This window comes from Peribacillus sp. SRI_006 (assembly GCF_057586375.1).
In genome coordinates, this window is record NZ_JBYCZT010000005.1 from 1 (window position 1) to 115,343 (window position 115,343).

Below are 115,343 nucleotides of genomic sequence, written 5' to 3' on the forward strand. Positions count from 1 at the left end.
AATCTTTTTTTAGACTGAAGACTAACTGTCTTTTATTGGCATATTCTGCAGGCAAATGAATATCCATAACTTCTTGGATGGTAGATTACTCCCTTATTGCGGATTCTTTCGAATTACCTTTTTCACTTTTGGAAATATATGTGCTAAAAGAATGGTTTTTCTTGTAAAAGGAGGAATTTGCTTTTTATTAAAGAAAATATATTAACATGATCTTGTTTATTGACAAGGATTGGGGGTAAATAAAAGTAACGAGATAATTAAATAATCATGAGGGCCGAATTGAGAGTTAAATGAGAATGGCAGGTATGTTTTTTCAATTAGAAAATGTGGTCTTAATGTATTACATAAAAAAATGAAATAGCTATAGTACAGCCTGAACAGGAAGTTTTAAAGGATTTTTTCAAATATCAAAAAGGGTATTCATTTTAAAAAAATTAGTGTATAATAAGGAACATGATATACTTATTTAAAATTATTTCAAATTAGAGTGGTACTTATGAATACTAATAGTAGATTTCCCCTCATAGATCACCGATTCTATATTTAGGGAGTGTGAGTAAGCATGGTAACATTATATACATCACCTAGTTGTACTTCATGCAGAAAAGCAAAAGCATGGTTAGAGGAACATGAGATTGGATATAAAGAAAGAAACATTTTTTCAGAACCGTTAACGATTGATGAGATTAAAGAAATTCTTCGAATGACAGAAGATGGTACCGATGAAATCATTTCAACACGGTCAAAAACTTTCCAAAAGTTAAACGTAAATTTAGAGAGCCTGCCTCTTCAAGAATTATATAAATTGATCAAGGAGAATCCTGGACTGTTGAGACGTCCAATTATCCTTGACGAGAAACGGCTTCAAGTTGGTTATAATGAAGATGAGATAAGACGATTTTTACCACGTAAAGTTCGTACCTTCCAATTACGGGAAGCACAACGTATGGTCAACTAATAAGGTCTTTCAAGCTCTGCCAGGAAATGTGCAGGGCTTTTTCTTTATACATATCCGATTTTCCGCTGATTTTTTTAACTTAATGACGGGGAACATAACAGGATTGATAGGCGACAGCGGTCGTTTCTTAGCTGCAACAGGTCCCTTGAACCGGTCATCATTTAAAGAAAAAATAAGAATGCAGCTCATCATGCCATGTATATAATATGACATTGACGGCAGTAAGAGTGAAATTTAATAAAGCATTATGATAGTTGCATGCGGATGTATTTTTTTATAGAATGAATGGAATATTAGGCAAACAATTGTTTTTTAGATAAGTAATGTTTTTTATTTCCCTTCTTCAAGGTTTTGTCATAAAATGATGTAAAATAGTCTGTTTTAATGACTATCATGATTTACAGTATTCACTTACGGGTAAAGAGCTTTTAAGAGCAATTTTCGCTTGGGGGTTATTATCCCTTCAAAATGAGAAAGGAAGGGAGAGGGGAATCATGGAAATCGAACGCATTAATGACGATACAGTAAAATTTTATATTTCCTATATAGATATTGAGGAAAGAGGCTTTGATCGCGAAGAAATTTGGTACAGCCGCGAGCGAAGTGAGGAACTTTTTTGGGAAATGATGGATGAAGTGCATCAGGAAGAAGAATTCATGATTGAAGGACCTTTATGGATTCAAGTTCAAGCCCTTGAAAAAGGCTTGGAAGTTTTGGTCACAAAAGCCCAGCTTGCCAAAGATGGTCAGAAACTCGAGCTGCCTCTTTCAGATGATAAGTTAAGGGATTTGAATGTATCAGACAAGATGGATACGCTTCTTGATCAACATTTTCATGGCAAAGATGAAGAAAGCGGTATGACATTCGAAGATGGTATGATTGAATTCATCACGACTTTCGAGGATTTCGAAGATGTCATTTCATTAAGCAAACGTCATGGCTTGGATGATTGGACGACTAAACTTTATGTTTATCAGAATAAATATTATCTTTATATCGAATTTTCCGAAGCGGAGATTGATGAGGAAGAAATCGATAATGTTCTAAGTCTTTTATTGGAATATAGCCAGGAGTCGCCTATAACGGTGCACATGCTTGAAGAGTACGGAAAGATAGTTATCGAAAATGATGTATTCACAACGGTCGATAAATATTTCGCATAGACTGTTGAGGCCGATTTCAGTAGAAATCGGCCTTTTCGTCTAAGGGGGTTTTTTTAGTGTTCCTGTGTTTGTTAATTGGAGGGAGTCTAGGTGAAGAATATAGTTGGCATCGGTCTGCTTATTCTCATGTTGGTCAGCACTTGGCATTTTCTGTTAAATGACGTTGATGGCGGGCTGATTTTTTATTCTAGCCTTATTTTGACCATTTTCTTGGTGATAATTGGATTCAACATTTTCCTCGAAAATCGAGATCCCATCCAGACCATAACATGGCTTGTTATTTTTTGCGCTTTCCCATTCATCGGTTTCATTTTTTACTTTTTGTTTGGCCGTAATTTTCGGAAAGATAGGATATTTCGCAAGAAGTATTTTTTGGATAAACAGACTTTCGTGAAAATAAGCGGCGAAGCGGGATATAATGAACGAATTATGGAAATGGGCGAGCACCCTCAGCAGTTAATCACTCTTGCAAATAGGCTGGGGAATAGCCCTGTATCATTTACGACCGAAACCAGGGTTTTACGGAATGGTGAGGAGACATTTTCCAATATCATCGAAGAATTAAAAAAAGCAAGACATCATATTCATTTAGAATATTATATTGTTAGGGATGACCGCATTGGCGGACTGCTAAAAGACATCTTGATACAAAAAGTAAAAGAAGGGGTAAAGGTCCGTTTTCTGTATGATGCGGTTGGTTCCTGGAAGTTAGCCCGATCTTATATCGATGAACTGAAGAATGCGGGAGCCGAAATGGTGGCCTTTGGTCCGTTGCATCTCCCTTTATTAAATAATAAATTCAACTTTCGCAACCATCGTAAAATAATTGTGATAGATGGCTCTGTCGGTTTCATCGGCGGCCTCAATATAGGGGATGAATATTTGGGACAAGACCAGAAATTCGGTTCTTGGCGGGATACGCATCTCATCATAAAGGGGGAAGCTGTCAGGACGTTACAGCTCATATTTCTGCAGGATTGGTATTATAGCACCAACAATAGTTTTTTAAGCGATGAATACCTCATGACCGGAATGCCGAACCATCACGGATATGGCGGAGTTCAATTGATTGGCGGAGGGCCGGATAGTGAATGGACGATCATTAAAAGCATTTTTTTTAAGATGATCACTTCAGCAGAAAAGTCCGTCTGGATTGCCTCCCCGTATTTCGTTCCTGATGACAATATCTTACAAGCGTTAAAGGTGGCTGCTTTAAGTGGTTTGGATGTCAGGCTTCTCGTCCCTAAGAACCCCGATAAACGTATCGTATTTCATGCTTCGAGAACTTATTTTCCCGAATTGCTTGCTTCTGGAGTTCGTATATTTCAATATAATGAAGGCTTCATGCATAGTAAAATCATCATAGTGGATGACCAAATGGCATCAATTGGGACAACCAATATCGATATGAGAAGCTTTCACCTGAATTTCGAGGTCAATGCATTTCTTTACCGGACGGAAAGTGCTCAGCAGCTGGTGAATGATTACATGGAAGATATAAAGGTATCCAAGGAAGTGGAGATTGATGAGTTTTCCAAACGGAATTTCGGTTTGAAATTATTGGAGTCCACTTGCCGATTGCTTTCACCCCTTCTTTAGATAGTAACTCTCTTTTATGCCGTTCAGGCATTTTTTTTTTTCACATTAAAAGGAATCCTAAGCGAACCAGGCGAATGTAGTGGGTGAGGAGGAGATGTATGCTAACTGCGATAAATAAAGAAGGGACTTGGATTACCCTCCCTGAAAAGATACCGGCAAACATGATTGATGACTGGAGAAAGTCAGCAGATTATTACTGTCCATGCTGCAAGATGGAATTGACCATCAAAGCGGGCAGTGTAAGGGTTCCGCATTTCGCCCATAAAAATAGTTCTTCATGCCGTGCTGCTTCAGAACCGGAATCCGCCTATCATTTAATGGGGAAAAGAAAATTGTTTCAGTGGTTTTTATCACATGGTTATCAAGTGGATCTAGAAGCCTACCTTCCCGAAATTAAGAAAAGAACTGATATTTTAGTGAGGATAGGAGGTAATCGTTATGCGATAGAATTTCAATGCTCAGTTATCCCCGAAGCGGAATTCATGGAAAGGTCAAGAGCCTATCAAAGCATAGGCATTAAACCAATCTGGATCCTCGCTGCAAAAAGCTTAAAAAGGAAAAGCTTTTATGAATTCAGTATATCCCGCTTCCAATGGCTCTTCGTCACCGGCAGCTTCCATCATCCGTTTCTTTGGATGTATTGCCCGGAAACTGATCATTTATCAGTATTGAAGAACCTCACTCCTTTTACCCCTAGAACCGTCTTTGCCGAATTGACAACAGCTTCTCTAAAGCTCCTTCCCCCTAGTCGGGCAGTGCCCCAAAACTGCTTTCGTTTCCCTTTTCTGCCTGTATGGAGATATAAACGAAAAGGCTGGTCGCTCCATCGAGTGAAAACAGCACGCAGATGCGATCCTTTTTTCGAAGCCCTATATTTACATCATATTTCACCTGCGACACTTCCAATTGAAGTGGGTGTTCCCGTCAGAGGGATGCTGTTGATCGAAACTGCCTCAATCGAATGGCAGGCATGGTTATACATGGATGCGTTTCAGGAGAAAAGAACAGGGGAAAAGATTTATATGGCTGATATTATCCGCATTTTTAGAAAGCGTTCAAAAAAAGGGGAAATAAAGTTCAGACCGTTGCCATTGCTTCATGAAAAAACCATCGAGTATCCTATTGATCAATATATCATGATTTTGGAACAATTGGGTTATTTATCAAAGCTGGAAGAAGGGGTTTTTAAAATTGAAAAGGAATTTACCCTTCCCTTCACCAGTGATCAAGCTCAAATTTTGGAAAAAGATTTCTATGATAAGCATAAATTGATGATGGAAAAGGGGAATATCCATTATAATCAGTGATGACATCTCAATTTATCTTGAATTCAGATGAAATGGCAGGATTATTTTTGTAAATGGAGAAATAGTAATAAGAACTGGGAATTAAACAGAATGAAGCATTGCAGTGTTCAATCCGGTTTAATGAGTTAGCCCAATGGCAAGTTTCTATAGAATGGGGAGGAATTTTTATGGCACAGGAAACAAAAACGAATACATTACCTTCAAGAAGTGAAATAGCTCCTGAAGATACGTGGAGACTGGAAGATATCTTCGCAACCGAGGAAGATTGGGAAGCTGCCTTCAAAGCGGTAAAGGAAGACCTCAAGAAAGCGGAGGCGCATAAAGGGACGTTGGGAGAAAGCGCAGAAAAGCTATTTGCGGCCCTCCAACTTCAAGATGAGGTTTTCGAGAAGCTAGGGAAAGTTTATTCTTATTCACATATGCGCAATGATCAAGATACAACCAATCCATTTTATCAAGGGATGGAGGATCGGGCAAAAGCTTTATACGCACAGGCAACGGCTGCGTTTTCATATATGGTTCCTGAACTATTGAGTATTGACGAAAGTAAAGTGGAAGGGTTTTTGGAAGAAAAAGAAGAATTGAAATTATATAAACATTCTTTAGAGGAAATTAATCTTCAGAGACCCCATATCCTATCAGCAGAGCAGGAAGAACTATTGGCACAGGCATCAGAAGTACTCGATGCATCGGGTAATACTTTCGGTATGCTTAACAATGCCGATCTGAAATTCCCGACCATCAAGGATGAAGAGGGAAATGAAGTGGAAATTACTCACGGAAGGTATATCAGATTTCTTGAGAGTGAAGATCGCCGTGTACGTGAGGAGGCATTTAAAGGGGTATACAGCAAGTACGGGGAGTTCCGTAATACATTTGCTTCAACACTGTCAGGTGAGGTGAAAAACCACAACTTCAATGCCACGGTTCGAAAATATGATTCAGCACGCCAAGCGGCTTTAAGTAATAATAACATTCCGGAGACCGTATACGATAATCTCGTTAAAACGGTCAACGACAACTTGCCATTACTGCACCGTTATCTTGATTTACGTAAAAAGGTACTGGAATTAGATGAACTTCATATGTATGATTTATTCACTCCTCTTGTTAAAGAAGTGAAGATGGAAGTGACATATGACGAGGCCAAAGATTATGTCCTTAAAGGTCTTGCTCCGCTAGGGGAGGACTATTTGAACGTTTTGAAAGAGGGATTTGAAAACCGTTGGGTCGATGTGCATGAGAACAAAGGGAAACGAAGCGGTGCCTATTCTTCGGGGACATACGGGACGAACCCTTATATTCTAATGAACTGGCAAAATAACGTCAATAACTTATTCACGCTCGTTCATGAGTTTGGGCATTCGGTCCATAGCTACTATACACGTAAACATCAGCCATATCCATACGGGAATTATTCAATTTTTGTAGCGGAAGTTGCATCCACTTGTAATGAAAACCTGTTGAATGATTATTTACTGAATTCGATCGAAGATGAAAAGAAACGCATCTATTTACTGAACCATTACCTGGAAGGCTTCCGTGGCACATTGTTCCGACAAACGATGTTTGCTGAGTTTGAACATACCATTCATTTAAAAGCTCAAAGTGGAGAAGCGTTGACGGCGGATATGCTTACTAAGGAATATTATGGGCTGAACAAGAAATACTTTGGCGAGAACGTGACCATTGATGAAGAAATCGGTTTGGAATGGGCTCGTATTCCACACTTCTACTATAATTACTATGTTTATCAATATGCAACTGGAATCAGTGCAGCAACAGCATTGAGTAAGCAAATCCTTGAAGAAGGAGAGCCTGCTGTCAAAAGGTACCTGGAGTTCCTGAAATCAGGAAGTTCCGATTATCCGATTGAAGTACTCAAAAAGGCCGGCGTCGATATGACAAAAGCCGAGCCTGTACAAGAAGCCATGAATGTATTCGAAGAAAAATTAAATGAGTTGGAAGAACTTTTGAATAAATAGGATGTGGATAGGACCCGGACACTTCGGGTCCTTTTCATCTTTATCTGGATGTCCGTCATAATCCTTTAAAACGATTTCTCTGATTTAAGCTATGAAGAATTATGAACAAAACAAAAAATAAAATAGGGGAGGTAAAATACAGAGGAATGAGGTCCATGATACCGAGTAGCTGGACAAATAGCGACCCCATCAAGAGTATGAGTAGAATAAAGCCTTTCAATTTGGTCACCTCCAACCTGGCAGCAGTAAAAACTCATCTGCTCATTATTAGATAGTATGTTTTAGAATAAGCAGTATTCTAAGAATATGACAATAATGTGAAGTCGCGCACAAAGTTCTTGCAAATAAGGTGTGTAATCTGCTATAGTACAGATATAGAAGTTATCACATCCCAAACATATACCCCTTTGTTTGTTCGTCGTGAAATTTCTCCTATCCCCTTAATCGTATAAATAGGTGAAAACCCCAGCAAATTTCGTGATTTGCCGGGGTTTTTCATGTCCATGAAATATAATGGTACCGGTAGTAATAAAAGTTGAACGTAAGCTGAATGAATAAAAAGAAATGTTTAGTTATTATTGTGACGCATTTCACAAATGGACTCAATCCCATACTAAATCAGCTATCAAAACACGTATGGCCTAAAAATTAAAACCGTCTCTTATTTAGCTATATATACTAGAAAGGATAATAAAAGACGAAAAATATATATTGTGAACAATTTGTGAAAAGTTACACATATGGTTGAAACATAAATGGGTTATCTGTTATATTATATATTGTGAAGTGAATCACAAACAAACTTATACCCCTTTGTTTGATCGTGAAAAAGTTCTCCCATCCCCTTATTTCTTATAATAAAAAAACCATGCAATCTTTTGATTTGCATGGTTTTTCCTTTTAAATATATAACAAAGAAGCAGTCAAATTCATGACTGCTTCTTTGTGTATCTCCAAAACGTTCCGTATTTAGCAGGAATTTTCTCTGCCAACTGTTTTAAAACAAGCTTTTTCATTTCCAACTCGACGGTATTCTTACTCATATTATAAACCGTTTCAATCTCCTTTGTGGCCACTAGTTTGAAACAGCTTAGAAATTCTTCGAGAGAGGGAGGGGGTGCGGGGGCTGGAAGACCATTCAGCATATCTTCTAAAATTTGAACATATACCTCGTAAGAATAGACACCTGAAACCTTTATTCCCTCTTCTTCAATATTTTGATTGAAAAAGACAAGGGAAGGTATTTCAGTCACTTCCATTTCACTTGTGATTTTCATGTCACATTGAAAGCCTTTTGCTGCACTGGAAGAATTGATGTCATAAAGGAATTCCTCCACATCCAAACCGACCATTTTGGCACATTCGGTCAAGACCTCGATATTGGATATATCCTTTTTACCTATGAATACATATTCTTGAAGCTGCCTTAAAAAACGAATGGCCAATTTACGGCCCTGCAATTCCGCTGCCTTTATTGCGATGGAAGCTGTATATGGAGAAGAGATTGGGTTTTCAGACCAAAGGCTCCCGTCGCAGGACATTCCCGAGCGGCTGGCTGTCTTTTCCCAAACTTGAGCAAGGTTTTCATAATTTTTATTTTTCCCCATATTAAGAGAATCGATTTTACCGCTTAAAACATGGCGTAAACTGAACAGTTGGCCATATTCTATCTGTAATTTCCTAATAATTGGTTCTAAGCCCCAGCATTCGGGACAAAGCGGATCAACAAAAACATAAATTTCAATTGGCTTTTTTCCTATTTCGTAGCAATGCTGCGTCTTGATCCAATCGGAAATATTGAAAACTGGTTTTTGTGCGCTCAACTGTCTTCTCCTTTCCCGTCAGTTCCGGATGTATTGATCATATGCTGTGCCGTCAAATAGAGGCGGTGATAGAAAAACTCCCTAATCTCACCTTCAAGGCCAACTTCGTCCATGGCTTGATACATGCATGAGAGCCATGCTTTCGCACGTTCTGGTGTAATTTCAAAAGGTATATGTCGAGCCCGCAACATAGGATGGCCATGCTCTTCGGTATATAAAGAGGGACCGCCTAAATATTGAGTCATAAATTGTTTTTGCTTACGGACCGTTTCAGTTAAATCGTCAGGGAATAGTGGCTGCAGATCCGGGTGTTGACTAACGTTGGAGTAAAACACATCAATTAATTTGTGTAATTGCCCTTCTCCAATTAATTCATATGGTGTAGGGTTCCCTTGCATCATGTTGATTACTCCTTTTAAAGAAAGATGGTTGATATTTAATCATATTTTATCAATGACGTACTGATATAACAAATATATAGCTTAAAGAAAATTTTACATCTGTAGTATGACACAAGGAAATGATCGAAGATGACAGCATTTGAGGAGCTTTACCATTTGTTCAAGGTGCGTGGAAGAAGCATATATAGACATGTAAAAAACTGACCCATCATAAATAAACAGGGTCAGCTTGCTTTAGCTTAAAAATGTGCCATAAACTTTTTGGACATAGTTCTGAGTTTCTTTAAAAGGAGGGATGCCGTTATATTTATCGACATTTCCTGGCCCAGCATTATATGCAGCAAGGGCAACCTGAATGTCCCCGTCATAACGTGCCATCATTTGACTTAAATATTTACTCCCGCCCATGATGTTTTGTTCTGGATCGGTTGCATCATCCACCCCAAGGCTTTTTGCAGTTGCTGGCATTAACTGCATAAGGCCGTTTGCACCCGCATAACTGGTGGCTTCAGGGTTGAAGTTCGATTCTTGTTTAATGACAGAGTTAATCAGTTTTTCCGGGAGATTATATAAACTTGCCGCCTGGCTGATGATATGATCATAGTTTGTTGCGTTTCCGCTGCTCTGATTGTTAGCATGGGCAGCGGAAATCGGGTTGATGTTCGATGTCAGGCCGATGGGTTGAAGAAAGGACTTCTTCGCTTCCGTTTCCACATTGGATAATAAGGAACCCAATGTCTGCGAAGCGCCTTCTAGAGCATCACTCGAAACCAATGCCGAGAGCATGTCCTGGAAAACGTATCGAGATGAATTTGTATTTTTGATGTTGCCGTTCGTGAATTGCTGGATTGCCTGCAATTCCATAAACGTTTTGAAATCTTCGATTTTCAAACTCTCCACCTCCGAATGGGTTCAAACAGGATTATTTTTGGAATTTGGCACGATAAAACCTCTTAACCTTATTTTCGGTTTCCCTTACCGGAATTTTAAGGGATTCAAGGAGGGTCAGGAAGTTTTCTTTCCCGGCTTTTGCATCCGACACTTCATATTCAAGCTCAAAGTCTTCCTGATTCAAATACGAACTATGGTCTAAAACGAGCAGACCCTCTTTGTAAGGAAATTCAAAACGGTCTGTCTGTAGTGTCCCAAAGCAGGTAAAGTCTTTTGGATCAATTCCGCACTCGAGGATAAGATGCCGGATCTCGCCACCAGGGAATATGTTATGTTTCAGGAAGCCATATGCGGTTTCTTCAGGAATATCTTGATTCGTTTCCAATAATCCTTCTTTAGCGGGCTGTTTTAAAGTCAGCTCGTATCGCCCATTTTTCTCCCTGATCCTAAGTGCAGAGTCTTGCTGTTTCAAAGAGAATCCAAGTGTATCGAAGTAATGGTTTTTCTGTGTTTTAAAGTTCGATGCCCCGACATGAAAGTATTCGATCAGTTGACGAAATTCTTTTTCGCTTAAGAGGTTTTTAAATTCAATTTCAATATGCTGGTTCATGTGTCCCATCCTTTCTCGCTTATTCTTAGGTTAATCATATAAGAACCATTCCAGCTGTCAAATTGAATTCAATAATTTTTTGCTATTGTACTTGAATTTTTAGGAATCAATTGCAGGATATGATAAAATATAAACGTTGAGCACGAGAATTGGTCAATCGTATATATAGAAATTTAATACATATTCTTTGCTAGAGAAAGATTTAAAAGGATCCAGTGGTGAATTGGCATAAAGTCATTTGGCTGCTGGGTTTAGGAGAGCGTTCTGCCCATACCAGAGTTGAACAGGCGCTTTTTAGATAGATATAGGTGGTGTGGCAATGGAGAGTTGGGACGATTTCTTGGCGCCTTATACTCAGGCTGTCGAAGAATTGAAGGTTAAGCTAAAGGGTTTAAGGAAACAGTTTGAGAGAGAGAATATTCACTCACCGATCGAATTTGTAACAGGCAGGGTAAAGCCGATTGTCAGCATATTGGATAAGGCGAGCCTAAAGGACATTCCCATTGATAAATTGGGAACTGAGATCCAGGATATTGCAGGGCTTCGCATGATGTGCCAGTTCGTGGATGATATCGAACAGGTGGTTGAACTTTTACGAGGTCGAAATGACTTCGAGATAGTCGAGGAGAGGAACTATATTTCCCATAAAAAAGCTAGCGGCTATCGTTCTTATCATGTTGTAATCCGCTATCCGGTCCAGACGATCCATGGCGAAAAGAATATCCTTGCCGAAATTCAAATCAGGACTCTTGCGATGAATTTTTGGGCGACGATTGAACATTCTTTAAATTATAAATATAAAGGCATTTTCCCGGAAGATATTCAACTGCGACTCAAACGTGCAGCTGAAGCTGCCTTCCTGCTTGATGCAGAGATGTCGCAAATCCGTACGGAAATCCAGGAAGCCCAGCGTCTTTTTTCCCGGAAGAAAGATTCTTGAACAAATAAATGGGTAAACGAGAAGAAATCTAAATTGAAGGTGGGATTACATGAAATTTGCGATTACGTCAAAAGGAGATGCGAAATCGAATACTTTAATGCAAAGGATGCGAACGTATCTTCAGGACTTTCATTTGGAATATGACGAAGATCAGCCGGATATTGTCATTTCTGTCGGTGGTGATGGCACTTTATTATATGCTTTTCACCGTTATAAGAATCGATTGGATAAAACTGCCTTTGTTGGAGTACATACAGGACATCTTGGGTTTTATGCAGATTGGACCCCTGATGAAATTGAAAAATTGGTGATAGCTTTAGCCAAAACCCCATTTCAAATAGTGGAATATCCACTGCTTGAAACGATTGTCCGTTATCAGCATGGAGGACGGGAAAACAGATTTTTGGCTTTGAATGAATCGACAGTCAAAAGTGTTGAAGGGACGCTCGTAATGGACGTTGAAATACGCGGCCAGCATTTCGAGACGTTCCGTGGAGATGGTTTATGCATTGCGACCCCATCTGGAAGCACGGCGTATAATAAGGCGCTTGGCGGGGCCATCGTCCATCCATCAATCGATGCCATCCAGATTACCGAATTGGCATCCATTAATAACCGGGTGTTTAGAACGGTAGGATCTCCACTTCTGCTGCCGGCACATCATACATGTATGTTCAGGCCGGTCAATGCGGTCAATTTTCAAATTACGGTCGACCATTTGTCCTTGCTTCAGGAAAATGTAAAGTCGATACAGTGCCGGGTGGCAGATGAAAAAATCCGATTTGCCAGATTCCGCCCTTTTCCTTTCTGGAAAAGAGTGCATGATTCATTTATTGCTAATTAAGGAGATAGACTCACCTCATGTCAAATCAAAACTTTTCTTTGACCTGGTCGGTTTCTGAAGAGGATTCTGGCTCTTTATTGCGAGAGTTTCTCAGCAAATGCGATATTTCAAAACGAGCATTAACGGATATTAAGTTTAAAGGTGGATATATCCGGTTGAACGGTGAAGAAGTAACCGTAAGGGAACGGATTGAAACAGGTGACACTGTCACCGTCATATTCCCGCCGGAGCAGGCAAGCGAAGGCCTTTTACCGGAACCGATCCCCCTGGATGTCAGGTATGAAGATGAGTTTGTATTGGTGGTGGCCAAACCCCCTTTCATGAATACCATTCCTTCCCGCGAGCATCCCAACGGCAGTCTGGCGAATGGCTTGGCGGGTTATTATAGGAAGACGGGAGTACAGGCGACGACCCATATAGTTACACGTCTTGACCGGGATACATCAGGTCTGGTTTTAATTGCCAAGCACCGGCATATCCATCACCTATTAAGTGAACAGCAAAAATCAGGACAGGTTAAACGGAGATACCAAGCCATAGCTGAGGGGATCGTTGAAGGACCTGTAGGAGAGATAGTGGCGCCAATCGGACGAAAATCGACCAGCATCATCGAACGGGAAGTTAGGGAGGATGGCCGACATGCCTGTACCCTATTTAAGGTATTGGCACACACAGAGTCCCATACATTCCTTGATTTGGAACTCCAAACAGGGCGTACGCATCAAATCAGGGTCCATATGGCTCATATTGGTCACCCGCTGGCTGGTGATGATTTATATGGAGGGAACAGGAGAGGTATACCTCGCCAAGCCCTGCATTGTTTTGAGCTGAAATTTTTACATCCTTTCACAAAGAAGATGATGTTGTTTCAAGAAGAGTTGCCAGAAGATATGTCCCGTTTGCTCGATGGAAGTAAAGGATGGCATTCCTGATTTTATAACGGGGCACATTAAAACGAACGATTCAGGATTTTGAAAAAAATCATGGACGCAAAAAAACTCACCAAGATGGCGAGTTTTTTTGGTTAATCAAAAGATGTCCTGAATTTTTCCGCTATATATGGCATGGTTGAAGGCACTTCTTGAAGATCCATTTCGGGATAACGGACAGCCGTCAGTTTTCCACCGAAGACGCAGCCTGTATCAATATTGTATGTATGATTGACTTGTCTAGCTTCAGGGACAGGTGTGTGGCCATATACGATCCAAGATTCCCCTTTGTATGATTTGGCCCAGTCTTTCCTGACCGGAGACCCATCCGGATGTTTGGAGCCATTTATATCACCATAGAGGACAAAGGTTTTTACTTTACTGCTATATTGACCAATATAGTCACTGCGAATTCCTGCATGGGCAATGATCAATCGCCCTTCATCCATGATTTGATAAAGTGGGGAGCGTTCATATAGATCCATGAATTTTTTTCGGATTTTCTTCTGCTCCCGACTGTTCAGTGATTCATATTCAGCTACAGTAGTTTCTAAACCGTGTGATATTTGTACTTTATTGCCTGAAAAATAACGATACAATTTATTGCAGTGGTTACCTGGGGCATACCTTGCTATATTTTGGTTAATGACTAATTCATGGACAACCTCGATTACTTGAAGGGAATTGGGGCCGCGATCGGTTAAATCCCCTACAAAGCCGAGAATCCTTCCAGAGGGATGTACAGGAACCCCAGTCTCCCATGTATAGCCCATTTTTTCGGTCAGCTGCCTGAATTCAGCGAAACATCCATGAATGTCCCCTATGATATCGATGTTCATTTGACACATCCTTTGTTTGTTTTGTATATGTTTATGGTATTAGTATAGTATTATTTAAAAAATAAAATATAAACGAAGAAATGAAAAATTTGTTTTAGGAGGTGTATGGTTATGGAGGAGATGAAGGACCGGGAGAGGGAGCGGGAGAGTAGTCAAGTGAATAACGAGTTTTTGCTTGAAGCGCTTAAAACGGAAAATCTAGATCAGTTCCGTACGGAGTTCCTCGAAATGCATCCTTATGATCAGGCTCAATTTTATACAAGCTTGTCAGATGAATTCAGATCCGTCATTTACACATATTTGTCACCGGAAGAAATGGCAGACCTTTTTGAGAATATAGAAATAGATGAAGAGGATTATGAAAGCCTGTTGGCTGAAATGAATCCTTCTTACGCAGCCGATATGCTTTCCCATATGTATGCGGATGATGCTGCTGACGTCCTGAATGAAATCAATGATGAGCAGGCCGTCAGCTATTTGACCATCATGGATGATGAAGCGGCAAGCGAAATCCAGGAACTTCTGAATTACGAGGAATCTACGGCAGGAAGTATCATGACGACAGAGTTCATTGCCATTGAAGCAAATGAAACGGCTCGATCAGCCATGCAGATCTTAAAAAGGGAAGCTCCGGATGCGGAAACGATATATTATGTGTTCGTTACCGATCAGGAAAAGAAGCTACTTGGTGTTTTATCGCTCAGGACTTTGATCATTGCAGATGAAGATGCTTTAATTGGTGATTTAATGGATGACAGGGTAGTTTCCGTACCTGTATCTGAAGACCAGGAAGAGGTGGCACGAAAAATAAGGGACTATAACTTCCTTGCCGTGCCGGTCGTCGATTTCCAGAACCATTTGTTAGGGATTATTACGGTTGATGATATCATTGATGTCATGGATGAAGAGGCATCCGATGATTATTCTAAACTCGCCGGTATATCTGATCTGGATCATGTTGATAAGAGTCCATTTTCAGCTGCAAAAAAACGGCTGCCATGGTTGGTCATCCTCTTGTTCTTAGGCTTGCTGACTGCGAGTTTGATCGGGCGATTCGAAGAGACACTAAGCCAAAAAGCGATTCTGGCTGTATTTATTCCATTGATTGGCGGCATGGCTGGAAATACAGGAACACAAGCATTGGCAGTGGCGGTCAGAGGAATCGCAACAGGTGAATTAGAACAGGAAAGCAAGTGGAAACTAGTCCTTCGAGAGGCTGGAACTGGCCTTATTATTGGTCTGACATGCGGAATTGCCATCATTTTCATCGTCTATTTTTGGCAAAAAGATTTAATGCTGGGGTTATTGGTCGGTATTTCGATTTTCATAACTCTGATCGTTGCCACACTTGCCGGTTCAATCGTCCCGCTTCTCATGCATAAAATGAAAATCGATCCAGCAGTAGCTTCAGGTCCTTTCATTACAACTATAAATGACCTTATCAGTATTCTTATTTATTTTGGATTAGCAACATTATTAATGGGTTATTTACTATAAGTCAAAGATGGCCCTCCTGGAGGGTCATTCCCAGAGGACTTTAGAAAACGGTGTTTTTATCAAAGGAAATTTGATATACTGTCATTGGTAGCAGGTACTAATAACTTGTATTAAAAATAGGAGGTCACATACGATGACTTTTTCATTAGAGGGAAAAACGTTTGTCATAATGGGTGTTGCGAATAAAAGAAGTATTGCTTGGGGAGTTGCCCGTTCCTTACATAAAGCAGGTGCAAAGATGATTTTCACTTACGGAAAAGACCGTACGGAAAAAAGCGTTAGGGAACTATCTTCTACATTGGAAGGGGAGCCCTCCATCATTTTACAATGTGATGTAACGAAGGATGAAAGCATTGATAAATGTTTTGCGACGATTAAGGAAGAAACAGGTATCATTCATGGCGTGGTACACAGTGTCGCATTCGCTAACAAGGAAGAACTGGACGGTGAGTTCGTCAATACGAGCCGTGAAGGGTTCTTGCTTGCCCATAATATCAGTTCATTTTCTTTAACAGCTGTAGCTAAAGCGGCGAAAGAAATCATGCCGGAAGGCGGCAGCATCGTCACAATGACGTATCTTGGCGGTGAACGGGTCATGCCTAATTATAATGTAATGGGAGTGGCTAAGGCTTCACTTGAAGCCAATGTCCGTTACCTATCAAGTGATCTTGGCAAAGATAACATTCGAGTGAATGCTATTTCAGCGGGACCTATCCGTACCCTATCCGCAAAAGGTGTTCGCGACTTTAATACCATTTTAAAGAAGATTGAAGAAGAAGCACCGCTTCGTCGTACAACGACACCAGAAGAAGTAGGGGATACGGCAGTATTTTTATTAAGTGACATGTCCCGTGGGATTACCGGGGAAAATATCCATGTGGATTCCGGTTACCATATAATCGGATGACAGTAAAAGAAGGGGACCGATATCGGTCCCCTTTTTTATTGATTTTCCACTCCTTTGTCTTTATGCCCTTCAAAGATAGGAGATAATTTTTGTTTACCGGTATCTTGAAGTTCTACCTCAACCCGAATTGATCTGAGCGTATCATCTTCCAAGGGGATCATTCCTTCGTTCTCAATTCTTTTCCAAGTATCATTTTCATTCCGATAAAGTATTTTAGAGAGTTTGAAGAGATCGATATCTCTTTTTTGCGTATATTGATATGTCTTTTTTATCTCTTTCTTGATTGAGCGTTTTATTTCTGATTCATATTGTTTACGCGTTATATCAATTTTCATCAATTCCACACTTGCCCTTATTTTCAGGTCCACATCAAATCGGACTTTGCCGTTTTTCTCGATTATAGGAGTGATTTTTGTCTTTTTATCGTAAAGGATGACAGATGTATCCTTTTTTGTTCCGGGGAAAAGGGTTATGCTATCACGAACGAAATCTTTATTGACTAAACGCCCTCCATTCATGACATTATTCGGCAGAAATTCTTTTATTTTATTATTGGAAATGATTGTTACACTTTCCATTAATAATGACTTCTTCTTTTTATCCTGACCGGTCCATTGCTCTGTTATTTTTAATTCTGGTATGGATACTTGATAAGCAGGTTCATCCAGTTGAATGATAATTTCTCTTAGATTAATGGGCGGGATGAAAGAACTTTGATGATAGTTATCATCCGGATCACTCAACTTTGAAAATGCCATGGAGATATTTTCAATGGGAGAAATGAGCATGGCATCTTTTATTGAATCTTTAGTCATGAAAAAGAACATCCGATAACGTGTTTCACGGTAACGGTCCAAAAAATCAACCGTATATTTGAGCCCGCCCATATTAAGCGCTTCTTCAGAAAAAATCACAAATGAGAGGTGTCCCCAATAAATACGGCGATCGGCCGTATGATATAAATTGAATAATGCTTCTTCCAAAGTGTTTCCAGTAGCTGTTCCAACATCAGCTGCGCTAAGTGAACTTGGGTCACCACCGGATTCCGATTTGGCTAATCCTTTCATATTTATTATTTGAAGGTGAACGAGGACCTTTCCGTTTTTATAATCGATACCTAAACCATTTGCATACATAAGGCGTTCAGGTTCATTGGAATCCCAACAGCCAGCTAGAACGAAAACACTTAATAAAAGAATGAAAGTGCATTTCATTTTCATTTATGTCCTTCCTCACCTTTCTTGGTAGGATCTTTTGAAGAAAAGATGGATGGTCGTCTTTTATCAAATGAGGGAGGAATGCGAAAAAGTGTTTTGACTATGTTGGACATACTCAAATTAGCGGAAACTTCCATATAAGGAACTCCTAATATCCGGATATTACTTACATATGCACATAAAAATAGAGCTAGTAGCATAAATGCGAAAAGTCCCAAAAATGAAGCGGATATAATGGCCACGAGTCTTATTAAGCTGATGACGCCAATGATCGATTGATTGACAAGAGTGAAAGTGGCAACAGCTGAGCCGGCAATGACAACAAGCATGGCCGGACTGGTTAAACCGGAACGGATGGCGGCATCCCCTATGATCAAGGCTCCCAATACACTTAATGTAGATCCAATCGAAGTGGGGAGACGCATCCCTGCTTCTTTGAAGATTTCAAAGACGATCACCATGGTAATTGCCTCCAGTGCGGTTGGAAGTGGCAGGCCCCTTCTGGACTCCACTACCGTTGCCAGCAATATCAGCGGTAGCTGGTCTTGATGAAAGGTTGTTAATGCGACCCAAAAACCAGGTAATAAAGCCGCAATAAAAATACCGAATAATCGAAGGGTCCTTTCAAATGAAGCATAAATGGACGGATATTCATTATCTTCGGATGTTTTTAAGACAATGAAGAGGTTGATTGGTGTAATCATTGTGTAGGCAACACCATCAATTAAAATTAAGAGCCTTCCTTTTAACAGGCATTGTACGGCAAAATCCGGCTTTCCCGAATAGTCATGCCTAGGGAAAAGTATCGATGGCTTTTCTTCAATCAATTCCATAAATTGATTACCGCCATATATCCCATCCACATCGATCGCTTCTATTTTTCGAGATATCTCCTGAACCATATCGAGATTGGAAATGTCGTCCATATATAAAACTGCGACTTTAGTCAAAGTTCGCTTGCCCACCTCGAAATATTTAACACTCAAGGAGTTTGTTCGCATTCGCTTACGGATTAAAGCGACGTTAATGGATAAATCTTCTATGAAATTATCTCTAGGGCCTTTAATCGTGACTTCGGCAGATGTTTCCTCAGGGTTGCGTTGGGGACGCTTAGAAATATTAGCGGATAATAAATATTCGAATCCCTCAATGAGAAGGATTAACTTCCCAGAGTAGATATCTGCAAATAACTCTTCTTTTGTGTTAACTTCGGCGAGTTGAGGAAGGTAAAGGGAGTCCTTTAACTCCTCAATCGTCAACTTCCCCTTTGGGTACTTTTGAAAAAATAATGTTAATCTTTCAAAAACAAGATTATTTAACAGTTCGGTATCGATAAGTCCTTCACATCCTATTAATGTGACTTTAAGGGGAAACTCATTACGATATAGACTGCTTTGGAAAAAAACATCTCCTGAATTTTGGAATATTTTTCTTAAATCGGATTCTTCTTTTATTTCAAGTTTTTCTATGTAATCCTTTTTACTTTTCGGCTTGGACAGTTGCTTTTTGGGTTTCTTGAACATCGGATGTGGGCCTCCTTTTGCTACGGTTGCTGGAGAAAACAAAAATACTTAAAAGGATGGAAACTGCTAAAAAGAACCAGAACGTAATCGGCATGACAAATGCTCCGATAATGTGATATAAAATTACATCACTGAAGCTGTATGCGTTGGCGACGATAAGTAAAATTGAATAGGCAAGTAGCAAAATCGTTTTGCTTCGCTTTTTTTTTATGGATAGCACTTCCAGTGATAAGAATAAGAAAAACGATACTCTTATGAAGGCTCCGGTTAACCATTGGTAAATCGAGAGGAAATCAAGATGCTCAATGAATCTGCCTAAAGTCACCAGTCCCCATTGTTCAAATGCCGGATACTTTTGTCTGGAAGCCTCCAGTGGACCGAACTCCGTAATGGAACCAATTAGGGGTCCAAGGATTAGCCAGGTGAGGATAATGGCATTTAATGTAAACACCTTGAATTTTAATTGGCCATGGACTTTCTGCTGCATGAATAATATGACAATCAACTCAATGAGTCCGGACAAAGGATAAATCATCCCAGAAACAACTGGAGACCAACCATTTTCCATAATGGGCTTTAATAGTGAAAAATCCTTAAATTGAATATTTGCGATCGCTACAAATATTCCAAAAACGATTACCGCAGTCAGTACGAATGTGTTCGTGATAACAATCGTTTGAATGTTAGTGGAAGCAAGAAAAAAACATAATCCCGTAAAAAGGATTATTTCGAGAATTGGTGGCGTTATGGGCAAATAGGAAACTTTTGTCCACACAATCATCTCTTTCAACGACACTGCAGCTAATGAAGCGAAAAAGATACTCGTGGCAATGGATAAAATTTTGCCTGATGCCATTCCGATATTCGTTTCCACCCATACAAATATGTTGGTCTGTCCGGTGGATTTGTGTATGTAAAACAAAAGTAAACACCATATCAATATCAATCCTAGAGCAAGCAGTACGGAAATCCATCCATCCCGTTTTGCACTTGGCAGTAAATGAGGAAGGATCGTGACATGATTTTTTAAACCGACAGCCGTGATCACGATTAAAGATAGTTGTACAGTTGAAATTTTTCCGCTTTTTTTCATCTTCGGAGCTCCTCCTTTAACAGCCATTATTTATTAGTTTTCTCCACTAATGCCCAACATATCCAAGCTTGGTTGATGTCCTTTTTTGAAGGAGTGTCACATCTCCAGCATAAAGAAGGGTGAGTTTCATATAAATGATACATAGAGCGGATATTCATTGTTTGCGAGAATCGGCATAAAGCTGCTTTCAACCCTATTCGAGAAAAAGAAGGAGGGGTATCATGGACGTGGGAAAAATTGGTGTGCCTTGTGCTGATGGAAAACAAACTATACAAAATACGCTGAAGAGACATATCAATTTACATGGAAAAAATATCAATACTTCATATACCGCCGAGGAATTGGTGGAGCTATTGTCCCGACTTCCAGCCTTTGCACCTAAGCCTGTTTGTAAGTTCATTATCAATGACCGTACACTATTCGGGAAATTGGAACAAAAAAAAGAATCCAGTTTGTTCATAAGGCATAAATTCGGGAAAAAAGTTGTCCAATACCAAATGGAACAGCTGCAGTCCGTGGATATTCTGAAATATTAAGGAGGGTTTTCATGTCAGGGAAAAATGGCGATAAGGAATCCAAACCACTTATATATGTCGATCAAGCAAAAATATCAGATCTGCGTGGAAATATGCAAAGTGATTTTCGAACGAAAAAGGCTAAACCTCAAGACAGCGCTGAGCCGGAACTTCAGGAAGAGGCCGAGCATAAAGAAGAAAAAATCGAACAGGTCAAACGCGAATTTGGTGTTTATGATGCCATGAAGGAAATTGAAAAAGAGATTACGGGATTAAGGAAAATCACGGAAGAATATGTCCCTGAGCAAGCTCCGGTTGAAAAAATGGAACATCCTGAACAAATAGAACAGGAAAATGAAAAGCCAGTTAAGAGAAAAAGGAAAAAGGTGGAGAAGAAAGAATCTTCCCGTGACATCATTTCCCGCCTATCCAATCATCAAGGTTTTCCAAAACCATTATGTGAGGCTGTAATTAACGGAGAAAAGCTTCGGTTTCATGTGTTGGGCATGAGAGGGGAATCAGTGAAAATTAAAAGAGGGAACCATATCCGTTTCGTGGGTCTGCCGGATATCATCGATGCCAAAATAATTGAAGAATCCAAGTGAAGGAGCAATATTAAATGTTTCCCCCACAAAGTGAATTTACCTTATTTATCATATTAGGCTTGGCTTCCTTCAGGCTGACACGCTTGATCGTTTTCGATAAAATCATGGAGCCGCTGCGCAGCCCCTTTTTTAAAGAGATAGAGGAAAAAAATGAAGAAGGAATTGTTGAAATATTTTTAATGCCCAAAGAAAAGGGTCTGCTGGGGTGGATGGGTCAATTGCTAAGTTGTTTTTGGTGTGTGGGTGTCTGGGTCAGCCTTTTTCTGGTTTTCCTTTATATCCAACATTGGTTTATAGGCGACGTACTGATATTGATCCTTGCCGTTGCAGCAGTAGGAGCGATAATTGAGGTCATAATCAGCAAAATTATGGACATTTGATTGGAAACAACTTGTCTTATCATTCATATAGTATGATATAGATCTTAAAGGAGGAGTCATGAATTGAATCAGAAACAGAATAATCCATGGGCATATGCAAAACCGATAAAAAAAGATCAGCCAATCAAAATCAAGAAAGATTGTGGCTGTAATAATAACAATAAAAATAAAGGCTATTGAGTGAAAAAACCCTTCCATTTTGGAAGGGTTTTTTATTTCCTAATCCTACCATTCATAAAAAAACCGTTAAACAAGAAAATAACAATAGAACGATAAATTAGGATGTGATTCTATGTTCAGACAAGGAAGATATTTTAAGGGAAGCTGGCTGATTTTTATAGTTGTTTTGTGTGTGCTTACGGCGTGCAGCAATCAGAATGATGGAAAAACGGAGAATTTCGCGATGATTAAACGTACGAATCCTGAACCGATGGATATCATTAATGGAATGGATGAGAAGGATGAAAAGGGACTGATTTCAAAGGTAAAGGAAACAGTTGCTAATGAAGACACAATCTATGATGTGATCGTCGTGAAAAACGGGAAAAAGATTATCGTCGCTTATAAAGTTAAGCACTTACAACGTTTTCATATGAAGAAAATCGAAAAGACTGTGACTGAAAATCTGGAAGAAAAGTTTCCAGAGAATGATTTTATTGTTTCAAGCGATTATAAAATCTTTTTGGAATCAGTAAGGTTGAACGAGTTACTCAAGGAAAAGGATGTTCCCGAGAAAAAGGCAAGGAAGAAGTTCAAGGAAATTGAAGAACTTCAAAAAGAATTAATTTAGAAGAGAGGTTCAACACATGAGCGGCAAGGATAAAACGACCCCAATACAGGATGCGTATCAAGAGCTTCAAGGGAAGCATGAAATTAAAAGACCAATAGTGAAGAATTGTTTGAAGGCCTTTTTAGTAGGTGGCATTTTCTGTATAGTGGGACAAGCCATTTCCTACTTCTATATTTATTTTTTCAACTTTACAGAGCAGACAGCTGGAGGTCCGACAACGGCTACCATGGTGTTTCTGGCCCTTTTGATGACCGGTTTCGGATTTTACGACCGCATTGGCCAGTTTGCTGGGGCAGGGAGTGCCGTCCCTGTCACTGGGTTCGGTAACGCAGTCATTTCTGCAGCAATCGAGCATCGGACGGAAGGTTTTGTACTTGGAGTTGGATCCAATATGTTTAAATTGGCCGGATCGGTTATTTTATTCGGAGTATTTTCAGCCTTTGTCGTGGCGTTGATAAAAACGATTTACCTAATGAGTGGGGGCTAAGCGGTGTTAAAGGGAAAACAAACATGGATGTTCACCAATAAACCGGTCATCTTGGAAACAGGGGTAACAGGGGGGCCATTTGAAGCTAATGGAGAAATCGCGGGAGATTTCGATATTCTTTACGACGATTTATGGATGGAGCAGGATTCATATGAGAAGGCTCATCGCCATTTGATGGAGAAAGCGGTAGAGCTTGCTTTGGAGAAAGGGGAGATTGACAAGGAGCAGGTACAGTTTTTCTTGGCTGGTGATTTAATCAATCAGGTTACACCGACAAGCTTTGCGGCAAGAACCAATGGAATTCCATATTTCGGCTTGTTTGGAGCCTGTTCCACATCGATGGAAGGTCTTGCTCTAGCTGCCTTCATCACTAATTATGGCGGGGCTAACTATGTGTTGACAGGTGCATCGAGCCACAATGCAGCTGTTGAAAAACAATTTCGCTATCCAACTGAATATGGCGGGCAAAAGCCACCTACAGCCCAATGGACGATAACAGGAGCAGGGGTGGCGCTGGTTGCTCCTAATGGAAGCAAGCAAGGGGAATATCCACATATTGTCTCGGCCACTATTGGTAAGGTCATTGACATGGGATTGAAAGATCCTTTCAACATGGGGGGAGCAATGGCCCCGGCTGCAGTCGATACGATACTTGCCCATTTCAAAGATACTGGTTTGACCCCGGATGATTATGATTTCATCATTACTGGGGATTTAGGTCAAATAGGGAGTGAGGCAGCCCATGACTTATTGAAACAAAAGGGCTGTAATATCAATCAGGAAAAATTCAAGGATTGCGGATTGATGATTTTTAAAAAGGACCAGCCTGTTTTGGCTGGCGGGAGCGGTGCGGGATGTTCGGCAGTCGTTTTATACGGTCATATATTAAATGAAATGATTTCCGGTAAATATAAAAAAATCCTGCTTGTCGCAACAGGAGCGTTATTGTCGCCGCTTTCTGTCCAGCAAAAAGATACGATTCCGTGCATCGCCCATGCAGTGTCCATTGAGTATGGGATGAATTCATGAAAAAGGAGGGATTTCGATGTTAGCAATGTTTTTTTGGGCCTTTGTCATCGGTGGCTTGATTTGTGTAGTAGGCCAGCTGCTTTTTGATGTTGCTAAGCTGACCCCAGCACATACGTTAAGCTTATTCGTTGTAATAGGAGCTGTTCTTGGCGGATTTGATTTATATGAGCCGCTGGTTGACTTTGCCGGTGCAGGAGCAACCATACCGATCGTTTCGTTTGGGAACTCGCTGGTGAACGGGGCGATGATGGAATCGGAAAAACATGGGCTCGTTGGCGTACTGACAGGTATGTTTGAAATTACGAGTTCCGGTATCTCTGCAGCAATCATTTTTGGATTCATCGGAGCATTGGTTTTCAGGCCAAAAGGATAAAATTAGCGAAATAGGCAGCCTTGGAATGGGACATGGCCTATACATATTTGTCCAGACCTACATATGTTATCAGTAAGCTTTAGCGAGAGCGAGGTGATATGTATGTTTGGTTTTGGTGGCTACGGTTGTTGTGGCGGCGGCGGTTATGGATACGGCGGCGGATATGGCGGAGGATACGGCGGCGGTTCTACTTTCGCGATAATCGTTGTATTGTTCATCCTATTGATCATTGTAGGGGCTTCTTTCTGCTAAGGCGTAAAAGGAATAGGCAGAAGAAGCCTATTCCTTTTATTTTTTTTGTATGGGCCTAGCACTTTTTTCTGATAATGCCATAGGATAGGTACAGAAAAGGGAGGGGCTTAAGTATGGATAATAACTTTTTTAAAAACATAGAAGGTAAAACCGGCGTAAATATGAAAGATGTATTAGAATTGGCAAACTCGCTGCAAGGAGCCAACTTCAAAGATGAAACAACGGTTAGAAACGTCATTAAGCGTGTTTCAAAAATAGCGAATAAACCGGTCAATAAGGAAACGGAAGATAAAATCGTTCATTCCATCGTAGCTGAAGGGAATAAACTTGATTTCGGGACGATATCCAATATGATAAATAAAAAATGAAAAAGGGCCTGCTATCATGCAGGCCTTCAGACTGCAGACAAACTTGAAAAAAAGCGAGTTTGCCTGCAGTTTTTTAAACTAAAAAAGTCCATTTGCAAGATTTATAGTATCGGCTTTTGGTCAAAGCTTCAGAAAACGTGATGGATGGGCAGTCCGTCCGCGTCTAGTTTGCAGGATGGAAAGGTAAAGGTCCTTTTTAGCCCTCGTTGCCGCTACATAGAGCAATCGTCTTTCCTCTTCAAGAGGGGATAGTTCCCCTTTTCGGTAAGATTCAAGTGCGAAATCATGAGGAATGCTGCCATCGACAGCAGCAAGGACATATACGGTTTGATATTCAAGCCCTTTGGAACGATGTATGGTGGTAAGCTGTATGGCGTCCTTAAAGTGTTTCGATAGCTGTTTAATCTCTTGGACCATCGCAGTCATATGATCGACATGTTCAATGAAAGCGGCGACGGTTGGAAAACGATTTGCCGCCACCTTTAAGTCACGGATGTCATCGGATCCTTTTTCCAGGTTCGCATCATTACCGCGTTTTTTTACATATTCCTGGTATCCTAAATCTTTCTCGATGATCTCTAACGCTACGAGTGGCGACATAATTTTTAAAGACCGAATCTGTTCAGGAATCGTTTTTAATTTTCGTTCTTGAAAAGCATGTCCAGTCTTAACAAAAGCAAAGGCATCGATGAAGTCACAATCCTGCAATATTGTCATTGCTTTTAACTCTTGTAATATACTTTGCTTTAAGAATAGGGAGGAAAGGACTTCAGATGCTGCCTTGCTGTCATGCGGGAACAAACTCAAGCGCATAAAGGCAAGCATGCCGCGAATGACCTTGCGCTGATAAAACGAATCCGCATCCTTTTCAATGACGAATGGCAGATTGGAAGCGGCAAGCCGTTCAAAAATGGCCCTGGACATCGTGTGTGTCCTGTACAATACTGCAAAGTCCCCAGGGTTTGCTCCCTTGGATATTTTCTCTTGGATATCGGATACGATCATCGTCGCTTCCAATTCTTCATCATAAGGATAAAATAAAACAGGTGGATTTCCTGAATCATGCTGTGCCCTCATCTTTTTCTCCATCCGGTTCTGGTTTCGCTTGATCAAGCGGTTCGCAGTAGCGACAATTTCATGGGAAGAGCGGTAATTCTCCGTCAGCTTCACCACTTGGGATCGAGGGAAGTCATGATTGAAATTCAAAATATACTTCGGATCGCTTCCGCGGAATGAATAGATGGATTGGTCATCATCTCCAACCGCACATACATTTTTTGATTCAGCAGAGAGGAGTTTTATCAATTCATATTGAACTTTATTGATATCCTGAAACTCATCTACCAAAAAATAGTTAAACCTTTGCTGATATTTCTTTAAAAAATCTGGGTGATTTTTTAAAAATACATAACAGCCTACAAGCATATCATCAAAATCATACTTCCCTGTTTGCTGTTTATATTCTTCATATTTCTTATATAAAAATAAACACGATTTCTCCCAATCGTCCTTAGGTTGAATATCTTCTGGAAAGGCCAAAGAGTTTTTCCAAAGCCCGATTTGTTGAAGGGCCTGATCATATGCAAATTCCTTATCATCAAGTTCCAATTCCCTGCCAGCCTGTTTCAATACCTTTTCTTTTTCCCACTCCCACTTCAATAGGAAATCGCGCTGCCATTTGGCTGGTTCGTGGAAAATCAGGATTTTATAAAAGATGCTATGAAAGGTCCCGCTAACGATTTGAGAAACAAGGGAGGGCGTCATATAGGGATAACCGAGCAGACGCTGCTGCATTTCCTTTGCGGATTTCGCTGTAAATGTTACAAGCATGATACTTTTGGGATCAATCTTTTTCACTGTGAGCATATAGGCAGTGCGTACCGTCAATACGCGTGTTTTCCCGCTGCCTGCTCCTGAAAGGACAAGGATGGGTCCATCGATCGTCATTACCGCTTTGAGTTGCTCTGCATCGAGAACAACCCCTGAAGAGGATAATTCTTGAAAGTATGGTTCCTCTGATTGTGCCATGTCATATGGTTTATCTGAATATTTCGGATTGCCGGTTATGGGGCGGCTTTTAAGGAAAGGTTCGGTAATGGTTTTCGTTTCAGTAATGGTTCGTGATGTTGGAATCCTAAATCCATTCTGTTCCATATATTCTAAGGGCTTATCTTCATTTATGGATTCTGAAATTGGCATTTCACAGGGTCCCTGCGATGGGTCGCTATGATAAAAATAAGGTGTCTCATGGATTCCAATAAATAATTTCACTGGTTTATGACAAATGATACAAGAAAGCTGATCACGTTTTCCTTTTTCAAAAAGTGTCTGCAGCTCACCAGCTGAAACGGTATGTAAATGTACGATTTCATTGCCAGATTTTGCTTGATTCATATAAATGGATACCTCTAATCTATTAAAAATATCGGCAATACTCATCATACCAGAAGATTAGGAAAAAAGAATGTGGAAATCATGTTTAAATATTGTTCTGGCAGGGGAATTAAATGACAACATAACTATTTCAATATAAGGAGGGGTTACTATGGGATATATAGCACCTGTCACACAATTTGATTATATTCAATATGCCCACCGAACGGTCGAAGCTGCAGGGAAAGTAAGAATTGTTAAAGGAGCGTCACCCATTCAACCCATCCGTTTTGATCAGGTGTTGGAAAGGGAAAGGGAAAGCGTTGAAGGATTAAATCAAATTCAAGATAATGTTCGGGTAAGTGCATATGGAGCAGGCACATATCAACATGAAATGGGCAGGAGCGTCAGGAAAGATTTAACGGCTGGAATGACAGGAAAAGGCAGGTTCATCAACGAAATTGTCTAGTTCCTCCAGAAAGACAAAAGAGGACACGTGAAGTGTCCTTTTTGTGCTGACTTCTTAAAGAATGTCTATTTCCACGATTAGGGCTAACAATAGTTGCAATAAAAGTTGGATGTTTAGAGCGATTTGTGCATCAGTTGTTGTAATGTCGATATCACGGCTGTTTTCAACAATTGTTTTTTGGCGCGTGATTTGTTTAACATTAGAAGATTGGATTAATTGTTGAGTGATCTTATCAGCATTATCAGCATCTGCAACGGAAATGCTTACGATGACTGCAATTGCAGCTTGTAGAGCAGCTTGTAGTGAGAGGGCCGCTTTAACATCCGTTGAAGTGATATTTACATTACAAGAATCTTTAATGTAAATAAGTTCTTCAGAAAGCTGAACTTGATTATTATCCTGTCTTGCGTCTTGGTCAATCTTTGTGTCATCGTCGTTACAGAATCCTGAAAGGGGATGCCTGGAAGCGGAATCTAGAGCCGACCATGACCTTTCAGAGTCATCATGTGTGTTACAATTGCTACGATATACATTTTGGTTCATGTTGTTTTTTCCTCCTTAGGTTTTATTCCCTATTAAAATATGCTTTGATGGTTAATCGGGTTGGACGAATAAATCAGTTCATTCGTCTATTTTTTAAATACTTAGAGAAAGTATTAGTGTGTGGGGGATGAATAATAAAGAAGCTGGAGCTTTAGGAATGAAATGTAAGTGCTGCTATGTCTCGGTTTACTTATTTCTCGCCAGCAAGTAAGGTGATTAGGTGATATGGTGCGTCATTTATTTTTGGAATCCGTGAATTTGTTGTGAATGGAATTGGTAACTGGATTAACATCATGTTCCGTGATGTTCTTTTCTTGGTTTATGATTTTTAGTGATTGCTCTTGTAAATAACGAACGGTTTCTTTAAGGTTGTTTCTCTCTTTTTCAGTTAGATCGACCTTTTCCTTTTTGAAACCATGTTTTCTCAAAGTCCTCGAAACCAGCAGCTCCATCAGTCTTTTTTGAGACTCATCCAGGTTAAAATCATTGTTACCCATAAAATTTTCCCTCCTTCTTGCTTTCTATATATAGACTATGTATTTTTGATGAGATTGCCATTGAACGGAAATGGTTTTTTTCATAAAACGATAATTTAAGTCCATGAACGAACAAAAAAAGCTGTCCAATCAGAAGACTGAAAGGACAGCTTTTTTATATCAAAAAATGGTTTTCTTCATCGTTTTATGAGGAATGCCAGCATCCATGAATTCGTCGGAAACGATCTCATAACCTAATTTTGAATAAAAAGGGATGGCATGCACTTGGGAATCAAGCTTTAATTGAGGCACTTCCTGCTGGATTGCGTATTCCTCAATAGCATTCATGATCATGGCGCCGGCACCATTCTTACGGCCCGATGACAGTACACAAATGCGCTGTACTTTACCGATGTTGTCAATGACCCTGAAGCGGCCAGCACCGATTGGCTCATGCTGCTCATCATATAAAACGAAATGTGTGGAATCTTTTTCATATTCATCGATCTCTTCTTCAAGAGGGACGTTTTGTTCTTGGACGAACACTTTTCTTCGAATCATATATGCGTTTTCAAGCTCTTGGCTGTTCTCTGCGATTTTTACAAACACGAAATCATTCAGCTCCTAATCTAAATGTTTCATAAACGGTCCATGCCCCATCTTCAAGTTGATACAGCAAGTGAACTCGTTTCACCTCTTCTTCATGGCTGATGTCAAGCATGCTTAATTGGCCTAAAACATCAGAATGCTCATTATCGGATAAATCTTGAGCGATTGTAATATGCGGGACAAATGCATGTTCACTTTCACTTTTTATGAAATCCTCATTGTTAAGCGCATCATGCAGCTCTTGAAGCCCTTCGGATAATTCTACTTTGAAATAAATCGTATTGCTTACGGGTTGGAAAGACTTCGTTTTGGTTACGCTCATCGTAAAAGGTCTGCACTTTTGAGCGATGCCTTTTAATTGTTCCGCGATTGTTGAAATTTCCATATCCGTCGCTTCGAACGTTGGTTTAAGCGTTAGATGCGGTGGTATGAAAGCATACTTCGTATCATACCGTTTGCGATAGGAGTTAGCTAAATCTTGAAGTTTTTTTGAAGGGAAAATTGCAACACCATATTTCATAAATAAAACCTCCTGATATTTTTTATTGTTGTATTATAGTTGGACATGTTTTTTTCTTGAAACCATCCCAAACAGATGATTTCGAGTAATTAGAACATTTCCAATAGTGCTCGTTTCAAATCTGCCTGCCAGTATTTCCAGGTATGATTACCTTCAAATTCTTCATAGAAGCAAGGAAATCCTTTTTGGTTTATTAATTTATGCAATTCCCTATTTGGTTCTATGAAGTTTGCCTTATTGCCATCCGTCGTCGGTACATCCGTTTCACCGGTCCCGATCACATGGTAAAGTTCGAGGAGATGCGGATCCTCAAAATTACGTACAGCATCCATTACTGCTTCATTGGCAAGCGGGGACTGCATGATGCATTTACCGAATGTATGCGGATACTGCAAAGCGGCCAATAGAGAAACTGTACCGCCAAGAGAGTCACCGATCAAAGTTCGACCATGTCCCATTTGATAGGTTGGGAATTCATCATCTAAAAACGGAACTAGTTCATGGGCAAGAAAACGTATGTATGCAATATGCTGTTCCCCGTCCGGATGATATTTGCGCCTGCGGTCAAAGCGGTCTTTATAAGGAATGCCGACAATGATGATATTCTCGATCTCATCGTTCCCTAACAGTTCATCTGCTACCCGACCGATTCGGCCCATTTGAAAATAATCACGGCCATCCTGAGCAATCACAAGCGAATATTTATACAATGGCGAATAATTAGCAGGCAAGTAGACAAGCAATTCCAATTCTTCTGCTAAAGCTTCGCTTTTAAACATGTACTCTTTAATTGTGCCTTTGCGTAAACTCATTCTCCCGCACCTCAATGATAATTAATAATGAAAAACAACTTACTTGATTATTTTAGCATAGCCTTGCAACTTTTTCCCGCGACAAGAATTTGGAATATAAAATTTTTGTTATATTTTCTAAAAATTTAAATTATAAGGTGTTATAATACAAGGATATAGAAAAATAATACAAAAAAAGGTGGCGAATAAAATGGCAGATGTACACGTGCACAGCAGGGAAGTGACAAAGGCGGCTAAACGAACATTATTGGAGCGTGGTGTCAGTGTGGAGGCAATTGCAAAAATCGTTTATGAATTGCAGTTCCCGTACAAGGCTGATCTTAAGCTGGAGGAATGCATCCACAGCGTTGAGCGTGTCCTGTTGAAAAGGGAAATTCAACATGCCATTTTAGTCGGTGTGGAGCTGGATAAACTGGCAGAGCAAAAAAAACTATCAGAACCCCTGCAATCGATTGTTGAATCGGATGAAGGGCTATTCGGAGTGGATGAAACGATTGCCTTTGGTGCAGTACTCGGTTATGGAAGCATTGCTGTAACAACCTTTGGCCATTTGGATAAAAATAAAATAGGCGTCATACACGAACTTGATAAGAAGCAAGAAGGAATCGTGCATACCTTCCTGGATGACATCGTTGCAAGCATTGCCGCGAGTGCCGCCTCAAGATTAGCTCATCGTCTGAGAGATGAAGAGGAATCGTTAACTGAACAGGAAAAGGACATCCAGGAAGAAGAAGAGTTAATAGGTTGAACCTTGAAGAGCAATGTTCAGCCAGACCTGTAAAACCTGGCCTTAATGAGGCGGGCAGAAAGGATGTTGGCTACTTTAAATGTCCGTTTTGTCTGCCTTAGAAAACAGAATGCGTGAATATGGCCTGGATAAATTTCAAGCACCTGGATTTTCCGTTGTGTAATCTTACCTTGTTCGGAGAGATAAATTATTTCTAATGGAGCATTTTCTTCCATATGTTTACGAAGTATATATTTCATTCCCGGTCACTCCTTTGCTGACTTGCTTGCTATCATTATATGCGAACATACGTTTTGTATGCAAGTGAAAAGGGAACCTTGGTTCTGTTTTGTTGTGAGGGTAAATGGAAGAAGATGAAATTATAACTTTTTTAATATTATATGTAGAGTTTTTAACAAAAAAACAATTTATGTACTCAATTTCTGACCTTTCTTCTAACAGTCCTCTTAGAATCTCAGTAGCTAGGTTCTTCATCAACCAAAACTGAAGTGGGATTATACCTCACCTCATTTTCAGATTGAGAATAAAGAATATGTTTCCCCGATTATATCCACAAAAATACCTTCCTTATTGTTAACGATCACCTTCTTAATAAGATATATAATCCAGTAGATTTTTGCTGTTTAAGTTAGATTTATTTTCAAATTTGTAACATATGTACAAACATCTTTTCTTTTAATGAATAAAATAACCCGAAAATAAAAAAGAAAAAGGTGATTATAATTAAAAATCATAATTCTATTTCACATTGTAATTCCTTTATAGACACCACATATCTTAATAAGAAATGTGTGCAAAAGAAACCGGATGATTGTCATAGCTGCCATAAGAAACACAATGACTGTATATGTCACCAAAAGAAATCGGATGATTGTCATAGCTGCCATAAGAAACACAATGTCTGTATTTGCCACCAAAAGAAATCGGATGATTGTCATAGCTGCCATAAGAAACACAATGACTGTATTTGTCATCAAAAGAAACCGGATGATTGTCACTGTTGTCATAAGAAACACAATGACTGTATTTGCCACCAAAAGAAACCAGATGATTGTCACTGCTGTCATAAGAAACACAATGACTGTATTTGTGTGCAAAAGAAACATGATGACTGTCATTTGTGCCATAAGAAACATAATGACTGTATTTGTCATCAAAAGAAACCGGATGATTGTCATTGTTGTCATAAAAAACACAGTGACTGTACCTGTGAGCAAAAGAAAACCGATGACTGTCATTTGTGCCATAAGAAACATAATGACTGTCACTGTGACAATAAGAAACATAATCTAGTAAGAGCATCTGCGTTCAGGGCTAATAAGAATACACCACAACTATACGAAGCAGCGTTAACTCCCTCTGTAAAAGTTTTATTCCAAACTGAACAGTTTGATTTAGCGGATGAATATAATCCGCACATATCAACATTTATTCCAACTAAGGATGGAATTTATGAGATAACAGCAAAAGTCTCGTTTTGTCCGTCAAAAAGTAAAAGCAATGATTCCTCAAAAAACAAAAAAGATAATTGCAAATGTGATTATTGCAGTAAAAATAGTTGCAACTGTGATTATTGCAGAAAACATCATTCTTCAAAAGACAAAAAAAGGAGTTCTTCAAAAGAAGGATATGTCGCATCCATTTCCATTAACGTAAACGGAGATAATTTAGATATTGTTAATGACTTCTTGGAGAAATCAAGACCTATTGGACTATCGGTTACTACAATCCTTCAGTTACAAGCAGGAGATCGGGTACAAGTATTATTTAGTGCAGATGTAAACGGAGAAATTTTAGCAGAAGCATCTTTAACAAACTTTCAGGCTGCTAGATTCCCTTCTCCAATGTAAAGATCTTTCTGCTTTAGTCTTAGATTGAGTAAATGGAGATCATATTTGATAATTAAAGTTGAGTAAACGTATGATTAGGAGCCTTGGATTCTCCTTGAAAAAGGTGAGGTGGATTCTATTCCGAGAAATTTTTGGGGGAAGATTGAACTTTCAGGGATTAACGCCTAAGACCACACTTTACGGAAAAAAACTTTTTTAGCAAAACTACTTGTTTTATTTTGAATACCACTATATAATAAATCTTGTTCAGAAAAGAAGTCAGCAACTAAGTAAGTTTTAAACCAAGCTCTATAGAGCTTGATTACATACGACTTGTTAGCTCAGTGGGAGAGCACTTCCTTGACAGGGAAGGGGTCGTGGGTTCGAATCCCTCACAGGTCATCAACTAACAAAGGCTTAAATCCTTGATATAACAAGGATTTGGGCCTTTTTTTATTTTGTCTTACGGGATGCGTTTAGACCAATGATAGTGATTTGCTCACATTTTGAAAGCATTTTGTTGGCAAAAGGATTTTCTCGTATTAAGTGCTTATCCATCAAATACTTTCTGCTTGAGGCCGTTGTTTCTGTAATCCTTTTTTGATAATGGGACGTAAACCAAAATTCCATATAGGATGAAAAGGATTCTTTGCTCGGTTCGGCATATCGATCTTCATCCAGTGCAGTCAGAATCTTTCGAAGAGCAGCATCTGCATCTTTTTCACGAGGAAATCCACTTTTTGTTTTTTGTCTTCGTTTACCTGTAATCGGGTCCCTGCCTATGTCTACAATATATGACCAAGTATTTCCCCTTTTTTAACAGTGCCTTTCATATTGCTTGCCCCCATATCCTATTGTAGTTCGTGTTAGAACAATGGAAAGCAAGTGGTCTAATATCAGTTTGACCACTTGCTTTCGGTTCTATAAGCCGCTCTTTTCCCCATGTTTTAAGTGAGCAGCTTGAAAAGCCTTCTTGTGGAATTCGGTTTTTATTTTTTGTCTGCGTGTACCTGTTAGGGATCACTTTCAAAATCTACTATATGTCCAAGAGTTTCCTCTCTTTTGTGTACTACCGCTCAGTATGCTAACCTCCGTATATGTTTGATAATAATTATGTAAGGGAAGCTAGCCGTTCAGTTCGGTGAACTACGCACTTACGGTTTTATAAACTGCTCACTTGTTGCTGCGTCAGCCAGTTAAAAAATTCATCACGGAGCACGCGTTTGCTGCGACCTAATTTAATAAGTGGAAATGATTTTTGTTCCATTAACTCATAAGCGGTTGGCTTAGATACCATTAAAATTTCAGATAAATGTACGGCTGTTAGGATCATTGGATAATCTTCGATGTTTTTAGGCATACTTTATTTCTCCTCTTAATTTTAATTTATTAGTTTAATAGTGATTAATTAGAATTAACTTATTTAATTCGGACACATTATATTTTTAAAAACCAATCGTTTTCAAGGGGTTACTCGTAAAAATAAAAAAAATCCGATCCGGTTATTGTCTCAAAATATAAATAAGTGTACGGCTGTTAAAAATCGTTGATAATCTTCGATGTTTTTAGGAATACTTTATTTCTCCTTTAATTTTTTATTTAGTTTAAAAGTAATTAATTAGAATTAACTTATTTAATTCGGACACATTATATTTTTAAAAACCTATCATTTTCAAGGGGGGCTCGAAAAATAATAAAAAAGTAGTAATATAATGCATAGCAAAAGTAAATTTGAGAGATTTGATGGTTCCTACTTAAACTAACGGGGCAGGATAGTTACATATCCTTGAACAATTAGGATTTGATGACTCTGTTGAGCAATCGATTCCAGAGGGGTTTAAAACGGATAAATGGTATAAAAATAGTAAATGATCAGAGGTTTCACTAGCTTATTGAGAGATACTTTGGTGCATTTTTCTTATAATTTGTAAAGGATTGTACTTAAACTACCATGAAAATAAGTTTCTTTAAAAATGAAAAATGAAAATACTTAAGAAGACCCTGCTCATTCGTTTAAAAAAAAGAGGAGAGCGTTAATTAATTAGTTAGGGTTGACTGGATTAAGGTCAGTATCAGTATTGACACATTCTAACCATTTTCATTCTTTGTGGTGAATCGCTGACTTTTGCGATTCATGGATGGCTAACGGGTGCTTTAGCTTAGGATCGGAGCTGTCTTTAAGGCAGCTCTTTCTTTATTCAACAATAGGGCCATTTTCTTGAATAAGAAGTTGCATAAAATCCCACTTTTTTATACAGCCACCAGGTGCGCTTGAGTGTACGTAAACTTTGATTAAAGATAAAATCCTGCATAAACAATAAATTGTGACAGGGTGAACCCCCATATTCCCAAGGTGTTTTGTAAGAGGGAGCTTCTGTTAGGACAAATTATGTCAACCTAATATGTATACATATATACATAATTTTTGTTCTTTTTTGGAAATATAAAATTGTATCGTTTATAAGTATAAGAAAATAGCGTGGAAAAATGAGAAGTAATGAACTTTCTGAAAGTAGTAACCCTGAATTGTGAATAAGGAAGTGACCAGGAATGATTACCAGTTTTAAAGACCGAATCACGACTGATCAAGTAACTGTTATGGTAATCAATTCTATATTCGGGGTAGGAATCCTCACCTTGCCCAGAATGGCAGTAGAGAAGGTGAAAACCCCAGATATATGGATCAGCGTTATTTTAGGCGGTCTGATCGCGATGATCGCAGGAGTGATCATTGTTAAATTAAGCCAACAGTTTCCCGAAAAAACCTTTTATGAATACAGTCAAGAAATTGTTGGTAAATGGGTTGGAGGGCTACTTAGTCTGCTTATTGTATGTTATTTTTTTACATCTTGTGGGTTTCAAGTCCGAGCAGTAGCAGAAGTATTGTCATTTTTTTTGTTGGAAGGCACCCCTACCTGGGCAATCATCATGATATTTATGTGGGTAGGTCTGTATCTGCTCATTGGCGGAATAAATCCGATCGCCCGAATGTTTGAAATTATCTTGCCTATTACCGTCATCTTTTTTTTAATTGTTGCCTTTATGAGCTTCAAAATATTTGAAATTGATAATCTACGCCCGGTACTAGGTCTGGGAGTGATACCTGTACTAAAAGGAGTACAGACAACTGGTCTATCATACACTGGTTTTGAAACCATTTTGTTCCTTTTTCCATTTATGAAAGAACCAAAGAAAGCAGTAAAAGCCGTTCTAATTGGAATTTCTTTACCGTTGATTTTATATTTGATAACGGTCGTAATGGTTATCGGAGCATTATCTGTTGATGTAGTGGTCACGAGAACATGGCCGACACTTGATCTTATACGAAGTTTTGAAGTCACCGGTATGATCTTTGAACGATATGAGTCTTTGTTGCTCGTAATATGGATTATGCAAATGTTTTCTTCCTTTACGATCTTTTACTATGGTGCTGCTTTAGGACTGGCTCAACTCTTCAAAAAGAGCATTCGTCCATTTATGTATGGCTTGCTTCCGGTTATCTACATCATTGCCATGATTCCGAAAAATACCAATGACATGTTTAAATTAGGGGATTTACAGGGCAATGTCGCGATGTATTTATTCGGTTTACTTCCACTGGTGCTTCTAATGGTCTCGCGATGGAAGGTTAGAAAACATGAAGAAAAGTCATAACAATTTACAGTTTCTTTTGGTTTCGCTGTTGGTTCTTTTTCTCCTGTCTCTTACCATAGATTTCTAATAAAGCGACTTCCGATAACTATTTTCATGTAAAATAGGCAGACAATCTATTTTTTATTCCGCAATCGGGCCCGATTCTGGATTAGTTTCGCTTTTCTTAAGGAACTCCCATGAAAATTAAAAAAGCTCAATATCCAGAAAAAACCACAACAAAATAGACTCAGTAAAAACGCTTTTTAAAAAAAGGCTGAGCCTTATGAGTATCTGATTGTAGATCGTTAAACAAAAACCTCCAATCACAGCATATTAAGTAGAGGCTAGCGCGACTACCAAAAAAGGATTAATCTCCCATGAGTGCTACCCATAAAGGGCGCGACAGTCGGTGGTACACCGTGGTCGTCGGAGTCAGACTAACGGATGGGCTCAAAGGCACCATAGTTCAACGACCTTCTTCGCCAGCCATTAAAACATTATCGACATAGAGACCAATTTTCATTCTCTGTGGTGAAGCGCCGATTTTGCGCTTCATGGATGGCTAACGGGGCAGGATAGTTCATTAAGAAACGCAATAAAATCTTGGTTTTATTGATGATAATGAACGAGCAGAATTAAATTCTAACAAAGGTATATTTTATGGTAAAATAAGGTTTGTTTGCCTGGAAGGAAGGGTTGATGGAGTGTATTTAATTAATGGTAGTTTGCTTATTGGAATTGGTGTTATATGTTATTTGGCTGGAAGAGGTATTTTAATAGGGTTTAAATTAAAAAAACAAAAACAAGTATATTGGTTAAGGGAAGTTATTAATTTTCTTTTTGTTTTATACATACTTATGGTTGTTTCCGTTACACTGTTTCCATTAGCTTTATGGATTGATTTTAATATGCAAAATATTAAGTTTGGCTTAAATCTCATTCCATTTGTTGGAATTATAAACGATATTAAACAAATAGGTATTGCATATGACGGTGATACCGTGTTTATGATTAGTCTAATTATTAGAAATGTGGGTGGAAATATATTATTATTGATGCCTTTGGGTGTATTATCACCGTTAATATGGAATAAATTTAAGGGTTTTAAAAATATTGTACTATTCGGATTTGTTATATCAATTAGTATAGAATCTATACAATTTATTGAACTAATAGCAGGTGGTCGGGGAAGAACAGTTGATATTGATGACGTAATTTGTAATGTATTAGGTGTTATTCTTGGATACTTCATTTATAAATTTACGTTTAAAATAGCCTATAAATTTCAGATCGAAATATTACAAAATTTAAACTCTGGGAATTCAAGTTTGTTTGATAACGATAAAGGAACTAAAATATAAATTTTATTTAACAAACAGGTGCTTTAGCTGACGATCAGAGTTCTCTTTAAGGCAGCTTTTTCTTATGGAACTAAAGGGGCAGATTAGTTGAATAACAATTGAGCTATTAAACCTCAAAAACTGGACTATTTTTCTTAAAATTAGGAAAGATAAATTTTGAGGTGAGTTTTATGAAAAGGCTATATATATTGATTATTACCATTCCGATGTTGTTTTTTTGTTCAATTCAAGGATACGCACAACCTAAAGAATGTCCTGTGTTAAGTGAATTAGAGAAAACATCGATTAAGGATAAAAAAGAGGTAATAAAAGCGTTAAATACTTTAATACCAAAAACTTATGGAACTGGAATAGATGATTTTCCTGACATATATACTAAGTGGGATGTAGTAACAGCCAAACCTTTTCTCGAAACAGTTGGCAATAAAGATGAAGAAGACTATTTTGGAATGGCAAAGACCTTTTGTGGCAAAGTAATTGCTGAAAAGTCGTGGCTTGTACGTTTAGATTTCCCCAAAGCACCTGGAGCTAACTTAGGCCAAGGTCAAATATTTTTAGCTAAAAGTAAGGAAAAAGGATGGTTTGTTTGGTTTCAATACCATTAAGCTGCTATTCCTTATAGAACTAACAGGTGCTTTAGCTGAAGATCGGAGCTGTCTTTAAGGCAGCTTTTTCTTTATTACACTATCGGAGCAGGTTAGAACAATAAGTCCTATGGTATAATTCTGCTAATAGTTGAGTTTTCGGGGAGAAGTCAATGAATAATCAAGATTATTTTAATGATGAAAACTATACTGGTAATCACCTTCATGTAGATAATTGGAAATATGAGTTCACTCCATATATAGAAGCAATTGCTTGGGTAAGAAAAAGACAGTTCAATGGACTTGTTTTTTAATGATTTCGCAGATGATAAGGAGTTTCAAGCGTTATTTAGTGATAAAGAATACTATTATAATGAACTTATGGGTAATTTCTTGGTAATGATAAACATCAGGAAGTATACGAAATGTTTCGTAAATGGGTTTAGTGGAGTGCTATACCCATTTAGGAAGAGAGCTAAATAGAAAAGAAAGGATTTTTTCTCTCTTAATGGTTAGTTCTATTTATCATTGTATAAATGAAACCTCTTTACTAATTTCCATATTTTACACCTTCTACTTGGATGTGAATGCGTTTACATTTGAATTTGCAATGATAACGTTGTAAAATTTCCTGTTTAAATAATCAACTATGTTCACCTCTTAATTTACTAAACATATTGGTGTATAATAAATAAATCCATATAAAGACGGAGATGAATGCTTTGGTTACAATTACTGATATCGCGAAGCTTGCCGGAGTTGCTAAGAGTACAGTTTCACGTTATCTAAATAATGGTTCTGTTAGTGAGGCAACGAAAAATAAAATCGAACGTGTGATAAATGAAACCAGCTATGCTCCTAATGCCTTCGCTCAAAGTTTAAAAGCAAAGAAAACTAATATAATCGGAACGATCGTACCGAGACTTGATTCGTATGCTTCTTCTCATACGTTAATTGGCATTGATGAACAATTAAGAGAACTAAATTATCAAATGCTGATCTCAAATACCGGTCAGGATTTAGATCGGGAAATTGAAAATATTTACACACTGGCTAAGCAAAAGGTTGCGGGAATGATTTTGCTTCCATCCCAAGTTACAGACGCCCATTTAGAGGCCTTCAAAGAGCTGCACTTGCCCGTTTTACTTGTTGGTCAGCAGCATGAAACAATTCACAGCATCATACACAATGATTATGAAGCAGCATATGATCTCGGAAAACATGTGCTGGAAAAAGGTCACCGTAAGATTGCTTTTTTGGGCGTAACAGGAAAAGATATTGCTGTAGGAGTCATGCGAAAAAAAGGATTTCAGCGGGCGATAGATGAAAAATCAGACTGTGAAGTAAGGTATTATGAAACAAGCTTCAGCATAACAGATGCATTAATCAATGTCCCCTCTATTATTGAGGAATTCACTCCCTCTATTATCGTATGTGCAACTGATAATATAGCGATTGGTGCTTTGAAAGCAGCTTATTTAAGAGGTTTAAAAATCCCAGAAGACTTGTCGATCACTGGATTTGGAGGTTATGAAGTAACAGAGATGATACACCCAGGCATAACTACAGCGAAATTTTACTACAAAGAAGCAGGACAAATGGCAGCTAAAAGTATCGTAAAGCTTGTTAACGGGGAAGAATTACCAAAATTATCTCTATCAAAATATAAAATTATTGAAAGAGAAAGCGTTGACAATCGTTTACTACACCGATTATAATCAAAATGAAATCGGTTACCACATATTTCCCTTCTAAAATGTAACCGGTTTCTGTGAATCAACTTGTTGATATTATATTTTTTTGGTTTATGTTGGAACCGGTTCCGTTGCTTAATATATTCATATATTTTTTTGAATTCAAACGGAACCGGTTCCAAGTCAGCGTTTATAAACGTTTAAAAGGAGGATCATTATGAATTATAAAGAAGTATCCCAGGAAATATTGGAGGCAATCGGCGGGAAAGAAAATGTGGCAGCTGCAGCACACTGTGCGACTCGGCTCCGCTTAGCTTTACATGATGAAGATAAAGTCAATCAAGCAAAACTAGATGAGATGGATGCAGTAAAGGGAACATATTCAACTGGAGGACAATACCAGATTATTATTGGTGCGGGAACTGTTAATGAAGTATACAAAGAGTTTTCAAAGCTAACTGGACTTACTGAAATGTCGACGAAAGATGTAAAAGATGCTGGTTCGAAGAAAATGAATCCGCTTCAGCGCTTTGTAAAAATGCTTTCTGATATTTTTGTTCCTATTATTCCTGCAATTGTTGCCGGCGGTCTATTGATGGGGATTAACAACTTGCTCACAGCACCTGACTTATTTATCGCAGGGCAATCCATTGTCGAAGCTAACCCGGGATTCGCAGATTTAGCAGCTCTAATTAATACATTTGCCAACGCAGCATTTGTATTCCTTCCAATCTTAATAGGTTTCTCTGCCACACAGCGGTTTGGCGGAAATCCTTATCTCGGTGCTACACTTGGAATGCTAATGGTTCACCCTGACTTATTGAATGGTTGGGGATACGGAGGAGCCTTAGTAAGCGGTGAAATTCAGGTCTGGAATATTCTCGGATTTGAAATTGAAAAAATCGGATATCAAGGCACTGTGTTGCCAGTACTTGTTGCTTCCTTTATTTTAGCAAAAATAGAAACGTATTTGCGAAAAGTCATTCCTTCCGCACTAGACAATATTCTAACACCATTATTGACAATTTTTATTACTGGTATCTTAACGTTCACAGTAGTAGGACCGATTACTCGTGCTACAGGGAACTTATTAACAGATGGTCTAATCTTCTTATATGATGGAACTGGTTTTATCGGAGGAGCTATATTTGGACTTCTTTACGCACCAATCGTTATCACAGGTATGCATCATAGCTTTATTGCTGTAGAAACACAATTACTTTCTGATATTTCAAAAACTGGGGGCTCTTTTATTTTCGTAATTGCAGCAATGTCCAATATTGCTCAAGGTGCAGCAACCCTTGCAGTTACTTTCATTACGAAAGATAAAAAAACAAAAGGTACGGCATCTGCAGCGGGTATTTCGGCTCTTTTAGGGATTTCAGAACCTGCAATGTTCGGTGTTAACTTAAAACTGAAGTATCCATTTATTGGAGCAATTATAGGTTCAGGAGTGGCTTCTGCTTTCGTCACCTTCTTCAAAGTAAAGGCGATTGCACTTGGCGCTGCAGGTCTACCAGGGATTATTTCCATAAAAACAGATACAATTATCTTTTATATAATTGGTATGGCCATTTCCTTTGCTGTTGCCTTTATCGCAACATTCAGTTTAGCAAATCGGACAGATAAAAAAGTTGCTGCCCTTTCTCGAAAAGAAGCAGCCTAATTTATTAATATGAAAAGGGCTGTTCGAAACAAGGAACAGTCCTCTGATTTTTTAAAGGAGTCTGATCACATGGGATGGACAAAAGAACAGCGTTATCGCCGCGTTGAAGATGTTAATCAGGTAGAGCTGCAAAATTTGCAAACAAGAGTAAATGAATGCACATGGCGACAAACCTTTCATATACAGCCTTTATCCGGCCTACTTAATGACCCTAATGGCTTCTCTTTTTATCAGGGCGAGTACCATTTATTCTACCAATGGTTTCCACTTGGTCCTGTACATGGGTTGAAGTATTGGTATCATACGAAATCAAAAGATCTTGTTTCTTGGGAAAATGCCGGCATCGGGATCGCACCGGATGATTATTATGACAGCCATGGAGCCTATTCCGGAAGTGCTATTGAATATGAAGGAAAACTATATTTATTTTATACCGGCAACACCCGTGATGAGAATTGGCAAAGACATCCCTATCAATGTATCGCCATCATGGAGAAAACGGGACAAATTGAAAAATTGACCCATCCATTCATTCGGGACGTACCAGAAGGATATACTAATCATTTCCGCGACCCGAAAGTTTGGAGAGAAAATGATACCTTTTATGCAGTAATCGGTGCACAGCGGAAAGACAAAACAGGATGTGTCGTCCTATATCGTTCCTCCAATCTAGTAAACTGGACATTTGAAGGAGAGTTACAAACTGGCCTTGGAACTTTTGGATATATGTGGGAATGTCCAGATTATTTTGAACTGCAAAACTATGGTGTACTGATGTTTTCTCCACAAGGTTTGGAGCCCAAGGGAGACCTTTACCACAATATTTATCAATCCGGTTATATTATTGGCAGCAAGCTAGATACAATAACCCACTCATTATCACATGGCTCTTTTCAGGAGCTTGACAGAGGCTTTGATTTTTATGCGCCGCAAACAATGGTTAATCCTGACGGAAGGCGTATCCTTGTCGGATGGATGGGCTTGCCTGAAATCGACCTACCCACAGATAAAAATGGCTGGGCGCATTGTTTAACACTGCCAAGAGAATTATCTGTTCGAAACGGCAAACTGATTCAGCGACCAGTGCAGGAACTTCAAGCGCTACGCAGGCAGGAAACTGAAGTAAAAGGTGTTTTGAAGAACACCAAGAACATGTATGAAGAATTCAAAGGAGTATCCTATGAAATGGTATGTGAATTTGAAAACAACGATGCCGTTGAATTTGGTATTGAATTCAGGGCTGGTGATGATGAAAAAACGGTCATTAAATATGATACTGTAGAGAAAAAAGTCATTCTTGACCGTTCCTCTTCAGGTGAGACCGTTGGAGAAGCTTATGGAACAATCCGAAAATGCTTTGTGAATACCAAAAAAATTAAGTTTCATTTATTTGTAGATACCTCTTCTGTTGAGATTTTCATCAATGACGGTGAAGAAGTATTCACGAGCCGGATTTTCCCTCGTGAAAACAGAAATGAAATTCGTTTCTTTGCATTATCTGGAAGCACCACTTTTCAAGCAAAAAAATGGAGTTATGTATGAAAGCGAGAGGTAAGGTATGAGAAATTTATATGCAATCGGTGAAGTATTAATTGATTTTATCCCCCTTCAAAAAGGAATCGCACTAAAAGATGTAATGGAATTCGAGCGTGCTCCAGGAGGCGCTCCAGCGAATGTTGCTGTATCAGTTGCCAGAAATGGCGGAAATGCATCGATAATTACTAAGCTCGGAATGGATTCATTTGGGGACTTTCTTTTAGAACAATTGCAGCAAGCCGGCGTGAAAATAGATAAAATTACGAGAACGAATGAAGCCAACACAGGCCTTGCTTTTGTATCTTTGCTTGAAAATGGTGAACGTGATTTCTCTTTCTACCGCAATCCTTCTGCAGATTTGCTGCTTCATGAGACTGAAATTAACGATAGCTGGTTTGCAAACGGCGACCTCCTCCACTTCTGTTCAGTCGATTTAGTGGAAAGTCCTATGAAGCATGCGCATGTGAAAGCCATTACTTCTGTAAAAGCAAAAGGCGGAATCATCAGCTTTGACCCAAATGTCCGCCTTCCGCTTTGGACTGATCCTGAAGAATGCCGGAAAACGATTTTAGAGTTTGTTCCAATGGTTCATATTGTGAAAATTTCTGATGAAGAGCTTGAGTTTATTACCGGGATTACTGACAAAGAAAAAGCAGTTTCTTCGTTATTTACTGGTGCTGTTAAAGCAGTAATTTATACAAAAGGAGCTCAAGGTGCCGAATTATATGTAAGAGGTAAAAAATACGAATCAACTGGGTATCGCGTCGGCGTACAGGATACAACAGGGGCTGGGGATGCATTTATCGGAGGCTTGCTGTATCAGTTATTAGAAAAAGACGTTCGGCAAGGAAATCTGGAAGAAGTTCTTGAACTTCATCACCAAGAAATCCTAAGCTTTGCAAACGCTAGTGGTGCTCTTACTACGACTGGAAAAGGAGCAATCTCTTCCATTCCGGCCAAAGAAGCGATTTATCAACTGCAGCAAATCGATCAATAATGGCGCCTGCCCTACACGGAAAAGTACCGACCGATTGGCTTGCTAAGTTGATAAGGACCGATTAAAAGGCCTTGGAGCTGCGGGCGTTTTGGAGGTAGGAAATAACATCTAGGCAATTTTTGGACCGAAATCAGACCAGCTAAAAGAACAAATCAAAAAAGTGATTGCTAAAGAAATTTGCTGTTCAGCCAAAATATTAAAAATAATGGGAGGTATTACCTTGTTAAAAAACTTATTTGGAAGAAAAACAAAAATTTCGGAAATAAAATTAGTATCGCCAATTGAAGGAGAAATTTTAAAGCTTGAAGATGTACCGGATCCCGTTTTTTCACAGAAAATGATGGGAGATGGTATTGCTTTCTTTCCTATCGAAGGGAAGGTAGTGGCACCGGCTGATGCAAAAGTCATCAATGTCTTCCCGACGAAGCATGCCATTGCATTGGAAACGGCAGAAGGGCTGGAAATATTGATTCATATTGGATTGGACACGGTTAACATGAAAGGAGAAGGGTTTTCCGTTTGTGTGGCAGAAGGTGACCAGGTTAAAGCAGGAGACATATTGGTCACCTACAGCCTTGAACTGGTAAAGGAAAAAGCATTAAGTACTATTACACCGATGATCATTACCAATGGAGACATTGTGACACATTTAGAGTATCACTATAGTGGACAATCTGTAGCCGGTAAAACGACCGTTCTGGTAGTTACCTTAAAATAGGAGAAGGAGTAAAATAGAAGAAACTCGTTAAAGAACTAAAGAACATATGACCAAGAGGTGTCCACCCCAGAAATGGGGTGTTTTTATTTTGACTAAGTTGGTATCATAACTTAACGGAATTGTGTTACTTTAGGTGATAATTTGAACTTATTTTAAGTGCTATTTTGCACGTATATGATTACTGCAGTTTTCCGGGGCTGCCATTTGGTGACCTTTTTGCTTAATGAACTAAAGGGGCAGCATTCCTGTAATAACTGAAAATGAGGTTTGAACGAAAAAAGACCTCTTGATAAGATGAATGTGTCCTGAGCTGGCCAGCAAAAAAGGACAATACATCTATTTGGAGGTCTCACAATGAATTATAACCAAAATCATAAAATCTCTCAAATTACTTCTGAAACCTTAATTGTCGGAGTAGATATAGCCAAGCGCAATCATGTCGCGAGAGCACAAGATTTTAGAGGATTGGAACTGGGTAAAACGTGTTTCTTTGAAAATACGAAAGCAGGATTTCATTCGTTTCTAGATTGGATTACCCAACTTGTTAAAGGGTGTAAGTTAAATCAAGTGATTGTAGGCATGGAGCCAACTGGTCACTACTGGTTAAATCTAGCTCATCTTCTAAAAGAGAATAATATTAAGTTCGTATCAGTCAATCCACTACATGTTAAACGAAGTAAAGAATTAGACGATAATTCACCTACAAAGAATGACGAGAAAGATGCAAAAGTCATCGCACAGTTAGTCAAAGATGAAGATACGCCGAACCAACAATTCCACGAGGAATTTATGCAGAACTCCGAGTGGCCAAAAAACTTCGCTATCTTCTCAACGTTGATTTACAGGTCGTTCAGGGACAAGTTCATAACTGGCTTGATCGTTACTTTCCCGAATTTTTGACGGTATTCAAAAGTTGGGAAGGCAAGGCAGCTATTCATTTTCTAAAGCTAGAAGCTTTGCCACATGAACTTGTAAATTATACGGATGAAGAGCTCTTACTTTCCTTAAGACAAGTGGTAAAACGCAGTACTAGTACTAGAGAAGTATGATTTTATTCAAATGAAATTCGAAGAAATAGATCATCAATTAGATCAGTTATTAGACCATATCCCAGGTGTCACACAGATGTTAGAGGTGTCAGGAATCGGTCGAGATACAGTAGCAGAGTTTTTCGCAGAGGTCGGCGACCTCAGAGACTATCAACATCCTCGCCAAATCGTAAAATTATCAGGTTTAAGTTTAAAAGAAAACACATCAGGAAAGCACAAAGGTCAGACCAAGATTACCAAACAGGGACGAAAGAAATTAAGGGCTCTCTTATTCCGGGCAGCCATGATACTGGTGGCAAAGAACAAGGCTTTTAAAGCTCTTCATATATATTACACAAAACGTTCTCTCAATCCCTTAAAGAAAATGCAATCTCTGATAGCTTTGTGTAACAAGCTTATTCGAATTCTGTTTTCAATCGGTAAAAAACAATTTACGTTTCAAGAAAACAAGATGTTAAAGGATATCCCTCATATTGCAACATTTGTAGCACATCAAACAGTCGCATAGTTCATCGGATTTTTATGGTTACACGGTCATTTAACTAACACTCATTTAAAAGTGAAGCACGGATTAGTCGGCAAAGCAACTAACGTGAGGACTTAGATCCTGTGGGGCAGCATGACCGACATCCACCTCATGGAAAGGTTGAACGAAGGAATGTAGGAGCATCGACTCTGTGAGACATGGGAGGGTTGACCTCCATGAGACATGTGGATATCCTAAAGTGCGATCATAACATTGCTTAAACCAATTTTTTCCTATGATTGGCTAGTTTAGCATACACTTTTTTCGATAAACCCCTATCCTAGAGGAGTAATGCCGAGCTTACATAGATAACGGTTAATGATATGACTATGAAATCCTAAGAATTCTAAAGCAATCGTGAGATTGTGTTTAGTTTATTGAGGGAGGATAGTTCCATAAGTAAAAAAAAGAGAGCATAATTATATGCTCTTTTGACTTACATTTATCCAATTAAGATTTTTTCTTCTGCATAACGAATTTTTGATTTATCATTTGAATGAATAGCAATTGCAAACGCCATTGTCAGAGGTCCAATCCTACCCACCAACATCATAATTGTAACCAAAATACGACCGATAGGGCTCAGTTCCCCAGTAAAACCAGCACTTAATCCCACTGTACCAAAAGCAGAGACTGTTTCAAATAATATCTTGGACACACCCGGTGTCCAAAAGGGGGCTTTTCTCGCAAAACAACTTACAATGCCCCCCAGTCTGGTAATCGAATTAGGGTGACTCGTAATCGGTAAAATACCAATGGATCTCGAAATTTAACCCAATAAGAGCTTTACCTATAAATGCGAATAAAGACAGAAGTTATTTGTTGTTTCAACCAATACTGGAACAATCGGTAAATATTTACCGATTAAAATAAGTCGAGCAGTAAAAGGATATAAAGTAGTAGTAAAGTGCACTTTCGAGGTATGTATAATTTTCGGTAGTTTGTCCATACTAATAATAATTTTTCGGTAATATATCCAAATTGGTATGTATTATTTACTGGATTGGTGGCGGATAGAGAAGGATTAAAAGACATTAAAGGACAACTATTTGTAATAATTAATATTTTAAGGAACTATGGGTAAAGCCTTTTGCTTATTCGGCTAACGATGGTGGTTAAAAATAAGACCGTATTTTTGGCTTTTCTTTAAAAGGTACATAATCATATTCTTCGATAAAATCCACTTTACTATAATGTGTTGGATTACTCACTACTAAATACCATGCACGGGAATACTTCCTGGAAGCCCTGAACATGACGCATGAAGACTATGCAAAATATCAGCAAACGATGTTTCTTGGCTTGAAAAGTATAATACAATGCCTTCACTTAAAATGATGGTAGAACAATATAGAGAAGAATTACAACCCTTACCCTCCACTTCAGTATTATATAGTAAATATTCCCTTTGTTTTTAACGGATGATTTTAATACCTCAACAGTTTATTATATTGATAAAGGATGAAGTATTTAATCTACTACTATAATTTGGTAAGTCTTTAAAAGGGAAGTGATTGTTAAATGCTTTATATAAGCGATATCGGAAAGATAATTAATAACACATTAAATGAGCACAATTTGGATATTATTTATGAATTTGACAATAACCTAAGTGCACCTATGAGTTATAACGTATCGACCAATACTATAAAATTCAATTACCTTCAAGTTAACGGTTATAAAGGGAAAATTAGAATTAAAGAGACGGAGGAAGACTTTGTTAAAATTATTCTTTATCGTATGATTGGTTATTATTTAGATTTTAAGAAAAACAAACATGATTTAAGGATTTTAATGTATGGTCACGAAGAGGAAAAAGAAAAGCTGAAATCTGAAATAGAAACTAATGCTTGGGATTATGGGAGAACATTAATACCTGAACAACTATTGGAGTCGTATGATAAAGTTCGTGAATTGGATAAAATGTTAATAAATTAATGTACTCTAAGAAAATGGAGACTCGACTATAAACTAAAACAAGAAAAAGAAGCCTCCTTGGAGAATCTCTCTGGCTGAATTTTGAGTGAGAAATTAAACTGGTATCCAATAAGACAAGACCCAGAGAAAGAGGAGTTGTCTTAGAAAGATTGATGAATAAACAAATAGAAAATCAAGTTCAAAGTTCGTGCTCGGTTTTTAAGAGATATCGATTGCTTGACAAAAGAAATACACTGGTCTGAACATACCTCTGAAGAGAGGTATTAATGAACAACATATACTAGATAAAGAGGAAAGAGATTATTGGTCAAGCGGCTCCAGAGAACGATTGTGTAGATAAGTATTATGACCTGCTCATCCACGATTTGTTCATGGCAGTAATTTAGATATAGCAGACAAAATTACGATGTTTTTATCCAGCCAAACTTGAAGCAATTTAATCGAGACCAATTTCTTGCTATAAAAGATGGTATTAACAGAACCGTCAATGTTATGGGCATAGATTTGGATGCTTAGTGCTATCATTGTAATTTCGGTTTTATTAATATTTCCTTTTGAATATTTGATTTTAGGAACTGAGATATTTGGTGTTTAAGTTTTTGATAATACTGATGATCTTTCTTCGATTAACAGGAGCTTTAGTACTATAGGTGTAATAAAAGAGATTACAAGAAGTAGTCTCTTTTATTTATACATAATTAACATTAATGTTTCAAAAGCCTAAATAAATGGACAGTCAAAGGGGACACCCATAAATGAGGTCCCCCTTTCATAATGTATTACGGTAATGAAGTTTTATATTGTTCCATTAAATCACCTGCATATAAGCTTGTTATCATTAAGAAAATGGCAAGCCCAATGTATAATGAGAACCAGATGACTTTTGTTTTGAGCCTCGATGAGTAATAGGATTTCTCTTTATCCCTAATTTCAGTTTGTTCTTGCACTTCTTTAAAAAAGGTTGCTGCTATTCGTTCATAGGTGCCTATATTTTCAAAATCGGTCGGTCCGTTCTGGTATTCATTCGTATTAGCAGCATCCATTAAGGATCTATACATATTTAATTTCACCTCGGTCAGCTGTTTTTCTTTTAGTTTATTATCATCAAATAGCGGGATATGCCAACTCTTCATGTTGTTAAACTTTTCATATTGTTGGCTCGATTCCATATTCCAAATATTAACCAGGCGAATTTTTTCTTCATCTGTTGCAGCTGCATATTGTTCTAGTTGCCTCAATCCAAATTGATTCAATTCAATGATGATGTCTCTTTGATTTCTGGTTGTCTCGCTACGAATTTCTGTCCACCACTTAGAAATGCCCAATAATAAGAAAAGAATTAAGAATGGATTTGGATGGAGAAATAAATATACAACCATCCCGATAATCCCTACTACCCAAAGCTTTGTGGAGATGACTCCCACTATACGTCCTCCATCAAGAGGATGCACAGGCATTAGATTAAATAGGTTAATCATGGCTCCAAGTGTAATAACTAAAAGCCAAAATGGATTTTCCGTCATCATAAATAAGGGGATGGCTGGTAGAAATGCTAATGTACCTAATAAAGGACCTCCGAAGGCAAGATAAGCTTCTTGGTTAGCATTCTTGGGTTCTTCCTTAAGGGCAATTAATGCTCCGACAAAAGGGATGAAAATGGCATTGGATGTTTTGATGCCTTTTCTCTTTGCAGCAAGTAAATGCCCCATTTCATGGATATAAATTAGATAGACTAGGGCTACGGCAAATTTCCAACCGTAAACCAAGGCATACGCTCCTAATGAAACGAAAATAGAAATCAGGGAACCTACTTTTGCTAATTTCAATAGCGCAAACAACCATTTCATTTTTCCAAGGAAAAATAACCCGATTGCCCCCAAACCTACCCATCCTTTTTTCGATTTAGATTCTTTCAAAATGTACCTCCTAGAGTAAATGGGAAAACAGATGACCCGAGTGACACTATGTCTATCTGAGCTCCTTCTTGATTTATCATCTTGCTAATATCCTTATTATATCGTATTGGATAATCCATTTATTATCATCTTAGTGATATTTTTCTAGAATATTAACATTCAAGTATTACATTTTTTTATAATTAAGATAGAGTTCTTTCCTTAATATTTAGGGCCCTAACAGGTCATCAACTAGCGAAGGCTCAAATCCTTGATGTCACAGCATATCCAAATATCATTCCTGTGTGTTTTTATGCATTGCACAAAGTGGCACAGAAACTGCTGTGAAGGTGAATCGTTCGTTGCATGACGCTAGCCACTTTGGTACACTATGCAGAAGTGCATTTCAGCTAGGATTGACTATCGAATGATAGATAAGATGCTGTCACCTTTACATAATTCATGGTCTTTGTAAGCGGTGGGGTGCTCCCGAACGAAATATGGTACAAAAGCTTAACAATATAAAAGTTTTTCTAAGAAGACCATCTGTTCCCTCATACAGCAGGAGTTGTATGGGGGCTTGTATTTTATTGAGAATTTTCTGTTTAGATGAAATAAGGAGGAAGCAATGAACAATTATAAATTGACCATTCAATATGATGGCGGGCGCTATAAAGGCTGGCAGCGACTTGGTAATAGTGATGATACGATCCAAGGGAAAATAGAAAATGTATTAACGGAAATGGCAGGGGAAAAAATCGAGATCATCGGATGCAGCAGAACGGATGCCGGTGTACATGCCCTTGCTCAAATCGCCAATTTTAAGATCGGTGACAACCTGACTGAAGTTGAAATCATGGATTATTTGAATAGATATTTACCAAGAGATATCAGCATTGTCGAGGTTACGTTAGTCCCTGAACGTTTTCATGCACGTTATAATGCTAAGGATAAAACCTATTTGTATAAGCTCTGGAACGAGCCATACACAAATCCTTTCATGCGAAAGTACAGTATGCATGTAGAGGAAAAGCTGGATATCACTAGAATGAAAAAAGCATGTCAACATTTTATAGGTGAACATGATTTCACTGCTTTTTCAAATGCAAAATCCAAGAAAAAATCCATGGTACGTGAAATATATTCCATTGATATAGAAGAAGATGCCGGCTTCATCGAAATTACGGTGCGAGGCGATGGATTTCTTTATAATATGGTTAGGAAGATTGTCGGGACGTTGATAGAAGTAGGGTTAAATGAAATAGATGCTGAAAATATACCAAGTATTATAGAGTCAAAAGAAAGAATCCAAACGGGCCGTATGGCGGAGGCAGCTGGGTTATACTTGGTAAAGGTTGATTTTTAGACCGGATATTGATGCATGTGTTAATGAATGTAATGTGTACAGGCAGTAGAAAAAGGGAAGTAATAGGGAAGAATGGTAAAGCGGAAAGTACGAAAGAAGGAGAGATTTTCATGAGATTAGCAGGAAAGAAAATAATCAGTCTTGTGCACCATGATTTTGAAGATTTAGAGCTCTGGTATCCGATTTTACGTTTAAAAGAAGAAGGGGCGATCGTTCATCTCGCCGGAGAAAAGGCGAATGAAACATACATTGGAAAATATGGTGTACCAGCCATTTCTGATTATGAGTATGGCAGTATCAAGGCTGAAGAATATGATGCCATTCTTGTACCGGGCGGTTGGGCACCCGACAAAATTCGCCGGTTTCCTGAAGTGATATCCCTTATCCAAAGCATGGAAGAAAATAAAAAACCCATTGGGCAAATTTGTCACGCTGGTTGGGTGTTGATATCCGCGAAAATTTTACAGGGGAAGAATGTAACGAGTACACCTGGCATTAAAGATGATATGGAAAACGCAGGGGCAAATTGGATAGATGAGCCCGTCGTCGTAGATGGAAACCTTGTGTCAAGCAGGCGTCCGCCTGATCTACCGGATTATTTAAGGGAATTGATAAACGTGATTGAAAAGGGTTAAATCCATAGTACGGTGAAAAAGTGTTTTTTCCTTCTGGAAAAAACACTTTTTTTATCCATACCCAAATTTATTTTAATAGTGATTATGATAAAGATCATTCCCTTGATTGATCCTTAATCAAATCAATATATAAATTTCCTTTTGTCCCTACGACAGCATACGAGATATCAAAAACAACAAGGTTCCTTTTTTTGAGTTCAGCCATCAACCATCCTTCATTGTAGGTGTGTGTGGATAGGTTATCATATAAGATTTTTCCGTCATAGACCAGTTCAATCGGTACAGAACCTGCTGGGGGCAGTATTGGTAAATCCTGCTTGGTGGCATTTTGGTATTGTTCTTTTTTTAATACAGAGAGTGAACCATTTATCTCTAAAATGGCACATTCAACTTCATCTATGTTGAAGATATCTTTTCCCCGCAAAGCCTGTTTAAGAGAATCCAGTGAATACCCCATCCGTTCCATTGACTCTTCAAGAATTCTTCCTTTTTGAATTAAAGTGGCAGGTTCTCCGGCAATCCATTTCCCGAAACGCGGATTTCGAACCGCTAGAAGATTGAGCATGAAAACGACGGTACCCATAATAATTATGGAAATGATGAAATACAGGAATTTAATTTTAATATTGAATGCTAGATTTCCTGCAATTGTCCCCATCGTAATGGAAGCGATATAAAGGTGATAGGTCTTCTGGGCAATTGTCTGTTTACCGAGAAGTTGGACAAATACCCATAATAAAATAAAAGAGGTAAAGGTTCGAAAGATGATTTCAACAGATTCCGACATGACGATTTCTCCCTTACAAAACTCCCGACAGTTCGTTTGAGATAGTATGTTCTTACACCTTGCCATTTATTCTGTAAAGGAAACAGACAAGAAACCGTCTTTGATTTGGGAACCCCTCTTGAATTAATAGATTTAAACGATTGGTGCGATACATAAAAAAATGAATTATGAAACAACATTCAATAAACCAGGCATTCATATTAGTGAAATATCAAGAAGCAAGCCGCTCAATACTTGCTTCTTTTTTTTGATGAATCCATGGATATGTTTACTTAGTATCGATTAAGAAATTTCTACGAATAATAGTATCAAAATACATTTGCACGGGGGTATGTTTTGAGAAATATTCAGGAAATTTTCATTGACGATTTAAAAAGCATTTATAAAAATTTCTTTGTTTGTATCGTAGTCGTCTTTCTCATGTTCATCCCTTCCATTTATGCGTGGTTTAATATTGTTGCATCATGGGACCCGTATGCAAACACGGAAGGAATTCTTGTCGGTGTTGCCAATAATGATAAAGGTGCGGAGTTAAATGGTAAAGCCGTGAACATAGGCAAGGAAGTAATGGAAGGGTTAAAGGATAATAAGGATCTGGGCTGGAGGTTCACATCGGAAAAAGAAGCGATAGAAAAGGTGGAAAAGGGTGATTATTATGCATCCATCATCATTCCGGAGAACTTTTCCGAACATATTGCGACGATCATGACCGATGATCCTAAGAAGGCGGGGATTGATTACTATGTTAATGAAAAAATCAATTCTATTGCTCCTAAAATTACGGCAGCGGGTGCCAACAGCATTGTGGACAATGTGAGCAAAACCTTTATCAAATCAGCCAGTGGGAGTATCCTTGCAATCTTTAATGAGCTGGGAATCACCTTGCAAAACGAGTTGCCGACGATTCAAAAAATGAAGAATATGGTTTATTTATTAGAGGCTGAACTGCCTGAGCTTGAACAAAATATCAAAACCGTTCAAACACATGTCAAAAAGGCTGAAGATATCATTAAGAGGGTCAATGATGGCCTGAATTCGATAGAAGGAATAACATCACAGAAGGACAAATTGGTATCGGACGTTTCTAGTTATGTAGATTCAACAAGGCAGGCATTCGAAGGAATCAATCCCCTCTTGAAAAATGATATTGCGAACATAAGGAGCGATAATGAATCCATTTTAGTGCTGGCAAACCGGTTAACGGGTCAGGATTTACCTGACAATGAGTCGGATCAGCTAGTGGAACAAGGTGTAACGAGGATAAATAAAGAGTTGTACCTTTTGGACAGTATGTATAATTTATTGGTGAGAGTCAATCAATTTAATGAGAAAAACGTGCTTCAGCCAGAAATACAGCTGGTTGATGAACTAAGGGATAATGCTTCGAACCAACTTCAAGCGCTGAATGACCGAGCATACGGCAATCTTATCGAACTTGGCAGGAACAATGATCAAGTCTTGGCAAGCTTCCAGGAGAACTATTCAAAGGAAACGGGGCCAAAATTCAATGAAATCTGGAATGAAACAGAAGCAATATTGAATAATGTCCAGCTTACGATGGAGGAGGGAACCAAGGTTCTTCCTGAGGTGAGGACGCTGTTGAATGAGACCAATCGAACATTGGAAACACGTACAGCGGATATTGATAAGTTACAGAATAAGTTTCCGGAAATCGAAACGAAAATAAAGGCTCTGGCTTCTAAAATGAGGGAAATTGATAAGTCTTATAATATGGAAGAAGTGATCGATTTCCTAAGGAATGATATTGAACAAGAAAGTGAATTTTTTTCAGAACCAGTTCTGCTCAATAAACACAGTCTCTTTCCGATTCCGAACTATGGATCCGCCATGTCTCCTTTCTTTACGGCACTTTCCCTTTGGGTCGGCGGTACAATATTGATTTCCATGCTTAGCGTGGGTGTTTCTCAAAAGGTCTACAGCCCGTATCAAATTTATATCGGGCGGTATCTAATATTTTTCATCATTGGGGTGATGCAGGCCCTTAGTGTTTCTATTGGGAACATCTTCCTTATCGGTGTTTATGTAGCGGATAAATTTGAGTACATCCTGTTTTCCGTTCTGATAAGTACGGTATTTACACTCATTGTCTACACCTTCGTTTCCGTTCTTGGAAATATTGGAAAAGGGATAAGCGTCGTCTTGATGGTCCTTCAAATATCAAGTTCAGGAGGCACCTTCCCCATTCAAGTCACACCGCCCTTTTTTCAGCATATTAACCCTTTCTTGCCATTCACCTATGCTGTGGGTTTGCTTCGTGAATCTGTTGGGGGAATAACCTGGAGTGTAGCTGGCAAGGACATTTTTATCTTGATTCTCTTTTTAATAATCACGTTCATCTTAGGTGTCATTTTGAAAAAGCCTCTGCATGCAAAGACACAAAAGATGAAGGATAAATTGTATGGAAGCAGGATTTTTTAAGGTAATTGAAAGAGTGCTGTGACCGCGGTTAACTGAAGTTGAAAATTATGGTTATATTCAGCCTGAACCCTTAAAAGGGGCTCGGGTTTTTTTATTTGCTGAATGGTATTTATAGATATGTATTTTTATGTAGGTTTGGAATATTCATCAATACATTGACAGTTGAATAGAAAAATACCGATAAATTAGAATTTTTGCATTTTTATAGTTGACAAAAACCATTGGATTAATCATTATTAAGAAATAATGTTTAGTAAATCGATGCGATATAAAAGTGGGGTGACTTTATGTATTTAACAATAGATGGCATTGAAAAAAGTTTTAAGAATGAAAAGAAAGAAAGCATAAAGGTGCTCGATAAGATAAACATAGAGGTCGAGAAAGGAAGCTTCGTTTCGATCGTCGGCCCTTCAGGATGTGGTAAATCCACGCTTCTTTATCTGATTGCCGGCCTTGATAAAGCAGATGTGGGTGAAATACGTGTAGCTGGGAAAAAAGTGGTGAAGCCAGGTCCGGAACGGGTTGTCGTGTTTCAGGAGGCGGGTTTATTTCCTTGGCTGACAGTACTTGAAAATGTTACATACGGATTGAAGATAAAGAAAATGCCCAAAGAAGAGGCAAAAGCCAAGGCATTGGACATTTTAAAGATGGTTCACCTCAGCCGATATGTTGACTCCTATCCTCATCAACTCTCAGGAGGAATGAAACAGAGGGTAGCCATCGCAAGAGCGTTGGTGATGGAACCGGATATCCTGTTGATGGATGAACCATTCTCCGCACTTGATGAGCAAACGAGGATGGTTTTGCATAAAGAGCTGCTCGAAATCTGGAGAAAAACTAAAGTGACGATCTTTTTCGTTACCCATAATATTCGCGAGGCTGTTCAGCTTTCCGAAAAAATTATCGTCTTTGCTACCCGTCCCGGGAAAATCAAAGAGACGATTTCCGTTCCTTCCATGAAAGATGGAGTTATGCCGGATAGTGTAACTTTGCATACAGAACAAAGGGTTCTATCGATTTTGCAGGAGGAAATTGAAAAAGTGCTGAAGGAGGAAATGGGGAATGATTACAGCTTTAAGACGAATCATATTCATCGCGATGATAGCGGGGATATGGGAAGTCACATCTAGACTTTCCAGTCTTCCGGATTTCATGTTCCCAAGCCTGACTCAGGTTTTGGAAACTCTGTTTAAGGGACTGATGAGCGGACAAATAACCGAAGCCATCGGAAAAAGCCTTGGCCGTATCCTGATCGGCTTTATGATTGCCATTATAGTAGGTCTGATATTAGGATATTTCATTTGGCGCTTTAAATTGGTCGAAGACACTTTAGGATTCGTCGTGACGGCTTTACAGTCCATTCCGAGTATCGTGTGGTTCCCTTTAGCGATCATTTGGTTTGGATTGAATGATTTTTCGATCCTTTTCATCGTCACCATCGGAGCAACTTGGACGATGACGGTTAATGCAACAAGTGGCTTCCGGAATGTACCCCAGTTGTATCAGCGGGTTGCCAAAACATATGGATCGACCGGATTTCATTTTCTTCGTACCGTGATTTTACCAGCATCCGTCCCGCAAATAATATCCGGTCTCCGAATTGCATGGGCCTTTTCCTGGCGTGCATTGATGGCAGGTGAATTACTTGGCGGGGGAGGCGGTCTGGGCCAATTGCTGGAAATGGGCAGATCACTTGGACAAATGGATTTGGTCATCTCCGTGATGATCATCATCGCAATCATCGGAACAATCGTGGATAATGTCGTCTTCTCCCGTCTTGAACGTAATGTTCAACTGAAATGGGGAGTGAAGTAACGGTAGTTTAATAAAATAATAGCTTTAAAGGAGAGAAAAATATGCTGAAAAAATCATTCTTTGCCCTTATTCTGTCTGTTTTGTTAATCGGAATAGTAAGCGGATGCACTCAATCCAGCAGTAATGATGAAGAAGGGAAAGGGTCCGGGGGGAAATCCGTGAAAATTGGTTATTTTCCTAACCTAACCCACAGTGCAACGATCATTGCACTTGAAAAAGGCTTTTTCGAAGAAGAGTTCGGTAAAGATGTCAAGATTGAAACCAAAACAGTGGCCAATGGAGGATTATTCATGGAAGCAATGGCCACAAACGCCATTGATGTCGGAACGGTCGGGCCTGGTCCATTGCTTAACTTTTACGTGAAAAACCCTGAATACCACCTGATCTCCGGGGCTGTTAATGGAGGTGCCGTACTTGTGGCTAGCGAAGGCAGCAAGGTTACGGATTTAAAAGATTTGGCCGGTAAAAAGGTAGCGATTCCCGTCATTGGAAGCACTCAGGATGTCATGCTTAGGAAGGCCCTTCAAGATGTAGATTTAAAACCGACTACAAATGGGGGCACAGTTGAACTGTATGCGGCAGCACCTGCTGACACAACCGCCCTTTTTGTTCAAAAGTCTGTCGATGCAGCAGCGACCCAGGAACCATGGGGGTATGTATTGGAAAATCAGGCAAAAGGAAAGCTGGTGCTTGACTGGGATCAATTTGCATGGGGAAAAGATTCACCTAACACGGTAGTGGCTGCAAGCCAGAAGTTCTTGGATAAAAAGGGGTTCGCTGCTTCCTATTTGAAAGCGCATGAAAAAGCGGTGAAGTTCATACAGGAAAATCCTGAAGAAAGCCAAGAACTGGTTATTAAGCATTTGAAGGAACTGACTGGAAAAGAATTAAGCAAAGAAGAAGTGGCTTCAGCATTTTCACGCCTTGAAGTGACAACTGAAGTTAATGAGCAAGTCATTCAAGAAATGGCCGACATAAGCAAGGAAGCCGGTTATATCCCTAGCAGTGATATAAAAGGCATGATCGATTTATCAATTCTTGAAGAAGTGTCCAAATAACAAGCAAGCGCCTCAGCCATCCTGGCTTTGGCGCTTTTTTTAAAAGGCCGGATTAATCCATTTTAATTAAGCGGGGAAATAATCCTCCATATAAACACCTCAGGTCATGAACTTCCTTTATGGACAGATTTGATCCAATGCTTGGATAACATGATCAACCTCCTCCCAGGAATGGATGGTAGCGCCTGAAGCCAGTGAATGTCCTCCACCATTGAATTGACGTGCGACTGATGCGATGGGAATATTCCGTGAACGTATCCTGACACGGATTTCAGAAGGGTATTCGATGAAGAAAGCCCAGATTTTATTTTCCCTGACACTTGATAGCGTATTGACTAAATTCGAAGCTTCGAGTCGATCCACCCCATACATATTTAAAAGCTCGTCCGTAATTATGAAGTAAGCTACCCCTTTATCAGTTACCTTGAAGCTCATGAGAATGTCTTTTTGAAGTCGGGAAGCGTTTTTCGGCTTAACATTAAGGCTGTTATGGATTCTTTCTGGCTGAATATTATAGGTTCTTAAGTGCGAAACCATTTTTAATGTCCTGGGAGTTGTATTCCCATTCGTGAAATTCCCTGTATCACTAAGTATTCCTGCATAAAAAGATTTAGCCGCTTCTTTATTCATGATGAAGCCTTCTGGAAATTCCAAGAATAAATCAACAAGCATTTCACTTGCAGAGCTATAAGAAGGGTCGACCCAAGAAATGTCCCCGAATTGTTCGTATTCGGGGTGGTGGTCAATTTTGATCAGCATGTCTCCATGATCATATCGGGAATCACTGATCCGTGAAATGTTGGCAGTATCACAAACAATCACTAAGGCACCTTTGTATTTGTTATCGGAAATGACATCCATATCACCTATGAATAGAAGCTTATCCACTTCCTCGCCTACCGCATAGACTTCTTTAGAAGGGCAGGAGTCCTTCAATAGCTTCTTTAAACCGAGTTGTGATCCCAATGCATCCGGGTCCGGATTTACATGACGATGAATGATGATTGTGTGGTATTTCTTGATCGCTTCGATTATTTCCAGTTTTTTATTGTCCATAGCGCCATCCCCTTTTTAACCTTTCCTTGTCTGCCGTGCGACGATTGATAATATGTAAAATTCATATATTGACAGTTATACCTATTCAATCATCACATGCCAAACGAATAAAGGCAATTCCGATTACTTTGGATGGGGGGGAGTCCTGAGGCATACGGAAAGTATACGGAACAGATGTAATAAAACACTCAAACAAAATTATTGCAAAATTCAAAAAATACTACTATACTTAATTTACCAAACCGATGACAACAAGTTACCTTGTTGCATGGCCGGCTTGATATAAAAAACTGGAATCCATAAAAATTGACTTGGTTCACTTGATCTTCCTTTGCAGGAAGACAGTTCGTGGATAAGGGTCAGTGAAACATTCAATGTAATGACATTGTTGGTTTTACTGGCTCTTTTTTGTGTATCCACGACAGTTTGAAAGGGGTGATGATATGAATGGAGCTTTGGAGGGAGTCAGGATTATCGATGTATCCCGTGTTTTGGCGGGGCCGTTTTGTTCAATGATTCTCGGCGATTTGGGTGCCGATGTCATTAAAATCGAGCATCATGAGTCAGGGGATGAAACGAGAGGGTGGGGGCCGCCATTCGCAGAAGGAGAAAGCGCTTACTATTTATGTGCAAATCGAAATAAGCAAAGCATGACCTTGAATTTAAAATCTGAGGAAGGAAAAGAGATTTTCCGGAAGTTGGTGGCTTCAGGGGATATAGTGATTCAAAATTTCAAGACAGGCACATTGGGAAAACTGGGGTTGGGTTATGAGGATTTAAGGGAAATCAACCCCAAACTGATCATGGCCTCGATTACAGGATTTGGTTTAACCGGTCCTTATAAAGATTTGCCAGGCTATGATTATATCATTCAAGCGATGAGTGGTTTGATGAGCATCACCGGAGAGAAAAATGGGAGTCCCGTGAAGGTCGGAGTGGCCATAGCTGACATATTGACAGGCTTGTATACATGCATTGGCATTTTATCCGCTTTACATCATAGGGATAAATTGGGGGAAGGCCAGGAAATTGATATTTCATTGATGGATTGTCAGGTTTCTACATTGGTGAATGTCGCCAGCAACTATTTATTCAGTGGCTTGACCCCTGAAAGAATGGGGAACCAACATCCAAATATCGTTCCATACCAGACGTTCGGGACAAGGGATGGAGAGCTTGTCGTGGCTGTGGGAAATGATGATCAGTTCAGGAGATTTTCAACCGTTATAGGCAGACCTGATTTAGCGGAACAGGAACAGTTTAAACATAATGAAAAACGTTTGCAAAACAAGGAAGAATTAATACCGATATTAGAGGATTCGTTGAGAGGTAAGACAAAGAAGGAATGGAAAAGGCTGTTTGATGATGCAGGGATACCGAATGGTCCGATTAATGATATAGCAGAGATGTTCGAAGATCCGCAAATCATCGCAAGAGGCATGTTGGTGAGCATGGGACATCCCACAATCGAAGATCTTAAAGTGACGGGATCTCCCCTGAACCTTTCAAAAACACCGGTTACCATGAGAAAGCATCCGCCTCTCTATGGCGAGCATACCGATTCCATTTTGGCTGAAATAGGATATAGTCCATATCAAATAAGCAAATTCAAGGAAAATAAAATTATTTAGGAGGAATTTTAATGATGAATTTCGAATTAACAGAAGAGCAGCAAAGTGTGAAGAAAGTGGTAAGGAAATTTGTGGATAAGGAAATTATTCCATATATTCAAGAGTGGGATAGGCAAGGTCAATTCCAGCCTCATATTTTAAAAAGGTTAGCTGAATTGCAGTTGATGGGCGTGTGTATACCCGAAGAGTATGGCGGGGTCGGAATGGATTATAATACCCTAGCCATCGTTTGTGAAGAGCTGGAGCGAGGAGATACGGCTTACCGAACTGCAGTTTCTGTACATACAGGGTTGAATAGCATGACCCTGCTTCAATGGGGGACGGAAGAACAAAAACAGAAATATTTAGTACCCCAGGCAAAAGGAATCAAGATTGGTGCTTTTGGGCTGACTGAACCGAATGCAGGGTCTGATGTAGCGGCAATGAAATCAACGGCAAAACGTGTTGGGGACCATTATATCATAAACGGGTCAAAAACATGGATTTCGCTCTGTGATTATGCAGATCATTTCCTCATTTTCGCCAAGACGGATCATGATGCCGGTTCAAGGGGAATCACTGCCTTTATCGTGGAACGGACTTTCGAGGGAGTGGAGTCGAAAGCCATTAAAGGAAAATTAGGAATTCGTGCAGGGAATACAGGCGAGATCTTTTTAACGGATGTAAAAGTTCCGGTGGAGAATAGGCTTGGTGAAGAAGGTGAGGGCTTTAAAATTTCCATGTCGGCATTGGACAGCGGCCGGTTTACAGTGGCCGCAGGTGCTGTAGGGTTAATAGAAGCAAGCCTGGAAGCAAGCTTGAAGTATTGCCATGAACGAAGCACATTCGGAAAAGAGATTGGCAGGCATCAGCTCGTTCAACAGATGATTGCCAAGATGACAGCAAATTTAGAGATTTCCAGATTGCTGGTCTTTAAAGCGGGCACCTTGAAAAATCAAGGAAAAAGGAATACGAAGGAAACATCACTTGCCAAGTGGATATCATGTAATGCTGCTAATGAAGCGGCCAATGATGCTGTTCAAATTCATGGTGCCTATGGCTACTCGGATGAATATCCAGTCGAACGTTTTCTGCGGAATTCAAAAGCTCCGGTCATTTACGAAGGAACCCGTGAGATTCATACTGTAATGCAGGGTGAATACGCACTTGGCTATAGACAAGATAAAGAGCTTCGCAAGCAATTGCCTGCATGGCCCTTCGAGCAAGTTTCCGTACATTAACTATAGATAGAGGAGATCAGATCAGATGATGAACACATACTTTATTGCAGGGCATGCAAAACTTCCTCAAGGGATGGCAGCGAGAAATATATATGATTCAATCACGATCACGGTGGAGCTTGACTTTAAATATGGAGTAATAGTCGAGGCTTCCTGTACGCTTGCTACAGAGCATGGCAGGGAATTCATCCGACAACTGCTGCGCGGTTATTGCCTGAAAGATGGTATCGAAGAATTGATTGATCGTGTGCAAAATCATTATCGTGGGAAGGCTGGTCAAGCCATTCAAGCAGGGCTGAAGGATGTGTATGCACAGTTCGAATTGGTCTCCGTTAAATAAGTGAAACCGAAAAGGGTCCTACCGTATGTAAGAGGGTAGGATCCTTTTTTATAGGTTCAGGTACATGGCAAATAAGTCCACTGTCATTATAAATGGCCGTGTTTTTATTGTTTATGGGAAGGGACATTTGAATGGATATAACGATCGTGATAATTTTAAAAACACAAAACTCGCCCCTATAGGACGAGTTTTGTGTTTTTTTATAGAATTTGGACTTTAAAGTAAAGCTTAATATCCAGTAAAAAAATATTAGTTGTACATTAAAACGGTACCATGAAACTAGAAGCACCTTTTCCGTTTATTGCGAAAATTATTGCCGCAAAGCCAACTGCAGTGGTTGGACGAACACCGGTTTCTGTTGGAGCGCCGTTGTCTGCTGCATATGGAACACCGGTTTCTGCTGGTGCGCCTTTGTGTGCTGCAAGTGGACCTCCTCCTGCTGGTGCGCCTTTGTGTGCTGCAAGTGGACCTCCTCCTGCTAGTGCGCCTTTGTGTGCTGCATGTAGATCTCCGTTTCCAGCAAGAGCGCCTTTGCGTGCCGGAAGTGGACCGATTCCTGCTCGTGCAACGTTTAGTGCTTCTGCGGGAAGTTCGCCTGTTATTGTTGTTTTTACGTGAAGAACGGCCTTTTGAACATGGGTCATTATGCATGAAATCGCTTAAGCCGAAGGAATTAGCTCTATCCACCGCATTTTGTATATCACGATTGATGTCAGACATATTTATATATCCCCCTTTCTATACGTTAAACTATGCGCTTGTACGTAATATGCCAGAGATAATAGCACATTTTTATTAAATATTTGTTTTTGGTGACACCCCTCGCTTTTTTTCCATAATTTAATAGGAAAGTGAAAGGGAAGGGTTAGGTTATATGAATGCTGACAAGAAGCTGCCTGTGTATCAGCTTTTTATTCCACCAGTTAATTTAATGGAGCTTCGCAGAGATATATGGTGCAATGATCCTTTACCTGCAAAGTTAACGATCAACAAAAAAAAACTTGATATTGATATTGCTTACCGTGGCTCACATATCCGAAGTTTTCGGAAAAAATCCTATAATGTAGTCTTTTATAAACCTAATACTTTTAAGAATGCCAAGGAAGTTCATTTAAATGCCGAATATAAAGATAAATCTTTACTAAGAAATAAATTATCTTTAGATTTTTTTGCAGATATAGGGACTTTATCACCGAAAGCCCAGTTCGTTTTCCTAAATCTAAACGGAAAGGACGAGGGAATATATCTGGAATTGGAATCAGTGGATGAATATTATTTGAAGAAAAGGGGGCTCCCCAATGGGTCCATTTTCTATGCAGTGGATGGTGATGCCAATTTCTCATTGATGAGCGATTTGGATAAAGGAATCAAAAAATCATTGGAGATGGGCTATCAAAAAAAATGCGGGACAGAAAAGGAGGAATTATATTTACAAGAGCTGATCCTCCAAATCAATACAATTTCAAGAGTGGATTTTGAAAAGGGAATCGTAAAATATGTCGATGTGGAAAAGTATCTGCGCTGGCTGGCCGGTGTCATATTCACGCAAAACTATGATGGGTTCGTTCATAACTATGCTTTGTATCGAAATGGAGATACCGGTCTATTTGAAATGATTCCATGGGATTATGATGCGACATGGGGCAGGGATGTTAACGGGAAAGTGATGGAAGAGGATTATGTGGGAATCGGGGGGTTCAATACATTGACTGCTAGAATCCTTGATGTAAGGGGATTTCGTGTCAGGTACCAAGAACTTCTTAAGGAGATTTTGAACAATCATTATACCGTGGCCTATATGAAACCTATCATTCAGGAAATGCATGATCAATTAAGACCTTATGTATCAAAAGATCCATATATCAAGGGGAATAAGGAGAAATTTGATGATGAGCCCGAATTCATCCTGAAATTCATTGAGGCCCGTGCGGAGTATATAAATAGCCACCTGTATAAATTGGATTAATAATTCCTTTCGTTTAGAGATGGAACAATGAAAAATATAGTGGCAGGAATGCTGAATAAAAAGCATTCCTGTTTTTTTCTGCACGATTCCATTTGCTTTTCTATACTATTACAGCTATGTTTGATAGAAAGGTATAATCTAAAGTAATGAAGGATGGGAATGGATTGACTAATCATAGCCGCAAACCGGCATATATATATACATTTACATGCACCCCTGACGAACGCTCATTATCTAAAATGGAGATGCGTTCTTTCTTTGGCTTTGAGACTTCAGGGGATATTTTGAAAAGTGATATAGCCATTGAACCGAGCAGGAGCCCTTTTATAAAAGGGCGGGTCGACATCATGTTTGAAGGGGAAAGCATATCCGAAATCGTTGAGCAAGTAAAAGGTATTCATTTGCCTGACTCGACATTCAAAGTATTATTCGTGAAAATTAATGATTTGAATAAAGAAGCAAAGATAGATTATGATGGACAGCGTGAAATTGAACGTCAGATTGGCTGGCACATTCAGGGAAATGCCGATGTGCGTAATCCAGATCAGGTCTTTGGAATCGTGACGCTTGGCGGTCGTTGGTATTTTGGGAAGTATGTCAAACCTGAAGCGGTTTGGTTAAAACATATGAAGAAGCCCCGTGAATATTCAACAGCGCTTAGCACGAGAGTGGCAAGGGCCATTGCCAACATTGCCGTTCCACATCCGGATGGGGTGAAGGCAATTGATCCATGCTGCGGAATTGGAACGGTATTGGTGGAAGCCCTTTCGATGGGGATCAATATTGATGGCCGGGATATCAACCCGCTTGTTACCGACGGTTCAAGGGAGAACATTGCCTATTTCGGACTCGAAGGTGATGTAACTACAGGTCCGATTTCGGAGGTCACCAGTAAATATGATGTAGCGATTATCGATATGCCTTATAATCTATATACACATGCGACGCCGGAGGATCAGCTATCAATCCTTAAGCACGCAAGGAGCTTTGCTGATAAGGTCGTTGTCGTAACGATCGATACGATGGATCATATGATTGAAGAAGCTGGATTTGAGATTGCTGATCGATGTGTTGCCAGGAAAGGCCTTTTTTCCAGAGAGATTGTCGTGTGCGTGTAGGTTTCATCAGTAAAGGAAAGGCTGAAATCCTTATCGATTTCAGCCTTTTTTGATGTCATTTAGCTTGATAATGAACTACATTTTCAACGAGTTGTTTCGTGACCTTCCCCTGATATTCCAAATAATCCAAATGGCCGATGATTTCTGACATGACGAGCGGGAATTCTGCTATATACTTTTGTTTGTAAAACTCCTTTGCCAGTTCATTGCCTTTAGAAATTCCGGATTCTATCAAGGCCAGGATCTTTTGTGATTTCCTCTCAATGCTGTTGAGTCTTTTTTCAATCAGATGACCGGGTTGTTCAATCACGTTACCATGACCAGGAAAGAGGAGATTCACCTGTAATGCTAAACATCGTTTTAATGAATCGATATGATCTACAAGAGTCAGCATTCTATTACCGTTTTCATCAGGTTCGATCAAGGCATTGCTTGAGATATGTTCAATTAATAAATCACCGGCAAGAAGCCGTTTCCCTTCTCGGTCAAGGAAAGCAATTTGATCCGGGGCATGCCCGGGAAATTCGATCACTTCAAAATTCAGCCAGTGTTTTTCCGTGATTGCGATGATGTCACCATTCAGTTTTTGATCTTTATTATTATCGACCGCGTTGAATAGGTAAGCCACTTGTTTATCTCCAAGTTCACCACAGCCCATCTCAAGGTATAGCTGTTTATAAAATTCAATTCTCATACTTAAGAAATCAGCGTCCCTTTTTAAACGGGGAATGGATTTAGAATGGGCATAAACGGGAATCGGATGGAGTTCGGTAATCCGGTTGACCAAACCAACATGGTCTCCATGGTGATGGGTCAACAAAATTTCCGTGATGTCCCCAACTGTAAATCCATTTTCGTTTAATGTTTGCTGCAGTGCATTCCAGCAAACGTCATCATTCATACCTGCATCGACTAATGTTAAAGATTCATCCTGTTTCACTAAATAAAAGTTTATACTTTTTAAAGATAAAGCGCTTGGAGCTATAATTGGATAAATTTTAAATGTTGTATTCGTTTTCATGAACGTCCCATATCCTCCTAAATCGAGATAAACTTCATCTGGAAAATTGCGATATTACTAATGACGTAATAGATGTAAATGGTTATTATTCTATGATTGGATGAATGAATCGAAACTGTCAAGCGGAAGCTTCCAGGCAATCAAGAAATTTAATAGTAAGATTGATTGGAAATGGATGGTCTATTTATCTAGTTTATTTTAAAATTGAATAAACAAGCTAGTCATTTAGCCAATATTCTTTAAATTTAATTATTGTAACGAAAACTGAATGTGTTCCATGGAACGAAACGGTATAGGAGGTTATGGTTTGAAGCCAAAAATTTATATTACAAGGAAATTGCCAGAACGAATCATCGAAGGTCTTAGTCGGAATTATGATGTCAGGATGTGGGATCAAGAGGATATACCGGTCCCTAGAAATGTCCTTGTAGAAGAAATGAAAGAAGTCGAGGGGCTGCTTTGCTTATTGACGGAACAAATCGATGAGTCACTGATTGAACAGGCACCCAATCTGAAAATCATCGCGAATATGGCAGTGGGCCATAATAATATTGACGTTCAAAGTGCAACAAAACGGGGCATCATGGTAACGAACACACCGGGGGTTTTAACGGAAACGACAGCTGATTTAACCTTCGGCTTACTGCTTGCAACGGCAAGGAGGATGATGGAGGCAGAAGATTATTTAAGGAGTGGAAAGTGGGAAACATGGTCGCCGATGCAGCTGACAGGACAAGATGTACACGGTGCAACGCTGGGTATCATCGGGTTAGGCAGAATTGGGGAAGCCCTTGCAAAAAGAGCTAAGGGATTTGATATGAACTTAGTTTATTTTAATCGAAGCCGTAAATATGAACAGGAAAAAGAGTTAGGAATCGAATATCAGCCCCTTGAAAAATTGCTCCAAATCTCGGATTTCGTTTGTGTCATGCTGCCGCTCACAGCGGAAACGGCTTATATGATTGGCAAGGAGCAGCTGGAATTGATGAAAGGGACGGCTGTGCTCATTAATACCGCAAGAGGCGGAATTATCGATGAAAAAGCGTTGTACCAGGCGCTGGAAAATCGAGAGATTTGGGCGGCTGGATTGGATGTATTCGAAGAAGAGCCCGTCCCTCTGGACCACCCGCTGCTAACTTTGCCCAATGTGGTTACATTACCGCATATCGGGAGTGCTAGCATTGCCACAAGAATGAAAATGGCAACTCTTGCTGTACAAAACTTGGTGGACGGATTAACTGGTGATACTCCCCGTAATTTAGTATTGTTGAATAAATAATATGACGCTAAAATGGGGTTCGGATTGGTTTCATCCCGAACAAAGATTTTAAAACAAGAATAGACTATTCTTCATGTTTTTTTACTATAACCCTTATTGAATTGAAGAAATTTGCGACACTCCTGCCGAATAACTGGCTTGCCGAGACCCCACAGACGCTTGCGTCAAGGAGGCTTGGCAGACAGTCGGCGGAAAGGGAGCGGATTTCTGAAATCACCGGCAACCTTTTTTAAATAAAAACGCTGCAGGCAAGCTCTCTTCACTTCAAGTTGATCTCGCTGAATAGAATCATGTTTAGAAAGCATCCTCATCACCTCAAGTTTTAATACTTCTATTTTAAAACAAAAATGACTCCAGGCAAAAGTGTTCTAACTAAAAGGTAAGACAAAGTTGATTGGAGCGGGTATTCGAGACTCCTGCTTAGAAAAGCGCGTCTAGGGGAGACCCCGCAGGCGAAAACCGAGGGCCGACCGCCCGCGGAAAGCGAGTGCCCTACGTTCCAATCAACGTCCAAATTGTACAAGCCATAAAAATAGACAAACTCGATTTTCATCGAGTTTGTCTACAATCTGAAATGACCCCAAAAATGTGGTCATTTTTTTATGAGGAATGTAATAGTGTTTCTTTGGTTCGCAGTATTCTCAAATGATATTTTCTGAAATATGATTTGTCCTTTTTAGAAGATTTCAGAGTTTTGATGCACCTGTGCTTACCTGAGTGCCGAAAGGAAGAATCCCATTCAAGTGGAGCATACTTATCGTAAATTGTGCCGATCTTTTGTAAAATAAAGAAAGTCGAGTTTATTAGGAAGAACAATTAGTTGAAAGGGATAGGGTTAATAATGATTGAAATGAAGGAAACGATATCATCAGGCAACGAAATGACTAAATCCAAAAGGCTGTTGATGGCTCTTATGCTAGGGTCTTTTGCAGCGATCGGACCACTGTCACTTGATATGTATTTACCGGGTCTCCCCACACTGGCAGAGGATCTGAAAAGCAGTACGTCGTTAGCGCAGCTAAGCTTGACTGCCTGCTTGTTAGGCTTGGCTTTGGGCCAAATCTATTTAGGGCCTCTAAGTGATGCAAAAGGAAGGCGTTCACCGTTAATCATATCTTTATCCATTTATTGCATTTCATCTCTGTTATGCGCTTTTGCTCCAACCATTGAATTGCTTTTATTATTACGTTTTATCCAAGGTATTGCGGGAGCGGGAGGCATTGTCATTTCAAGGGCCATAGTTCGTGACCTTTTTTCAGGAACGGATTTGACCAAGTTCTTCTCCATGTTAATGCTGGTAAATGGGACGGCACCGATATTGGCTCCGGTTTTTGGCGGTCAACTTTTGCAGTTCACTTCTTGGCGGGGCGTTTTCATTGTCATTTCAGTATTAAGTATCATTATGGTTGCGGCTGCATTTTTTGGGATAAAGGAAACTTTATCGTCCAATCACAGGAGTGCTGGCGGGGTAAATGATACGATCAGGACTTTTGGGAACTTATTGAAGGATCGTGTGTTTATGGGCTATGCGTTTGCACAAGGATTCATAAGTGCTGCAATGTTCGCTTATATTTCCGGATCGCCTTTTGTTCTCCAGAACATTTATGGGGTTTCCCCACAGACCTTCAGCCTGATTTTTGCAATAAACGGGGTTGGGATCATCATCGCTTCACAAGTTGCCGGGAAGCTGGCTGGCGAGGTTAAAGAAGAAAGATTGCTTCAAATGGGGTTATGCCTAGCTTTGTTTGGGGGAATATTACTTCTGGCCTCAGTCCTTCTCGAAATGGGCTTGGCCGGAATCTTGGCGGCTTTATTCCTCTCCGTCTCCAGCGTCGGTATTGTCGGTACAACGAGTTTTTCTTTAGCGATGCAAAATCAGAAAAAAACGGCAGGCAGTGCCTCGGCTTTAATTGGCTTGCTTCCCTTCATATTAGGATCACTAATGGCTCCCCTGGTGGGGTTAGGTTCAGGTGAGTCTCCCTTGCCGATGGGAATTGTGATGGTAAGTTGTCATGTCATCGCCATGTGCGCTTATTTACTCCTTGCCCGTCGCGGGTTAAGGCGAGTTGCTTAAAAAGAAAAGCTGAAATCCTGATGTGGATTTCAGCTTTTTGCCTTTTTGATTCATAATAGTGATTCCGCTCCATCGATATAAACTTCCGTGCCCGTAACATGGGAGGACATGTCTGATGCTAGGAACAATACGAGATCACCAGCTTGTTCGGCAGTCCCCGCTTTCTTCGCCAGGGGCTGGGAGCCTTCGGGATATTCAATGGGAATCGTGATTTTTTTTAAGTTTTCATCTTCCGGGAATGTGTTATCGTGAATGTTCGTATCGATGGAGCCGGGACAAATGGTATTTACCCTGATTTTATATCTTGCCAATTCGAGTGCAGCCATTTTTCCGAAAGCGACTTGACCAGCTTTGGATGAACTATAAGCGGAAAAACCAAAATTCTTGAAATATCGGTTTCCATTGATGGAACTGTTGATTACGATGCTGCCGCCCGTTTCCTTCATGTAGGGAATGGCGTATTTGATGGTGAGAAAGGTGCCTTTGAGGTTGATGGTATGTGTCTGATCCCAATCTTCTGGCTTTATGTCTTCTATAGGGGCAATCACTCCGTTGATGCCTGCGTTTGCAAATACAAAATCAATTTTCCCAAAATGTTCATAGGCCGTCTTGTAAGCATGTTCAACTTGCTCAGCCTTGGAAACATCCGTTTTAATGATTAAAGCCTCTCGGCCAAGGTTCTCCACTTCTTCCTTCACTTTTTCGGCATTTTCGACTGTACGATCAAAAAAGATGATGTTCGCGCCGTTTTCAGCTAGTTTCAGTGCAGCGCCCCGGCCAATTCCTGATCCCCCACCGGTAATGATGGCAACTTTGTTTTTCATTAATTCTGTCATACACTTCACACGCTCCTTTTAAGTCTTCTATTCCCAGTTTGGGAGTATGTAGAAACATCATGGCAGTTGTAATATAGAAAAATTATAAACGAATATTGCCTAAAAAATCCAATTTAAACAATTGCGGGTGTTCATTATACTTTGTTTTTCAGTGAAATGTCTGTATATTGAGGACATAATTAAGTTAGCTTGAAAGGGGATAGAGTGTTGATAAGATTAGGGGTAATAGGTACAAATTGGATCACGGAACGATTTTTGGAGGCTGCAAAGCATGTAGAGGGTTTATCCTTAACTGCCGTGTATTCACGTACAGAGGAGAAAGCGAAGGAATTTGCCAATAAATACGAAGTACATACGACTTTTACGAATTTAGAAGCAATGGCCAGCAGCGATGAAATCGACGCTGTGTATATAGCAAGCCCTAACTCTCATCATTGCAGGCAAGCCGTGTTATTTTTACAAAATAAAAAACATGTATTATGTGAAAAACCAATGGCCTCGAATGCGGCAGAAGTAAGGGAAATGATTGAGGCTGCAAAACAAAATGATGTGCTATTGATGGAAGCGATGAAATCGACCATCATGCCGAATTTCGAAAGTATAAAAGAGAATCTGGATAAAATCGGGAAGATTAGGCGTTTCTCGGGGAGCTTTTGCCAATATTCATCACGCTACGATTCATATAAACAAGGAACTGTGCTGAATGCATTCAATCCGGAATTCTCCAGTGGCTCTTTAATGGATTTAGGCATTTACGTCCTCTATCCACTTGTTGTACTGTTCGGTAAACCGAATAAGGTGCAGGCATCAGGAACGATGCTTGAATCAGGAGTTGATGGGCAAGGTACGATTCTGCTTTCCTATGATGAAATGGAGGCAGTCGTCATGTTTTCCAAAATTACTGAATCCAATTTGCCATCGGAAATTCAAGGTGAACTTGGAAGCATCATCATTCAGAAAATTTCAGGACCGCAAGCGGTGGATATTCAGTATCGGAATGGAACCACTGAAAATATTTCCGTTAAACAGGATATGCCTACCATGTATTATGAAGCGAAGGAATTTGTTGATTTGATACAGCAGGGGAAAATGGAATCTGAAATAAATACATATTCGAATTCACTGTTGACTATGGAAATCATGGATGAAGCAAGAAGGCAAATCGGCATCGTCTTTCCTTCAGACCGCGGATAAGGCCAATCATGAAGGGGAAAAATGGATGTTACTGATAACCCTTAATTGGGTAGAACTCAGTACAGGGATAATTTTATTGTTGGAGGAATGGACATGAATTGTAAAATAAATCGCAATGCAGCAAAGGTCTTACAAAAAATGCTGAGCACTGAAGAAGCCGAAGGGAAAATGATTCGTGTATATATCACCCATATGCATGGCGATCATGCCCATTATGACATGAAGCTTGATACACCGGCAGAATATGATGAAATCGTAAAAACAGATAAAGATATCGATATTTTGCTTGATTCACGTGAAGAATTTCTGGATGGTGTCTGGATTAAATATTTTTATGTTCCAGAAGAAGGCTTTGAAATCACGAATCCTTCTAAAGAACCGCATGGACATCATCACCACTAATAGTAAAGGGGGAGGATTGGCATGAATCAAAAATACGAAAAGATCTTTCAACCATATATATTTCCATCAGGGGTAGAAGTGAAAAATCGTATCATGATGGCTCCTATGACCACTTATTCTTCGGATGACCAAGGGGTTGTAACCGATGATGAACTGGCCTATTACGCTGAGCGCTCGGCTGGTGTAGGTGCGGTTGTCACGGCATGTGCCTATGTATCTGCTGGAGGCAAGGGATTCCCAGGCCAACTAGGTGCAGGTGACGATTCCTTTATCCCACCCTTGAGAAAACTAGCTGAAACGATTCAGTCCAACGGGGCAAAAGCGATCCTGCAAATATATCATGGAGGCCGTCAAAGTCCGCCCGAATTATTGCCTGATAACCAACCTGTTTCTGCAAGTGCCATTGCTTCCAGCGAGGAAGCACCTGTACCGCGGGAAATGAATGAAGATGAAATACAAGACGTTATTATGGCATTTGGCGAAGCAACAAGAAGGGCCATCGAAGCAGGTTTCGATGGTGTGGAAATCCATGGTGCCAATACTTACTTGCTTCAACAATTCTTCTCGCCACACTCGAACCGTCGTACAGATAAATGGGGCGGAACATTGGGAAAACGATTGATTTTCCCGCTTACCATTGTGAATGAAGTCGAGAGAACGGTTGCCGAGCATGCAGAAAAGCCGTTTATAATTGGCTACCGCCTTTCTCCTGAAGAAGGCAGCAATCCTGGAATCACTTTAGATGATACGATCCAATTCGTTGATAGATTAGCGAATCAAAACCTGGATTATCTACATATATCGGTAGGTCACTTCTGGAATGGCTCATTCCGTGAGAGTGATAGGACAAAGTCGCGCATCGTTAAAATTTACGATAAAGTAGGTAATCGTATCCCGGTGGTCGGTGTAGGTTCACTGCATACACCCGATGAAGTTGCAGAAGCCATGGAAACGGGGGTCCCTTTTATCGCCCTTGGCCGTGAACTTCTTATGGAACCGCATTGGATTGAAAAAATCAGGTCTGGAAAAGAAGCGGAAATACGGACTACCCTCTCAAAAAAAGATCAGGATGAACTGGTCATTCCAGATCCGCTTTGGGAAAAGTTGATCGGGATAAAAGGTTGGCTCCCGGTAGTGGAATGATTGCTAACATCTTTAATATGTGTAACCCGTCCCCAAAAGGTGGACGGGTTTTTGTATGTTCATATGCTACTAAGTATCGATCATCTTTTGCTAGAAAAAGAGAGATTGATTCAACGGAATTCTGGATTTAATCATTCCGTGATAGTAAATACTATCTATAAGGCTTATGTTTTACGTGAACTAAAAATAATATTTGTACCAATGAATAAAATATATTATTATCAATTTAATAAGCAGGTATGAAAAGGGAGGATTTTTAATGAAATTTCCACACGATTTTTTATTCGGAGCAGCTTCTGCTTCTTTTCAAATAGAAGGAGCATGGGATGAAGATGGTAAAGGTATAACGAATTGGGATGTTTTTTCAAAGATTCCGGGGAAAACTTTTGAAGGTACAAATGGGGATGTAGCGATAGACCATTATCATCGTTACAAGGAAGATATTAAATTAATGGCAGAGATGGGACTTGAATCATATCGCTTCTCCATTTCATGGGCCCGTATTTTGCCAACAGGTGATGGGGAAGTCAATGTAAAAGGCTTGGAATTTTATAATAATGTGATTAATGAATGCTTAAAATATGGGATTGTCCCATTTGTTACCCTGTATCATTGGGATTTGCCTTTGACGCTTGAACAAGATGGGGGATGGACGAATAAGCGAACAGCTGAAGCATTCGTCAAGTATGCAGAAATTTGTTTTCACGCATTCGGAGATCGAGTCAAACATTGGATCACGTTTAATGAAACGGTTATGTTTTGCGGTTTAGGGTATTTAAAAGGAGCGCACCCGCCTGGAATCCAAAACGATGAAAATAAATACTTTCAAGCGACACATTATGTATTTTATGCACATGCCAAAGCGGTAGAGGTATACAAGGCACTGAATCATTACGGTGAAATTGGAATTACCCATGTATTCCTGCCAGCTTATAGTATTGATGACAAACATGAAAATGTATTAGCTGCTCGGCATGCCAATGAATATGAAACCTTTTGGTATTATGATCCAATTTTAAAAGGTGAATATCCAGCTTATGTGGTTGAGCAATTAAAGGAGAGAGGCTGGACACCAAGTTGGACAGAAGAAGAACTGGATACGCTAAAAAGGAATGCGGAGAAAAATGATTTTATTGGACTCAATTATTACCAGCCCATTCGGGTGGAAAAATACCTGGAAGCCGTTTCAAACATGGAGCATTCAAGAGAAACATCTACTCTGGCTCCAGGGAACCCGTCTTTTGATGGCTTTTATCGGACTGTAAAAATGGGAGATAAAACCTATACAAAATGGGGTTGGGAAATCTCACCTGAAGGATTTTTAGATGGGCTGCATATGTTAAAAGAACGTTACGGCGATATTAAAATGTATGTTACAGAAAACGGACTTGGTGATGAGGATCCGATTATCGATGGTGAAGTAGTAGATGTTCCGCGCATTAAGTATATTGAGGAACACTTAAAAGTGATTAAACGTGCAATCAAAGAAGGTATCCATTTAAAAGGGTATTACGCATGGTCTGTCATTGACCTTTTAAGTTGGTTAAACGGGTATAAGAAGCAATACGGATTTATTTACGTGGATCATCATGATCAGTTAAAACGAAAAAAGAAGCTGTCGTTTCATTGGTATAAGCATATTATCGAGACAAGAGGAGAGGAGCTGTAAATTGAAAGGAAACCTCTTGATCTTAATCAAGAGGTTTTGTCAGACTGTAGACAAACTCAATGAAAATCGAGTATGTCTACGATTTTTTATTGGTTTTTAGACTTTGGACGTTGATTTCCGCTCCAGGCACTCGCTTTCCGCGGGCGGTCCGCGAGCCTCCTCGGCTTGCGCCTGTGGGGTCTCCCAAGACGCGCTATTCCCGCAGGAGTCTCGTACCTTTCTCTCCAATCAACTTTGTTATAGCATATAATTAGAAACCAAACCTGAAGAGTTGAAGGTGTTGGTTTGGGAATAATCATTTGATGAAAGATAAGTTTTCCGTCTACAAACTGTGGGTCCCGGTCTACATGATTGGGCCTATAGTTTTTTTATGGCTTGCACAATTTGGACGTTGATTTCCGCTCCAGGCACTCGCTTTCCGCGGGCGGTCCGCCCTTGGCTTGCGCCTGCGGGGCCCTTACGCGCTATTCCCGCTGGAGTCTCGCACACCCGCTCCAATCAACTTAACTTTAGATAGAACTACTTTTGTCTACAAACTTAGAAAACCTCTTTATTTTAATCAAGAGGTTTTGTGTATAGGGTAGAGCATGTTTTGAGCAATCTTTCTCAAAACATGCTTTTTTCCATTGTTCACTGATCAAGTTTCCGGTATGGGGAATTAGACCAAAGTTCAAACCTCCTAATTCGTAGTCTGAATCTCCGGCTTCAAATTAACTAGACTGGAAAAATGGTCCCGGATTGTAATGTTAATGTAAAAATATTCAAAAAGTTGTAAACAAATGTTAACGTTTCTAACAATGTACAGTTTTACGTTTTACTGTATAATGTTGAAGCGTGGTCGAGACCATGTCAAATAACCTTACAAAAGGAGATTATATATGACGATTATTTATTAGTTTTGAAAAGTCCCCCGCTTGGTTTGTCCCGTTGGAAAATGCCTACAATAATTTGATTAATTTCAAACAAGTAACTCCCTCTAAAATGAAAGAATGTCATTTTCATGATGATGCTAGATTCCAATCTTAAAAAACGACTAAGGATGTGAGTTTGAAAAAGATGATAAAAGATTCTAGATTTCAAGGATATAACATGAAGGGTTTTCAAAAAGACGTGACGGCAGGATTGGTCGTAGGGGTTGTAGCCATTCCTTTAGGACTGGCTTTTGCAATTGCTTCAGGCGTCGAACCGATATACGGGTTATATACGACCATCATCGCAGGAATCCTCATTTCGATTTTGGGTGGCTCCAAGTATCAAATTGGCGGGCCGACCGGGGCGTTCGTTCCTTTATTATTTGGAATCGTTATGCAATATGGGTATGAAAGCCTGCTTATTGCCGGGTTTTTAGCGGGGATAATGTTAGTCCTGATGGGTCTGCTTAAGTTAGGTAATTTGATGAAGTTCATTCCCCGTCCTGTCATCATTGGATTTACAACAGGAATTGCGATAATAATCTTTTCAGGGCAAATTGCTAACTTCTTTGGTATGAAAGTGGAAAAACATGAAGCTTTCATGGATAACATGAAGGAACTGGTGATTAAAGCAGACACGATCAATCTATATAGTGTGATTGTTGCAATTATATGTTTGGTCGTCATACTGCTGGCACCTAGACTTTTGCCACGAGTGCCAGGTCCGCTTCTGGGTCTGCTGATTTCCACAATTGCAGCTTACTTTTTATTTCCCGATAAGGTGGCTACGATTGGTTCTACGTATGGAGCGATTCCGAAAGGTTTTCCGGAATTCCAAGTGCCGGAGCTATCAGTGGAAGTCATTATCACACTCCTTCCAGTTGCTTTTACGATTGCCTTGTTAGGCGGTGTCGAGTCATTGTTATCCGCTACCGTTGCGGATAACATGGGGGGTACCAAGCATGATAGTAACAAAGAGTTGGTTGGGCAAGGAATCGCGAACATCGCTACGCCATTCTTCGGCGGGATACCTGCAACAGGCGCAATAGCCAGGACAGCTACCAATATAAAAAGCGGGGCAGCCTCCCCGATGTCCGGAGTCATTCACGGAATTGTCGTTTTACTGGTTTTGCTGGTGCTTTCCCCATTTGCAGCGCATATACCTTTGGCTAGCATGGCACCCATATTGATGTTTGTTGCCTGGAATATGAGTGAAAGAAAGGAATTCGCTCATGTATTGAAAACGAAGACGGCGGATTCTGCGGTTTTGCTAGTCACCTTCCTCATCACTGTCTTCACTGATTTAATCATGGGAGTGGGAATCGGCTTATTGATTGCATTCATCACCTTCATTGCAAAAATGAGCCACACGTTAAAGGTTAGGGAAAGAAGTCATGAGATTACCGAGATTGTTCCAATTGATAATTCGGATTCGAAGATCAATGTGTATAACTTGGAAGGACCTCTTTTCTTTGGTTCGATAGACGTCCTGGAGTCATCGATATTGGAGAACTTGGATAATAAGACGAAAGTGTTGGTATTAAGCATGCGCCGGGTAACATATATGGACACTTCAGCAGAGGCAGCACTATTGGCGATTGTTAATCGCATCGGAAAATATAAGGGGAAATTGATCATTTCCGGAATTCAGCAGCAACCAAAGGAATTGTTACTCAGCACTGGATTGTATCATAAAATAGAAAAACAGCACTTTTTTAAATCGAAGGAAGATGCCCTGTATTTTGCCAAGAAGCAGCTGAAGGGCAATTCGGATAAAGTAGTCTAATAGTTTCATCTTGAAGTCACCTTTTCGGATAGATATGTTATAGTATCGTTAACAGTAGATTTTTTAAAGAAGGTGACTATCTGGATGAATGTATATCGGATTGGCCAGCTTGCTGAACTTGCGAATGTTTCGAGAAGAACCATTGACTATTACACACAATTAGGAATGCTGAACTATGAAAAAACGGGGTCAAGATATCGGTATTACACAGAAGATGCTTTAAATCGTCTTCAAATGATTAATCGGTTTAAAGAACAGAATATGCCTTTGACTGAAATCAAGGAACGGTTACAAGTCTTGTCTGAAACCACTGTTGATTCTGAGCAGGTGCTCTTGATGGTGGACAAGCTATCTACAGACCTTAGAGGACTGGAGAATGAATTGCTGGAATTAAAGCCTTTATTGGAACAGCTCGATGAACAGCAATTAACATATGCTGCACAGCAGCTTTCCGTTCGGGGCAGCTCTTTATTGAGTATACTTGCCATGCTTGCCTAAGATTTTTGCCGAGTTCAACAAAAAAAGACCTGATTGGGTCTTTTTTTTGTTGAACGGGTCATTGAAAACCATTATTTAAAATAACAATTCAAACTCCTGAGTATAACCGGAGCTTTATATATGATAGCATTCCTTTATTTTGGCTGAACTGACAATATAGATCTTTTTTCGATAAAGATGAAGGATATAAGGGAATGGAAAAAGAAGAACTTACATATCTACTACTATATGAAGAGGTGATTGGGAATGATTGGATCAATAGTTACGACGGTAAAAGGACATCTTCAAGGTACTATGGAAAACGATATATGCGTTTGGCGTGGAGTCAGGTATGCGAAAGCGCCGATTGATGGACTGCGTTTCCGTTCTCCGGAGCCAGTTGATAATTGGAGCGGTGTCATGGATGCAGTGGATTTTGGTCCCGTTCCCCCGCAGCCGATGGATCGTGCGGTAAGAACAGGGATGAGCACAAATGAAAAAATGGATGAGGATTGCTTGTTCCTGAATATTTGGTCGCCTAGAGCTGATGATAAAAAACGCCCGGTCATGGTATGGATTCCTGGGGGAGCATATATAACGGGAGCTGGATCCCTTGATATGTACAATGGACACTTACTTTCTAAAAATGGAGATGTAGTCGTGGTAAGCATCAACTATAGGCTGGGGGCACTGGGATATCTGGATTTTACCGAGTTGGCAGGTGAAGGGGAAATATTTGAAAACAATTTAGGTTTACGTGACCAAGTTGCTTCTTTGAAATGGGTTAAAGAAAATATAGAAGCTTTTGGCGGCGACCCTGATAATGTTACGATATTTGGTGAATCAGCTGGTGGTAATGCGGTGACGACTTTACTTACTGTACCTTCAGCAAGGGGTCTTTTTAAGCAGGCCATTGCAGAAAGCCCTGCTCCGACATCTGTTTACGGAAAAGGATTTGCTCGCCAATTGAGTGAAAAGTTCCTTGAGATATTGGGCATTGGAAAGGGTGAAAGCCACCGGCTAAAAACCCTTTCGGTTCAAGAGATTGTCGCTGCCTCCCACCAACTTTTACAGGAAAATTCACAGGAAATGCCGGGCTCCCTAGCATTTGGACCAGTCGTAGATGGTGACTTCCTGCCCGATTATCCACTAGATTCGATTCGATCGGGAAGAACAGGGGGTATACCCTTGCTTATAGGAACAAATAGGGACGAAGCGACATTATTCGATCAGATGGCCCCCCCTCTAATCCCAACTAATACGGCGATGATTCATAAAATGTTCGAAAATACTGATCCGAAGGCGAAAGAGCGAATTACGAACGCTTATACAAACTACCCAGAAAAGGAAGCTGTACTAGGCATTGGCCGTGATGCGACTTTCCATATTCCCTCGGTTTGGTATGCGGAGGCATACAGCCGCTTTGAAAAAACATGGATGTATCGTTTTGATTATAAAACGGCGGCCATGCGCATAAGTAAATTAGGGGCGACGCATGGTATGGAAATCCCTTTTGCTTTCCAGACCTTCGACTCGGCATTCGGGAAACGGATTGTTTCATATGGTTCAAGGTCAGCTGCCCTAAAGGTATCCCATAGAATGCAGGGCCATTGGGTCAACTTTGCGAAATATGGAAATCCCAACCCCCCGGAAGGTGAAATTTGGCCGAAATATGATGAAACCAACCACTACACAATGATTTTTGATAAAACGGATTATATTGAAAAAGATCCTGACGGAATGATAAGGTTGGCATGGGAAGGGGTAGGGATTTACAAATGAAAAAAAGTGGATTGGAAGGAAGCGGGGGGGATGGAACAAGTTCAAAAGAAATCCTTGAGGCTGACTCAATATCTTATGGATTTAATACAATTGGAATTAACGGGATATGGATTTGAAATTGGGAGCCCAAGGCATGAATCAAAAAGGGGCGGTCATATCATCCTTGAACATCAAGAAGCTGCGAGAATATGTAAAGCATTGAAACAAGAGGCCATCATTCCCGATTATCGTGAACCGAATATGATTCGTTTAACACCTGTCGCTCTTTTTACCTCTTTTCAGGAAGTCTACGAAACTGTACAGGTACTAAAGAAGGTCATGGACGGCAATTTATATGAAAACTATGAAAATAAAAGGGGAATCATTGCCTAGAATGGGAGCAACATATGGAGAAAAATAAGCTTCAACGTGAATTATCATCGAATCAAATCACTATGATAGCCATGGGGTGTGCAATTGGCACCGGGTTATTTTTGGGCAGCGGCCTTGCGATTTCAACGGCTGGTCCAAGTGTACTTATCAGCTATGCAATAGGTGCATTCATTGTCCTTCTGCTGATGGGATGTTTGGCGGAAATGACGGTAGCCCATCCAACATCGGGATCCTTTGGAACCATTGCGGAAAAATATATAAGTCCATTTGCGGGTTTTGTTGTGAGGTATTCCTATTGGATAGCGAATGTTCTTGCCATAGGTGTCGAAGTGAGTGCCATCGCTGTTTATATGAAATATTGGTTTCCAGCTGTGCCTGGGAGCATTTGGATTGTCCTTTTTGCTGCACTGCTAATCTATGTAAATGCGACGAGTGTCAATACATTCGGCAATTTTGAGTATGTATTTTCAATGATCAAGATAAGCGCCATTGTCATATTCATTCTACTGGGTGCCTATGTGGTGATTGGCGCCGAACCTTCAAGCGGGATCGGTGTAGAGAACTATGCCAGTGATGGAGGTTTTATGCCTTTCGGATTTTGGGGGCTCTGGGTCGCCATATTCATTTCGCTCTTCAGCTTTTTAGGAACTGAGCTGATTGCGGTGACGGCGGGGGAAGCAAAGGACCCGGATATAGCCGTACCTAAAGCTTTGAAGGCAACTGTCTTCAGGCTTGCCACTTTTTATGTACTGACTATCGGGATCATGTTAATGATTGTTCCCTGGCAAGCTGCAGGTATTGATAAGAGCCCATTTGTCAAGGTAATGGAAATCCTGAATGTTCCCGGGGCATCTGGGATAATGAATTTCATTATTTTAACCGCTGCTTTATCTGCAATGAATAGTCAATTATATGCCTCCACCAGAATGATATTTTCATTATCCGAGCAACATCAGGCTCCAGCCCTATTTCAAAAAGTGAGCAGGAAAGGTGTCCCGCTAAGGGCCCTTCTCATATCCACTTTAGGAATATTTCTTGCTGCAGGAGTAAAAGTCCTGCTTCCGGATACTTCATATGCATTCATGATGGGGATATCGATGTTCGGAGCCATTCTAACCTGGTTCATGGTGTTCATTTCCCATTTGTATTTCAGGAAGAGGTGGGAGAAATCAGGGGGCCGCAAATTACCGGTTAAAATGTATGGATTTCCATATCTAACGATTCTGGGTGCATTTCTTTTGTTTGCTTTGACGGTATCCACCTGGTTCACTGGCCCATTTAAAATCGTACTCCAGTTCGGGGTTCCTTGGCTGATCTTTCTTTGCATCGTTTATTTATTGATGTCGAAATTCAAAAGAAAGTAAAGGGAAAGAGGGATGGTATGGATAAGGATCCAAGGGATGAACATCGTTTGGAAGAAAGTATGGTAACTGATTTTGAAAAAGATATGTCCTATGGGGACTATCTGCATTTAAATCAAATTTTATCAAGTCAGCATCGGCTTTCCGGCCATCACGATGAAATGCTGTTCATCATCATTCATCAAACAAGTGAATTATGGATGAAATTGATCCTCCATGAATTGACTGCGGCAACTGATCATATTGTGGCAGGACATTTGGAGCCGTCCTTTAAGATGCTATCCAGAGTGGCCAGAATCCAACAGCAACTAGTTCAATCCTGGAATGTGCTTTCGACATTGACGCCAGCCGATTATATGGAATTCCGGGAGAAACTAGGAAACTCTTCAGGGTTTCAATCATTTCAGAACAGGTTGATAGAATTTGCGATGGGTCAAAAGAATTCGCAAATATTCGCTGTTTTCCGTCATCAGCCCGAGCTTTATGAGTCGATGATGGCAGCGTTGAATAAACCTAGTATTTATGATGCGGCTATAGGGGCTTTGGCTGCAAGGGGTCTTCCCATTGATCAATCGGTATTGAACAGGGACTGGTCTGTCATTTATCAGGAAAATGCAAGTGTGGAAAGCGCGTGGCTGACCGTTTACCGTGATGTGCATAACTACTGGGATTTGTATGAGCTGGCCGAAAAACTCGTTGATATTGGTAGTCAACAACAGTTCTGGAGATTCAATCATATGAGCACCGTAGAACGTATCATCGGCAATAAAAAGGGAACTGGCGGATCGTCCGGTGTAAGTTATCTGAAGAAAGTGGTCGAACAGCCATTTTTTCCTGAACTTTGGACATTAAGGACCAAACTGTAAGGAGGGGTTGAACACATGAATCAATGGTTAGATATTTCTCAGCGCCTCAATGAAAATACGCCATATTGGCCAGGAGATACGCAATATTCATATCGGCTGAATTCATCAATGGCTGAAGGTTCTTCCGTCAATGTAGGGGAAATCCGGATGAGTACACATTTAGGAACTCATATTGATGCTCCCTATCATTTTGATGAGAATGGAAAAAAAATCATCGAACTCGATCTTGATTTATATATTGGCACTGCAACCGTAGTAAAGGTGGATGCAGCTGAAAGCATTGGCATTAAAGCTTTTGAAGGCATCGAATTGACAGGGGTCCGGCGGTTGTTGGTGGCAACAGGTCAATGGAAGGACCTTAGACGTTTTCCGGAATGGATTCCACCGGTTGAACCAGATTTAGCTCCCTTCCTTGCAAATAAAGGGGTTAGGCTCCTTGGGCTTGATTTACCTTCAGTCGACTGTCTCGACAGCAAAGAATTACCTGCCCACAATAAACTGTCAGGCTGTGGAATTCATATACTCGAAGGGCTGGTCCTTGATGGACTGGAGCCTGGGCTGTACGATTTGGCTGCATTGCCGCTGGCATTGGAAGCAGGGGACGGGAGCCCGGTCAGGGCCGTGGTGAAGAAGAAAGGCTGATGAGGGGGATAAAATGATGGGTAAAATTGGAGTTTACGGATCTTCCTTCGATCCGGTCACGAATGTACATTTATGGACAGCATCCACCATTGCGCATCGTGCTAAGCTGGACAAGGTGATTTTTTTACCTTGCGCAAATGGCCGTATCGATAAACAGATGAAAACAAGCAATGAACACCGTTGGCAAATGCTCAAGCTGGCAATAGGGGGCAACCCGATATTCGAAGTCAGTGATTATGAAATTAATGAACGTGCCGGAACGAGTAAACAATATACTTGGTATACGATGGAATATTTTAAATCTCGATTTCCAAAAGACGAAGTTTACTTCATAATGGGTGCAGATTTACTTGAAGATATTGATAATCAGGAGCTGCCGGTACACTTACGATGGAAATTCAGGGAAAAATTGATTGCCAATCATAAATTCATCGTCATGGCCCGGGATGGAATCGATATGCTGAAAATCATATCCAAAAGTCCATTGCTAAGGAATTATGATGATGGCAATACATTTCACCTTATTGATAAAGGCCTTTCCATGGAAATCAGTTCTACATATATAAGGGATGAATTTGCAATGGGCGGGGAACCACGATATTTACTGCCCGATCAGTGTTATCAGTATATCGTGGAAAATAAGCTTTATCAAAAATCATCAAATTCATAATTATTGGCAAAGTATTAAAAAGGGCTCGATCTTCCCGGTGGATCGAGCCCTTTTCGTTTAGGGAATTTTTCAACCTGCAAAATGTGAATGAATTTAATTAAAGGGACATGCAATACCTAGTTGACAACTTGGTAAACTTTGCTTTATGGTAAGGATATACAAAAATCAAAATAATTGCTGATCAGAGAACTGAAGGCATACTATCTCCCGAAAAATAATTGAAGGGAAATAGAATGCCTTTTTTGCTGTAAAAAGAGGGGGAAGCTCATGAAAAAGTTGATGTTATTGACAAGTTTGATTTTAGCCTTCGGTGTACTTGCTGGATGCAACTCGGAAAAAACGAAAGGGGACGGAACATCGAAGTCAGTAGAGCTTTTGAATGTGTCATATGATCCGACAAGGGAATTGTACCAGGAATTCAATGAAGCGTTCGTGAAGCACTGGAAAGAAGAATCAGGTCAGGATGTAACGATACAACAATCACATGGCGGATCTGGTAAACAGGGCAGGGCTGTCATTGACGGATTGGAGGCGGATGTCGTTACATTGGCATTGGCTTATGATATTGATGCCATTTATGAAGCTAGTAACCTATTAGCGAAGGATTGGCAAAAACGTTTACCTGAGAACTCGACACCATATACATCAACGATTGTGTTTTTGGTGAAAAAGGATAACCCTAAAGGCATTAAAGATTGGGATGATCTGATTAAAAAGGATGTATCCGTCATTACGCCAAACCCAAAGACAAGCGGAGGGGCAAGGTGGAATTACCTGGCTGCCTGGGCTTATGCGGAGAAAAATTTCGATAATGACGAAACAAAAGTGAAGGATTTCATGAAAAAACTTTATCAGAATGTTGAAGTCCTGGATTCAGGGGCCCGCGGTGCAACGACCACTTTTGTGGAAAGGGGAATCGGTGACGTACTGATCGCTTGGGAGAATGAAGCTTATTTAACACTGGAAGAATTTGGTGATGACAAATATGAAATCGTCAACCCTTCAATCAGTATATTAGCAGAGCCACCGGTAGCTGTTGTCGATGAAGTGGTCGAGAAAAAAGGAACAAAGGAAGTGGCCGAGGCCTACCTGAAATATCTGTATACGGATGCCGGTCAGGAAATTGCCGCGAAAAACTTCTATCGTCCAAGGGATGGGAAGGTCCTCGCTGAATATGGAGACCAATTTGCCAATATCGATATGGTGACTGTTGATGATACATTTGGCGGTTGGAAAAAAGCCCAGGAAACACATTTTAATGATGGCGGCACATTTGACGAGATTTACCAACAGCAGTAAGCATGAAGGAGAAGGTGTGGCTTTAACATCTTCTCCTTCATAAATCAGAAAAAGGGTTGAGGCGAAGCGATGAATATAGTGACTGAAGGTAAACAGACGAAAAAGAGGACCATACCCGGTTTTGGATTGACGATGGGTTTTACGCTGCTGTATCTCACCATCATCGTTTTGATCCCGTTATCGATGGTTTTTCTAAACACATTTTCAATGGGGTTCCCGGATTTTTGGGCGACCATAACTGAACCGAGGGTTCTCGCTTCTTATAAATTGAGTTTCTTGACAGCGTTAACTGCGGCCTTTGTTAACGCAGTTTTTGGTGTATTGATTGCCTGGGTGCTTACTCGTTATGAGTTTCCCGGCAAAAGGATCATCGATGGACTGGTTGATTTGCCTTTTGCCCTCCCGACTGCCGTTGCAGGAATCACGTTGACCACCTTGTATTCACCTAACGGATGGATCGGGCAATTTTTCAGCTTTAAAGTCGCTTTCACTCCCGCAGGGATCATCATCGCCCTTATATTTATCGGTCTGCCATTCGTGGTGCGGATGGTTCAACCGGTGCTTGAAAATATCGAAAAAGGGATGGAAGAAGCATCTGCCTCTTTAGGGGCGAATCGAATGCAGACATTCATTAAAATCATCTTCCCGGAATTGATTCCAGCGATATTGACGGGTTTTGCCCTTTCTTTTGCGAGGGCACTTGGAGAGTATGGATCCGTTGTCTTCATTGCCGGAAATATGCCATTTAAAACGGAAATTTCCCCGCTGATCATCATGACAAAGCTTGAACAGTATGATTATGAAGGTGCAACAGCTGTTGCAGCCGTCATGCTCATTATTACATTTATAATTTTGTTGACCATCAATATCTTACAATGGTGGACCGGCAAAAGATATTCAGGGAAGTAGGGGGGATATGATGGAACATGATCATTCAGTGGTTGCAAAAGCGAATCACCCAGTCATTATTACGAGAAACGCAACTAAAGAGCCTAAATCCATACAGTGGATCCTCATATCCATTGTATTGCTATTTCTCACTTTGTTTTTAGTAGTCCCATTAATCGCAATCTTTGTAAAAGCCTTTGAAAAAGGTGCCGAAGCTTATTTTGCGGCCATCGCCCATCCTGATGCCGTGGCTGCGATTAAGTTAACATTGATCGTTGTCCTCATCACCTTGCCGCTCAATGCCATATTTGGAGTGGTTGCTGCGTGGACGATAACAAAATATGATTTCAAGGGAAAAAACTTCTTAATAACATTGATAGATTTGCCTTTTTCCGTTTCACCGGTCATTGCGGGGTTGATTTTTGTCCTTCTGTTCGGCTTACATGGAACACTTGGTCCACTGCTGCAATCACTTGACATTAAAGTGATCTTTTCAATACCAGGGATTGTCATCGCCTCCATTTTCATTACCTTCCCATTCATTGCGCGCGAATTGATCCCGCTCATGCAAAGTCAGGGGACGTCTGAAGAAGAGGCCTCACTCACGCTGGGTGCGGGAGGGTTCAAGACATTTTGGTATGTGACGCTTCCCAATATAAAATGGGGACTTTTATATGGAATCATCCTTTGTAATGCCAGAATAATTGGGGAGTTTGGAGCTGTATCGGTCGTATCAGGCCATATACGGGGCATGACCAATACGATGCCGCTTCATATTGAAATCTTATACAATGAATATCAATTTTCGGCCGCTTTTGCGGTTGCATCCCTGATGTCCATCTTTGCAATCGTAACGTTGATCATTAAAAGCTTCATAGAGTGGAAAACGGACTTTAAATCAACCAAAGCGAGGTAGGAGGAATGAAATGAGTATCATCATAGAAAATGTTACAAAATATTACGGGTCCTATCAAGCACTCCAAAACATCGATTTGGAAATAAAGAGCGGTGAACTAGTAGCCCTGCTTGGCCCTTCCGGATCGGGAAAAACGTCATTACTGCGTATCATCGCAGGCCTTGAGCAGGCTGAGAACGGAAAAATCCTTTTTAATGAAGAGAATTACACGCATAAGCATGTAAAAGATCGAAATGTGGGTTTCGTCTTTCAGCATTATGCCCTTTTTCGTAATATGACGATTTTTGATAATATCGCCTATGGATTAAAGGTTCGCCCAAGAAAAACAAGGCCCAGTAAAGAAGTTATCGAACAAAAGGTTACCGAATTGCTTCAACTCGTCAAGTTGGAAGGATATAAAGATCGTTATCCATCGCAATTATCAGGCGGCCAGCGCCAGCGTGTCGCATTGGCAAGGGCACTTGCCGTTGAACCGAATATCCTCTTGCTTGATGAACCATTCGGGGCATTGGATGCCAAGGTGCGCAAAGAACTTCGTCGTTGGCTAAGAAGGCTTCATGATGAATTCAATGTTACGAGCGTGTTCGTGACACATGATCAAGAAGAGGCGATGGATGTTGCTGATCGGGTCGTAATCATGAATGAAGGGAAAATTGAACAGATTGGAACCCCGGAAGAAGTATATGATCACCCTGAAAATCCCTTTGTTTATGATTTTCTAGGCAGTGTCAATCTATTCAAGGGCAACGTGCATAAAGGGAAATTGGTTACTGGCAATGTAGAAATGAATGCCCCGGGCAGTGAAGATGGAGCGGGCACTGGTTATGTAAGGGCCCATAACTTTATCATAGAAAGAGAACCAGCGGAAAAGGATTCGATCGCATCCATAGTTGACCACATCCATACAATTGGCCCCATCGTCAGGATAGAAGTCATTCGTCAGGATACAAACGAACCGCTGGAAATCGAACTGACGAAGGAACAATATTTGAATCTGGAAATAAGCAAAGGGGAAAGGGTATTCGTCCGACCGAAAGAATTGAAAGTTTTTGTCGACTTTATGGCTGGAATTTAAGAGTGGGTCGAATCTTGACGAAAAAACCGCTGAAAGCGGTTTTTTTTAATAGACTTTCAGAAAACCTTCCTCCATGATTGGTAAATGAGCTGAAATCTGTTCCAAAAGGGCTACCGTGCCTTCACAGGTGGTGAGTTTTTGTCTGCCAATAGTCCATGGTCCCTTGGTGCTAAACACTAGATAGAAAGTCTTGCATCGAAATGTGAAGGTGATTATGTAAGATATTGGATGTTTTATCACGTGAAAAAGTCGAATCTTTATGTTTAATGTTAAAATTGAAATATAATTGTAATATTGTTATTACGTATTTGACAAAATCTGATGATATACTACGACTTAGATGAAAACATAGTAGAGTTTAAGAAATGTATTTAATATTATCTCAACCTTAGAAGATTACATAAAGAGTAAAAAAAATAGAGAAGAGTTCCCAGCAAATTGTTTTGACTAATCATTTTTCATAGAGAAAAAGAAGTGGGTCGATGGAAATGCAAGGGGAGGAAAGCAGGGGAAATGAGTTTGAAGAAAAAACTTATCGTATTGAACACGACAATTATGCTTGGATTAGGAAGCGCTTTTGCCATACCGTCTGTAAAAGCTGAATCTATCACGGATATTCAATCGCAACGTACTGGAATACAATCAGATATTTCAGAGGCAGAACAAGTTATTCAGCAATTGAAAAAAGAACAATCGAAAATGAATGCCCAAATTGCCCAGATCGAATCGGCAATGAAAGAAAATGACCAAAAAATCAAAGATACTAAACAAGAAATTAATGACACCGAAAAAGACATAGAATCTTTAAAGAAAGAAATTAAAGCGTTGGAAGAAAGAATCGCAAAACGCGAGGAAGTCTTGAAAGAGCGCGCACTTTCTTTCCAAGAGAGCGGCGGGGACGTTGAGTACCTGGAAGTTGTTTTAGGTTCTAAAAGCTTTGGTGAATTCGTTAATCGTGTTGGGGCGGTAGCCACTATCGTGGAAGCTGACCAACAGATTCTTAGCGAGCAGGAAGCGGATAAAGCTGACTTAGAGAAAAAACAAGCGACCGTTGAGAAGAAATTGCAAAGCCTTAAGGATATGGAAGTAGAGCTTAAAGGCATGCAATCTCAAATTGAAGATCAAAAAGCTGAAACTGTCAACATGAAGGCTAAGATCGAAAAGAAAGAATCGGAAACAGAAGCGCTTAAACAATCTTTAGAGAATAAAGATGCTGGTCTAGAAGCACAAATAGCTTCCATTCGTGAAAATATCAAAAAAGAGGAAGAACGTAAAGCATCGGAAAAAGCAGATCTTGACCGTGCTGCTGAAGAAGTGAATTCTTCAAATGCTTCCAGTGAAGGATCTTCAAGTTCTTCTAGCGAAGGATCATCGGTTTCTTCTAGCGAAGAATCATCAAGTTCGTCTAAAGGAGAGGCTTCTGTAAAAAGTTCTTCTAAAGCTGAATCATCTTCAAATTCATCTAAAAACAGTTCTGCTGCCAAACCTGCAGCAAGTAAAACCGAAACATCAAGTAAGCCAAGCAGTGCAAATACAGGCTCTGCCATTACAGCAGGTTATAAATATATCGGTAACTCCACATATAAATTTGGTGGCGGAAGAACGGCATCCGATATTGCTAACGGTCTTTTTGATTGCTCAGCATTCGTTGCATGGGCTTATAAACAAGCTGGTGTGAACCTTCCAGCCAGTACGGATGCATTGAAAAATGCGGGACGTCAAGTATCTGATAGTCAAAAACAACCTGGAGATTTAGTATTTTTCAATACCTATAAAACGGATGGGCATGTCGGAATTTATGTCGGCGGCGGCAAATTTATCGGTTCCCAAAGTTCAACAGGTGTTGCGATTGCCAATATGGATAGTGGATATTGGGCAGGTGTATACAACGGCCGTGTCGTTCGTGTAAACTAATAGTTCAATAATAAGCAGGGGAGAAAATGCCCCTGCTTATTTTTTTTGAAAAAAAGTCAAAAAAAATGAAACTTATTTTGAATTTCAACGTAAATACTATAAGATAAAATAAGGATAGGTGATGTGGACTTTCAGTAATCTGGGTAAAGATATAATGAAACAACATTCCATACTATTAAACGGAGGCAAAAAACATGATGAAAAAATTTATGGCTGCATTACTTACAATTACACTAGCATTCTCGCCAGTCGGCACTTATGTATTCCAGGATCATACGGAGTCAGTCGATGCAAGGGGTTACAAGTCCGGAAAAAGAAGCTTTAACAGCAACAACAATAATAATTCGAATTTCCAAAATAAACAAACGAAGAAATCCGATGCCACTACTGCCAATAAAGCCAAGAGTGGAAACACATTCGCAAAAGGCGGCTTAATGAAAGGACTTATGCTAGGAGGATTGGCAGGTTTACTTTTTGGTAGCCTATTTGCAAATATGGGAGCCCTTGGTTCTATACTTGGTCTATTAATCAACGTGATGGCGGTTGTAGTATTAATCGTTGTAATCCGTAAAATATTCACATATTTCAAAGATAAGAAGAAGAAAGAAGATCCAAACCCATGGAGAGGCTAAAGATTTCCGAACAAGAAATCATCAATGCGGTTTGTGTTTACATTGCCCGTAAAAAGCAGGTACAACCTAATGAGGTGGAAGTGGAGTTAATGTATGATGATGATTATGGCTTTTCGGCGGAAGCGTTTGTCGATGGCCGGAAACAAGTGTTAATCACCATCAACTTGATAGAAGCGCTTCGTCTATGGCTGGATGAATATATGAATAAAGATCCATACTCAGGTATTGAACTTGTTTTGGATGATGATGAAGGTATAGTGGCTTTGGTAAGTGAAAGTAATAGATGAGTAAAAAAGGATGCCGTAACGGCATCTTTTTTTTATTTAAAAAGCTACAAGTCGTCAGGGAGAAGGAAAGGGAAAAAAAGAAAATAGAAAAATAGCAAAGTAAATGAAGCAAAATCCTCGATTATATATACTATTTCAAACTTAGAAAGAGTAAGGACGAAATATATTTTCCATTTGTTGCAATAAATGGTCCGTGGAAGTAGGATGGATATATGTTCAAGTCAAAGGAGGAGAAAAAGTGAAAGGGTATATAGAAGATATCACTTTTTTAAATGAAAAGGCCATAAAGTTCGGCAATGAAAAAGTGGAAGCGATCCTTGTACCATCTTTAGGAAGCAATCTGCTTTCATTGAAATACAAGCATAAGGATATTGAGTTGCTGCGAACTCCGGATAGTGTGGAGGAGTATAAAAAAGCTACCATTTTATACGGAATGCCAATCCTGTTTCCTCCTAATCGAATTGAAGATGGTCAATTTACATATAAGGGGACTTCGTATAAGTTTCCAATCAATGAAATGGAAAAATCCAATCATATTCATGGTTTTTTGCATGACATGCCGTGGCAAGTCCGCAAAAAGGAAGTGAACGGGAAAGAAATCGTGATTAATACTGAATTCTCAAGCAGTGATTTTGATCTAAAAGGTAGCTTTCCACAAGATATCACTGTGAATATGTCTTTATCTTTAAGGGATGAAACATTGGAAATACAATTGGAAATCACCAACAAGGGCATTGAACCATTTCCGTGGGGAGCAGGTTATCATACTGTATTCAATTTTCCATTTGGACCAGTGAGTAAATGGGAGGATTGCAGAATATCTCTTCCCGTCAATAAACATTGGGAGTTGAATGAAAGATCATTGCCCACAGGTGCAATACATGAAACGGCCAATACATTGGAAATCCAAAACGGTATTAGCTTGGACGGCCGGCAATTTGATGACTTATTTGGCTATGATAAGGAAAGAAATCCGGAAAACGAGTGCATTCTCACTGATCAAGAGGCTGGCATACAAGTCATCTATCAAGGCGATCAACATTTTAGGTTTTGGGTATTGTTCAATCAGGAGGGGTTCGTTTGTCCTGAACCATATACTTGGGTAACGAATGCTCCTAATTTGGATTTGCCTGCAAAATTGACTGGATTGAGGGAGTTATGCTCAGGGGAAACGGTACAGCTGAAAACCAGATTGATTGTGAAAGAAATATAAAAAACACCTAGGCATTTAAAAATGCCTAGGTGTTTAAGGTTATGCTTTTTTTCTCATCCAGAGTGGGTATAGGACGATTCCGAATACATATAAGGCTATGCCTAGTATGAACGTATTCATATCGGCTGTACCTGTCTTGATGACCCAGATCGAGTAGATTAACGCCAAGATTGTAATAATGCCATCACGTACCCTTGAGCCTTTCATGATGTCATAGGTTTCCCCGGTCATCACAAGTTTCAATTGATACAGAACGGATGCAAGGTACGGGATCAAGTAAGCAAGTGTAGCGACGATCATCGAAAATTTATAAGCCTCCAAAATCGTACCTGAAATAGTGGAGAATAAGAATATCTGTGTCATGATATTTGTTATTGTCATAGAACGGACAGGTGTGCCATTTTTGTTTGCTTTCGCAAAATAGGCCGGGAACAAATCCGATTTCGCTGCCTGGTAAGGAACTTCCGAGGCAACGACAATCCAACCGATCGTCGATCCCAATAAGGAAATGACGGCTAGAGCAGCCATTATATACGTGCCGCTTGAACCAACTACTGCTTGTAGTGCGTCAACAAGCGGTTTTTGTGATATTTTCAACTCGTCTTGTGATATGGCACCCATCGTCAATAAAGTAATGCCGATATAAATGGCAACAGCGATAAGTAAACCAAGAATCGTCGCTTTCTTTACATCATTTTGTGACTTGGCACGGTTTGAAAGCATGACGGCAGCTTCGATACCGATGAAGGCCCATAATGTTGAAATGGCAGCAGCGTTCACTTGATCACCTAGGGAGATTGCAGTTCCCGCCTTATCATAAAATTCAGCTCCGTTTCCTAGATTGGAAGTATCGAAGATGAATATCGTGATAATGATGAAAAATAAGAATCCAAGCACTTTGGTAACTGTAGCAAAAAGATTCATTTTCCCGGCACTGTTAAAACTTCTTACCAAGATTGCCTGAATCCCCCAAAGGGCAACGGAACATACCGCAAACGTTAATGTTTTACCTAGTTCAAGTTGAAACGAACCCGCTGTATAAATCACTTTTGGACTATGCATCACAGGGAAAAACGTTGAAAGGTAACCAGCAAATGAAATGATGACAGAAGCTGTCGCAGCCCAATTCGCAGCCCAATACCCCCAAGCCATGCTATACCCTGAAACCCTTCCTTTAACAGGAGATTTAAATAATGACTGAGCATAACTTTGAGGTCCAGCCTTCAAATCAGGTTTCCGGACTGCCAGGTTACCAAACACCAAAGCTATTAGAAAAACTCCTAGTCCAGTAACGATCCATGCTAATGTGGACCCTAACGGACTGGATACCTGTGCTAATTGAGCAGGGAGCATGAAAATTCCGCCGCCGACCATATTTCCAATTACGAAAGTGGTCAAAATCAATAAACCCCATTTTTTATTTACCATTTATATCGAACCTTTCTTATATACAAAGTGTGTGTTTATACCGACAACTTATACTAAAATAGTATATCTCAAATAGTTTAGTTTGGTAAAGTGGTAAATAAGTAAAATGTAAAAGGCGGACTAATCAGAAAATTTAAACACAGGATTGACAAAAGGATAAAATTGGATTAGAGTAGTAAATACCAAGTTAGTTGGTAAGAATAATGTGGTTTGCCACATTAAATCGTATTTTTCTATATCATTTGCCATTCCCGAATATTGCCGATTAGTCAACTAAAGGCACCCTTACATCTAATCTGTTAGATGGCGGGTGCCTTTTATTTTTTATAGGGAAGGGAGGGAATATGGAGTTCCTATTAACTGGTTATTCTTATACGGAAAGTTAAGTGATGAGGATATGATAGGTAAACCAAGTTCCCAAGAAAACATTGAAAGTGGGAAGCGCACATGTGCTTGTCGTGCGAACCTTTTTTACATTAGGTGAAAACGAAGCTTTATTACCAGTAGTGAAGGGGAGATATTATGGAAAAGAAAGAAGAATTGAAAATCAGGCATATCATTTCAAGCTTGGAGGATCTGCAATATGGATCGGTTTTAATTACCGTACATGATGGTGAAATCACTCAAGTGGATACCACCGAGAAGAAACGATTCCCATTAGTGAAGGGCCGTGCCGTTAAAGCTAGATGAATGACAGGTATTAAGGGAGCCTTCAATATGAAGGCTCCTGTTTGTAGACTTATGGGGTTCGGAATCAGTTTAACTAAAATAACTGGATTAATACTTGGGCTTCCTACCTCTGAATACTTATCTTTCACCAAATCATAAATGAAAGTGAAGTCAATGGAAGCCTGCATTTTACGAACCAAATGGTTCGCCTGCACCAGTTGATCTAAAGTAATCAATTCAAGTTGATCTCGTTGAATAGAATGATGTTTCGAAAGCATCCTCATCACCTCAAGTTTTAATAAATTTATTTTAAAACAAAAAAGATTGTAGGCAAAAGGAGTTCTATCTAAATTTTTAATAGTTGACTGGAGCGGGTGTGCGAGACTCCTGCGGGAATAGCGAGTCCAAGGGAGACCCCACAGGCCAAGTGCGCCGAGGGCGGACCGTCCGCGGAAAGCGAGTGCCTACGTTCCAATCAACGTCCAAATTTGTACAAGCAAAAAAACTGTAGACTTCAAATATGAAGGCTATTTTTTTATACAAAAATTTATTCAATTTGGAATTTCTAATAAGATTGTACTGCTTTTAACATGGTAGAATAAGTTAGGGTATAAGGGAGTTTTTTATAGGGGTTTAAATGATATCTAAGGGAGGAACAGGGAGTAGATGACCTTACAAACTATAGAACATGATATCTTGGCATTAGTTGAAACATTTAATGGGAGAATCGCATATAAAATTGAAAATGGTCTTGGGGACACGATTGGATATCACGAGAATGAATCCTTTCAATCAGCGAGTTTGATCAAAATACCAATGATCATCGAAGGTTATCGTCAAAGTGAACAAAAGAAAATCTATTTGAACCAACCAGTGACCATCCCGCCTAGTGAAGTGACTGGGGGATCTGGGGTCCTGCATGTCTTATCGAATAAGGTATTTTTGACCGTAGAGGATTTACTGACATTGATGATAACTGTTTCCGACAATACATCCACGAATATGATGATGAACCTGTTGGGCTTTGAAGAAATCAATCAATGCATCAAGGAACTTGGTTTGAAAAATACTGTCCTTGAACGGAAAATGCAGGATTTTAAGGCATTAAAAGAAGGGCGCGACAATACCATTTCGGCAGAAGATACGATTACCTGCTTAAAAGCCATACATACAGGCAACTTTTTAACGAAAGAAAGCCGGGAAAAAATATTGCATGTATTTGACAATCAGCAATTAAGGGATAAACTTCCATCTCTGATGGGCAGAGGAGTCAAGGTCGCAAGCAAAACGGGCGGAATTCGGGGAGTTGCCCATGATTGTGCAATCATTCGGTCAGAAACACAAACTGTTTATGCTGCAGTTCTTACTGAAGATATGAAATCAGAGGAAGAAAGCCGTCAAGTAATCAGTAAAATTGGAAAATTGATATATGATGATATGGTCGCAGAATAAACTGTCCGATTGAGAAGAGAGGGAAGTCTTTCATGATTTCCCTCTCTTCGATCTTAGTTATATAGGAGTTAATGGTAATGAAAGTTATATATGATAAGAAACTGAAGCGGGGAAAAAATTTGAAAAAGACGATGAAACTTTTTTGTGTAATATGTGTCATTGCGGTACTTGGGTATTTTGGATTTTTGCACATGAAAATTCAGGAAAGCATTCACCAGCAAATTCCGGAAAATGCCGATTACCTCATGATTCTTGGAGCAAGGGTCAAAGGTTCGGTTCCATCATTATCCTTACAATACCGGATTGATAAAGCTGCAGAATATTTATCGGCGAATAAACATACAGTGGTCATTGTATCTGGCGGCAAAGGACCGGGAGAAGATATATCGGAAGCAAAAGCAATGCAACAGGGGCTAATCGCCCAAGGAATTGAAGAAGCACGCATCATGATGGAAGACAAGTCTACAACAACTCACGAAAATATTGTTTTCTCAAAAGAGCTCATTCCTGATACAGCAACTTTAGGGTTAATTGTTAGCAATGACTTTCATATCTACCGGGCAGTCGAAATAGCAAAAAAAGAAGGCTTGGACATGAAGGGATTGCCGGCAAAGACACCAAAAGTGTCACTGTTGAAATCATATACCCGTGAATATCTGGCAATTACCAAATACTATTTGACCGGGTTGATTGGGAGGTAACATCGAATTCTCCTAAAAGGTGGGGTGCTTTCATTATTCGACTTCAACGACAACATTAGGAACTTGCCAAAAATCTTTCTCTTGATATAGCTCCTTAAGTGTCTTATAAACGGGATAACCGGTATAGGAAATCTCGACTCGATCATCAGCATCCACTTCTTCCACATCTATATCATCAACAAAACCAAGTTGATCATCGATTTCCATTAAATAATACCCGAGTGCCTCATACCCGCTATAGGCTACAATGACCTTACTGTCAAAACCGCTATTAGAAACTTTGTAATATTTCATTGAGTGTCCTCCTTGTTGATAATTCTTTAAGTGAAAATCGTACTGTTTCTTATTACTCTGATATACCCATTAATTACTATCTGAATCATTAAATTGGATAAATAAAGAAAGTAAGAAGGCAAAAAGAATGTGGCCATCTTTAAATTATCACTGGAAAATTTGCTATCTGCGTCAATTCATGTTAATCTAATAAAGAATTGTTTTTGGTTGTGGAAGAGGATACTTGTTATTTTCCAAATGATTAAAAATAGTAATACAATGTGTGTTATGCACTAGGAGGCAACAACAATGGAACAAGGTACAGTTAAATGGTTTAATGCAGAAAAAGGTTTTGGATTTATCGAACGCGAAAACGGAGACGATGTATTCGTACATTTCTCAGCTATCCAAAGCGAAGGCTTCAAATCTTTAGATGAAGGTCAAAAAGTAACTTTCGAAGTTGAGCAAGGTGCACGTGGAGCTCAAGCTGCTAACGTTCAAAAAGCTTAATTTTAAAATTAAATCGTAACCTATATGAACAGACTTCCTCGATGGGAGTCTGTTTTTTATTGTGCTATAAAATGAAAGCAAAAAAAAATCCCACTCTGACTGAGTAGGTTTTTAGTGACTTGTCATTAAGCTTTTTTAAATTCTTCTTCAAAGAAAAAAGTAGTCGGATGTTCTTTAACAGTATAAGAATATCTCTTCATGTTTTTTACATATGCCCATTTATTAATGGTTACTGATTCATTAGTATCCTGAATGGTTACTGTTTCACCAGTATTATACTTATTGCTTTTCAATTTAGCCACCCTCTTTACTAATAGTATAACATATTTGGCGATGAAAGATGTGTTCAACATATTCCAATAATACATTGCGTATAAAAAACAGACTAAGCATATGGCAATGAGCCTAATAATTTTGAATGTTGTATAGAAAAAGTCAATGGGTCATGTTTTAGGATGAACAAGGAGTGGATGTCACAATATGGGATTAAGCGGGGGCAGGCCAAGTTATAGCGAATGAACTTAATCGAAAGCAAGGAGTCGATATTACTATGGGCTTGTCCCCCTTTTTGGGCATGAAAAAACAGCCACATGTTCCCAGGTACTGCAGAAATCACGTGGCTGAAGGTTTTCAAGTGATGGAAGGGGCTTAAAGCGGTTAATTAAAACGCCCAGTCCCCATTACGGAAGACAGGTTCCGAAGATTAAAGAGATAAAAATAGAAAAAGTAGGAAAAACTACTTTTTTGTGATCGCATGTGACCACTGTGTTACCAGAGAAAGTACAGTTATAATAAGCAAGAAGCAATTGGAAAAGAAATAATCTGGTGAGAATCCTCCATATGGTGAGCGGATTGGGGAGCAGAAAGCGGTAGAGCAAATGTATAAAGAAATGGGTTAAGCTTTCGCTAAGCTTGATAATTGGACCGTTTATATGAATACGTCCCATCCAGATTTTGAAAGATTATATGGCAAATTGGCTACGAAAAAACGGAATCTATTTAATAGGTTTATACGAACTGATTACTATCAATTTATTGGCTTATTCAAACGACCTTAAAATTCATATAAAAAAGAAGTTCCATTTATTTTTGGAACTTCTTTTTGTATTAAATGAATGGAAACCTTAAATCACGAACTTTCAGACCGACTTTTTAGTATTATTTATTTCATTACAGGAGCGGTCACATTTTTGGTCACTAAGCTGGTCACAACTCCTTTAATAACGCATGTTTTTGGGTTTCAAAAGCGGTCGCTAAGTTAAATGTCTTGATAACGTCATCTCATTCACAACCCCTAATTACCTAAACCTTCTTACTAATCCGCTCCACAATCTCTATTAAATCATCAGGGCTATGAAATTCAATCGGCGAAAACCTTTATCGAAATGAATTGTATCAGTTTCTATCATTAATATATACTTCCTGTTAATTTCCTTAAATGGAAGCCATCTCCGAAATCAACTAAGAGTCCTTTGACAGATGTACTGCCAAGTTTCATTCGCAGCTCGGCTTCAGATTATTGCTCGACAATCTGGGCAGTGGCTTCGACGACTTGGTGGATTTCAAAGTGTTCCTGGATTTCCTTTTTGTCGCTCGTTTCCTTTTGAATAAGTTGCTAGAGTTTTTATTGAATATTCAGATAATAAATATACCTTTTTTTTGTGTGTATAGCATGACAAAAGAACGAACCATGCTGTCTGAAATTGCATTTAATATATTAACAATGAAAAGAGGTGAATTATATGTCTGATTCTGGTTCTAGATCTGTTGATGTAGTTACGATTCTTTGGGAAAGAGCTACGTTAATACCTTTAGCTCAGCGTACAATTGTACAAGCTACAACGATTGGAAGTGCTGCTCCTTGTGCTAACAATTTAGATCCTGGTGATTCCTACAGAGCTGCTGTACGTTGTTTACTTCGAAATAGATTTGTACAAGTATTGAACCTTGACTTCGGGCGAACCGGAGTTGCCGTGTTCATCCGTTTATTCTAGGATATTAATTGGGGGACAAAGTATTTTTGATTTAAAATACTTTGTCTTTTTTATAAATACACAAAAACCACCAGTCTTTAAGATTGGTGGTTTTATCAATTTTACTAATACAGGAATGTTAAGTAGGAAGCGGAACATTATCTTAGTGAATTTCTAGCTGGAGTTGATCCGATTAAATTACCATTTGATCAATTTATTCAAGATTTGTCGAATCAAATGAAATTGAATGTAGCGGTAGTACATATCAAAACTTATATTAGCTTTAATAAATGTTGTATTAACACTAAACTTGGTAATATAGAATATTTTCAAAGCGGATTGGTTATACAACTATTCAAAATTACGTTATATCAATAGCTGCGTGCTTCCTAGTAAGCAGAAACACGCGGCTGTTGAATAGTGACCATTTCTGTCGACCACTTAAGGTTTTAGACGTTCAAAACCCCTCTATATCAACGCTTTTATTAAAACGCCCAGTCACCATTACGGAAGACAGGTTCTGAAGTGCCGTCCTGTTTGATGCCGTCGATGTTCATTTTCTCAGATCCAATCATGAAATCGACATGTGTAAGGCTTTCATTCAGTCCATTTTCTGCAAGTTCTTCTGGACCCATGTTTTTTCCGCCTTCAATACAGAAAGCATAGGAGCTGCCGATAGCGAGATGGTTTGATGCATTTTCATCAAATAATGTGTTGAAGAATAAAACATTCGATTGGGAAATCGGTGAGTTGAATGGAACTAGCGCGACTTCACCAAGGTAGTGTGAACCTTCATCCGTTTCAACCAATTGCTTTAGGATTTCTTCTCCTTCTTCTGCTTTTACTTCAATGATCCGTCCTTCTTTAAACGTCACGGAAAAATTATTGATGATGTTTCCGCCGTAACTAAGTGGTTTCGTACTGGAAACCGTACCGTTAACGCCTGTTTTCAATGGAACTGTAAACACTTCTTCGGTTGGCATATTAGCCATGAATTCCTGCCCCTGTACGTTAACGCTTCCTGCCCCTACCCATAGATGTTTGTCGGGTAATTCGATTGTCAGGTCGGTTCCGGGAGCCGTATAATGCAATTTTTGGTAATGCTTATCATTTAAATAATCAACCTTTTCATGCAGGGTATCATCGTGTTTTTTCCAGGCTTCCACAGGATCTTTCACATCAACACGAACTGCTTTGAAAATGGCTTCCCATAGGAGGTCAACACGTTTTCCTTCTGCTTCTTCAGGGAATACTTTATCGGCCCAAGCCTTTGAAGGGACGGCAACTATGGACCAGCTCACTTTATCGGATTGCATATACTGACGCCACTTCTTCAGTGCTGTCCCGGATGCTTTTTGGTAGTTGGCAATCCTTTCAGGTTTTACACCTTTTAATAAGTCAGGGCTGGAGGAGATGACGGAAAGATAAGCAGCTCCGTTTTCTGCGAGTTCGATCGTTTCTTCTGCGCGCCACTTTGGATATTCGTGGAACACCTCATCTGGAGCCAATTCATATTTGGTACGTGAAACGATATCGTCATTCCAATTAACGATGACATTGCGCGCACCGTTCTCATATGCCTTTTTTACAATGAGACGCACAAGGTCAGCACCCTCTAATGTTGTGTTTACGACCAAGGTTTGATCTTGTTGGATGTTTACGCCGACTTTTACGGCAAGTTCTGCATATTTTTCTAAATTCGTTTGAAAATCACTCATCATTTAAAACTCCTCTTTTCCATTTTCTACATTTTTAATTGTACTTTTTGTCATATAAAAAAGAAACTTTTTACATCGTTTGTGAAAACTACTCGTATACGAAGGAGTTCATTATAACCGGCAGGGAGCTGCTCCAGCAGCTATTTTGTCTATCTTGCATTTTACCAAAACTAAAGAAGGAAAGACTATTGAAAAGGTTTGAATAGTTGAATAACTTGATGACTTGGTGCAGTGGATCAATGGACTGAAAGAAAGAGGGCCTCTTTGAGACCCTCTTTCTTAATAGTCAGTAAATCATTTACCCAAATTAATCCAGACACTTTTCACTTCAGAATAGTTGTCCAGTGCATAAGATCCCATTTCACGTCCGATTCCGGATTGTTTGTAGCCGCCGAAAGGAGAAGCTGCGTCGAACGCGTTATAACAGTTCACCCATACGGTACCGGCACGGAGTTTTCCTGCAACATAATGGGCATTGGCTATATCGCTTGTCCATAAGCCGGCAGCCAAACCATATTCACTGGCATTTGCACGGTTAATGACATCATCTAAATCCTCGAATGGCATTGCCGCTATGACCGGTCCGAAAATCTCTTCTTTAGCAATCGTCATATCCTCTTCAACACCAGCGAATATAGTAGGAGAAACAAAGTAGCCCTGTTCACCCGGTTTATTTCCGCCGACAAGAACTTCCGCACCCTCGTTTTTCCCTTTTTCAATATAGCCCATTACCCGATTTTGCTGCTCCTCGGAAACAAGCGGCCCAATTTGGGTACTTGGATCTAGGCCTATCCCTTGTTTGATGTTTTTTGCATGGCTAGCCATATCGGCAACAACATTATCATAATGTTTCTTTTGGATATAAACCCTTGAACCGGCACAGCATACCTGGCCTTGGTTAAACATGACCCCATTCAAAGCTCCAGGGATGGCTTTTGAGAAATCCGCATCAGGCAGGATGATGTTTGGCGATTTCCCTCCAAGTTCCAATGTGACCCGTTTCAATGAATATGAAGCGGAACGCATGATCAATTTTCCAACTTCGGTCGAGCCGGTAAATGCGATTTTATTTACTTGCGGGTGGTCGACAAGCGCTTGTCCAGCCGTTTCACCAAAACCGGGAACGATATTGACGACCCCATCAGGGAAACCGGCTTCAGCCAATAATTCAGCCAGGTAAAGAGCGGAAAGCGGTGTTTGCTCAGCGGGCTTTAATATGACCGTACAACCTGTAGCAAGTGCCGCTCCCAGTTTCCACATCGCCATAAGAAGCGGAAAGTTCCATGGGATGATTTGGCCGACAACACCAACAGCCTCGTGTTTCGTGTAGTTAAAGTAATTTCCGCTTACCGGGATGGTCTGTCCAACAATCTTGGTGGACCAGCCAGCAAAATATCTCATATGTTCAATTGCTAAAGGAATGTCGGCATTTGTAGTTTCACTGATTGGTTTCCCATTATCCAACGTTTCCAATTGAGCAAGTTCAGTTTTATTTTCTTCCATTAAATCGGCTAGTTTATACATCAGTCTACTGCGTGCAGCTGCGCTCATTCTTGACCAAGGACCTTCATCGAATGCTTTGCGTGCAGCTTTGACGGCTAAGTCGATATCTTCTTTATCAGCTTCATAAACATCGGCAAGTTTTTGTCCTGTAGCAGGATTAGGAGTGGAGAAGGTTTTTTTTGAAGCACTTTCTACAAACTGACCATTAATATAGAGCTTTTTTGGTCCTGTTAAAAATTTTTGCAGCTTTCCACTTACTTCTAACGTTAGATTTGTCATTAATTACCCTCCTGAATAAAATGTTTATCTTGGGCAAAACATGATGACTTATTGTTAACGCTATGATTGCCAATTTTTATGATAAATGAAAAAAAGGGAATATTCAATCTATAACATTCGACAGAATATCCAAGATTTCTTCATCTATTAAAAAAATGAAGTATTATTTTGTCAAGACATGTGTAATTACTATAGCAAAAATGAAAGTTAATAGTTAAAATGAAAAAGGATAAAATAACAAGAAGGTCTAAAGTTCTTCAGGAGGAATATATGGGAAATAATGCGAAAATGATATCGCAGCGTAAGTTACTTGGTGTTGCGGGTCTTGGATGGATGTTCGATGCACTTGATGTCGGTATGCTTTCTTTCATCATTGTTGCATTAAAGCAGGATTGGAACTTAACCAGTGAGCAGGTTGGCTGGATTGGGAGCATAAACTCCATAGGAATGGCTGTTGGCGCCGTATTCTTTGGTGCGATGGCCGACAGGGTCGGACGAAAGAATGTCTTTATCATTACTTTATTATTGTTTTCGATCGCAAGTGGCCTGTCTGCAGCAGTCAGTACACTCAGCCTGTTCTTGATATTGCGTTTTTTGATTGGAATGGGACTTGGGGGAGAACTTCCGGTTGCCTCGACATTGGTCTCTGAAAGTGTTGAAGCGAGTAAAAGGGGAAGGGTTGTCGTCCTTCTTGAAAGCTTTTGGGCGGTTGGCTGGATTTTGGCAGCACTCATATCCTATTTCATCATACCGGCTTATGGTTGGCGGGTTGCATTATTATTGAGCGCAGCTCCAGCTTTATATGCGCTGTACCTGCGCTTGAAACTGCCGGATTCACCAAAGTATACGGAACTTGAAAAAAAGCAAAGACCATCTGTATTAAGCAATATGAAAAGTGTCTGGAAAAAGGATTACTCCCGTCAGACCCTTGTATTGTGGATTCTATGGTTTTGCGTGGTCTTTTCCTACTATGGGATGTTTTTATGGCTGCCAAGTGTGATGGTCCTTAAAGGCTTCAGCATGATTCAAAGCTTTGAATATGTTTTGAGCATGACGCTCGCACAGCTTCCGGGTTATTTTTCAGCTGCATGGCTGATAGAGAAGATGGGACGTAAATTCGTTTTGATCACATACTTAATTGGGACGGCCGTCAGTGCCTTTTTCTTTGGATCGGCAGAGGGGCTGGCACTGCTGATAGTTTCCGGAATGTTCCTCTCTTTCTTCAACCTGGGGGCATGGGGGGCACTTTATGCGTACACACCTGAACAGTATCCAACATCAGTTCGCGGTACAGGGGCTGGGTTAGCTGCAGGGATCGGGAGGATTGGCGGTGTTCTTGGACCTTTGCTTGTTGGGTATTTAGTTGCTGCAGACACCCCGATTTCTTCGATTTTCACCATTTTTACAATTGCTATTTTAGTGGGGGCAGTTGCCGTGGCTTTTGGGAAGGAAACAAAGAATACCGTTTTGACATAAACAAAGGATGGGGACTGCATGCAGTCCCCATCCTTTTGTTATTTAAAGTCTTTTATGATTTTTAAAAGGGATTCGGAGGCAGTCTTCGGATTATCTGCATTCATGATGGCCGATACGACTGCGGTACCTGATAGTCCGCTATGAGAAAGAGCGGAAATGTTATCGGCAGTGATACCCCCGATGGCTACTGCGGGAATGGATACGCCGCGGCAAATTCCCCCCAAATCCTCAAGTGCCATTAGGGTTGCATCTTGTTTGGTCTTGGTGGGGAAAACGGAACCGACTCCGATATAATCCGCTCCATTTCGTTCGGCTTCGAGTGCTTCTTCAAGAGTGGAGACAGATACACCGACAATCATATCTTCAGGAACCATTTTTTTGACGACAGGCAGTGGAAGGTCTTCTTGCCCAATATGAATTCCGTCCGCTCCAACCGCAAGTGCTATATCCACCCGGTCATTGATGATAAGGGGAATGGAAAGCTCATTCAATAACTGTTTTAATGCAGATGCTTTTTCATAAAAGGAGAGGGAGGAATTGTTTTTCTCTCTAAGTTGTACGATCGAGACTCCTCCTGAAACCGATTGTGCAATGATTTTGGTCAATTCTTCTATTGCTATGGACTCTTCCGTAACTAAATACAGGCTTAAATCAATTTGGGACTTCTTCACTTATTTTCACCTCATGCATCCAGATTTCCTTATCCATTCTTGATATGGCATCGATTAATCGCACACGGAAAGTACCTGTTCCTTCATCCTTTTGAAGGGTTGCGGCTGCTAGTTCCCCTGAAATGCTCATTGTTGAGATACCGGCAATTGCTGCAGAATAGAAATCATCGGTGACTCCGGAAAAAGTTCCGATAAGAGCAGTGGACATGCAACCGGTACCTGTAACATTAGTTAAAAGGAGGTTCCCGTTATCGATGATGGACGTATGTTTTCCATCGCTGACCGCATCCTTAGCTCCGCTGACCACGATGATGCTATTCAATTCATTTGCCGCTCGTGAAGCCAGCTCTGCATTGCTAATCGCAAGTTCCCCCGAATCCACCCCGCGAGTAACGGTATCCCCACCCATCAATGACAGGATTTCACTCGCATTTCCGCGAATGATTTGGAAAGTAACCTTACTTAGGAGCTCTTTGACTTGCTCTGTACGATAGGAGGTGGCACCAACGCCCACCGGGTCCAAAATGACCGGGATGTCCAGGACATTTGCCGTTTTACCGGCAATCTCCATTGCTTCCAAGGCCTTATCATCGATCGTACCGAAATTCAGGACCAATGCATCTGCTAATTTGACCATATCCGCCACTTCTCTTGGGCTCGATGTCATTACTGGTGAACCTCCGATGGCAAGGGTGGCATTTGCACAGTCATTGACCGTAACAAAGTTGGTGATTTGGTGAACGAGTGGTTTCCTTTCTCTTACCTTCATAAATAAATCGGCTGAAGAAACCTTCATAATAAGTCACTCCTTTCTTTTTTTGAATATGAATGAAAATGATGGACAGGTCCATGACCTTTACCGATTGAAAAGCTATTGCGTATCGCTTCGGAAATATAGGTCTTGGCTTGTTCGATCGACACTTGCAATGGCAGTCCATTTGCCAGGTTAGATGTAATGGCGGATGATAGGGTACAGCCCGTACCATGAGTGTTTTTTGTATGAATGCGCTCTCCCTTGATCCAGTGGAAGTCAGTCCCATCATAAAAAAGATCATTTGGATTTCCTGCTGCATGGCCGCCTTTAAGTAAAACGGCTTTGGAACCCATTTCTTGTATCGAAATGCATGCCCTGTAGAAATCTTGTTTCGTCCGAATCGGGAAGCCAGTAAGTACTTCCGCTTCTGGTACATTGGGTGTTACAAGATTTGCAAGCGGAAGCAATTCCATTTTTAAGGCAGAGACGGCCTTTTCGTCGAGCAAATGGTGGCCGCTTTTGGAAATCATGACAGGGTCAAGGATAATGATGGCAGGCATGAAGGTTTTAAGGGACGCAGCGACCGTTTCCACGGTTTCTTTTGATCCAAGCATGCCTATTTTTACTGCATCGACAGGAATATCTTCAAAGATAGCAGCAATTTGATCCGATATGATAGCAGTTTCAATGGGCTGTACAGAACGGACTTCCATTGTGTTTTGGGCGGTTACGGCTGTGATGGCAGACATTCCAAATACACCATGTGCAGAAAATGTTTTTAAATCCGCTTGTATTCCAGCACCGCCCCCTGAATCAGAGCCTGCGATCGTTAATGCTGTTTTCATAAAAAAACCCCTTCATATAAGTATTTTTTAGCAATATTTTAAGTAATATGAAAGCTAAAATCGCACCTGCGAATGAACTGAACATAAAAGCCGGTAAAAAACCAAAAAGAGCAGCTTTTTCTCCCAATAGGAGGGTTGCAAGCGGATAACAGGCCAGGGAACCGAGAAAGCCGGTCCCGATCACTTCCCCTAAACAGGCGAATTTTAAGCTTTGTGTTTTTCGGTAAAGGATGGCGGCCAAAAGTGCACCAATCATGCTGCCGGGAAAGGCGAAAATTGAACCGGTACCAATCATGTTTCTAATGATGGAAACTAAAAAAGCTTGTGTCACCGCATATGCAGGCCCCAATAGAACCGCCGTCAGGACATTTGCCAGATGTTGAATAGGAAAGATTTTTGCAAATCCTGCAGGGATGAAAATAAATGAACTGGTAAGCGTCGTTAAAGCCGTGATCATGGCAGTCAATGTCAGTTTCTTGATAGGGTTCATCCTCATGTCAACCACCTACAGAGGCCAATCCTGCTCATTTTGAACCATGTCCCAGAATAAATATTCATATCGGGAAGTAACCAAAAAGTGCTTTTCTAATCTAAGAAGTTCCTTTTCAGGCATGCCTTCCGTCAATTCTTCCAACAAAGCGATCAGCCACTTGTGTGCTTCCCCGAATTCAGGAGATGAATAGGACCTTATCCAATCTGCGTAGCGATTGTTTTCCAGTGCTGCTCCATTTTGTTCTTTTAATAGCAAACCGATTTCATAATAATCCCAAGCGCAGGGCAGGAGACAGGCGATCAAGTCTGCCAAAGTCCCATGCTGAGCTGCATTTAGCATGTAACCTGTATAGGCTAGAGTGGTTGGAGTAGGTTCTGTATTTTCCAATTCCTTGGAGCTGATCCCGAATTCGGAAGCATAATGCCGATGAATATCCATTTCCACTTGAAGGGTTTCATTTAAAATGCTCGCAAATTTTGCCATGGTTTCGATGTTATGGGCTTTGATGACACCTAAAGCAAAGAGCTTGGAATAATCCATGAGATAGACATAGTCCTGCTTCAGGTAATAGGCAAATTTCTTTTCAGGAAGTGTGCCGTTTCCAATTGCCTGGACAAAGGGATGTGAATGATTCCTTTTCCAAATCTCTTTTGCCCGTGCATGCAGTCTATCACTGAATGTTTCTAATTTTGTATTCTCCATTGTTCATCCTCCTATAGAATGGCTCCCTTTGCCTTTGTTAAATAAAAAACCCCGTTCCTGAATACGGAACGGGGTAGATGGATATAGTCTGTGAAATGGACGATATCATCCACTTCCCTCCGCCGGTATGAGCCGGTTCAGGTTCAAAGGGTCCGGAACTAATTCCATCTCAGTCTTAAAAAAGACTCCCCTAGTGGTGTGAATTGTATGTAATTACTGACATCATATCAGAAAGACAAGAAAATGCAACCCGTATTTGAAAGAGGAATCACTTTATGTCCAGGAAAAAAGGGAGAACCAGGTAATTGACTTTTGAAGATTATTAGGATAGAATCATTTCTACATCATTATATATTGAATTCTTATCCAGAGAGGTGGAGGGACTTGGCCCTATGAAACCTCGGCAGCGGACCCGTTTAGGGAACTGTGCTAAATCCAACAAGCATATGCTTGGAAGATAAGAAGAGCCGAACGGACACTGTCAGCCTCTTCTTAAATTAGAAGGGGCTTTTATTTTTGGGAAATAACGTTTAGTGACATACTAGAAAAGGTATATATTATTTGGTGAAATCAAACAAGTTGATAAAGTTTAGCTAACTAGAAGCAGGCACTAGGACGGAAAGGAGCCATTTACATGGCAGAATTATTTAAGAGGATTGAACAGAGGAAGGCAAAACTCATTGAAGAGCTATTGGCCAATGGAGTATACAAAACCTCTGATGAAAGGCACCTTTATGATGCCCCATTAAAAGTACTTGAAGATGAATATAAAATTGTTATAAATAGACCTAATAACGAGTCACCTTCTGAATGGATGACATAGTAATCGGAATACAATATTTGGATTTTTGGATAAGGGATATGATGTAAGCATTCGCAGTCTACACTAGTGGATGCTTTTTTTGCGTTTTTTAGAAAACGACACAAATTATACATAATTAAATAACAAAATAGGTGTTTTGTCACATTTGACCTATAAAATAACACATTTAATTTCTGGAAAATAGTTGATTTTAACTAGTGATTTCATTATGATAAAAGTGTAAAAATATTGAATAAATGGGAGGTGGCTATGATGCATTGCCGTAAGGTAACTATAGAAAAAGTAGAAGAGAAGAGACAGGAAATGATAAAGTTGGGTGCGATTTACGGCTTAACAAGTCTGCTGACTGTACAAGCCAGCCAAGAATTGGATACGCTATTGAATGCGTTAGCAAGTAAAAGAGATTCTGAATATTTTTCCCTTCAAGAAGCATATAGGTATTTTTAAATTAGCAATTCGACCTGTATTAATCTAAAAAAGCTACTGCTCAAGGCAATAGCTCTAAAGAATTATATTTAAATATCGACACGTTTACCTAGAATGATCAAATCCCGCTCAATGCCATCCATCTCGGCAACTTGAGGTAAATGTGCCCATTCTTCAAACCCGAATTTAGAAAAAAGCTTAAGGCTTGGTGTATTATGGGCGAAAATGAAACCCAATAAAGTCTTAACACCTAATTTTGGACTCAATTCAATTGCCTTTCGAATCGAAATTTGTCCAATTCCTTTTCCCCGGAAATAATCATCAATGTAAATGCTGATTTCGGCAGTGGAATTATATGCCGGTCGGCCATAAAAGGATTGAAAGCTCATCCATCCAGCGGTTTTCCCTTCTATAGTAATGATATATAGCGGTCTACTTTCTGAATGATGTTCCTCAAACCATTTAACCCTCGATTGGACGGATACAGGTTCCGTATCTGCCGTGACCATCCTTGAAGCAATTGTCGAATTATATATTTCAACAATTCTGGGTAGATCAGATAGTTCTGCCTCTCTAAACTCTATGTGTTCTTCCATGATTTAAACTCCTAACTATCATTTATTCAATCTCCAGAATGAAGGGTAATCCCGTTTTTGGTTTTAGGGACGTTGAATGAAACCCAATCCATTGAAAGTTTTATATTATCATACACTTTTTATTCTTTATCTGACAATTCTTTTTTATGTTAGTACTGCAGATTTTTTGGGTATGAAAAAGATTAAATACTTCTAGTAAAAAACAAGAGGAGAACCAAATGAAAAAATTGGCAGGTATATTGATTATCGTACTGTTTATATGTTTTGCTGCATATGAATTTCAGGCCTCGGAGTCGGAAGATGTGCAAAGGGTCATGGCTTTTGGAGATTCATTAACCTATGGAAAAGGGGATAAGGACGGGGAAGGATATATAGATGGCCTTGAAGATGAATTGAATAATCCCCAATCGGAGCAAAAAGTGAGTTTTTGGAATTACGGTATTAAAGGCCAGGAAACGGATGGGGTGATGAAACAGCTAGATGATTACCGAATTAAAACGAAACTTGATGAAGCCGATACTTTCATTGTTTTTATTGGAACGAATGACTTGATCAATAGTAATGGCGGGAACTTGGAGAAAATAAGTGACCGAAAAATCAATGAGGGTAAACGGGAATATATCAACCATCTGAAAAAGATTACATCAACACTGATAGAGGCAAACGATAAAGCGGATATTCTGGTAATAGGACTATATAACCCAATTAAAGACAATCAAAAACTTGAAAAGCACATTCGCGATTATAACGAGTCAATAAAGGGATTAGCCGATAAAGGTGAAAGGATGTTATTCATTCCTACAAATGATCTTTTTGAAGATGAAAAGAAAACAAAGTATTTCAGTGATAAGTTACATCCGAATGAAAAAGGGTATCAGCTCATTGCGAATCGGGTTTTGGAAAGTTATGATTTCAAATGAAGCCAACCATGCACAGAAAGGCTTTCTGTGCATGGTTGCCTGCTAAGTTGCTAGGTATTTGATATCGCTTAGTTGAGGGAACTGTAAGTCATGGAGCTGCTTGTATCGGCCGTCGTTTTGCATTAACTGGTCATGTGTTCCTTTTTCAAGAACCTGCCCTTTTTCCAGAACAATGATTTGATCGGCGTCATGAATGGTCGATAAACGATGTGCAATGACTATTGAAGTCCGTTTTTTCATTAAACGTGACAAGGCTTGCTGGATCAAATGTTCAGATTCTGTATCCAAGGCAGCCGTTGCTTCATCGAGAATGATGATTTGCGGATTTTTCAAAAGTGCCCTGGCAATGGCAATGCGCTGTTTTTGTCCGCCTGAAAGCTTGACTCCGCGCTCTCCGATCTGAGAATCATAACCATCAGGAAAGGCACAGATAAAGTCATGCGCATTTGCCGCTTTGGCGGATTCGATGATTTCATAATCTGTAGCATTAAGTTTGCCATACACGATGTTATCACGAATGGAACCATTGAATAGAATGATATCCTGAGAAACAATTCCCATTTGTCCCCGTAATGACTTCAGTGACACATCTTTGATATTATGTCCATCCATTTTAATCGTTCCATTTTGCGGATCATAAAATCGGATCAGTAAGCTCGTGATGGTCGATTTTCCTGCGCCGGAGGAGCCGACCAAAGCGGTTACTTGACCAGCTTTCATGGTCAGGTTTAGATTGCCGAGAACAGGAACAGTCTCATCATAAGCAAAGTCAACACTTTTAAACTCAATTTTCTTTTTTATGGCATGGAGTTCAATGGCATTTCCCTTGTCACTTATTTCAGGTTGGGTTTCCAATATTTCAGTTATCCGCTCAAAGGCGGCGGCTGATTGCTGGACAATGCTGATTACCCGGCTAAAATTGCGAACGGGACTCTGCAGCAACCTCAAATAGGCAAGAAAGGCCACGATTAATCCTATTGTGAATTCACCTTCCATCACTTGCCAAGCACCGAACACAATGACTGCTACAAGACCGATATTGTTCAATAAATCAATAATCGGCCCGAACATGGAACGCAGCCGAACGGACTTAAGGTTTGCAGTCATATTTTCCTGATTACGCTCCGCAAACCGCCTTGATTCGAATTCTTCATTTGTAAAAGATTGAATGAGCCGCATTCCTGAAATCGAATCCTGTAACTGGTTGCTGACATCTCCTGCGGAACTTTGTACAGACCTAAATGACATCCTGATGCGTTTCCCGAATACCCTTGTGATATAGAACATGAAAGGGAATGTAATAAGAAGGACAATGGTAAGCTTCCAGTTAATGAAAAGCATATATACCGCTACGGCAATGAAGGTCACCGTGTCAGTCAAAACCTGAAGCATGCTCGAAGAGATGAGCTGCTGCAGTAAATTGACATCATTGGTCAACCGCGACATTAAGTCACCAGTCCGGTTTTTATCAAAGAATTTCATATCCAGTGTTTGAATATGTTCATACATGCTATTGCGTATATCCATGATGGCCTTTTGACCGACTTTGGAAACGATATAGCTGTTAAAGTAGTTCAGTATAGCCAATAAGATTGCAGCACAAAGAATTCCTGCACCAATCCAGATCAACGAGTCATATCTTTTTTCGGGAATGATTTTATCAATCGTAAACTGTGTCAATTGGGGGATGGAGAACTCAAGCAATGAAATGAAAAGCATGATACATAGAACCAAAGAGCAAAACTTCCATTTCGACGGGACCCGATTGAACATTTGTTTAAGCATCAACCATATGCTTCCTTTTGAGGGTATTGCATGTATTGCACTGCGCCCTTTGTGGCTGAATGGAATATGTCCTCCACTCATAACGATCACTCCTATTTTACTGTCCTAGATGATTTTTGCCTTTATGACTATCATAGGGCTTTTCGAAAAATAGACAACTTTTAATCGGTTCGTTTTGTCAAAAAAGAATTATTATTTTACACTTTCCTATAGGACATGGAATAATTAAAGGAGATTAGCGAGGCTGATAAGAGGAGATGCTAAAATGAATGAAAATGAAAAAATCAGGGGAGAACTTTTAAATGCGGTCAACGGACTATCGGATGAACAGCTGAACGCCCAATCTGAAACAGGAAGATGGAGCATTATCCAGGTTTTGGATCATTTATATTTAATGGAGAGGGCCATAACAAAGAGCATTTCCGATAAATTGAAAAGCGACGAAAGCATTCCTGCTGTGGATAAACCGATAGAACTTACGTTAAATCGTAAAATGAAGGTCCAGGCCCCGCCATTTGTCACTCCGTCGGAATCATACCAAACTTTGAGTGAAGTTAAGGAGAAGTTGTCCGAATCCCGAAAAGCTTTTGTACATGTCGTTGACCATGCAAAGGAAATTGATCTCGAACAAAAGTCTTTTCCGCATCCTTTGTTCAAAGATTTAAGCCTGAAGCAATGGATTCCGTTCGTGGGACTGCATGAAAAGCGGCATTTATTGCAAATTAAAGAATTAAAAGCAAAGTTATAATAGAAGAAAAACTCATCCGTCTCTGGTTGAGTTTTTCATTTTCAGATAGATATTTTCGTAAAGGAAGGATTTTTTAAGTGAAAGCCACTTGGATAAGGACATGTTTGGTATTGGGCTTTTTCGGATTGCTGCTGTGGCTATTGTTCAAGTATATGCTTCCGCCTGATCTAGACGAAATCGAACTGACTGACGAGCTGAATCCGATCGTAGCCGAAAAAAAAGACGAGCTCATTCAACTGGCTAAGGACAAAGGCATCCCGGTAATCATTACGGCCGGATTCCGGTCTTTAGCCGAGCAAAATGAACTCTATGAAAAGGGCCGATCAGACCCGGGCAACATCGTAACGAATGCAAGAGGTGGCGAGTCGCTGCATAATTTCGGTTTGGCGATAGATTTTGCCCTCATTAACAAACAAGGCGAGGCCATTTGGGATATGAGTTATGACGGTAACGATAATGGAAAGTCAGACTGGATGGAAGTCGTAACAATCGCTAAAGGGTTAGGTTTCGATTGGGGAGGGGATTGGGCAGGGTTCAAGGATTATCCGCATTTACAAATGACATTTGGCTTAAGCCTGCGTGAGCTGCAGCAAGGCAAGCAGCCAAAAGGGCAGTGAAAGTGGTTGGCTTCATCATAAGCCGCATAATTTTGACTAAAAGCAGGAAAATAAGCATGTGAATTGCTTTACAGGTAAGAATTCGATAAAGTGAACTAGTGAGAAATCAGACATAAAGGAGTGCAGTCACCATGGAAGAAACAAAAAATTGCCGGGACTCTTTGGTCATAAAAACAAGCCTGGTCCTCCCGCCGGATACAAATAATATTGGTACGATGTTCGGAGGCAAATTAATGGCATACATTGATGATGTAGCGGCTATATCAGCCATGCGTCATGCGCGAAGCAACGTCGTTACGGCATCAACTGATTCCGTCGATTTCCTGCACCCTATTCACGAAGGAAATGCAGTTTGCCTTGAAAGCTTCGTGACTTATACGGGCAGAACATCAATGGAAATCATCGTAAAGGTGATTGCAGAGGATTTAGTTACAGGAGCCCGAAATTTATGCGTCATTTCCTTCCTGACATTTGTTGCCATTAATGAAGAAGGTAAACCAATTCCTGTTCCCCGTTTGGTTCCGGAAACGGAGATGGAAA

The 115,343-nt window shown here is 39.9% G+C and carries 116 protein-coding genes, 1 tRNA gene, 5 pseudogenes and 2 riboswitches (1 of these 124 running past the window's edge); of the genes and pseudogenes, 81 read left to right on the forward strand and 41 right to left on the reverse strand.

All coding sequences use genetic code 11. The annotated features are described in order from the left end of the window. Positions 1–562: 562 nt before the first annotated feature. The 5 genes from spxA (at position 563) to pepF (ending at position 7,012) form a co-directional block, all read left to right on the forward strand. Positions 563–958 carry a transcriptional regulator SpxA gene (gene spxA / locus AC2YHV_RS07895; protein ID WP_034314502.1) on the forward strand — a complete coding sequence of 132 codons (396 nt, stop codon included), beginning with the start codon at positions 563–565 and terminating at the stop codon, positions 956–958. Positions 959–1,452: 494 nt separating this feature from the next. Continuing rightward, positions 1,453–2,121: an adaptor protein MecA gene (mecA, locus tag AC2YHV_RS07900; RefSeq protein ID WP_034314498.1), complete on the forward strand. Its 669-nt coding sequence runs from the start codon at positions 1,453–1,455 to the stop codon at positions 2,119–2,121. A 90-nt stretch (positions 2,122–2,211) separates the two neighbouring features. Then, positions 2,212–3,720 (forward strand): cardiolipin synthase, encoded by a 1,509-nt coding sequence (gene cls, locus AC2YHV_RS07905; protein WP_095679615.1) that lies wholly within the window; start codon positions 2,212–2,214, stop codon positions 3,718–3,720. Between the two features lie 98 nt (positions 3,721–3,818). Then, the gene (locus AC2YHV_RS07910) at positions 3,819–5,027 is read left to right on the forward strand and encodes a competence protein CoiA (RefSeq protein ID WP_487372989.1); all 1,209 of its coding nucleotides are present in this window, start codon (positions 3,819–3,821) and stop codon (positions 5,025–5,027) included. A gap of 167 nt (positions 5,028–5,194) precedes the next feature. After that, positions 5,195–7,012: an oligoendopeptidase F gene (gene pepF / locus AC2YHV_RS07915; protein WP_487372990.1), complete on the forward strand. Its 1,818-nt coding sequence runs from the start codon at positions 5,195–5,197 to the stop codon at positions 7,010–7,012. Between the two features lie 55 nt (positions 7,013–7,067). Here the strand turns inward: pepF and AC2YHV_RS07920 are convergent, their stop codons facing one another. The 5 genes from AC2YHV_RS07920 to AC2YHV_RS07940 all read right to left on the reverse strand — a co-directional run bounded on the left by AC2YHV_RS07920 (position 7,068) and on the right by AC2YHV_RS07940 (position 10,737). Beyond that, positions 7,068–7,202 carry a hypothetical protein gene (locus AC2YHV_RS07920; RefSeq protein WP_487373089.1) on the reverse strand — a complete coding sequence of 45 codons (135 nt, stop codon included), beginning with the start codon at positions 7,200–7,202 and terminating at the stop codon, positions 7,068–7,070. A gap of 739 nt (positions 7,203–7,941) precedes the next feature. Next, a complete protein-coding gene (locus AC2YHV_RS07925; protein ID WP_082201283.1) occupies positions 7,942–8,835 on the reverse strand; it encodes a ClpXP adapter SpxH family protein in 894 nt (297 codons plus the stop codon). Continuing rightward, positions 8,832–9,236, reverse strand: a complete 405-nt coding sequence (locus AC2YHV_RS07930) for a globin domain-containing protein (protein WP_057278893.1) — start codon at positions 9,234–9,236, stop codon at positions 8,832–8,834. Before AC2YHV_RS07930 ends, AC2YHV_RS07925 begins: the two co-directional genes overlap by 4 nt. Positions 9,237–9,470: 234 nt before the next feature. After that, complete coding sequence (locus AC2YHV_RS07935; RefSeq protein ID WP_487372991.1) at positions 9,471–10,136, reverse strand: lytic transglycosylase domain-containing protein; 666 nt, start codon at positions 10,134–10,136, stop codon at positions 9,471–9,473. Between the two features lie 22 nt (positions 10,137–10,158). Next, positions 10,159–10,737 carry a CYTH domain-containing protein gene (locus AC2YHV_RS07940; RefSeq protein WP_057278895.1) on the reverse strand — a complete coding sequence of 193 codons (579 nt, stop codon included), beginning with the start codon at positions 10,735–10,737 and terminating at the stop codon, positions 10,159–10,161. 319 nt (positions 10,738–11,056) lie between these two features. Here AC2YHV_RS07940 and yjbM point away from each other — a divergent pair, with 319 nt between their 5' ends. Genes yjbM through AC2YHV_RS07955 form a run of 3 tightly spaced genes read left to right on the forward strand, consistent with a single transcriptional unit; the run spans position 11,057 to position 13,453 of the window. Further along, entirely contained in the window at positions 11,057–11,677 is a 621-nt protein-coding gene (yjbM, locus tag AC2YHV_RS07945; RefSeq protein WP_034314484.1) for a GTP diphosphokinase, read from the forward strand. Between the two features lie 49 nt (positions 11,678–11,726). Next, positions 11,727–12,521 carry an NAD kinase gene (locus tag AC2YHV_RS07950; protein ID WP_034314482.1) on the forward strand — a complete coding sequence of 265 codons (795 nt, stop codon included), beginning with the start codon at positions 11,727–11,729 and terminating at the stop codon, positions 12,519–12,521. A gap of 17 nt (positions 12,522–12,538) precedes the next feature. Next, positions 12,539–13,453, forward strand: coding sequence for an RluA family pseudouridine synthase (locus tag AC2YHV_RS07955; protein WP_487372992.1), 915 nt, complete (start codon positions 12,539–12,541; stop codon positions 13,451–13,453). Positions 13,454–13,545: 92 nt separating this feature from the next. Here the strand turns inward: AC2YHV_RS07955 and prpE are convergent, their stop codons facing one another. Beyond that, positions 13,546–14,289, reverse strand: a complete 744-nt coding sequence (gene prpE, locus AC2YHV_RS07960) for a bis(5'-nucleosyl)-tetraphosphatase PrpE (protein ID WP_057278897.1) — start codon at positions 14,287–14,289, stop codon at positions 13,546–13,548. A gap of 120 nt (positions 14,290–14,409) precedes the next feature. Between prpE and mgtE the strand changes: the two genes are divergently transcribed. Continuing rightward, positions 14,410–15,786 carry a magnesium transporter gene (gene mgtE, locus AC2YHV_RS07965; protein ID WP_034315491.1) on the forward strand — a complete coding sequence of 459 codons (1,377 nt, stop codon included), beginning with the start codon at positions 14,410–14,412 and terminating at the stop codon, positions 15,784–15,786. A gap of 133 nt (positions 15,787–15,919) precedes the next feature. Next, positions 15,920–16,693 carry an enoyl-ACP reductase FabI gene (gene fabI / locus AC2YHV_RS07970; RefSeq protein WP_098185134.1) on the forward strand — a complete coding sequence of 258 codons (774 nt, stop codon included), beginning with the start codon at positions 15,920–15,922 and terminating at the stop codon, positions 16,691–16,693. A gap of 35 nt (positions 16,694–16,728) precedes the next feature. On the opposite strand, the gene AC2YHV_RS07975 is transcribed toward fabI, so the two are convergent. The 3 genes from AC2YHV_RS07975 to AC2YHV_RS07985 are packed head-to-tail and all read right to left on the reverse strand — an operon-like array spanning position 16,729 to position 20,526. Next, positions 16,729–17,913 carry a Ger(x)C family spore germination protein gene (locus tag AC2YHV_RS07975; RefSeq protein ID WP_487372993.1) on the reverse strand — a complete coding sequence of 395 codons (1,185 nt, stop codon included), beginning with the start codon at positions 17,911–17,913 and terminating at the stop codon, positions 16,729–16,731. Continuing rightward, complete coding sequence (locus AC2YHV_RS07980; protein WP_487372994.1) at positions 17,910–19,433, reverse strand: spore germination protein; 1,524 nt, start codon at positions 19,431–19,433, stop codon at positions 17,910–17,912. Before AC2YHV_RS07980 ends, AC2YHV_RS07975 begins: the two co-directional genes overlap by 4 nt. After that, entirely contained in the window at positions 19,390–20,526 is a 1,137-nt protein-coding gene (locus AC2YHV_RS07985; protein ID WP_487372995.1) for a GerAB/ArcD/ProY family transporter, read from the reverse strand. Before AC2YHV_RS07985 ends, AC2YHV_RS07980 begins: the two co-directional genes overlap by 44 nt. Positions 20,527–20,747: 221 nt before the next feature. Between AC2YHV_RS07985 and AC2YHV_RS07990 the strand changes: the two genes are divergently transcribed. The 9 genes from AC2YHV_RS07990 (at position 20,748) to spoVIF (ending at position 25,325) form a co-directional block, all read left to right on the forward strand. Next, the gene (locus AC2YHV_RS07990) at positions 20,748–21,062 is read left to right on the forward strand and encodes a hypothetical protein (protein ID WP_475470423.1); all 315 of its coding nucleotides are present in this window, start codon (positions 20,748–20,750) and stop codon (positions 21,060–21,062) included. Positions 21,063–21,073: 11 nt separating this feature from the next. Then, positions 21,074–21,646 (forward strand): hypothetical protein, encoded by a 573-nt coding sequence (locus tag AC2YHV_RS07995; protein ID WP_098185133.1) that lies wholly within the window; start codon positions 21,074–21,076, stop codon positions 21,644–21,646. Positions 21,647–21,660: 14 nt separating this feature from the next. Beyond that, positions 21,661–22,026, forward strand: coding sequence for a DUF1360 domain-containing protein (locus tag AC2YHV_RS08000; RefSeq protein WP_487372996.1), 366 nt, complete (start codon positions 21,661–21,663; stop codon positions 22,024–22,026). A 292-nt stretch (positions 22,027–22,318) separates the two neighbouring features. Then, on the forward strand, positions 22,319–22,816 hold the full coding sequence (locus AC2YHV_RS08005) for a YhcN/YlaJ family sporulation lipoprotein (RefSeq protein ID WP_057278901.1): 498 nt from the start codon (positions 22,319–22,321) through the stop codon (positions 22,814–22,816). A gap of 16 nt (positions 22,817–22,832) precedes the next feature. Then, positions 22,833–23,303, forward strand: coding sequence for a stage V sporulation protein AC (gene spoVAC, locus AC2YHV_RS08010; protein ID WP_063577048.1), 471 nt, complete (start codon positions 22,833–22,835; stop codon positions 23,301–23,303). Between the two features lie 3 nt (positions 23,304–23,306). Beyond that, complete coding sequence (spoVAD, locus tag AC2YHV_RS08015) at positions 23,307–24,332, forward strand: stage V sporulation protein AD (RefSeq protein WP_063577047.1); 1,026 nt, start codon at positions 23,307–23,309, stop codon at positions 24,330–24,332. A gap of 16 nt (positions 24,333–24,348) precedes the next feature. Continuing rightward, positions 24,349–24,705, forward strand: coding sequence for a stage V sporulation protein AE (gene spoVAE, locus AC2YHV_RS08020; protein ID WP_057278904.1), 357 nt, complete (start codon positions 24,349–24,351; stop codon positions 24,703–24,705). 102 nt (positions 24,706–24,807) lie between these two features. Then, a complete protein-coding gene (locus AC2YHV_RS08025; protein ID WP_082609450.1) occupies positions 24,808–24,957 on the forward strand; it encodes a YjcZ family sporulation protein in 150 nt (49 codons plus the stop codon). A gap of 113 nt (positions 24,958–25,070) precedes the next feature. Then, a complete protein-coding gene (spoVIF, locus tag AC2YHV_RS08030; protein WP_034314458.1) occupies positions 25,071–25,325 on the forward strand; it encodes a sporulation-specific transcription regulator SpoVIF in 255 nt (84 codons plus the stop codon). Positions 25,326–25,445: 120 nt separating this feature from the next. Here spoVIF and AC2YHV_RS08035 read toward each other — a convergent pair whose 3' ends face one another. Continuing rightward, positions 25,446–27,719, reverse strand: a complete 2,274-nt coding sequence (locus tag AC2YHV_RS08035) for an ATP-dependent helicase (RefSeq protein WP_413002179.1) — start codon at positions 27,717–27,719, stop codon at positions 25,446–25,448. 151 nt (positions 27,720–27,870) lie between these two features. Between AC2YHV_RS08035 and AC2YHV_RS08040 the strand changes: the two genes are divergently transcribed. Then, positions 27,871–28,167 (forward strand): hypothetical protein, encoded by a 297-nt coding sequence (locus tag AC2YHV_RS08040; protein WP_487372997.1) that lies wholly within the window; start codon positions 27,871–27,873, stop codon positions 28,165–28,167. Positions 28,168–28,221: 54 nt separating this feature from the next. Here the strand turns inward: AC2YHV_RS08040 and AC2YHV_RS08045 are convergent, their stop codons facing one another. The 5 genes from AC2YHV_RS08045 to AC2YHV_RS08065 form a co-directional block, all read right to left on the reverse strand. After that, positions 28,222–28,710, reverse strand: coding sequence for a spore coat protein (locus AC2YHV_RS08045; protein WP_063577043.1), 489 nt, complete (start codon positions 28,708–28,710; stop codon positions 28,222–28,224). 233 nt (positions 28,711–28,943) lie between these two features. Continuing rightward, on the reverse strand, positions 28,944–29,207 hold the full coding sequence (locus AC2YHV_RS08050) for a hypothetical protein (RefSeq protein ID WP_034314453.1): 264 nt from the start codon (positions 29,205–29,207) through the stop codon (positions 28,944–28,946). A 159-nt stretch (positions 29,208–29,366) separates the two neighbouring features. Then, positions 29,367–29,795, reverse strand: a complete 429-nt coding sequence (locus AC2YHV_RS08055; protein WP_487372998.1) for a GNAT family N-acetyltransferase — start codon at positions 29,793–29,795, stop codon at positions 29,367–29,369. 4 nt (positions 29,796–29,799) lie between these two features. Further along, on the reverse strand, positions 29,800–30,315 hold the full coding sequence (locus tag AC2YHV_RS08060; RefSeq protein ID WP_034314450.1) for a YjcG family protein: 516 nt from the start codon (positions 30,313–30,315) through the stop codon (positions 29,800–29,802). Positions 30,316–30,404: 89 nt separating this feature from the next. Next, positions 30,405–31,127: an alpha/beta hydrolase gene (locus tag AC2YHV_RS08065; protein WP_054397157.1), complete on the reverse strand. Its 723-nt coding sequence runs from the start codon at positions 31,125–31,127 to the stop codon at positions 30,405–30,407. A 190-nt stretch (positions 31,128–31,317) separates the two neighbouring features. Between AC2YHV_RS08065 and AC2YHV_RS08070 the strand changes: the two genes are divergently transcribed. Next, positions 31,318–31,875 (forward strand): phosphatidylglycerophosphatase A family protein, encoded by a 558-nt coding sequence (locus AC2YHV_RS08070; RefSeq protein ID WP_034314446.1) that lies wholly within the window; start codon positions 31,318–31,320, stop codon positions 31,873–31,875. Positions 31,876–31,892: 17 nt separating this feature from the next. On the opposite strand, the gene AC2YHV_RS08075 is transcribed toward AC2YHV_RS08070, so the two are convergent. Both AC2YHV_RS08075 and AC2YHV_RS08080 read right to left on the reverse strand, forming a co-directional pair. Continuing rightward, complete coding sequence (locus tag AC2YHV_RS08075; RefSeq protein ID WP_034314444.1) at positions 31,893–32,114, reverse strand: hypothetical protein; 222 nt, start codon at positions 32,112–32,114, stop codon at positions 31,893–31,895. A 504-nt stretch (positions 32,115–32,618) separates the two neighbouring features. Next, positions 32,619–33,131: a hypothetical protein gene (locus AC2YHV_RS08080; protein WP_487372999.1), complete on the reverse strand. Its 513-nt coding sequence runs from the start codon at positions 33,129–33,131 to the stop codon at positions 32,619–32,621. Here AC2YHV_RS08080 and AC2YHV_RS08085 point away from each other — a divergent pair. Then, the gene (locus AC2YHV_RS08085) at positions 33,114–33,725 is read left to right on the forward strand and encodes a hypothetical protein (protein WP_487373000.1); all 612 of its coding nucleotides are present in this window, start codon (positions 33,114–33,116) and stop codon (positions 33,723–33,725) included. The genes AC2YHV_RS08080 and AC2YHV_RS08085 overlap by 18 nt on opposite strands. A gap of 309 nt (positions 33,726–34,034) precedes the next feature. Continuing rightward, a tRNA-Val gene (locus tag AC2YHV_RS08090) sits at positions 34,035–34,106 on the forward strand. Positions 34,107–34,157: 51 nt separating this feature from the next. Here the strand turns inward: AC2YHV_RS08090 and AC2YHV_RS08095 are convergent. Together AC2YHV_RS08095 and AC2YHV_RS08100 are read right to left on the reverse strand one after the other, a co-directional pair. Beyond that, positions 34,158–34,496, reverse strand: a complete 339-nt coding sequence (locus AC2YHV_RS08095; RefSeq protein ID WP_487373090.1) for an Arm DNA-binding domain-containing protein — start codon at positions 34,494–34,496, stop codon at positions 34,158–34,160. Between the two features lie 370 nt (positions 34,497–34,866). Beyond that, positions 34,867–35,064, reverse strand: coding sequence for a helix-turn-helix domain-containing protein (locus AC2YHV_RS08100; RefSeq protein WP_100533856.1), 198 nt, complete (start codon positions 35,062–35,064; stop codon positions 34,867–34,869). Between the two features lie 422 nt (positions 35,065–35,486). On the opposite strand from AC2YHV_RS08100, the gene AC2YHV_RS08105 reads away from it, so the two are divergent. The 11 genes and pseudogenes from AC2YHV_RS08105 (at position 35,487) to AC2YHV_RS08155 (ending at position 47,450) form a co-directional block, all read left to right on the forward strand. Next, positions 35,487–35,576 (forward strand): DUF6980 family protein, encoded by a 90-nt coding sequence (locus tag AC2YHV_RS08105; protein ID WP_487373091.1) that lies wholly within the window; start codon positions 35,487–35,489, stop codon positions 35,574–35,576. A gap of 678 nt (positions 35,577–36,254) precedes the next feature. Continuing rightward, positions 36,255–37,358 carry a spore germination protein gene (locus AC2YHV_RS08110; RefSeq protein WP_487373001.1) on the forward strand — a complete coding sequence of 368 codons (1,104 nt, stop codon included), beginning with the start codon at positions 36,255–36,257 and terminating at the stop codon, positions 37,356–37,358. 683 nt (positions 37,359–38,041) lie between these two features. Next, positions 38,042–38,698 carry a VanZ family protein gene (locus tag AC2YHV_RS08115; RefSeq protein WP_487373002.1) on the forward strand — a complete coding sequence of 219 codons (657 nt, stop codon included), beginning with the start codon at positions 38,042–38,044 and terminating at the stop codon, positions 38,696–38,698. A 170-nt stretch (positions 38,699–38,868) separates the two neighbouring features. After that, the gene (locus AC2YHV_RS08120) at positions 38,869–39,303 is read left to right on the forward strand and encodes a hypothetical protein (protein ID WP_487373003.1); all 435 of its coding nucleotides are present in this window, start codon (positions 38,869–38,871) and stop codon (positions 39,301–39,303) included. A 152-nt stretch (positions 39,304–39,455) separates the two neighbouring features. Then, a complete protein-coding gene (locus AC2YHV_RS08125) occupies positions 39,456–39,596 on the forward strand; it encodes a hypothetical protein (protein ID WP_191929521.1) in 141 nt (46 codons plus the stop codon). Between the two features lie 408 nt (positions 39,597–40,004). Next, positions 40,005–41,000, forward strand: a complete 996-nt coding sequence (locus tag AC2YHV_RS08130; RefSeq protein WP_222620052.1) for a LacI family DNA-binding transcriptional regulator — start codon at positions 40,005–40,007, stop codon at positions 40,998–41,000. Between the two features lie 193 nt (positions 41,001–41,193). Further along, a complete protein-coding gene (locus AC2YHV_RS08135; RefSeq protein ID WP_487373004.1) occupies positions 41,194–42,642 on the forward strand; it encodes a sucrose-specific PTS transporter subunit IIBC in 1,449 nt (482 codons plus the stop codon). A 69-nt stretch (positions 42,643–42,711) separates the two neighbouring features. Then, positions 42,712–44,184 (forward strand): sucrose-6-phosphate hydrolase, encoded by a 1,473-nt coding sequence (locus AC2YHV_RS08140; protein WP_487373005.1) that lies wholly within the window; start codon positions 42,712–42,714, stop codon positions 44,182–44,184. 16 nt (positions 44,185–44,200) lie between these two features. Next, entirely contained in the window at positions 44,201–45,175 is a 975-nt protein-coding gene (locus tag AC2YHV_RS08145; RefSeq protein ID WP_057277268.1) for a carbohydrate kinase family protein, read from the forward strand. Positions 45,176–45,395: 220 nt separating this feature from the next. Then, on the forward strand, positions 45,396–45,893 hold the full coding sequence (locus AC2YHV_RS08150) for a PTS sugar transporter subunit IIA (protein WP_487373006.1): 498 nt from the start codon (positions 45,396–45,398) through the stop codon (positions 45,891–45,893). Positions 45,894–46,247: 354 nt separating this feature from the next. After that, positions 46,248–47,450: pseudogene (locus AC2YHV_RS08155) on the forward strand (IS110 family RNA-guided transposase). 460 nt (positions 47,451–47,910) lie between these two features. Here AC2YHV_RS08155 and AC2YHV_RS08160 read toward each other — a convergent pair. After that, positions 47,911–48,126: pseudogene (locus AC2YHV_RS08160) on the reverse strand (potassium transporter TrkG); the annotation flags it as partial. An 863-nt stretch (positions 48,127–48,989) separates the two neighbouring features. Between AC2YHV_RS08160 and AC2YHV_RS08165 the strand changes: the two are divergent. Then, positions 48,990–49,406 (forward strand): hypothetical protein, encoded by a 417-nt coding sequence (locus tag AC2YHV_RS08165; protein WP_063577040.1) that lies wholly within the window; start codon positions 48,990–48,992, stop codon positions 49,404–49,406. 779 nt (positions 49,407–50,185) lie between these two features. Here the strand turns inward: AC2YHV_RS08165 and AC2YHV_RS08170 are convergent. Beyond that, entirely contained in the window at positions 50,186–51,322 is a 1,137-nt protein-coding gene (locus tag AC2YHV_RS08170; protein WP_487373007.1) for a site-2 protease family protein, read from the reverse strand. Between the two features lie 607 nt (positions 51,323–51,929). On the opposite strand from AC2YHV_RS08170, the gene truA reads away from it, so the two are divergent. Together truA and AC2YHV_RS08180 are read left to right on the forward strand one after the other, a co-directional pair. After that, positions 51,930–52,667 (forward strand): tRNA pseudouridine(38-40) synthase TruA, encoded by a 738-nt coding sequence (gene truA / locus AC2YHV_RS08175; RefSeq protein ID WP_487373008.1) that lies wholly within the window; start codon positions 51,930–51,932, stop codon positions 52,665–52,667. Between the two features lie 110 nt (positions 52,668–52,777). Beyond that, the gene (locus AC2YHV_RS08180; RefSeq protein ID WP_487373009.1) at positions 52,778–53,302 is read left to right on the forward strand and encodes a type 1 glutamine amidotransferase domain-containing protein; all 525 of its coding nucleotides are present in this window, start codon (positions 52,778–52,780) and stop codon (positions 53,300–53,302) included. 94 nt (positions 53,303–53,396) lie between these two features. Here the strand turns inward: AC2YHV_RS08180 and AC2YHV_RS08185 are convergent, their stop codons facing one another. Beyond that, positions 53,397–54,089, reverse strand: coding sequence for a DUF421 domain-containing protein (locus tag AC2YHV_RS08185; RefSeq protein WP_427525953.1), 693 nt, complete (start codon positions 54,087–54,089; stop codon positions 53,397–53,399). Between the two features lie 336 nt (positions 54,090–54,425). Here AC2YHV_RS08185 and AC2YHV_RS08190 point away from each other — a divergent pair, with 336 nt between their 5' ends. The 4 genes from AC2YHV_RS08190 (at position 54,426) to AC2YHV_RS08205 (ending at position 59,401) form a co-directional block, all read left to right on the forward strand. Then, on the forward strand, positions 54,426–56,528 hold the full coding sequence (locus tag AC2YHV_RS08190; RefSeq protein ID WP_487373010.1) for a YhgE/Pip family protein: 2,103 nt from the start codon (positions 54,426–54,428) through the stop codon (positions 56,526–56,528). A 287-nt stretch (positions 56,529–56,815) separates the two neighbouring features. Further along, positions 56,816–57,658, forward strand: a complete 843-nt coding sequence (locus tag AC2YHV_RS08195) for an ABC transporter ATP-binding protein (protein WP_057278916.1) — start codon at positions 56,816–56,818, stop codon at positions 57,656–57,658. Then, positions 57,591–58,343, forward strand: a complete 753-nt coding sequence (locus AC2YHV_RS08200; RefSeq protein WP_034314377.1) for an ABC transporter permease — start codon at positions 57,591–57,593, stop codon at positions 58,341–58,343. Before AC2YHV_RS08195 ends, AC2YHV_RS08200 begins: the two co-directional genes overlap by 68 nt. A 41-nt stretch (positions 58,344–58,384) precedes the next feature. Further along, entirely contained in the window at positions 58,385–59,401 is a 1,017-nt protein-coding gene (locus AC2YHV_RS08205) for an aliphatic sulfonate ABC transporter substrate-binding protein (protein WP_098864075.1), read from the forward strand. A 117-nt stretch (positions 59,402–59,518) separates the two neighbouring features. Here the strand turns inward: AC2YHV_RS08205 and AC2YHV_RS08210 are convergent, their stop codons facing one another. Continuing rightward, complete coding sequence (locus tag AC2YHV_RS08210) at positions 59,519–60,457, reverse strand: DHH family phosphoesterase (RefSeq protein ID WP_063577034.1); 939 nt, start codon at positions 60,455–60,457, stop codon at positions 59,519–59,521. Between the two features lie 443 nt (positions 60,458–60,900). On the opposite strand from AC2YHV_RS08210, the gene AC2YHV_RS08215 reads away from it, so the two are divergent. The 3 genes from AC2YHV_RS08215 to AC2YHV_RS08225 are packed head-to-tail and all read left to right on the forward strand — an operon-like array spanning position 60,901 to position 63,648. Beyond that, positions 60,901–62,088 carry a CaiB/BaiF CoA transferase family protein gene (locus AC2YHV_RS08215; RefSeq protein WP_487373011.1) on the forward strand — a complete coding sequence of 396 codons (1,188 nt, stop codon included), beginning with the start codon at positions 60,901–60,903 and terminating at the stop codon, positions 62,086–62,088. 14 nt (positions 62,089–62,102) lie between these two features. Further along, entirely contained in the window at positions 62,103–63,308 is a 1,206-nt protein-coding gene (locus AC2YHV_RS08220) for an acyl-CoA dehydrogenase family protein (RefSeq protein WP_487373092.1), read from the forward strand. A 28-nt stretch (positions 63,309–63,336) separates the two neighbouring features. Beyond that, positions 63,337–63,648: a DUF3870 domain-containing protein gene (locus AC2YHV_RS08225; RefSeq protein ID WP_095679647.1), complete on the forward strand. Its 312-nt coding sequence runs from the start codon at positions 63,337–63,339 to the stop codon at positions 63,646–63,648. A gap of 260 nt (positions 63,649–63,908) precedes the next feature. Here AC2YHV_RS08225 and AC2YHV_RS08230 read toward each other — a convergent pair whose 3' ends face one another. After that, the gene (locus tag AC2YHV_RS08230; RefSeq protein WP_487373100.1) at positions 63,909–64,292 is read right to left on the reverse strand and encodes a hypothetical protein; all 384 of its coding nucleotides are present in this window, start codon (positions 64,290–64,292) and stop codon (positions 63,909–63,911) included. A gap of 22 nt (positions 64,293–64,314) precedes the next feature. After that, positions 64,315–64,368: pseudogene (locus tag AC2YHV_RS08235) on the reverse strand (hypothetical protein); the annotation flags it as partial. A 154-nt stretch (positions 64,369–64,522) separates the two neighbouring features. On the opposite strand from AC2YHV_RS08235, the gene AC2YHV_RS08240 reads away from it, so the two are divergent. Both AC2YHV_RS08240 and AC2YHV_RS08245 read left to right on the forward strand, forming a co-directional pair. After that, on the forward strand, positions 64,523–65,614 hold the full coding sequence (locus tag AC2YHV_RS08240) for a CotH kinase family protein (protein WP_487373012.1): 1,092 nt from the start codon (positions 64,523–64,525) through the stop codon (positions 65,612–65,614). 146 nt (positions 65,615–65,760) lie between these two features. Beyond that, on the forward strand, positions 65,761–66,732 hold the full coding sequence (locus tag AC2YHV_RS08245) for a TRM11 family SAM-dependent methyltransferase (RefSeq protein ID WP_095679628.1): 972 nt from the start codon (positions 65,761–65,763) through the stop codon (positions 66,730–66,732). Between the two features lie 55 nt (positions 66,733–66,787). Here the strand turns inward: AC2YHV_RS08245 and AC2YHV_RS08250 are convergent, their stop codons facing one another. Then, positions 66,788–67,753, reverse strand: a complete 966-nt coding sequence (locus AC2YHV_RS08250) for an MBL fold metallo-hydrolase (RefSeq protein ID WP_487373013.1) — start codon at positions 67,751–67,753, stop codon at positions 66,788–66,790. Between the two features lie 307 nt (positions 67,754–68,060). Between AC2YHV_RS08250 and AC2YHV_RS08255 the strand changes: the two genes are divergently transcribed. After that, on the forward strand, positions 68,061–69,032 hold the full coding sequence (locus AC2YHV_RS08255) for a 2-hydroxyacid dehydrogenase (RefSeq protein WP_487373014.1): 972 nt from the start codon (positions 68,061–68,063) through the stop codon (positions 69,030–69,032). Between the two features lie 164 nt (positions 69,033–69,196). Here the strand turns inward: AC2YHV_RS08255 and AC2YHV_RS08260 are convergent, their stop codons facing one another. After that, the gene (locus AC2YHV_RS08260) at positions 69,197–69,337 is read right to left on the reverse strand and encodes a hypothetical protein (protein ID WP_487373015.1); all 141 of its coding nucleotides are present in this window, start codon (positions 69,335–69,337) and stop codon (positions 69,197–69,199) included. A 536-nt stretch (positions 69,338–69,873) separates the two neighbouring features. Here AC2YHV_RS08260 and AC2YHV_RS08265 point away from each other — a divergent pair. After that, positions 69,874–71,106, forward strand: coding sequence for a multidrug effflux MFS transporter (locus AC2YHV_RS08265; protein ID WP_487373093.1), 1,233 nt, complete (start codon positions 69,874–69,876; stop codon positions 71,104–71,106). Positions 71,107–71,156: 50 nt separating this feature from the next. On the opposite strand, the gene AC2YHV_RS08270 is transcribed toward AC2YHV_RS08265, so the two are convergent. Next, positions 71,157–71,942, reverse strand: a complete 786-nt coding sequence (locus tag AC2YHV_RS08270; protein ID WP_487373016.1) for an SDR family oxidoreductase — start codon at positions 71,940–71,942, stop codon at positions 71,157–71,159. A 207-nt stretch (positions 71,943–72,149) separates the two neighbouring features. Between AC2YHV_RS08270 and AC2YHV_RS08275 the strand changes: the two genes are divergently transcribed. The 20 genes from AC2YHV_RS08275 to AC2YHV_RS08370 all read left to right on the forward strand — a co-directional run bounded on the left by AC2YHV_RS08275 (position 72,150) and on the right by AC2YHV_RS08370 (position 93,441). Then, positions 72,150–73,136 carry a Gfo/Idh/MocA family protein gene (locus tag AC2YHV_RS08275; protein ID WP_487373017.1) on the forward strand — a complete coding sequence of 329 codons (987 nt, stop codon included), beginning with the start codon at positions 72,150–72,152 and terminating at the stop codon, positions 73,134–73,136. 93 nt (positions 73,137–73,229) lie between these two features. After that, positions 73,230–73,538 (forward strand): iron-sulfur cluster assembly accessory protein, encoded by a 309-nt coding sequence (locus AC2YHV_RS08280; protein ID WP_057278928.1) that lies wholly within the window; start codon positions 73,230–73,232, stop codon positions 73,536–73,538. A gap of 21 nt (positions 73,539–73,559) precedes the next feature. Further along, positions 73,560–74,681 carry an NADH-dependent flavin oxidoreductase gene (locus AC2YHV_RS08285; RefSeq protein WP_487373018.1) on the forward strand — a complete coding sequence of 374 codons (1,122 nt, stop codon included), beginning with the start codon at positions 73,560–73,562 and terminating at the stop codon, positions 74,679–74,681. 259 nt (positions 74,682–74,940) lie between these two features. After that, entirely contained in the window at positions 74,941–76,350 is a 1,410-nt protein-coding gene (locus tag AC2YHV_RS08290; protein ID WP_487373019.1) for a GH1 family beta-glucosidase, read from the forward strand. 1,056 nt (positions 76,351–77,406) lie between these two features. Next, the gene (locus AC2YHV_RS08295; RefSeq protein ID WP_187050805.1) at positions 77,407–79,047 is read left to right on the forward strand and encodes a SulP family inorganic anion transporter; all 1,641 of its coding nucleotides are present in this window, start codon (positions 77,407–77,409) and stop codon (positions 79,045–79,047) included. A gap of 84 nt (positions 79,048–79,131) precedes the next feature. Next, a complete protein-coding gene (locus AC2YHV_RS08300; protein WP_057278932.1) occupies positions 79,132–79,545 on the forward strand; it encodes a MerR family transcriptional regulator in 414 nt (137 codons plus the stop codon). A 246-nt stretch (positions 79,546–79,791) separates the two neighbouring features. Beyond that, positions 79,792–81,306: a carboxylesterase/lipase family protein gene (locus AC2YHV_RS08305; RefSeq protein ID WP_487373020.1), complete on the forward strand. Its 1,515-nt coding sequence runs from the start codon at positions 79,792–79,794 to the stop codon at positions 81,304–81,306. Positions 81,307–81,336: 30 nt separating this feature from the next. Continuing rightward, entirely contained in the window at positions 81,337–81,678 is a 342-nt protein-coding gene (locus AC2YHV_RS08310) for a kynureninase/PvdN C-terminal domain-containing protein (protein WP_063577015.1), read from the forward strand. Between the two features lie 14 nt (positions 81,679–81,692). After that, on the forward strand, positions 81,693–83,042 hold the full coding sequence (locus AC2YHV_RS08315; protein ID WP_034314336.1) for an amino acid permease: 1,350 nt from the start codon (positions 81,693–81,695) through the stop codon (positions 83,040–83,042). 17 nt (positions 83,043–83,059) lie between these two features. Beyond that, entirely contained in the window at positions 83,060–83,905 is an 846-nt protein-coding gene (kynA, locus tag AC2YHV_RS08320) for a tryptophan 2,3-dioxygenase (protein WP_487373021.1), read from the forward strand. Positions 83,906–83,920: 15 nt separating this feature from the next. Next, on the forward strand, positions 83,921–84,547 hold the full coding sequence (gene kynB, locus AC2YHV_RS08325) for an arylformamidase (protein ID WP_057278936.1): 627 nt from the start codon (positions 83,921–83,923) through the stop codon (positions 84,545–84,547). Positions 84,548–84,563: 16 nt separating this feature from the next. Then, positions 84,564–85,217, forward strand: a complete 654-nt coding sequence (gene nadD / locus AC2YHV_RS08330; RefSeq protein WP_057278937.1) for a nicotinate (nicotinamide) nucleotide adenylyltransferase — start codon at positions 84,564–84,566, stop codon at positions 85,215–85,217. Positions 85,218–85,484: 267 nt separating this feature from the next. Continuing rightward, positions 85,485–86,516: a sulfate ABC transporter substrate-binding protein gene (locus AC2YHV_RS08335; protein ID WP_463502291.1), complete on the forward strand. Its 1,032-nt coding sequence runs from the start codon at positions 85,485–85,487 to the stop codon at positions 86,514–86,516. Positions 86,517–86,585: 69 nt separating this feature from the next. Further along, positions 86,586–87,425: a sulfate ABC transporter permease subunit CysT gene (gene cysT / locus AC2YHV_RS08340; RefSeq protein WP_413002130.1), complete on the forward strand. Its 840-nt coding sequence runs from the start codon at positions 86,586–86,588 to the stop codon at positions 87,423–87,425. Between the two features lie 10 nt (positions 87,426–87,435). Continuing rightward, complete coding sequence (cysW, locus tag AC2YHV_RS08345) at positions 87,436–88,320, forward strand: sulfate ABC transporter permease subunit CysW (protein ID WP_487373022.1); 885 nt, start codon at positions 87,436–87,438, stop codon at positions 88,318–88,320. A 10-nt stretch (positions 88,321–88,330) separates the two neighbouring features. Beyond that, complete coding sequence (locus AC2YHV_RS08350; protein ID WP_034314325.1) at positions 88,331–89,395, forward strand: sulfate/molybdate ABC transporter ATP-binding protein; 1,065 nt, start codon at positions 88,331–88,333, stop codon at positions 89,393–89,395. A 519-nt stretch (positions 89,396–89,914) separates the two neighbouring features. Further along, positions 89,915–91,309 carry a C40 family peptidase gene (locus tag AC2YHV_RS08355; protein ID WP_487373023.1) on the forward strand — a complete coding sequence of 465 codons (1,395 nt, stop codon included), beginning with the start codon at positions 89,915–89,917 and terminating at the stop codon, positions 91,307–91,309. 197 nt (positions 91,310–91,506) lie between these two features. Then, a complete protein-coding gene (locus AC2YHV_RS08360) occupies positions 91,507–91,941 on the forward strand; it encodes a hypothetical protein (protein ID WP_063577813.1) in 435 nt (144 codons plus the stop codon). Next, positions 91,929–92,228, forward strand: a complete 300-nt coding sequence (locus AC2YHV_RS08365) for a YxcD family protein (RefSeq protein ID WP_487373024.1) — start codon at positions 91,929–91,931, stop codon at positions 92,226–92,228. Before AC2YHV_RS08360 ends, AC2YHV_RS08365 begins: the two co-directional genes overlap by 13 nt. Positions 92,229–92,466: 238 nt before the next feature. Next, positions 92,467–93,441, forward strand: coding sequence for an aldose 1-epimerase (locus AC2YHV_RS08370; RefSeq protein ID WP_487373025.1), 975 nt, complete (start codon positions 92,467–92,469; stop codon positions 93,439–93,441). A 39-nt stretch (positions 93,442–93,480) separates the two neighbouring features. On the opposite strand, the gene AC2YHV_RS08375 is transcribed toward AC2YHV_RS08370, so the two are convergent. Further along, positions 93,481–94,869, reverse strand: coding sequence for an amino acid permease (locus AC2YHV_RS08375; RefSeq protein ID WP_487373026.1), 1,389 nt, complete (start codon positions 94,867–94,869; stop codon positions 93,481–93,483). Positions 94,870–95,391: 522 nt separating this feature from the next. On the opposite strand from AC2YHV_RS08375, the gene AC2YHV_RS08380 reads away from it, so the two are divergent. Beyond that, positions 95,392–95,559 (forward strand): YezD family protein, encoded by a 168-nt coding sequence (locus AC2YHV_RS08380; protein WP_065311211.1) that lies wholly within the window; start codon positions 95,392–95,394, stop codon positions 95,557–95,559. A gap of 65 nt (positions 95,560–95,624) precedes the next feature. On the opposite strand, the pseudogene AC2YHV_RS08385 reads toward AC2YHV_RS08380, so the two are convergent. After that, positions 95,625–95,816: pseudogene (locus AC2YHV_RS08385) on the reverse strand (transposase); the annotation flags it as partial. Between the two features lie 388 nt (positions 95,817–96,204). On the opposite strand from AC2YHV_RS08385, the gene AC2YHV_RS08390 reads away from it, so the two are divergent. Both AC2YHV_RS08390 and AC2YHV_RS08395 read left to right on the forward strand, forming a co-directional pair. Next, a complete protein-coding gene (locus tag AC2YHV_RS08390) occupies positions 96,205–96,990 on the forward strand; it encodes a serine hydrolase (protein WP_048687307.1) in 786 nt (261 codons plus the stop codon). Positions 96,991–97,067: 77 nt separating this feature from the next. Continuing rightward, on the forward strand, positions 97,068–97,691 hold the full coding sequence (locus AC2YHV_RS08395; protein ID WP_487373027.1) for a YdcF family protein: 624 nt from the start codon (positions 97,068–97,070) through the stop codon (positions 97,689–97,691). Between the two features lie 33 nt (positions 97,692–97,724). Here AC2YHV_RS08395 and AC2YHV_RS08400 read toward each other — a convergent pair whose 3' ends face one another. Continuing rightward, positions 97,725–97,985: a hypothetical protein gene (locus tag AC2YHV_RS08400; protein ID WP_048687304.1), complete on the reverse strand. Its 261-nt coding sequence runs from the start codon at positions 97,983–97,985 to the stop codon at positions 97,725–97,727. A 288-nt stretch (positions 97,986–98,273) separates the two neighbouring features. Between AC2YHV_RS08400 and cspC the strand changes: the two genes are divergently transcribed. After that, complete coding sequence (gene cspC, locus AC2YHV_RS08405; protein ID WP_034314312.1) at positions 98,274–98,474, forward strand: cold shock protein CspC; 201 nt, start codon at positions 98,274–98,276, stop codon at positions 98,472–98,474. A gap of 125 nt (positions 98,475–98,599) precedes the next feature. Here the strand turns inward: cspC and AC2YHV_RS08410 are convergent, their stop codons facing one another. After that, positions 98,600–98,767: a hypothetical protein gene (locus AC2YHV_RS08410; protein WP_164468809.1), complete on the reverse strand. Its 168-nt coding sequence runs from the start codon at positions 98,765–98,767 to the stop codon at positions 98,600–98,602. A gap of 537 nt (positions 98,768–99,304) precedes the next feature. Here AC2YHV_RS08410 and AC2YHV_RS08415 point away from each other — a divergent pair. Continuing rightward, positions 99,305–99,532: pseudogene (locus tag AC2YHV_RS08415) on the forward strand (class I SAM-dependent RNA methyltransferase); the annotation flags it as partial. A gap of 684 nt (positions 99,533–100,216) precedes the next feature. Beyond that, positions 100,217–100,468, forward strand: a complete 252-nt coding sequence (locus tag AC2YHV_RS08420; RefSeq protein WP_057278949.1) for a hypothetical protein — start codon at positions 100,217–100,219, stop codon at positions 100,466–100,468. 464 nt (positions 100,469–100,932) lie between these two features. Here the strand turns inward: AC2YHV_RS08420 and AC2YHV_RS08425 are convergent, their stop codons facing one another. Together AC2YHV_RS08425 and AC2YHV_RS08430 are read right to left on the reverse strand one after the other, a co-directional pair. Next, positions 100,933–102,165 carry an aminopeptidase gene (locus tag AC2YHV_RS08425; protein ID WP_487373028.1) on the reverse strand — a complete coding sequence of 411 codons (1,233 nt, stop codon included), beginning with the start codon at positions 102,163–102,165 and terminating at the stop codon, positions 100,933–100,935. 294 nt (positions 102,166–102,459) lie between these two features. Then, positions 102,460–103,947 carry an aldehyde dehydrogenase family protein gene (locus AC2YHV_RS08430; RefSeq protein ID WP_034314306.1) on the reverse strand — a complete coding sequence of 496 codons (1,488 nt, stop codon included), beginning with the start codon at positions 103,945–103,947 and terminating at the stop codon, positions 102,460–102,462. Positions 103,948–104,217: 270 nt separating this feature from the next. Here AC2YHV_RS08430 and AC2YHV_RS08435 point away from each other — a divergent pair, with 270 nt between their 5' ends. Next, positions 104,218–105,423: an MFS transporter gene (locus AC2YHV_RS08435; RefSeq protein WP_487373029.1), complete on the forward strand. Its 1,206-nt coding sequence runs from the start codon at positions 104,218–104,220 to the stop codon at positions 105,421–105,423. A gap of 38 nt (positions 105,424–105,461) precedes the next feature. On the opposite strand, the gene thiE is transcribed toward AC2YHV_RS08435, so the two are convergent. From thiE to tenA, 5 genes are read right to left on the reverse strand one after another with little or no spacing between them, the layout of a single operon-like run. After that, entirely contained in the window at positions 105,462–106,094 is a 633-nt protein-coding gene (gene thiE / locus AC2YHV_RS08440) for a thiamine phosphate synthase (RefSeq protein WP_487373030.1), read from the reverse strand. Then, positions 106,075–106,890, reverse strand: a complete 816-nt coding sequence (gene thiM / locus AC2YHV_RS08445; protein WP_487373031.1) for a hydroxyethylthiazole kinase — start codon at positions 106,888–106,890, stop codon at positions 106,075–106,077. The genes thiE and thiM overlap by 20 nt, the downstream gene beginning before the upstream one ends. Next, positions 106,887–107,693 (reverse strand): bifunctional hydroxymethylpyrimidine kinase/phosphomethylpyrimidine kinase, encoded by an 807-nt coding sequence (thiD, locus tag AC2YHV_RS08450; protein ID WP_145504938.1) that lies wholly within the window; start codon positions 107,691–107,693, stop codon positions 106,887–106,889. The genes thiM and thiD overlap by 4 nt, the downstream gene beginning before the upstream one ends. Further along, positions 107,662–108,183, reverse strand: coding sequence for an energy coupling factor transporter S component ThiW (gene thiW, locus AC2YHV_RS08455; RefSeq protein ID WP_063577812.1), 522 nt, complete (start codon positions 108,181–108,183; stop codon positions 107,662–107,664). Before thiW ends, thiD begins: the two co-directional genes overlap by 32 nt. Positions 108,184–108,198: 15 nt before the next feature. Beyond that, complete coding sequence (gene tenA / locus AC2YHV_RS08460) at positions 108,199–108,888, reverse strand: thiaminase II (RefSeq protein ID WP_054397083.1); 690 nt, start codon at positions 108,886–108,888, stop codon at positions 108,199–108,201. Positions 108,889–108,985: 97 nt separating this feature from the next. Further along, positions 108,986–109,090, reverse strand: a riboswitch (TPP riboswitch). Positions 109,091–109,247: 157 nt separating this feature from the next. Beyond that, a riboswitch (SAM riboswitch) is annotated at positions 109,248–109,352 on the forward strand. Between the two features lie 170 nt (positions 109,353–109,522). Between tenA and AC2YHV_RS08465 the strand changes: the two genes are divergently transcribed. Continuing rightward, positions 109,523–109,711 (forward strand): Fur-regulated basic protein FbpA, encoded by a 189-nt coding sequence (locus tag AC2YHV_RS08465; RefSeq protein ID WP_034314291.1) that lies wholly within the window; start codon positions 109,523–109,525, stop codon positions 109,709–109,711. A gap of 249 nt (positions 109,712–109,960) precedes the next feature. Beyond that, positions 109,961–110,158 (forward strand): aspartyl-phosphate phosphatase Spo0E family protein, encoded by a 198-nt coding sequence (locus AC2YHV_RS08470; RefSeq protein WP_098864399.1) that lies wholly within the window; start codon positions 109,961–109,963, stop codon positions 110,156–110,158. Positions 110,159–110,226: 68 nt separating this feature from the next. Here the strand turns inward: AC2YHV_RS08470 and AC2YHV_RS08475 are convergent, their stop codons facing one another. After that, positions 110,227–110,733, reverse strand: coding sequence for a GNAT family N-acetyltransferase (locus AC2YHV_RS08475; RefSeq protein WP_034314287.1), 507 nt, complete (start codon positions 110,731–110,733; stop codon positions 110,227–110,229). Between the two features lie 218 nt (positions 110,734–110,951). Here AC2YHV_RS08475 and AC2YHV_RS08480 point away from each other — a divergent pair, with 218 nt between their 5' ends. Next, on the forward strand, positions 110,952–111,653 hold the full coding sequence (locus tag AC2YHV_RS08480; protein WP_239860583.1) for a DUF459 domain-containing protein: 702 nt from the start codon (positions 110,952–110,954) through the stop codon (positions 111,651–111,653). Between the two features lie 42 nt (positions 111,654–111,695). On the opposite strand, the gene AC2YHV_RS08485 is transcribed toward AC2YHV_RS08480, so the two are convergent. After that, positions 111,696–113,519, reverse strand: coding sequence for an ABC transporter ATP-binding protein (locus AC2YHV_RS08485; protein WP_187050676.1), 1,824 nt, complete (start codon positions 113,517–113,519; stop codon positions 111,696–111,698). Positions 113,520–113,703: 184 nt separating this feature from the next. Between AC2YHV_RS08485 and AC2YHV_RS08490 the strand changes: the two genes are divergently transcribed. The 3 genes from AC2YHV_RS08490 to AC2YHV_RS08500 all read left to right on the forward strand — a co-directional run. Next, entirely contained in the window at positions 113,704–114,186 is a 483-nt protein-coding gene (locus AC2YHV_RS08490) for a DinB family protein (protein WP_487373032.1), read from the forward strand. 152 nt (positions 114,187–114,338) lie between these two features. Next, positions 114,339–114,803: a M15 family metallopeptidase gene (locus AC2YHV_RS08495; protein ID WP_187050808.1), complete on the forward strand. Its 465-nt coding sequence runs from the start codon at positions 114,339–114,341 to the stop codon at positions 114,801–114,803. A gap of 131 nt (positions 114,804–114,934) precedes the next feature. Further along, positions 114,935–115,343, forward strand: partial view of an acyl-CoA thioesterase gene (locus AC2YHV_RS08500; RefSeq protein WP_034314279.1) — the 5' portion only. It continues 134 nt past the right edge of the window; the window shows 409 of its 543 coding nt (coding positions 1–409); the start codon lies at positions 114,935–114,937; its stop codon lies off the right edge, out of view.

Excerpts from the sequence above, each read along its gene's own strand:
- AC2YHV_RS07995 (WP_098185133.1), top strand. The coding sequence starts at position 21,074 with ATGTCAGGGAAAAATGGCGATAAGGAATCCAAACCACTTATATATGTC.
- AC2YHV_RS07985 (WP_487372995.1), bottom strand. The coding sequence starts at position 20,526 with ATGAAAAAAAGCGGAAAAATTTCAACTGTACAACTATCTTTAATCGTG.
- AC2YHV_RS08290 (WP_487373019.1), top strand. The coding sequence starts at position 74,941 with ATGAAATTTCCACACGATTTTTTATTCGGAGCAGCTTCTGCTTCTTTT.
- AC2YHV_RS08135 (WP_487373004.1), top strand. The coding sequence starts at position 41,194 with ATGAATTATAAAGAAGTATCCCAGGAAATATTGGAGGCAATCGGCGGG.
- pepF (WP_487372990.1), top strand. The coding sequence starts at position 5,195 with ATGGCACAGGAAACAAAAACGAATACATTACCTTCAAGAAGTGAAATA.
- nadD (WP_057278937.1), top strand. The coding sequence starts at position 84,564 with ATGGGTAAAATTGGAGTTTACGGATCTTCCTTCGATCCGGTCACGAAT.
- thiD (WP_145504938.1), bottom strand. The coding sequence starts at position 107,693 with ATGAAAACAGCATTAACGATCGCAGGCTCTGATTCAGGGGGCGGTGCT.
- AC2YHV_RS08060 (WP_034314450.1), bottom strand. The coding sequence starts at position 30,315 with ATGAAATATGGTGTTGCAATTTTCCCTTCAAAAAAACTTCAAGATTTA.
- truA (WP_487373008.1), top strand. The coding sequence starts at position 51,930 with ATGAACAATTATAAATTGACCATTCAATATGATGGCGGGCGCTATAAA.
- fabI (WP_098185134.1), top strand. The coding sequence starts at position 15,920 with ATGACTTTTTCATTAGAGGGAAAAACGTTTGTCATAATGGGTGTTGCG.
- AC2YHV_RS08430 (WP_034314306.1), bottom strand. The coding sequence starts at position 103,947 with ATGACAAATCTAACGTTAGAAGTAAGTGGAAAGCTGCAAAAATTTTTA.
- AC2YHV_RS08295 (WP_187050805.1), top strand. The coding sequence starts at position 77,407 with ATGATAAAAGATTCTAGATTTCAAGGATATAACATGAAGGGTTTTCAA.
- AC2YHV_RS08100 (WP_100533856.1), bottom strand. The coding sequence starts at position 35,064 with ATGCCTAAAAACATCGAAGATTATCCAATGATCCTAACAGCCGTACAT.
- AC2YHV_RS08195 (WP_057278916.1), top strand. The coding sequence starts at position 56,816 with ATGTATTTAACAATAGATGGCATTGAAAAAAGTTTTAAGAATGAAAAG.
- AC2YHV_RS08360 (WP_063577813.1), top strand. The coding sequence starts at position 91,507 with ATGAAAAAATTTATGGCTGCATTACTTACAATTACACTAGCATTCTCG.
- AC2YHV_RS07950 (WP_034314482.1), top strand. The coding sequence starts at position 11,727 with ATGAAATTTGCGATTACGTCAAAAGGAGATGCGAAATCGAATACTTTA.
- AC2YHV_RS08490 (WP_487373032.1), top strand. The coding sequence starts at position 113,704 with ATGAATGAAAATGAAAAAATCAGGGGAGAACTTTTAAATGCGGTCAAC.
- AC2YHV_RS08260 (WP_487373015.1), bottom strand. The coding sequence starts at position 69,337 with ATGCTTTCTAAACATGATTCTATTCAGCGAGATCAACTTGAAGTGAAG.
- spoVAE (WP_057278904.1), top strand. The coding sequence starts at position 24,349 with ATGTTAGCAATGTTTTTTTGGGCCTTTGTCATCGGTGGCTTGATTTGT.
- AC2YHV_RS08005 (WP_057278901.1), top strand. The coding sequence starts at position 22,319 with ATGTTCAGACAAGGAAGATATTTTAAGGGAAGCTGGCTGATTTTTATA.
- AC2YHV_RS08270 (WP_487373016.1), bottom strand. The coding sequence starts at position 71,942 with ATGACAGAATTAATGAAAAACAAAGTTGCCATCATTACCGGTGGGGGA.
- AC2YHV_RS08495 (WP_187050808.1), top strand. The coding sequence starts at position 114,339 with ATGCTTCCGCCTGATCTAGACGAAATCGAACTGACTGACGAGCTGAAT.
- AC2YHV_RS08240 (WP_487373012.1), top strand. The coding sequence starts at position 64,523 with ATGAATGCTGACAAGAAGCTGCCTGTGTATCAGCTTTTTATTCCACCA.
- cysW (WP_487373022.1), top strand. The coding sequence starts at position 87,436 with ATGGAACATGATCATTCAGTGGTTGCAAAAGCGAATCACCCAGTCATT.
- AC2YHV_RS08475 (WP_034314287.1), bottom strand. The coding sequence starts at position 110,733 with ATGGAAGAACACATAGAGTTTAGAGAGGCAGAACTATCTGATCTACCC.
- spoVIF (WP_034314458.1), top strand. The coding sequence starts at position 25,071 with ATGGATAATAACTTTTTTAAAAACATAGAAGGTAAAACCGGCGTAAAT.
- AC2YHV_RS07920 (WP_487373089.1), bottom strand. The coding sequence starts at position 7,202 with ATGGGGTCGCTATTTGTCCAGCTACTCGGTATCATGGACCTCATTCCT.
- AC2YHV_RS08300 (WP_057278932.1), top strand. The coding sequence starts at position 79,132 with ATGAATGTATATCGGATTGGCCAGCTTGCTGAACTTGCGAATGTTTCG.
- AC2YHV_RS08465 (WP_034314291.1), top strand. The coding sequence starts at position 109,523 with ATGGCAGAATTATTTAAGAGGATTGAACAGAGGAAGGCAAAACTCATT.
- AC2YHV_RS08075 (WP_034314444.1), bottom strand. The coding sequence starts at position 32,114 with ATGAAATATATACTTCGTAAACATATGGAAGAAAATGCTCCATTAGAA.
- AC2YHV_RS08080 (WP_487372999.1), bottom strand. The coding sequence starts at position 33,131 with ATGTTTCTTATGGCACAAATGACAGTCATCGGTTTTCTTTTGCTCACA.
- tenA (WP_054397083.1), bottom strand. The coding sequence starts at position 108,888 with ATGGAGAATACAAAATTAGAAACATTCAGTGATAGACTGCATGCACGG.
- AC2YHV_RS08070 (WP_034314446.1), top strand. The coding sequence starts at position 31,318 with ATGGCAGATGTACACGTGCACAGCAGGGAAGTGACAAAGGCGGCTAAA.
- AC2YHV_RS08045 (WP_063577043.1), bottom strand. The coding sequence starts at position 28,710 with ATGAACCAAAATGTATATCGTAGCAATTGTAACACACATGATGACTCT.
- AC2YHV_RS08040 (WP_487372997.1), top strand. The coding sequence starts at position 27,871 with ATGGGATATATAGCACCTGTCACACAATTTGATTATATTCAATATGCC.
- spxA (WP_034314502.1), top strand. The coding sequence starts at position 563 with ATGGTAACATTATATACATCACCTAGTTGTACTTCATGCAGAAAAGCA.
- AC2YHV_RS08350 (WP_034314325.1), top strand. The coding sequence starts at position 88,331 with ATGAGTATCATCATAGAAAATGTTACAAAATATTACGGGTCCTATCAA.
- AC2YHV_RS08335 (WP_463502291.1), top strand. The coding sequence starts at position 85,485 with ATGAAAAAGTTGATGTTATTGACAAGTTTGATTTTAGCCTTCGGTGTA.
- AC2YHV_RS08425 (WP_487373028.1), bottom strand. The coding sequence starts at position 102,165 with ATGAGTGATTTTCAAACGAATTTAGAAAAATATGCAGAACTTGCCGTA.
- AC2YHV_RS08025 (WP_082609450.1), top strand. The coding sequence starts at position 24,808 with ATGTTTGGTTTTGGTGGCTACGGTTGTTGTGGCGGCGGCGGTTATGGA.
- yjbM (WP_034314484.1), top strand. The coding sequence starts at position 11,057 with ATGGAGAGTTGGGACGATTTCTTGGCGCCTTATACTCAGGCTGTCGAA.
- spoVAC (WP_063577048.1), top strand. The coding sequence starts at position 22,833 with ATGAGCGGCAAGGATAAAACGACCCCAATACAGGATGCGTATCAAGAG.
- AC2YHV_RS08420 (WP_057278949.1), top strand. The coding sequence starts at position 100,217 with ATGTCTGATTCTGGTTCTAGATCTGTTGATGTAGTTACGATTCTTTGG.
- thiW (WP_063577812.1), bottom strand. The coding sequence starts at position 108,183 with ATGAACCCTATCAAGAAACTGACATTGACTGCCATGATCACGGCTTTA.
- AC2YHV_RS08305 (WP_487373020.1), top strand. The coding sequence starts at position 79,792 with ATGATTGGATCAATAGTTACGACGGTAAAAGGACATCTTCAAGGTACT.
- AC2YHV_RS08200 (WP_034314377.1), top strand. The coding sequence starts at position 57,591 with ATGATTACAGCTTTAAGACGAATCATATTCATCGCGATGATAGCGGGG.
- thiM (WP_487373031.1), bottom strand. The coding sequence starts at position 106,890 with ATGAAGGTTTCTTCAGCCGATTTATTTATGAAGGTAAGAGAAAGGAAA.
- AC2YHV_RS08125 (WP_191929521.1), top strand. The coding sequence starts at position 39,456 with ATGAATAATCAAGATTATTTTAATGATGAAAACTATACTGGTAATCAC.
- AC2YHV_RS08165 (WP_063577040.1), top strand. The coding sequence starts at position 48,990 with ATGCTTTATATAAGCGATATCGGAAAGATAATTAATAACACATTAAAT.
- AC2YHV_RS08185 (WP_427525953.1), bottom strand. The coding sequence starts at position 54,089 with ATGTCGGAATCTGTTGAAATCATCTTTCGAACCTTTACCTCTTTTATT.
- AC2YHV_RS08210 (WP_063577034.1), bottom strand. The coding sequence starts at position 60,457 with ATGGACAATAAAAAACTGGAAATAATCGAAGCGATCAAGAAATACCAC.
- AC2YHV_RS08050 (WP_034314453.1), bottom strand. The coding sequence starts at position 29,207 with ATGGGTAACAATGATTTTAACCTGGATGAGTCTCAAAAAAGACTGATG.
- AC2YHV_RS07980 (WP_487372994.1), bottom strand. The coding sequence starts at position 19,433 with ATGTTCAAGAAACCCAAAAAGCAACTGTCCAAGCCGAAAAGTAAAAAG.
- AC2YHV_RS08365 (WP_487373024.1), top strand. The coding sequence starts at position 91,929 with ATGGAGAGGCTAAAGATTTCCGAACAAGAAATCATCAATGCGGTTTGT.
- AC2YHV_RS08400 (WP_048687304.1), bottom strand. The coding sequence starts at position 97,985 with ATGAAATATTACAAAGTTTCTAATAGCGGTTTTGACAGTAAGGTCATT.
- AC2YHV_RS08245 (WP_095679628.1), top strand. The coding sequence starts at position 65,761 with ATGAAGGATGGGAATGGATTGACTAATCATAGCCGCAAACCGGCATAT.
- AC2YHV_RS08470 (WP_098864399.1), top strand. The coding sequence starts at position 109,961 with ATGATGCATTGCCGTAAGGTAACTATAGAAAAAGTAGAAGAGAAGAGA.
- mecA (WP_034314498.1), top strand. The coding sequence starts at position 1,453 with ATGGAAATCGAACGCATTAATGACGATACAGTAAAATTTTATATTTCC.
- AC2YHV_RS08390 (WP_048687307.1), top strand. The coding sequence starts at position 96,205 with ATGACCTTACAAACTATAGAACATGATATCTTGGCATTAGTTGAAACA.
- AC2YHV_RS08180 (WP_487373009.1), top strand. The coding sequence starts at position 52,778 with ATGAGATTAGCAGGAAAGAAAATAATCAGTCTTGTGCACCATGATTTT.
- AC2YHV_RS08215 (WP_487373011.1), top strand. The coding sequence starts at position 60,901 with ATGAATGGAGCTTTGGAGGGAGTCAGGATTATCGATGTATCCCGTGTT.
- AC2YHV_RS08435 (WP_487373029.1), top strand. The coding sequence starts at position 104,218 with ATGGGAAATAATGCGAAAATGATATCGCAGCGTAAGTTACTTGGTGTT.
- AC2YHV_RS08250 (WP_487373013.1), bottom strand. The coding sequence starts at position 67,753 with ATGAAAACGAATACAACATTTAAAATTTATCCAATTATAGCTCCAAGC.
- AC2YHV_RS08395 (WP_487373027.1), top strand. The coding sequence starts at position 97,068 with ATGAAAGTTATATATGATAAGAAACTGAAGCGGGGAAAAAATTTGAAA.
- AC2YHV_RS08000 (WP_487372996.1), top strand. The coding sequence starts at position 21,661 with ATGTTTCCCCCACAAAGTGAATTTACCTTATTTATCATATTAGGCTTG.
- AC2YHV_RS07955 (WP_487372992.1), top strand. The coding sequence starts at position 12,539 with ATGTCAAATCAAAACTTTTCTTTGACCTGGTCGGTTTCTGAAGAGGAT.
- AC2YHV_RS08145 (WP_057277268.1), top strand. The coding sequence starts at position 44,201 with ATGAGAAATTTATATGCAATCGGTGAAGTATTAATTGATTTTATCCCC.
- AC2YHV_RS08230 (WP_487373100.1), bottom strand. The coding sequence starts at position 64,292 with ATGACCCATGTTCAAAAGGCCGTTCTTCACGTAAAAACAACAATAACA.
- kynA (WP_487373021.1), top strand. The coding sequence starts at position 83,060 with ATGGATAAGGATCCAAGGGATGAACATCGTTTGGAAGAAAGTATGGTA.
- AC2YHV_RS08375 (WP_487373026.1), bottom strand. The coding sequence starts at position 94,869 with ATGGTAAATAAAAAATGGGGTTTATTGATTTTGACCACTTTCGTAATT.
- AC2YHV_RS08205 (WP_098864075.1), top strand. The coding sequence starts at position 58,385 with ATGCTGAAAAAATCATTCTTTGCCCTTATTCTGTCTGTTTTGTTAATC.
- AC2YHV_RS07930 (WP_057278893.1), bottom strand. The coding sequence starts at position 9,236 with ATGATGCAAGGGAACCCTACACCATATGAATTAATTGGAGAAGGGCAA.
- AC2YHV_RS08110 (WP_487373001.1), top strand. The coding sequence starts at position 36,255 with ATGATTACCAGTTTTAAAGACCGAATCACGACTGATCAAGTAACTGTT.
- AC2YHV_RS08035 (WP_413002179.1), bottom strand. The coding sequence starts at position 27,719 with ATGAATCAAGCAAAATCTGGCAATGAAATCGTACATTTACATACCGTT.
- AC2YHV_RS08225 (WP_095679647.1), top strand. The coding sequence starts at position 63,337 with ATGAACACATACTTTATTGCAGGGCATGCAAAACTTCCTCAAGGGATG.
- AC2YHV_RS08065 (WP_054397157.1), bottom strand. The coding sequence starts at position 31,127 with ATGAGTTTACGCAAAGGCACAATTAAAGAGTACATGTTTAAAAGCGAA.
- AC2YHV_RS07910 (WP_487372989.1), top strand. The coding sequence starts at position 3,819 with ATGCTAACTGCGATAAATAAAGAAGGGACTTGGATTACCCTCCCTGAA.
- cysT (WP_413002130.1), top strand. The coding sequence starts at position 86,586 with ATGAATATAGTGACTGAAGGTAAACAGACGAAAAAGAGGACCATACCC.
- AC2YHV_RS08380 (WP_065311211.1), top strand. The coding sequence starts at position 95,392 with ATGGAAAAGAAAGAAGAATTGAAAATCAGGCATATCATTTCAAGCTTG.
- AC2YHV_RS07990 (WP_475470423.1), top strand. The coding sequence starts at position 20,748 with ATGGACGTGGGAAAAATTGGTGTGCCTTGTGCTGATGGAAAACAAACT.
- AC2YHV_RS08265 (WP_487373093.1), top strand. The coding sequence starts at position 69,874 with ATGATTGAAATGAAGGAAACGATATCATCAGGCAACGAAATGACTAAA.
- AC2YHV_RS08280 (WP_057278928.1), top strand. The coding sequence starts at position 73,230 with ATGAATTGTAAAATAAATCGCAATGCAGCAAAGGTCTTACAAAAAATG.
- AC2YHV_RS08315 (WP_034314336.1), top strand. The coding sequence starts at position 81,693 with ATGGAGAAAAATAAGCTTCAACGTGAATTATCATCGAATCAAATCACT.
- AC2YHV_RS07940 (WP_057278895.1), bottom strand. The coding sequence starts at position 10,737 with ATGAACCAGCATATTGAAATTGAATTTAAAAACCTCTTAAGCGAAAAA.
- AC2YHV_RS08120 (WP_487373003.1), top strand. The coding sequence starts at position 38,869 with ATGAAAAGGCTATATATATTGATTATTACCATTCCGATGTTGTTTTTT.
- mgtE (WP_034315491.1), top strand. The coding sequence starts at position 14,410 with ATGAAGGACCGGGAGAGGGAGCGGGAGAGTAGTCAAGTGAATAACGAG.
- AC2YHV_RS08140 (WP_487373005.1), top strand. The coding sequence starts at position 42,712 with ATGGGATGGACAAAAGAACAGCGTTATCGCCGCGTTGAAGATGTTAAT.
- AC2YHV_RS08480 (WP_239860583.1), top strand. The coding sequence starts at position 110,952 with ATGAAAAAATTGGCAGGTATATTGATTATCGTACTGTTTATATGTTTT.
- AC2YHV_RS08310 (WP_063577015.1), top strand. The coding sequence starts at position 81,337 with ATGGAACAAGTTCAAAAGAAATCCTTGAGGCTGACTCAATATCTTATG.
- kynB (WP_057278936.1), top strand. The coding sequence starts at position 83,921 with ATGAATCAATGGTTAGATATTTCTCAGCGCCTCAATGAAAATACGCCA.
- AC2YHV_RS08485 (WP_187050676.1), bottom strand. The coding sequence starts at position 113,519 with ATGAGTGGAGGACATATTCCATTCAGCCACAAAGGGCGCAGTGCAATA.
- prpE (WP_057278897.1), bottom strand. The coding sequence starts at position 14,289 with ATGAACATCGATATCATAGGGGACATTCATGGATGTTTCGCTGAATTC.
- AC2YHV_RS08285 (WP_487373018.1), top strand. The coding sequence starts at position 73,560 with ATGAATCAAAAATACGAAAAGATCTTTCAACCATATATATTTCCATCA.
- AC2YHV_RS08220 (WP_487373092.1), top strand. The coding sequence starts at position 62,103 with ATGAATTTCGAATTAACAGAAGAGCAGCAAAGTGTGAAGAAAGTGGTA.
- AC2YHV_RS07975 (WP_487372993.1), bottom strand. The coding sequence starts at position 17,913 with ATGAAAATGAAATGCACTTTCATTCTTTTATTAAGTGTTTTCGTTCTA.
- cspC (WP_034314312.1), top strand. The coding sequence starts at position 98,274 with ATGGAACAAGGTACAGTTAAATGGTTTAATGCAGAAAAAGGTTTTGGA.